The organism is Paenibacillus sp. D2_2, from assembly GCF_031199965.1.
Taxonomy (GTDB): Bacteria; Bacillota; Bacilli; order Paenibacillales; family Paenibacillaceae; genus Fontibacillus.
Genome location: NZ_CP133605.1, coordinates 644,216 through 759,558 on the forward strand (window position 1 = coordinate 644,216; position 115,343 = coordinate 759,558).

A 115,343-nucleotide genomic window follows, 5' to 3' on the forward strand; every position below is an offset into this window, starting at 1 on the left:
GCTGAGTTATGCGCCGATGATCCGGCACGCGGAGCCGTCTTAGTCGATGAGGTGCTTGAGGAAATGAAGGATCGCGGCTTCATTATTGGCAAGAATGGCGTAGGTCGCAACGTGTTGGCTTTCCAGCCGCCGCTTGTTATTACGGCGCAGGACGTTGAAGAAATGCTTAACGCATTGCGTTCTTCGCTGCGAATCGTGTTGGGCTAGAGTCAAGAACTATTCCATCTTGAACCGCTATGCTCATAAGCGTCAATGTGGAATATGAAGGAGAGTGACATACAATGGAGTACGCCAGAAAAATCGGCTCGAAGATTAAACTGTATGGGGAACTGGTTATGTTCTCGCATACTCTGTTCTCGTTGCCATTTGCGATTATCTCGATGATATGGGCCGCTGGAGGGCTTCCTTCCGGCCGTATCATGCTCTGGGGGCTGATCGCACTAGTCGCTGCGAGGAACGGAGCAAATGCCTTCAATCGCGTCGTGGATCGTGTCTTTGATGAGCAGAATCCGAGGACGGCTCATCGTCATCTGCCGAGACGGTTGCTTGACGCTAAGGAAGTTCTTATCTTCGTTGCCGTCAATTATGCGATATTTATTTTTGCCGCCGCGATGCTAAATCTGCTTTGCTTTATTTTATCACCGGTAGCAATCTTTTTGATCTCATCCTATTCGTATACGAAACGGTTTACCTTCCTGAGCCATCTGTACTTAGGTTTTACAATTGCTTCGGCGCCGATAGGAGCCTGGTTCGCTGTAACCGGGAAGTTTGCCTTTACGCCGTTTATTCTCGGCACGATCGTAATGCTATGGATAGCTGGCTTCGACATCATATATGGATCGCAAGATATCGATTTTGACCGCAGCCATGGACTATGGTCCATACCAAGCTTCTTCGGATTAAAGAATGGACTGCGGATTGCGGCAGGCCTCCATTCCATAATGGTACTGCTGCTCGTAGTCTTAATTCCGATTCGTCATTTAGGCTGGCTGTACATGTTAGGTATCATTATTGCAATAGCCCTACTGATGGTAGAGCATAAAATTATCAAGCCGTCGAACCGGAAGCGGATGAACGTCGCCTCGTACAATTTGAATCAGGTTATCAGTATGGTTATTCTGTTCTGTACGGTGGCTGACTTTTATTTGCTGTAGGGTATATTTATTGAACTAATGACACAGGTCCGGTGGAAACTTTGGGCGAAATAATGATTGCAACGAATAGACCGGAAACGGTAAAGAGCAGATCAAGGATAATCTCCTATGATCTGCTCTTTGGCGTACGAGTCACATGATGTCATCAGACAAAATCACGACGTAATGTGAACAGGTCTTTGAGTGCTTCGGTTGATAATTCGGTGATCCAGCTTTCCGTGCTGGATATCACATTGTCACTGAGCTGCTGTTTGTTCTCGAGCATCTCATCAATGCGCTCTTCAAGCGTACCAAGGGAGATGAACTTGTGCACCTGTACATCTTTGGTCTGACCCATCCGATAAGCGCGGTCGGTAGCCTGATTCTCCACAGCCGGATTCCACCAACGGTCGAAGTGGAAGACATGATTCGCAGCCGTAAGATTAAGGCCTACGCCCCCTGCTTTAATCGAAAGTATAAATACGCTGGGCTGTTCATCAGGCGGCAAGGTTTGAGATTGGAACTGATCAATCATCCGGTCACGTGCCGTTTTTGACGTACTACCATTCAGGTAGAGCACAGGTTCTCCTAGCTCTTGCATAAGAACATGCTTCAGTATTTCTCCCATACCAATATACTGTGTAAAGATCAGGCAACGCTCGCCTTCATCTCGCAGCTCTTTGACCATTTCGAGCAAGCGCTCCAGTTTGGACGAACGGTTGATTAACATCTCGGTTACTAAAGAGCTATCCTCTTGTTTTCCTTGTGAATCCGGTAAGAAATCCTTCGTTAACAATACCGGATGATCGCAAAGTTGCTTTAGATGGGTGAGAGTCGCTAGAATAGCTCCTTTTCTTTCGATCCCCTTTAGCTCTTTCATTTTACTCATTAAGTTGTTAACGGTTTGATCATAAAGTGCACTTTGTTCACCTGTAAGCTGAATATAGGTTTTCATTTCATTCTTGTCAGGCAAATCGAGCTGGATCGCGGGATCTTTCTTCTTACGGCGAAGCATAAATGGCTTCACTAATTTCTGAAGATTGCTTGTGCGCTGCTCATCGTGATCTTTTTCAATCGCCTGAATGAACCGGGTATTAAACGCCCGTGCACTTCCCAAATAACCCGGGTTAATGAAGTCATAGAGAGACCACAGCTCTGAAAAGCCGGTTCTCTATCGGTGTTCCCGTAAGCACAATCCGATGTTTGGCTGGGAAACTACGAACCGCAGTAGATTGCTTCGTTTGGGCATTTTTGATGTTTTGGGCTTCGTCAAGGCATAGTGAGTCCCATGTAAATTCCTTTAGTAGTTCTTGATCAAGTGTTGCGGTGGCATAGGAGGTTATGATGACATCCGCTTGCTTGATCTCCTCTTGAAATACCTCTTCGTTAGAGCGCCCACTACCATAATGGAGTCTGACTCGAAGTGAAGGGGCAAATCGGTTTAATTCCTTCTGCCAGTTACCGAGTACCGAAGTAGGACAGATTAAGAGAGAAGGGACCCTTGTATCTCCATCGGTGCGGTTCTCTTGCAGGTGCAATAAATAAGCAATAAACTGTACCGTCTTACCAAGCCCCATGTCATCTGCAAGGCAGGCTCCTAGACCAAAGCGCCGCAAAAAGGCTAGCCAGGAATAACCATCATATTGATAAGTCCGTAGATCTGCTTGTAATTTACTTGGAACAGGGAGCTTTGGCCACTCCGTTTGTCGTCCAAGCTGGCTCATGAGTTTGATCAGATGTTCATTGAGCTCCACCCCAAGCTGGATACGTTGCGAGGTTTCTTCTTCCTCTTCCTCTGGTTGGTCAGTTGATCGTCCGCTACTGGACGGATTACTACTCTCCAGTAGGTGGAGATGTAGAATATCCTGAAAGGATAATCCCTGTGAGCTATCCACGCCATCCATAGCTTGGCGAATTTGTGCCAGTAGGGCTGGATCAAGCGGGATCCATTGTCCTCTAAACTGAACTAAGCGTTCATTGCGAGCGACGAGCTCGGCAAACTCAGCTTCAGTAAGCTGAGTCTCACCAATAGCAATGCGCCAGTCGAATTGAATAATAGAATTCAGCCCGAAAAATGAGTTACCTTTGCTCCCTTGTTGATCATCGCTTCCTTCGTCCGCGCGAACCTTAGCTCGCAGCTTTGGCTTCTTGCGGCTAGCTGCTTCCCACCAGGCCGGAAGCAACACCTGCCAGCCTGCCTCAAGCAGACGGCGGCTGTCTACCGTTAAGAACTGCCAAGCCGCCTCATCGGACAGCGGCTTGCTGAGAACATCCTGCATGTGCCCGACCCATTGCTCCCTGGGGAGACTTGCACGCAAATGCTCTAACCATCCAGCGGAACGCTCCTTAATATGACTAGACCAAGAATCCGGCCATTGACCAGATACATGTCCATCTTCGGCAAGTCGAACTGACATAAGTACCGAGGGATCGAACTTATCCTGTAGTACCAGCTTAAGACGCCAAATGGGCTCTTCATCGTCTGGTTCCAGCAGTTGCAATAGGGGACGGAAGGGTGCAGTATCTGCTCTCCAACCAATGGAAATAAGCCATGCTTGCTCATTTAAGCCTTGGACAGCACTATTCTTAGTAAATAGCATCGGATATTCGCTTCGTAAATCTGAAGCTGCTATTTCTGTTCCATAGTAGCGGTGTGAGACGGTAGATGAGAAAGCAGCGCTTAATCCATCGTAATCACTAGGAAGGCTGCTATCCATGTTCTCTAAAGCGGATTTAGCCTTAGCATTCAATGTTTTCTTGTCCCAAGTCCACTGTAGCTTTCCTTTCTGGAAAGCTGATAAGCTAGGAATAAATTTCTTCTCTTCAATGCATGTATTCAAAGTCGAGACAAGCTGAATCAGTTGCGAGGCTTCCTCGTCCCATATCCATTCAATATGATTCAGTAGTTTACGGTCAGCCAAGAAGGGTAGGACGTATTCGGATGGAAGAACAATAACTTCAACCTCTTGGACCTGTTGAATCTCCAATTCAGTACCATAGAAAGAAGCTTCATGCCAGGCGAACAATCGTTGTTTCAAGTACAATCCAGGTACATAACTGTTACTCTGAGTTGATCCGTAAATAAGAGCATCTCCGTAAGCGCTGAGACTGATATGGACTGTGATGGCTTCTGTATTGTGGCTCATGATATCAGTTTCCCCTTTCGCAGCTCCTCTTGCAGTGCGCGTAGCCGACTATGGCGGCTGGCGAATGCGGTGATGAACTGCTCCCAGCGTTCCTCTTGCTTCAGTCTCTTGTAGAGCTTGGACAATCTTTTCAATAGCTTAACAGCGGCTTTATAGCTAGCTCTATTCTTGAGCAGAATATATCTTTCAACAGCCTGATGATAAAAAGGCAGGAGCAGTTCTGGGGCATTTTTGTCTATAGGCTGCATCACGCTGACACGAAAATCTAAGGGTTCCTTGCCAATGCTTAGCTGATAATCCATCCATTGCTGCCATTTACAGTGGGTAAGTAAAGCTTCTTCATATATGTTCTTCGAATAAGGCAGCATATCGACAAGGCTGTTCCACAGATGCTGCTCAGCATCAGGAAAGTGTTGAATCACCTTGTCCCAACAAGCCACATACTCTTTTAGATGCTCTTCCCGAAGACTACTTAACATCGGCCCGATGTTGATGAGCCAATCCTTTAGCCGAGGCCACTGTTCAGTTGAAGACAGGACATGTAAGAAATGAAGTAATCTCCCGGGGGGATGATCGCTCCTTTGTTGGCCTGTTGCAGTAGTTCCCAAGCCGGCCCATCTTGAGCTAAATAGAAGTACATTTGGCATTGGGCTAACAACCAGGGAAGTTTGGAAAGTGTGGTTCCGAGTTCAGATTGAGCTGATTTTAAATGTTCTAGCTCCGTCGTATACAACGTCTCATCTTGCAAATTCGGGTGGATCCACTGCAACCAGAGCTGATCATAGATTTCAGAGAAGTATCGGAGATTCTTAGATTCCACCAACATATGACTGCGTAAGTAATTTATTGTCTCTCTCATACGAGGCCACTGCTCAGGCTCAGCCGGAATCATAAGCGTGCTGCGTAATATACGTTGAACTTCTTCGTGCATATCATCAGCGGCAACCTGTGTGTGATACCCGATGAAAATATCTTTATGAGTTCCTGAATTCTGTAAGGGATGTACTAGTCTCTCAAGCACAAATAGGCGCGCATGAAGTTTAAATAGCTGCTCTACAACAGGTGAAAGCTGAGGCTGCAAGTTGTTGATTGAAGCCAAAGCATTCTTAGCAAACCCCGCATTTGGGCTATTGAATCCAATTGGAGACACGCTCTGCTTAAATAATTCATGCCATTCTTTGATGCTCATAGAAGGTATCCGGCTGGCCTGCTCCCGCAATTTAGCTTGAGCTTCCATGTTATGGTCTATGATCTGTGAGCTGGTAGCATGATGTGTTGAAGATATCGTTGTCTGCTTAAACATCGCCGTTGAATTAGCATTAACGATGGCATGGACGGACCGCCCCTGTTGGCTGACGTAATTAAGCAGAACGGCAATCATATGCTTACAGTAGTTCGGAACAGGGCATGTACAACGGCTTTCGGATAAGGAGTCCAGATTGAGCGTGACGCGGTATTTATCTTCATCATTGCCTTCGACAAGGCCTTCAATTTGCTCGGGATTAGATATTTTCACAGGCTGGACACGCTCTTGTTTATAATATTGAAATCCACGCTTTATCGTAAGGTCATTGAAGCTTTCTCCGACCTTCTGAATGAGTATTTGCCACTGTGTATCATCAAGTGTATATTTTAAGTTCATATTATTCTCCTAAGGGAGTGTCGTGTAAATATAGATATTATCTAATTTAACATATCTGAAGTACCTAAAGGAACGGAAGTCGGGGCACCCACTTCCAGGTCGAAATGAATTATGCCTGTGAGAAAAGCTCCCATCATTGTAGCAGTAGAAGTTTTGTTTTTCTACTATCTACTATGATGGGAGCATATCAGTACTCAGCTTCTTTTCTATTTTAATGGAGCGTTCACCTGGGATTAACGATCACGGCCACCGAAGTAGTGGAGCAGTACGCGCAGATCCTTGTGAGCTGGAAAGTCGCTTAATTGATCGATCAGGGCTGCGGCCTCGTCCAGGTAGCCATTGCTTAACTGCTCAGTCTTGGCGAGCGCATCGGACTCCTGAATGGCTGTGATGATGGGATCGATCAGGTGAGGTGGAGTCTCTGCTGAGACCGCTCTAATCATCGGAGCCAGAGATTCATTCTGAAGCGCGAATAGTACCGGGAGTGTAACTTGACCATGGCGTAGATCGCTTCCAGCGGGCTTTCCTAATTTATCAGATGATTGCGTGAAGTCGAGAATATCATCACGAATTTGGAAGGAGATTCCGAGCTTCTCTCCGAAGCTGTAGAGCATATCTGCGGTAGCATCATTCGCTCCTGCGGCGAGAGCACCGATCCGAAGACAGGCGGCCATAAGCTGCGCCGTTTTATTCTTCGATTTCTCAATGTATTCCTCGACGGTAACATCATAATCATACAGATGAGTCAATTGTTGATATTCACCTATGCATAGCTGAGTCGTAACTAAGGAGGACAGATCGTAAGCATACCGCTCTCGTTCTGCAGAATATGTAGAGATTAACTCCACAACTCGTGCCGACATATAATTGCCAACATGCAGCGCCTCATTGACGCCGAGTTTAACGTGAAGCGCAGGCTGACCACGCCTTAGCGGTGAATTATCGATGATATCATCGTGGATTAATGAAGCGGCATGAATGAACTCAGCTGCTGCTGCCAGTTGCCAGATCTTGCGTTTATCTTGAGGTTTGCCGAACCGACTGCCGACGATAACCATCAAAGGACGAAGCCGCTTGCCGCCGGACCGTATTTGGTCGATAATGCTCTGAGCTAGCTTTGAGGAGCGTGGAACGTCATTGTCGTATTTGACGATGTTCTGAATCTCACGGTCTACCGCCCGTAGCGAGATATCTAATGCCTGATCAAGATTCATGTTGGCTCTCTCCTCTGACTAAAATACTTCCTGTCGTAGCAAGGAGGACAACCAGAGATTATATCGCTTGGATCGCCCGAGCACAATTCCCTTCGAGCTGCAGGAACCATTCCCAGCCTTCGATCAATAGCGTATCTTTGGGATTTCCTTCTACATGTTTGATTTGAATCCGCTTAACAATGGGGGCCAGATGGGTGAGAAGGTCTTGTTCATCCCATTTCAGGCATAATTGGACATATAGACTGTATAGATAGTCGCCGTTCAGCACTTTACGTGTAAGCATTTCGCCGGTACAGCCGTTAGAGGCTGCATGGCTCTGAAGAGCGAGCTTGATTGCGATGTAAATAGACAAGTGACGCTGCTTGCGGACAGGAGTGAGATCGTACTGATTCAGAACTCTGACCATAGGCAGGATGTCTTCTTGCCGTAATTCGAGGTGAATGCCAGTTTCGGGTGAAATTTCACCCTGCAACAAAAGACAAGCATCTTGAACGAGCTTCGTTTCCATAGGGCACACTCCTTAAAGAGGTAGTTCAAAAAGTCCAATCTTCTCGGTGCTAATGGCCTCTTTGAACACTCACTTAAATAGCAGGTAAGATTGCAGGGAGCCTGACACCGACTTGGTATATTCTTGCTTGAAATTATGATTGGAGAAATTATAACGGCAATATCATTTCATGTAAGTAAACTAAACACTTAAAAAGGTAATTATACAGAGAAATGCTATGATCGGTTATGGTAATCCACAAAATAAATCGATGTTAAAAATTAGAGTAATGTACGGCAGGCGCACATTACTCTAATACAAACTATTGCTTGCTATTGCTTATTAAGAAAGATCAGTCCGTATATAGATACCATCTACGAACCAGCGGAACCTTCTTCCATTGTTTCTTAAGCCATGGGAGAACGTAGTAATCCAGACCGAACATGCTGCCGGATCCACCGATCAGAGCAACGCCTGCGGTCATGTACCAGAGCATCTCTGTCGAAGCCATGCTGGAGGACCAGATCATGACGCCCAGACCGACTGTAAACGCCGACGATACTGCGGTGAACAGACCAAGAATGAGGCAAACACCAATTGCAAGCTCTGCAAACACCATGAAGAATTGGAATACAGTTGCCAGCGCGGTAAAACCGCCATCCGAAGTATAGAAGAAAATATCCATGAACCAGTTCACGATACTCTTGATAAAACCTGGTACAGGCAAAGCTGTTACCGCGGTTGAAGCACTCTCTACAGCGGATGCTGCGGATTGAGCATCTACCGTTTGCGTTACTGCACCTGCTGCTTCACTTGCTGCAGATACTGCGTCGCCAGCCTTAGACGAAGCAGGGATCAAGAAGATATTATTCGGATCCTTAAAGATCTTAGGTAACTTGTCGATACCTTCTTGCAACCATTTGTAACCAACGAAGATACGCAACGGCACGAGCCAGAAATTCGGCGACCGCTTAGCGAAATGTCCACCTACGAAGCTTCTGTTGTTCTTCACATGGAAGAATTCATGCATCATATATGTCCATACTTTGTTAAATCCGCATACGGTGAACAGATAGTACATATTAATCAAGTGCTTGCAGAACATAGCCATGAATCCGCTGACCATGAACATTTTGTTAGGCATACCCACATTCGCTACGCCGTAACGGCTGCCGATACATACCATCGTACCATGGAATCCTGGCTTGTAGGATTTCTTCGGCTTGTTATGCACCTCAGCATGAATGTTGTGAGCAATAATTGGTGCAGCTTGCTCGGCGTTCTCAACCATTTGTGGTACAGGACGAGTTTCGCCTTCTGGAATATAGAAGATATTATCCCCAACAATGTAGACATTCTCATGATCCACACTTTGAAGCTTGTCGTTCGTGACGATCCGTTTACGACCTTCTTGCTTAACATCAAGTTTGCCAACGAGTTCAGAACCTTCGACACCTGCAGTCCATACGATCGTGTCTGCTTCAAGCTCTTTGTCGCCTAGAACAACACTGGATGGCTTTACACCTGTGATTTTAGCGCTTGTTATGATATCAACATTCATCTTATTCAGACGTTTAGCGGCTTTGTCGATCAGCTTATCTGGTAAGATAGGCAGAATCTTCGGAGCCATATCGGCAACGGTAAGCTTAACTTCGCTAGGATCAATGAAGAATTCCTTGCAGAGCTCATCGCGGAACTCAGCCAACTCACCGATCAATTCCACACCGGTAAATCCGGCACCAACAACGATGAAGGAGAGCATTTTTTTCCGTTTGGCTGCATTCGTCTCTTTAGCAGCTTCGCTGAACATACGGCGAACTTGATCTTTCAGACGAACAGCATCCTCATAGGACCACAATGTGAGGGAATGCTCTTCAGCACCTGGAATGCCGAAGAATGTAGGCTTACAACCAGTACCGATAACGAGATAGTCGTATTTGTAGGTGTTGTTAGCCGAATGGAGCTGTTTAGCATTGAAATCGATGCTGTCGATGGAATCGAGCACAACATCTACTTTTTGACCTTGGAAGATCTTCTTAAGCTCAATCTTAACTGAATCTTCAGGAGCGCGGTTTGCTGCAACTTCATGCAATTCAGTCAGTAGAGTGTGGTAAGGATTGCGATCGATCAGTTGGATCTCAACATCTTTATCTTTCTTGAACAGTTTGGCAAGATGCTTTGATGTCGTAACGCCGCCGTAACCGCCGCCTAGAACGACAATTTTCTTCAAAAGGGTCACCTTCTTATATTAATAATAATCGCGCAAGGCGAATTGTTTCATTGCCTTATTTCGCTTGTTCAAGCGCTTTGTTGGCCAAATCGTAGAACGATTGAACAGAGATCGATACACCGGAGATCGCATCGGTCTTGCCTTCTTCGTTAAATTTCAGAGCGGAAGAATCTTGGTTTTCAACGAGATATTGTTCAGCTTTTGCAGCTTCTTCATCCCAGCCAGCTTGAGCGCCTGCAGCTTTAATATCGTATTTGCCATCTTTTACAGCTTGTTTCTTGTCTTCGCCAGCTTCATTTACGCCACTGAAGTTAGCTTTTACGATCTTACCTGCGGCTACAACGATATCAACTGTATCTTTCCAGCCAGTTTTTCCGAAAGCGTCGCCTTCAGCATGGTAAGTTCCATCTTTGTAAGGACCTACTTCAACTGGACCTGCATCAAGAGCTGCTTTGGCCAGGTTAACGAAATCGCCAACGTGGATAGATACGCCGGATACTGCGTCAGTTTTACCTTCATTGTCCAAAGTAACTGCCGCTGGATCTTGTTTCTCAATCAGGAATTTATCAAGTGCTTCAGCTTGTTCATGCCATTCGGAAGAAGCGCCGCCAGCTTTCATGCCGTATTTGCCTTCTTTGGAATAAGTGATCTTGTCTACAGGAGCGTTTTCGCTAATTCCATTCCATTCTACATCCGTAATTTTACCGCCGGATACAGTCAGGGTCATAATGGATTGCCAACCGGAATTCGCATCAACTTCACCTTTAGCGAAGTATACGCCATCTTTATAAGTACCTGCTTCTGCATTACTGTTTGTGCCGCTGTTTGTACTGCTGTTTGTTGTGTTGCCTGCGGTATTACCGCCTTCATTCTTGCTGTTAGAACCACAGCCTGCAAGGAGTCCGAGCAACAATACGCTGCTAAGCAAGATAATAGAAGCTTTTTTCATGTTAATGACCTCCAGTTTGTATTTAACTTTTTAATAATGAAGCTTTGGGATTGGGTGTCCCATGGCTTAGTGAATGTAATCACAAAAGCTTTGTTCGATGGAATTTTAGCATATAAACATACGTTGCAATGTGAAAAATGTCACTCTGTGTGTGACATAAAACATCCCCTTGTACATGGGCAAAATCAGATATTCCGCGGTATTGAGCGATTGGAAACGATTACTTCGATTTTAAATAATTTTTTAATTTATTTTTGAAATATTTATTATTTTTTAATGTTGTAGTATTGTCCTTCATTTATATAGAAGCTTCCCGGATTCCAGGTTTCATATTCTAGGTTACGTATTCCAATCTTATATGAAAATTTGCTTGATTTTCTCACGCTGCGTTTTTGGACCAAGTACATATAGCGTATCACCCGCTTGAATGGTTGTATTACCACGGGGGGTTACAATCTGCTCGCCGCGAATAACTGCGGTGACAAGCGCCTCCTTAGGCAGATCAAGTTCCTGTAGCTCTTTGCCAACGACACTCATATCCGGGAGAACAAATAAATGGTTGATCTCCGATTTCGTCTTGCCCAGTGCGACGAGTTCGACCAGGGAGTGACGCGGCTTCTTCGTTGTATCGGTGAGACCAAGTCTTTGGGCTAATGGAGAGATCGTAGCCCCTTGAATGACTGCTGATGTAAGTACGACGAAGAAGACGACATTGAAGTATAACGGCCCATTCGGTAGCCCGCTCATCAGTGGATAGGTAGCGAGTACGATCGGAACGGCTCCGCGCAACCCAGACCAAGACAGTAGTATTTTCTCTTTAAAAGGGAGTCTGGTGAAGAGTGTGCTGATAAATACTCCGATCGGACGGGCGACGAACATGAGCAGCATAGAGAGGGCAAGGCCGGGCAGTACAATCGTTGGTAGTTGACTTGGAAATACGAGTAGTCCGAGTAAAGTGAACATCGTAATTTGCATGATCCAGCCAAAACCTTCATTAAATTGCAGAATTGACTGCTGATGGGTCAGATCGCTATTGCCCAACACCAGGGCCATGACATAAACGGCAAGAAGCCCGCTTCCGTGAAGTAGGGCAGTGACACCGTACGTCAGAATCGAGAAGGCGATAGCCATAACCGGATAGAGACCGGAAGAATTGAAATTGATGTTGTTGATTGCCTTCACAGCGATCCATCCGAACAGGAGACCTAATACTAGCCCGAATCCCATATCACGGATGAAGTTGAAGATAAGCGGTAGAATCGCGTGATTAGGCTGTTGAATCCATTCGATCAGTGTTACGGTTAGAAAGACAGCCATCGGATCATTGCTACCAGACTCTGCCTCTAGCGTCGAAGAGATGCGTTCTTTGACATTTTTACCGCTAAGCACAGAAAATACCGCAGCAGCATCTGTTGAACCGACGATGGCGCCAAACAGCAGCGCTTCTGCCAGGGACAAATCGAGAATATACATTGCGCAGATCCCAATGACTACAGTAGTTATAATGACGCCTACTGTTGCTAGTGACAATGCGGTTGGGATAATGGGTTTGATCGTCTGGAATTTCGTCTGCATTCCGCCTTTCAGCAAAATGACGATCAAGGCGAAGGTTCCGACCAATTGCGCCAAGAACGCATTGTCGAAATAGATGAATCGATTGAGAACCATTCCTGCAGCAATGAAGAATACGAGTGCGGGCAAGCCAAAGCGGGATGAGAATTTGGTTGCGAATACACCGATAAGCAACAGGCTGGCCAATAGAATCACGATGGAATTTGTCATAGTTGTTAAATCCATAGCCTGCCTCCATAATTTAATTAGTACGTACTGTATTATTATACAAAGCATTTTTTTTATTTGCATACAGTTATGAAAAGTTGACCCTATTCTGCCGATAAATAAGGAAGAAGATGGTAAGTACACATGGAAGGAATGAATGTTCCCTTGACGATATATAAGACATTCGTCTCTCGTCTTCTGATCATGTACGCACTAAGTACTGGGTTAGCCATCGCGACTGTTGGTGGGTTAATGATATTTATGCCGTTCAGTCTTGATCGTCAGGAGCATCATATCATCATAGGCATTTTGGTCATTTCGATATGTATTATGCTTATCTTGGAATGGCTTGTCTTCAAACTTCAACTTAAGCCGATTAGAATGGCTTTTCTTGAAGGAGTGGAGAGCTACCAATCCTATCAGAGTGTCTATTTTCGCACGCATCGCTTCCCGGAGTTTGCCGCAAAACGCATCCTTGGCCCTCATTTATTCGGCTTAATGCTGCCTATGGTCGCGTTGACACTGTTATTCATCCATATGGGGAGACTATCGATTCCCTATTACTACATCGTGCTGGTATTCTTTACTGGGGTACTGATCGTCTGCATGCTCACGCTTATCGAATTTTATTTGACCTATTATTTTATCCGTCCGGTGTTATTAGAGCTATCTACTCGGTCTCATGCACAATTCGGTAAGGAATTATCACTCGGAGGCAGGGTATTCATCCCGCTGAAACTTAAACTCAGATGGAGCTTCTTTCTAATGGGGGCTTTCCCGTATTGCTCTACAGTCTGTCCCTGCAATTCGGAACAGAGGGATGGGAATTAGGCAGAGTGACCTCTTGGTATTGGGCGATTGGGGTACTATCGGTAGGGCTAGGGTATTCGTTTATCGGTTCTAGATTGCTTGCGCGCGAAATTGTCATGCCAATCCAACATTTATATGAGCGAATGTCTGATGTGCAAATCGGATATATGCAGACGAGTGCCAGCGATCTCTTCTCGGATGAATTCTCTCGCCTCATATGGGGATTCAATCATATGCTGCGCGGAATCAATGTGCAGCATGCACGGAACAATCAGCTAGTGGAGAGTTATTTCGCAACGTTAGCCGCTGCGCTTGATGCGAGGGATCCGTATACGGCGGGACACTCCTTACGTGTAGCGGATTATGCGGTATTGATCGGTAAGCTTGCCAAACTGCGTGAAGAGGAGCTTAATGAACTGCGTAAATCGGCGCTATTGCATGATATAGGGAAGATTGGGATTCGTGATTCCGTTTTATTAAAAGAGGGCAAGCTAACTGATGAAGAATGGGTGCAGGTTAAGGATCATCCAGTGCTTGGAGAGACGATATTGAGACAAATCGAGCCTGCTAGCTTCATGGCCTCGATTCTGCCGGGAGTAAGATCACATCATGAACGATATGATGGCAGAGGATACCCCGATGGTCTTCAAGGAGAAGACATCCCTCTGTTCGGAAGGATCATCGCGGTTGCAGATGCCTTCGATGCGATGACTTCGGATCGTCCATATCGTGCAGGATTGGACAGACAGAAGGCGTTAGTTATCCTGGATGAAGGTCGGGGAACGCAGTGGGACCCTTATTTTGTCGCTCTGTTCGTCGAGCACATGCAAAAAGACGGCTTTGATGAACAAAATCTCGATATACGAAGAACAAGTCCTTAGAAGATAAGGACTTGTTCTTTGTATATTCCGCTATATATTCATGTCTTGGTCAGGTCGAGGTGACTTGGTGAGCGTAGCCCCGGGCACGGATCTGTTACGTGAACGCGAGTAGGAGTTCCATACCTTCGTAACGAGGATAAATGCAACTTCTCCAATCAGCATTGAGGCCAGCGCATCGTATATGACATGCTGCTTTACTAGCAGCGTTGATACAATGATAGTCATCGCTCCGATAACAAAGACGGCTTTAATGGATTTGCGTATTGTTTTTGCGGCTAAGACTCCCCTCATAATGACATAGGAGTGCAGAGCATGGATGCTTGGGAAGCAGTTAAAAGGGTTATCCACGCCATAGACAAAGTCAATCAACAGCTTCCGGTCCCAGCGATCGGGGAACAATTCGGGACGTATGACCGTCGTCTGGTAGAAGAAATAGATCAGATAGCAAACGATGAGTCCGATGTTCATCACAATCAGGGTGCGGTAGTAGGCTGATCTATCCTTGAGACAGAGATAAGCAATACCGATGAGGATATAAGGATACCAGCCTATATAAGGGATAGCCATTGCCGGTATAAGCGGCAGGAGATCATCGATGGGTGAGGATAAGACATGAACAGGTCGCCCTCCATGATTGAGCAAGCCGTATAACAAGCCCATCAGGCCCACAGAAGCCGCGAAACATAAAGCTCGGAGATAAGATTTGGATAGAAACTGCCGCAAGAATACACCACCTTATAAAATAAAATCGATAGCATTATAATAACAATTTTGCAGCGCAGAAGGAAATGTAAGGTTGCCATGGAGACGAGTTAGTGGATACAATGAGTTAAAATTAGTAAAAAGGCGGGGTTAAAATGGAAAAGCAGACAATAGCAACTACATCGGCACCCGGGGCAATCGGCCTTATTCCCAAGCTGTACGAGTTGGTGACTACATATTCACTTCAGGGCAGCTCGGCTTGATCCCTGAGACTGGACAATTAGCGGAGGGAATTGAAGCGCAGACGAATCAGTCACTGCGTAATGTGAGCGCGATACTGGAAGCTGCAGGCTCGGGGCTTGATCGGGTCGTGAAGACAACCGTATTTCTGAAGGATATGAATGATTTTGCTAAGGTTAATGAGATTTATGGCTCATTCTTCTCTGAGCCTTATCCGGCAAGAAGCGCTGTAGAAGTAGCTCGCTTACCAAAGGATGGGTTGGTTGAGATCGAAGTCATCGCTTTGAAATAACAGGATCAGCATGAGATAGCCGGAATGTAGAGGGGCGGTTCCTTCACATTCCGGTTTTTTTGATTTATATGATTTTAGAAGTTTGAATCAAGTTTATATTAGCCAGTATTTCGTATAAGATAGTAAGGATGGGGAATGTTTGGTATTAAGAAATGGCGGGAGATCAGCATGAATCAACGTCTTTATGGAATATGGCTTGGTGAAGTTATGTTTTGTTTCTCCGGGGAGATATCGGAGGCTAAAGTAGATGCCTGGACGGCTGCTGTACGCCGGCTGACGTTGGAGCCGGGGATACGGCCGTTTCAGCGTGCCGCATTGCGGCTGGCGGAGGTACGATATCCAGTGGTCTCTACGGCCCAGGTAAGGGCCAGTGCCACAGAACGTAAAGGATTAATCGGGAGGTCATTGGAAGGTCTTGCCCTCTCGGTTCAAGATACATGGGAAATGCTGTTGAATTGGGATGGGGCAGTGTTGACTGGTCAGCAGATTCATGCTGGCGGAGAAATGGAGTTCTGGAGTAAAGCAGCGCAATTCGCGCTGGATTTATTGCTTCGTGGAAAAATTGCTCCTGGAATCAAGCCGGGAACGGTGAGTGGCAGAAGGCGTACGGGCCAAGCGTCTGCTCAGTCGGTCTGGGTTCCATCTTTCACTGCACAGGAGGATGAGGCTCGCTTCCGGCAATTAGCTGAAGCGATGCCGCCGATTTGTCTGGCCGCGGTGCAGTTTGGTTCGGCGCTGGAGGAAGGATCCGTTCTGAATCGCCGAATGACACTGCTGTATTCTTTTTTGACAGCTATGATCGATAATGAAGTGCGTAGAGGGAACGAACAACTCGGACGGAACTTATACCCGGTACGAGCTAGATATAGGAGAGGCTACTCTCCCATGACGGAATTATGGTGGAATGAGCTGCTAGGTAGCGGCATCCCCTCCAATCTGCAAGGTCCAGTGGCGGAAATTAGTCAAATGATCGAAGAGATTACAGATACAGGGGGAGTCCCTCCGCGTGATCAAGCACAGGATCACAAGAGAAAAAGTGCAGGTTCATTCCGCTTGTGTCTGCGTATTGAACCAGAGGAATCTGGTGAGGAAGAGCTTGCTTCTACGGACGTGGGTAACAATCAAATGTGGAAGCTGTCATTTTGGGCCGAAGGTGTAGAGGACCCAGGGTGCTTCTGCCTGCAGGATTAATATGGAGTTATCCTAAGCGGGATATGGAGATTCAGGAACGGGAATACCGGAATGTCCAACAAAATTTGCTGCTGCGGTTAAGTAAGGCGGCTTATATTGAGCCTGTGATCAAGGAAGCGATGGGGAGACCACATCCCGAATCCGTAATTCTTCATCCACAGCAGTTATATACATTTTTGAGCAAATCGGTATCCATGCTGCGTAAGCAAGGGGTAACCGTGCAAATGCCCACACGCTGGACGAAGGAAGGCAGACGCCGTGTCGGTGTCAGAATTAAAGTTGACGGATGGTCGGAAGGCAGTGGAAGTTCTCTGCATGAAACGTCAAAGCTTGGCATCGATAAATTAGTCCAATTCGAAGCGGAGGCCTTATTGAACGAGAGTCCCTTGAGCTACGGAGAATTGACAGAGCTGGCGTCCTCGAAATCATCACTCGTGCTATTCCGCGGGGAGTGGATAGAGATCGATGCCAAGGAGATCAGACAGGTACTTAAGTTTATGAAGCGTCAGGAGACAGGGGAGATGAGTTTTCGCGAGCTCATGCACTTGTCTGCGGATGACGGGTATGAACTTGACGGCATTCCAGTGGATGCGATAGAAGCGGAAGGCATGTTGTCCTTGTTATTGAGCGGCAATGGCGCACTCATATCGAAGCCTGCCGATGCACCTGTTCCGTCCTCTCTGAACGGGACACTTCGCCCTTATCAGGAACGTGGCTTCCGATGGCTTGCCTCCATGCGCCAATTAGGATTCGGGGCGTTGCTTGCCGATGATATGGGGCTTGGCAAGACAGTCCAGGTCATTTCCGTACTGCTGGAGGGACTTGAACAACTGGCAGGTCCGAGCCTGATTGTCTGTCCTACCTCATTGCTGGGGAACTGGCAGCGTGAATTTGCCAGATTCGCGCCGCAAATGCGCGTATGTGTGCATCACGGAAGCGATCGGCTCCATGGTGAGAAGTTCTTTGAAGCATGTCAAAGCCACGATATCGTGCTAACGACATATCAGTTGACCGGCAGAGATGCCAAGGAGATGAGAGAGGTATCCTGGAGCTCGATCGTGTTGGATGAGGCTCAATATATTAAGAACTTCGGCACGAAGCAGGCTCAGAGCGTCATGAAGCTAAATTCAGGACATAAGATCGCCATGACTGGTACTCCGGTGGAGAACCGACTGACCGAGCTATGGTCGATCTTTCAATTCTTAAACCCGGGGTATCTCGGCTCGAATGCTTCCTTCCGTTCCCGCTATACGGGCAATGGTGAGCGACAGAATGCCGAGCTCGTCAAGTTACGGAAGCTGATTGCACCTTTCCTATTGCGCCGTCTCAAGAGCGACCCGGATATCCGCAAGGATCTGCCGGAGAAGATCGAGTTGAAATCGTATTGTAGTCTAACTACGGAACAAGCAAGGTTATATCAAGCGGTTACCGATGGCTTGATGGAGCGGATCTCCAGTAGCGAAGGGATCGCCCGGAAGGGGATCGTTCTCTCATCTCTGACACAGCTCAAGCAAATATGTGATCATCCGCATTTGACTGGGGCTCGCAGAGGTGCGGCGACAAGTGGGGAACGCTCAGGGAAGCTGGACCGATTGTTCGAGCTACTTGATCTCATTCTGGACAATAAAGAATCGGCGCTCATCTTCACGCAATATGTACAAATGGGAGATCTTCTGCAGGAGCAGTTACTAGCAAGATACGGAGAAAAACCGTTCTTCCTTCACGGTGGTGTTGCCAAGCTTGACCGCGATCATATGGTGCATGAATATCAGGAAGGAGCAGGCTCCCCGTTGTTCGTACTCTCGCTAAAGGCGGGCGGGGTCGGCCTCAATCTTACGCGTGCGAATCATGTCATTCACTATGATCGCTGGTGGAATCCAGCTGTTGAGAATCAGGCCACTGACCGTGTATTCCGCATTGGCCAGCAGAAGAATGTGGAGGTTCATAAGTTAATCTGCCAAGGGACGCTGGAGGAGCGAATCGATGAACTCATCGAGCGGAAGAGAGCACTTTCGGAGCAGGTCGTTGGCTCGGGTGAGCACTGGTTGACGGAAATGTCCAATGAAGAGCTGCAAAATCTGATCGCCTTGCAGGGCTGGTCGTAATGGGGGAACCCACAATGAAGAAGAGTATACCGAGTGTTAGAGATGAAAATATAGAATTGCAATGGACTGCTATGGGTTTAAGGGTGACATTATCGGCCCAAGAGCCCATGCAGGACAGATGGGTTATCCAATTGCCTCGGGAGCCCCTTGAGAAGGCCAGCGGGCGGCTAATTGAACATTTGCAGCGAGATTCACTTAAGCTTGCTGTTCTCGGAGAACAAGGCGCCGATGCCATCTCCAATCTGCTGTCCCGTATGCCCTATTCGAATGAAGGGGATTATCAGGAGACGCTGAGCACGATTGTAAGCAGGTCTGAATGCACTTGTGGACAAATGGACTGTAATCATATCCGAGAAGCTTTACAGGCTGCTGAGGACTCCTGGAGGGGCGCCTCTGTGGTGGATCGGCTGGCATGGATCGGCTGGACGGCGGAGACTTTGTTGGATACCGTGTTGGATCGATGGGCTAGCAAGTCGTCGATCAAAGACGCTGAGTCAGAACTGAAGCGATTCATTGCCCACTTCGATACACCTGCGTATCGAAACAAGGAAGGCGAAGCGAATCTTGCGGAATGGCTGGCGGAAATGGCCCATAACGGCCGCCTGCATCAGCCTGGACCCGAGCTTCATGATGTGGAGATTAGCTTGTCTCCTATGCAGTTATCTCCGCAGGATACCGCTGTACATCCCTGGAGCCAGCTTCTTCCCGGTGTGCCAGGCGTTGCCGAGGGCTTATCACTTGTGATTGAACAAGCGAGCAAGAATGCGGAGGAGCTCGTCAAGTCGCTTAGAGCCAGTAAGTCATAAGACTGTCATAGATCAAGATGCGCAAAACAGCTGCAGGGAGCATGCCCTTGCAGCTGTTTTTGATGTTGTGCAGTTAATGAAACTATGGAGCGCTAAGTTAGGAGTTTAGGGTGATTTTGCTCGTCAGAATCGGAGCTTCCCATGATCTCTTTACGCAGTCCGCACATTTTCTTGTCCAGTGCGTCTGCGGCTTTGGCCGCCTCGGTTAGCTCTTCGACAACATGATAAGGGACCTGCTTCTCATATTTGTAGTAGAGAATATGCTCCATGCTGGCCCAGAAATCCATAGCGAGCGTACGCATTTGAATCTCGACCTTCATCCAACGCTGTCCCTCCAGGAGAGTGAGCGGAACGGCCACGATCAGATGAAGACTCTGGTAACCATTTGGTTTAGGGTGCTCAATATAGTCTTTAATCTCCAGAATCGTGATATCTTCTCTTTGCTTCAGATGCTCCAGTAGGCTATAAATGTCCTGAACGAAGGAGAAGACGATGCGCATACCAGCGATATCGTGGATCTTGTTCACAATGTTGTCGACCGTAATGTCATATCCTTTGCGCTGTAGCTTGCTCATGATACTCTTGGGTTCTTTAATGCGAGTTTTTATATGTTCGATTGGGCTATATCCATTCTCGATTTTCCATTCGGTCTGAATTAGCTTGATCTTATTCCTCAATTCATCTAATGCAAGCTGATAAAGTGTAGGGAGTTTCTTCCATTCCTCAAATTTACGAAGATCATGCTCATCGATTTCCCAATACAACTCCTTCAAGTTTAACTTCTGCAGGACACTTTGGTTATCTTTACTGTTAGGCGTGTTCAGGGTAATCTACTCCTATATATTTTTGATCTGTTTAGAGCACGGACTTACTTTTATTGTAACTTGAATAACTTGTCAAAATCAAAACAAGACTTAGGTACAGTTTTCACCATGGTGAAAAATCTGTTATGATATTTTCAGAATAATAGGGCGAGTTTAAAAAGTCAGACTTTCAGCACCGAGAAGGTTGGATGAAGCTAGGGCGTGAGGAGAGGAGCGTACGTAGTTGGTACGTGAGCACCGGAAGGCCCGGCTGAATTCAAGATTCGATGTAGAATAAACTCTCAGTGTTACTTCGTGATCAAAGGTGGACTTTTTGAACAACCTCTAATAGGGCAGCTTAGTGCTTCAGAAAGAAGTGTGGGGAGGAATAATAATGAATTTCTTCAGGAAAATAAAGGATAGTGCCGGTAAAATGACCGATCGAGCGCAAAATGTAGTAGAGATCGGACGTTTGAATACACAAATTGCAAATATTGAACGTGAAATGGGATTGTATTATCAAAAAATGGGCGAGGTCTTCTACGAAGGATACCGTCTTAAGGATATGTCAGAGGCTGAAAAGGAAATGCTTGAACTAGCCAAGACTTGTGACCTGCTTGTAGAAGAACGGGACGAAGTCCGCCTCAAGATCGCTGAGCTTAAGAATGAACGTCTATGCGGCACCTGCGGCAAGAATGTGGCTCAAGATGCGATGTTCTGTCCTTATTGCGGGGCAAGCTTGCGAAGAGCAGTCAGGTTGCGAATCGCCCCTCAGGCGGACTGATGGATCTTCAATCGGAGGAGAGTGCGGTCTCAGATGAGACGATGATCTATACTCCGCAGATGCTTGAGGATTCGCCTTTGAAATCCGTTCTGGAGAAGGATGAAGATGAGCTTGATGAGCGCCGTAAGCAGCAGTTGGAGCGCGAGCGGGAGCGGCAGGAAGAATTGGATCGCCGGATTCGCACCTGGAAAGAGAATGTAGGTAAACCGGGAAATGATCAATCAAATCCCGATAATCCAGAGGATGAATTAGCCTCTGCTAGAGCCTATTCCAAGAAATCCGAGTCCGACCCAGAGGTGCAGTCGGTGAAATGTCAAATATGCTCCTCTGTACTTGTCAAAGGAACAAAATGGTGTCCGCACTGCGGATCGGAACAAATCTAAAATCAAGGAATGTCACTAAGTTGTAATAAATAATGCCTTACGAACTGGTAGGTCTTGCGTATTAAGTAAGTAAGGCGACGGTTTTTTCCTTACGGCACGGAATGGTCGGGAAAGCATGGCCATAGCTCGTGCCTTTTTTCTATGAGTGAATGACGCTCTGTGGACAAGGGAATGCTGAACAAACAAGAGTGAATTGGGGGATGAATTTCAATGGAATGCATTGTTCATTTTGACGTACATCACGAGGAAGGTATCAAGTCTCTGAGAGGATTAATTTTTCTACAGGATGACAAGAAGATTCCATCAGAGAGTGATTTGCTACAGATGTTCGAGGAGATGGGTTACAAGCTCAGATTGGATGACCGGGATAAAATGATATTCGTACCAAGCGAGCCAAGAAGTGACTTTGATTGGGTTCGGATACGCGAGCTAGATACAGGAGATAAGACCTATAAAGAGGATGGCGAATTAAGATCGGTGATCGGCAACTTGATGCCACAGAAATTCAGACCTATTTAATGAGGAAGTTGCTAGCTTCGTTCAGCCTTTCTGAATACATACTTCATCCATGAAAGATTGAAAACTAGCGTGAAAATTGCAGAACTTTGAAAAAAATTCACGAAAGGCACGAAATACCTCTTTATTTCCTCGCATAGTTTGCGTTATACTTCAAACATTGTATATAATGTCGTCTTTTCATAGATTTTCTCGTATAAATGCAGGGATCGGCCTGCAAGTCTCTACCTGATCACCGGAAATGATCGGACTACGGGAGAATGGCTCTATACCGGATTTTGTCAGAGAGCGAGGCTCGGGCAAAATTCCTTTTGGTGTCGGGGCGTTTTCTTCGTGAGTTCATTTTCCTGTAGGGGAGTGAGCTCTCTTTTTATTTGTTGATATAGAGTTATAAGGGATCAGCACGATCTGATCAGATTCTATATCGTAAGTTATCTAACACTTATAAGGGGGACAAGTTCTATGAAACTGCTAAAAGAGAAAGTAATGACTGAAGGAATCGTATTAAGTGATCAGGTATTGAAGGTAGACTCCTTCTTGAACCACCAGATGGACCCGGTACTGATGAGAGAGGTTGGGGCTGAGTTCGCCCGTCTGTATGCAGGGGAGAAGATTACGAAGGTGCTTACGATTGAATCATCAGGCATCGCTCCGGCCATTATGACGGCGCTCGAGCTAGACGTTCCGATGATCTTCGCCCGTAAGCATAAATCGTTGACACTCAGAGACGATATTCTGGTGGAGAAGGTGTATTCCTTCACGAAGCGGGAAACAAATGAGATCACGGTATCTAAGAAATTCCTGAATAAGGATGACCGTGTGCTTATTATTGACGATTTCCTTGCTAACGGTGAAGCTGCCTTTGGTTTGGCGCGTGTTGTTGAACAGGCGGGAGCTAGTGTAGTCGGCATCGGCATTGTCATCGAGAAGTCGTTCCAGCCAGGTGCTAGATTGCTTGAGGAAGCTGGATATCGCGTTGATTCGTTAGTACGGATTGCTTCGCTTGAGAACGGCACAGTGACTTTCGTCTAAGGGCAAGTCTTGCTGTCTGATAAGAAGCAGCAGTTATATGTACTTACAAATACAAATGAGTGTTTAAAAAGCTTGGTATGTAGCATCGAAGACTTTTTGAACTACCTCTATAAGTTGAGCCTGGGGAGGAACTAGTTAACATCATGGAACACCACGAACGTATTTTCCAAAGGAACAGACATCCTTTTAAGACGTTTTCTTTGGGGATTCAACATGTATTGGCTATGTATGCTGGAGCGGTCCTCGTACCGTTAATTGTAGGCGGAGCGTTGGAATTTAGTCATGAACAACTTACTTATTTGATTTGTATTGATTTGCTGGCTTGTGGTGTGGCGACTTTGCTGCAGGTATGGGGTAATCGCTTCTTCGGCATCGGATTGCCAGTGATGCTTGGTTGTGCCTTCCAGGCCGTGGCGCCGATGATCGCGATCGGAGGGAGTGAAGGCTTGGGTGTATCAGCCATCTATGGTGCGATTATTGCCTCAGGCTTGTTCGTATTTCTATTCGCCGGTTTCTTCGGCAAGCTGATCGCGTTCTTCCCTCCGGTCGTTACCGGATCTGTCGTGACGATCATAGGGGTAACTTTGATACCGGTCGCTCTTACCGACCTTGGTGGAGGGAATGCAGCAGACCCGGATTTTGGTAGCCCGCTTAACCTTGCCCTCGGTTTTGGTGTGTTCATCTTTATTATCCTGCTGAATCGATTTACAACAGGGTTTCTGCGCTCCATATCCGTACTTGTCGGTTTGATTATTGGTACGATTATCGCTGGTTTTGCCGGTGCAGTCGATTATACGGCACTTAAGGAAGCAAGTTGGTTCCATATGGTACAGCCTTTCTATTTTGGGCGTCCAACCTTCCATGTCTCGGCTATACTAACGATGATCCTGGTATCGATCGTCAGTGTTGCTGAATCGACAGGTGTATTTATGGCCTTGGGCAAAATCGTAGATAAGGACATTAAATCAGAGGATCTGACCAAGGGTTATAGAGCAGAGGGACTGGCAATTATGCTTGGCGGTATTTTTAATTCCTTCCCGTATACCACCTATTCGCAGAACGTCGGGTTGATTCAGATGAGCCGTGTAAAGACTCGTGATGTGATTGTTGTAGCCAGCGGTCTTCTGATTCTGCTTGGTTTCGTACCAAAGATTGCGGCCCTGACGCAGCTTGTACCAAGTTCCGTGCTAGGCGGAGCAATGATAGCCCTGTTCGGGATGGTGCTCTCTTCCGGTATCCGCATGCTGGGTGATCAAGTCGATCTGAACCGACATGAGAACTTGTTGATCATCGCTTGCTCTGTAGGCATGGGCCTTGGAGTTAGCGTAGTACCAGGTCTCTTTGAAAGTCTACCTTCGTGGTTGCGTATTCTCGTTGATAACGGCATTGTAGCCGGCAGTGTAACAGCTATTATTATGAACTTGCTCTTTAACGGATTGAAAGGGCATAAACCGAAGACAGCTGTTAGCGAGACAGAAGCAGAGATGAATTAGCTCCATGCTTAAACTCCTATCAACCTAGCTTAAGAGGCTAGGTTGATTTTACATCCGGTTCAGCTGCCGCTCTGCGAGCTCACCGATCCAGGGGAGCTTAAGCCACTTTCCTTGCAGTGCGGTGAACATCAGGATGACCCACAGAAAGACGCCGAGCAGTGTCAGAAGCAGATTAACGACAAGGCCGATGAATGGAATAAATCCGGTGACGGCGTGAGCAATCATGATTCCCGCGAAGAGCATGACCGATTGTAGTGCGTGGAAGAGCACGAATCTGCTTCTACGCTCGATGACGAGGAATACGACTCCACCGACAAAAGCGAATAAATAGCAGAGAAACCCGGCGATGTTCTCGTAAAGTCCTGTAGATGATTTGAACGGGGACATAGAAAGACACCTTCTTTCCCAAGAGCTTGCAGGGAAGTAAGGCGCTGTCGAAAAATGCTCCCGGAGCTATTCTCGTCCTAACTGTCCCTGTCTCAATAAAATGTATGACGAGCCTTGGGTGGACAGAACCTGATTCGAAACAGGCGATTATAAAATGACCGAATACTCTTCCTGATGGATGGTTGTATCGTGCCAGAAACTTAATATATCGTTCACGATGAGCTCCGCGGCCTTTGGTCGGCGGAGCTCATCTATTTTACGGCGAACAAGAGTCAACTGATCCTCATCGTGCAACAGCGAGAGGATCTCTTCTGTAAGTTGTCTGTGGCTGTTTGTAATGCGAGCGATTCCTTTATCTTGAAGGTATTTAGCATTGTTGAGCTCCTGGCCAGGGACTGGGCGGTACAGGAACATCGGCAGGCGGCATTCCAACGCTTCAGCCAAAGTCAGTCCTCCAGGCTTCGTCACGATACAATCGCTCGCTCTCATTAGTGTGGCGACATGGTTGACATAGCCATATAAATATAAATCAGGGTGACTGCCCATAGCCACTCTAAGCCCGTTATACAACCCCGAATTGCGACCGCATACCGCGATAACTTGAATGTTCTCTTCACGGAGAAGCCGTTCGCATATATTAAGAATATCATGCATAACTCCATAAGCGCCGGCCATGAGCAGGACGGTTCTTTTTCCGGAATAGAGATAATTCAGACTATCGGTAGGATCGGCGGTATCAGGCGAATCACGCAGAATAGGTTCTTGCACGGCTTCAGAGAAGTTGGACCGAATCGGAATACCCGTCACCTGAATATGCTTGGCGGGAATTCCGCGAGATTCGATCTGCTCTTTCAGATCCTCGGTAGCCACGTAGTATCGATCTACATCTGGGTGAATCCAGCGGCCATGCAAATCGAAATCAGTAATAATGTTGATTAGAGGGATAGATTTACCGGTCTTTTTGAGTAGTCTAGGCATCGTAAGTTGAGGGAAGGTATGGATAACCATGTCGGGTTCAAATTGTTCGATGATCTGGTGAAGTTTGCGGATTCCCAGAGAATGGAGCAAGGAATGGAGCGGGTCGCCGGGCTGTAATTCCTTGGTGGAGTTATATAGCCAGCCATATACAGGGGCAAGAGATTTATAGCTGTGCATATAGACGAATTTGGTGAACTCATTCAACAAGGGGTGGGATTTGGCCATTAGATCCAGCAGGATGACCTCGTTGATCCCTCTGGCCCGTAAGCAGGCCTCGATTGCTTGGGAGGCGCGATAATGCCCGTCGCCGTAGCTGGCAAAGAGAATGATGATTCTAGGCATTCTTGAACTCATAGGTTACTTTCCTCCAATCCAAGATCAACATGTTATAGAGGTACTTCCAAACACGTCCGAATAATTTGTTAGGCCTGAGTATATTTTAACAAGGGGCATACTTTATATTAACCCATAATTGTTAAATAAATGAATGATCCGAAAAAATAGGTATTTGGAAGAAAGCTGAAACATGAAGCTGAATATGATACAATAGAATGGATAGGAGGTTTTTTCCAAATCATTGCACCGCGTTGATGCTGACGTATACTGCAAGACGCTTTTTCCACTGTTCTTGATCTAACGAGAATTTCATTGGGGCACACTAGTCATAGTGCCTTAAGAAAAGGTAGGAGCAAAGATTCTTTTTAACTTCATGATTTTACAACCGTGCTTTTAGAGTTCTCATGATCGGGGCATTTATTTCAAGCGTTCTGGGAGGGAATTAGTATGGCTACAAAAGGTCATAATGAAGTAAAGGAAAGCTTGCGGGAGATGACCCGGATATTCAAGCCGAAGGATCCGAAGAAGTTCGTTAAGGAATATGTCAGGAAGTATCGGATAATGGGGGGCTATGAGGAAGAACTAACTCTTATTGTTGAGAATGAGTTGGATAAATTGGATTCGTCGGTTTCCTGATTGTACATATCAGGGAAGGAACTATTACGTTTTTAATCAGGAACTCCTGAATATAATCGTCCTGGCGGATATAGCCGGGACGTTTTTCTTCTGTTCCCACACATATAATTACAATAGCAAGTGAAAGTTTAGCAGAAAGGAAGTGCCTAGGCATGAAGGTAAGCTTGAAATCGAAGGAGGAAATTTTAAGGATCAAGGAAGCAGGAGAGATTCTGGCTGATTGTCATAAAAAAATAGCTGAATTAATCGCTCCCGGAATTACGACACTGGAGATCGATGCTTTTGTGGAGAAATATCTGGCGGAGAGAGGGGCTACTCCGGAGCAGAAAGGATATCGAGGGTTCCCTTTTGCCACCTGTGCATCGGTTAACGAAGTGGTATGTCACGGATTTCCTAATAACAAGAAGCTGCAGGAAGGGGATATCGTGACGATCGACCTCGTGGTGAATAAGAAGGGGTGGCTAGCCGATTCGGCTTGGACCTACCCGGTAAGCAAGATTAGTAGTGAGGCTAAGCGGCTGATGGAAGTTACCGAGAAGGCTCTCTATGCTGGAATCGCCCAGGCCGTGCCGGGGAACCGTATCGGAGATATCGGGTATGCAGTTGGACGATGCGCTGATGAGGCGAACATGGGGATTGTAAAGGCACTGATCGGCCATGGGATTGGACGGAGAATGCACGAAGCGCCAGATGTGCCGAATTTCGGTCGTGCACATAGCGGTATGATTATTAAGACAGGGATGGTATTCACGATCGAGCCGATATTTACGCTCGGAGATTCCGGAGCGGTGCTGTGGGATAATGACGGTTGGACGATTCGCTCAGCGGATGGAACCCTGGGGGCACATTTCGAGCATACTTTGGCAGTTCTGGAAGATGGACCTGTAATTTTAACTAAATAAAAGAAGAGAAAAGAGAGCTTTGATATTATCCCCTTACGGTAGACAGTGAAAAAAGAGTTCATGATATCATGGATTCAAAGACTGTTGACCGGAGGGGATTTTATTATGCCGCCAAAGAAAGGGCAGAAGTTTAATCGGTACGATGAAGAGACGAAAAGAGAGGCTGTTCGTTTACGTGTTGAGGAGCAATGGAGTTACTCTCAGATCCGAGAAAAGCTAGGGATTAAAAGTGATGTACAGATTATAGATTGGGTTCAGAAGCATCAAAACGGGGAATCATTTGATGATTATCGCGGACGTTGGAATAAGAAGCATTTTAGCAGTGTTGAAGAAGAAAATGAGTATTTAAAAGCGCAGGTCGAATACCTAAAAAAGCTCAATCCGAATCTACACGGGAGGGAAGTTGGATAAGCAAGCCCGGTTCAGGACCATCGAAAAAATGAATCAGAACCACTCGATCATAATGTTATGTAAGATTGCAGAGGTATCAAGAGCGGGCTACTACAAGTGGAAAGCAACCACTGATACCCGCCAGATCCGTCAAGAACTGGACGCGGATATCAAGGAACATATTCTGGCCATTCATCGCTTACGGCCATACTTTGGCTACATACGCATGCGTACCGCATTGAGTAAGGAAGGGCTTCAGGTGAACCACAAGAAGGTACGGAGGCTAATGCGGGAACTTGGAATCCGTTCTGTCATTCGTAAGAAGCGACCGTTTGCGGGCCGTAAACCGTCTGTGGTCTTCCCTAATGTCCTGAACCGCCAGTTTACAGCTGAAGCTGCCCTTAAGAAATTTGTGACCGATATCACCTATGTAAGAACGGGGCATGATTTCGTCTATCTGTCCGTCGTCCTGGATCTGTACAACAACGAAGTCGTTGCCTGGGAAGTATCTGCACGAAACGATCTCGATCTTGTGCTCAATACAGTGAAGAAATTAAACGCAAAAGAGGCAGTGCTACATTCGGACCAAGGCTTTCAATATACGACAAAGAAGTACAGTAATCTCTTAGAAGAGCAAGGGCTTAAGGGCAGTCACTCAAGACGTGGAAATTGTTATGATAATGCTTGCGTTGAGTCATTTTTTTCTCATCTCAAGACGGAGAAGTTGTATCTTGAAAGACCAAATAATGAGGAACAAGCTCGGGTCCAGATTGCTGAATACATAACGTTCTATAACCATGAACGTTTTCAAAAAAGCTCAGCGATCTCTCCCGGTGGAATACCGGGAAAAGACCGCTGCATAAATTCCTCTTTTTTAAATGTCTACTTGACGGGGGTAAGACCAGCTTAGCTCTCTTTTTTAATAAAATTTTCAAACAATGTTAAACGAAATGTCAAATATGGCAGAATTGCGTCAAATGCTGTAATGGAGCGTAAATTGGGGTGGATAGAACAGGCCTATAGGGCCTGTTTTTCTATTTGAAAACGCCACCAAACGCTGATATGATGCACTTTTTCGTATATTTGAACATTTTGTGAACTGTCTGTGATTCATTGACAAAAGATGGGTTGAATCATATATTTAATAGGTGATTGTTATAATTGACAAGAGTGCATCTATTGTGCTAAAAGTCATGTCTTGTTTACTGGAAATGCATCATCTTTGTACTCGTACATATTTGGGAGAAAACGTAAAGTGGGGTAGATCAAATGATGAAACCTGGAAAGGCTTTTAAACGGCTTGTCCCCTATTCTTCGGCATCTCGCTCTTGCTCTCTGCGTGCGGCCGTGAGGATTTGTCTGCGCTTAGACCTCAGGGTCCGGTGGCGGAAGATCAGCTCGGACTGATCAAGCTGGCGATTTCGATCATGGTTGGTGTCATGATCATCGTATTTGGCATTGCCGCCTATGTCCTTATCAAATTTCGTCGCAAGCCGGGACAGACTGACGTACCGAAGCAGGTTGAAGGAAATTTGAAATTGGAGATTATTTGGACGGCTATACCTTTGGTACTCGTAATGATTCTGGGAGTCGCTACGGTTCAGAAGGTGTTTGCTATTGGTGAAGATTATTCGAAAGACAAAAATGCGGTTAAAGTCAAAGTAACTTCGCATCTGTTCTGGTGGGAGTTCAACTATCCAGACTACGGGGTGACAACTGCGCAGGATTTGATTATTCCAACCGGCAAGAAGATTGCGCTTGAATTAAAGACGGCCGATGTTCTTCACTCCTTCTGGGTACCTTCTCTTGCAGGCAAGACGGATACCAATACCGATGGCACGGTGAATAAAGCTTGGATTGAAGCTTCCAAGGAAGGCGTCTATCTTGGTAAATGCGCCGAGCTCTGCGGCCCGTCCCATGGTCTGATGGAATTTAAAGTAAAAGCGGTCAGCGATGATTCGTTCAAGAAGTGGATTGAGTCGATGAAAGCACCGGCCGTACTACCTGCAGATCCGGCTGTTGCAGAAGTGTTCAAGAGTCAGTGCTTGACCTGTCATGCGGTCGGTGACCAAGGGGGGCCATTAGCGCCGAACCTGACGGGAATCGGAAGTAGGGAGACTGTTGCCAGCATCTTACTTAATGAAGAGGGAACAGGGAATCCGGTAGGCAGAAAGCCAATCAAGGACAATTTGGTTGAATGGCTTAAGGATCCACAAGCCGTGAAGCCGGGCAATAAGATGCCGGCGCCTAAAGAAGGTTTAGGGCTGACGGATGATCAGATCGAAGCGATTGCCCAGTACCTGGCTGATTATAAACTATCTTACTGATCGAACGCCTCTTCTGGCATGAACGGCATTTCTAAGGCAAAGGAACTTAAAGGGGGTACAGACCTTGGCTCACGCTCATAGTGTTAAGCGGCACAAGGGATTGATGGACTGGCTGACGACGGTCGACCACAAGAAAATCGCCATTCTGTATTTGGTTGCGGGAGCTTTCTTCTTCGGAATCGGCGGGATTGAAGCGCTGCTTATCCGGGTTCAGCTTGCGAAACCGATGAATGATTTTGTGACGGCGCAGCAGTTTAATGAATTGATTACAATGCACGGAACGACCATGATTTTCCTCGGGGTTATGCCTGTTATTTTCGCCTTGATGAACGCGGTAATTCCGCTGCAAATCGGGGCGCGTGACGTTGCGTTCCCGTTCTTGAATTCACTCGGGTTCTGGACCTTTCTATTCGGTGGCTTATTGCTGAATATTAGCTGGTTTATGGGAGGGGCTCCTGATGCGGGCTGGACCTCTATACCCCGTTATCTACAACGGCTTACAGCTTAACGCATGGCGTCGATTTCTATACGATCGGCTTGCAGATTGCTGGACTTGGTACACTGATCGGGGGGATTAACTTCCTGGCCACGATCATCACAATGCGTGCTCCGGGGATGTCGTATATGCGGATGCCGATGTTTACCTGGACCTCTTTTGTAACTTCGGCTATGATTCTGTTCGCATTCCCTGCCGTGACGGTTGGTCTCGTACTACTGTCCTTCGACCGGATATTGGGAGCTAATTTCTTCGAAGTGAGCAAAGGTGGTAACCCAGTTCTCTGGCAGCATATCTTCTGGATTTTCGGACACCCTGAAGTTTATATCCTGATACTTCCAGCCTTTGGGGTGATTTCTGAAGTCGTGAGTACATTCTCACGCAAGCGCCTGTTCGGCTACAGCTCGATGGTGTTCGCTACGATCTTGATTGCCTTCCTGGGCTTCATGGTTTGGGCCCACCATATGTTTACGACAGGCCTCGGGCCGGTCGCAAATGCATTGTTCTCGATAGCTACGATGTTAATCGCCGTACCGACCGGGATCAAAATATTCAACTGGCTATTTACGATGTGGGGTGGCCAAATTCGCTTTACTACAGCGAATCTGTTTGCCGTCGGGTTTATTCCTACCTTTGTTATGGGGGGCGTTACCGGCGTAATGCTGGCCTCAGCTCCGGCAGACTATCAATATCATGATACTTATTTCGTAGTTGCTCACTTCCATTATGTAATCGTGGGCGGGCTTGTTCTCGGATTGTTCTCAGGTCTTCATTATTGGTGGCCTAAAATGTTCGGTCGGATACTGAGTGAGAAGTTGGGTAAGTTCGAATTCTGGACATTTATTATTGGCTTCCACATGACCTTCTTCGTACAGCATTTCCTTGGATTGATGGGTATGCAGCGCCGCGTATTTACATATTTGCCGAACCAGGGCTTTGAATTACTGAACTTAATCAGTACGGTTGGCGCGTTCCTAATGGGTGTCGGAGTGATCGCGTTCCTGATCAATGTAGGCATTACCGCAGCTAAACCAAAGAATGCTTCTAATGATCCTTGGGAAGATGGACGTACGCTGGAATGGACGATATCTTCGCCTCCACCGGAGTATAACTTTAAGCAGATTCCACTTGTTCGTGGACTTGATGCATTCTGGAAAGAGAAGATGGCGGGCAATAAGGAGATGACTCCGGCTGAACCGATCGGATCGATCCATATGCCGTCACCGACAATTCTTCCATTTATTATGTCAGTTGGTTTGTTCATCGCAGGACTTGGATTTATGTTTACGAGCGATGATTTCGGTAACAGCTTCATGAACTTTATTTTTGGGAACTATATTGTAACGGGCATTGGCCTCGCGATTACTTTCGGAAGCATGCTGGTACGTTCGCTGTATGATGATCACGGCTGGCATATCGAACCGTCTGAATTAAATGAGAAGGGGGTAAAAGCATGACAACACCTCATGCAGAGCAAGCAACGAACGTCCTTCCTCATGAGCCAGAGAAAGCTACGCTGGAAGGTCGCAATAAAGTGCTTGGCTTCTGGCTCTTCCTTGGTGGAGAAGCCGTATTGTTCGGCACGCTTTTCGCTACCTTCCTGACACTGAGAAATCAAGTGGCAGACGGTCCATCGGCCAGCGAATTGTTCAGCTTGCCTATAACTGCAGCGGCAACCTTCATATTGTTAATAAGCAGCTTGACTAGCGTCTTCGCCGTACAGGCATTGCATCGCGGTAATCGTAATGTGCTGGCTAAGTGGCTTGGCGTGACTGTATTGCTCGGCCTAGCGTTTCTTGTACTTGAAATTTACGAGTTTTCCCAGTATGTCCTTCATGAAGGTTATGGTATGACGACCAGTGCGTTCAGTTCATCGTTCTATACCTTAGTTGGCTTCCACGGGGCACACGTCTTGTTTGGGGTTCTGTGGATTTCTATAATCATAGGCCAGCTCTTCAAAAAAGGGCTAACCGTAGTTACGGCTCCGAAGGTTTATGTGTCGGCGATGTACTGGCACTTTATCGACGTAGTATGGGTATTCATCTTTACCGTTGTTTACCTGCTTGGAAAGGTGGTAGGATAGCATGACGAATCACGATTCGAATGGCGTCACAACGATCAAGCATCGGCATCGCCAAGAAGGACCGCAGAAGCATGTCATCGCGTTTATTTTCTCCATCGTTCTGACTTTGATTGCTTTTGCTTCCGTAGCGGCGGGCGGAGTCAATATCGCCTTCACTGTTCTGTTATTGCTGGTTATGGCAGTACTTCAGGTACTTGTTCAGCTGGGATACTGGATGCATCTTAAAGATAAGGGACATATGATACCGATTTTGTTCATGGCCGGGGGATTCTTCGTTGCAAGTTTGGCGATTATCGCCGCGCTATACTGGATGTGGTGGTAGGAAATATTGGGAGGGCTTGATTCCAAGCCCTCTTTTTATGTATAAATAATTAGAGGTCCATCATATCGACAGAATCGAAGTCTCCGGGAAGGAAGGGTTCGTGTGCTCGGGTTAGAATATTTTACATTTACACAGGTATGGAGTCCGATTGCATTAGCAACGGTACTGCTGATCATAGCGGGGTACTTCGTATTGATCGGACCGCTTAGCGAGAAATACGGGCAAGGGGAGAAGGTTCCCGTCTATAGGAAGCTGCTATTCTTACTCGGACTGGCTTTGTTGTATATCGCTCAAGGCGGCCCTATAGAATTGCTAGGACATATTATGTTCAGCTTCCATATGATTAGCATGGCGTTTTCGTATTTGTTGGCTCCACCACTTCTAATGCTTGGTATTCCTGTCTGGGTCTGGCGCAAGGTTGTGTCTTGGCTTAGAAGGAGTCCTCTGCGTACTCTTAAATTTCTGATCCATCCTGTCGTTGCAGCAATCATATTTAACGGGCTATTCTCTTTCTATCATATCCCCGTTATTCATGACTACGTGATGCTCCATTTCGGAGTACACCGACTGTACTATGTCGTGCTATTTATTACGGCGGTGTTGATGTGGTGGACATTAGTAGATCCACTACCTGATATGACTTCGGTTAAGGGAGTTAAGAAGGTTGGTTTTATCTTCCTCAATATGATACTCTTAACTCCAGCGTGTGGATTGATCATTTTTGCTCCAAATCCGATGTACACGACATATAGTGATCCGGTAGTCTGGGCCAAGGCGATGGGCTATTGTATTCCGGGGGATACAACGATGCTACTAAGCCAGTTTGGCGGACCACAGTTCTTCGGCTATTTAGAACCAGTGGTTGATCAGCAGGTTGGTGGAATTCTGATGAAGTTCATTCAGGAGACTATTTTTGCCTCGATGTTGGCCTACGTGTTTTTTCAGTGGTACAGACAGGAGAACCGGAGAGAAGATGATGAGGAGATACTACCGGAGGAATATGCTCCCTAACTAACTCTATAAGCAAAATGAAGTAGGAGGATTTGTCATGGACGTTTTCACATTATTTCCGACGATTAGCACTTCGTTTATCGTAATTAGTGCCGTGCTGGTTGCGATCGGCTGGGCGCTGATTATTAAAGGGAAGCGCGAGGCGCATAAGAAGACGATGATTGCGGCTGCGGTTGCAGCATTGCTATTTTTCATCATTTATATGTCGCGGACCGTATTTATCGGCAATACTTCATGGGGAGGGCCAGATAATCTCAAGGTATACTACCAAGTATTTCTGATCTTCCACATTGTCCTGGCAAGCGTGGCAGCGGTATTTGGAATTACGACGCTCGTGCTCGGCTTCAAGGAGAAGTATGCCAAGCACCGTAAATGGGGCCGTACGACATTGGTGATTTGGTTCTTTACGGCAATTACTGGGGTAGCAGTGTATATCCTATTATATATGCTGTATCCAGGTGGACATACGAAGCCGGTATGGGAAGTTATATTGGGAGCTTAAGAAGAAAATCCTGCATATTTGCAGGATTTTTTTGTTGTATACTTTAGAGTTGAAAAAATTCAGTTTTACAAATTTGTCTTCAGATGTTGGCGGATGATAACAGAAAAAAAGGACATGTCTGGAAGTGATTCTCCTAGGCATGTTCTTTTTTACTGAGAAGTATTGGAAAATTTTATATTGACGGTTCAGATATACACAGTATATACTGTGTATAAAGATATAAACAGTAAGCACAGTGGTTATAGCAACTGCTCATCTATAGTGGAACTGAGAACTTATAGAGATGTTGTTATAAAGATATGGGGATTAAGGAAGGGTGATGGAGTTGAAAGCTTGGAAGGACGCCTGGGTGATTTTCAAAAAAGATTTATATACCGACCGAATGTATCTGATCTGGAACGCGATATTCATGATATATGGCGGAGCGATGTTCAGCTTTATGCTATATTCCGTGGATCATGCCGATACGAATATTCATCCATTGGCGGATTATCTTATGCTGATGATGGTACCTATGATCGGATTTTTCTTCTCACGTAGATCATTTAATTATTTGAAGGAAGATTCGTACACGCGAATGTTATGTTATTACCGTACGCTTCCGATTCCGGTCAAGACGGTCATGAAAAGCCGGTACGTCCAACTGGTGTTTACGATTATTTTTAACAGTATTATCCTTTTCTCGACAATATACTTTGTTTTTATATTCCTTAATAAGGAAATGAGCGTTATTGAATATATCTCCTTCGCTTTAACGTGGATCGGGTATGCTCTGATTATAAATGGACTCTATATATACTTAGAATTTTTGAAAAGAGGAAAGATATATTTCTGGCTTGGTATGCTTCTTATGCTTAGCATGGTGATAATAACGTTTGCTGTAGCTGTTCTCCAAGGTAATTTAGTGAAATATACGATGGATCTTTCCGTACGTTATGCTTTGTTATCACCAATCATGTGGGGAACTCTTCTAGTTGGCGTGCTGTTGCTTTATTTCACAGGTTTATTGACTATACGGAAATTAACAGATCGAGATTTAGTTTGATAGGATGCTATAGCAGATTTAGTGGCCGGAGGTGATGTGAAAGGTGTGGATTCCGATTCAAATTGATGAACAAAGCGCAGAGCCCTTGTACCACCAGATTGAGACTCAACTTAAATCATTGATCGTCAGCGGACAAATCGAAGAAGGAACGCTGTTGCCGTCAATTCGTGAATTTGCCGCGAGCCTAAGCTGTAGTGTCATTACGATCCGGCGAGTCTATCAGGATTTAGAGAATGAAGGCTTGCTTAGAACAAAGCAAGGGACAGGGACCTTTGTCGCTAAGGTCGGAACAGGGGAACGAAATGAGTATCGGAGGACGGTTGTTCAAGCAGCGGTAGAGACGGCTGTAGATACTGGCATTTCCGTTCAGTATGGAGAAGAAGAATTGAAACAATTGTTTCTAAAGATATTGAAGCAAAAATATCATAAAGATGGCGGGAGGGATACCGAGTGACAGAGAAAATGGCGATTGAACTTAGAGGAGCTTTAAAGCAGAGGCGGAGACGCTCGATCGGGCCGATTGACCTTAATATTCCACAAGGTTATATCGTTGCTCTCGTTGGAACTAATGGATCGGGAAAAAGCACGATGATGAATATGATGCTTAAGACGATCAAACCGGATCAGGGTACGATTCGCTGGTATGGCGAGTCTTACAGCGGAGAGTTGCCCTTAATATTAAGGCAGAGCATAGGCTATGTACCAGAAATCCCGACTTTAGAGGAGAATCGCTTGACCGCTGATGTAGCAGCCAGGTTCCGTTCACACTGGTATCCGAATTGGGATGAAGCACGTTTTAATGAACTAATGGATAAGTTCCACGTTCCACGTAATGAGCGGTTAAATCGAATGTCCAAAGGGGAGAGACGTAAGTTCGAAATTGCCGCTGTCCTTGCGTCCAGACCTAAGCTGCTGCTGCTTGATGAGCCGTCTTCAGGTCTCGACCCATTCGCCTGGGGCGATATGATCGACGAACTCCAGGCTTGCATGGAGAACGAAGAAGTCACGATCGTGTTATCGACTCATATTGTAGATGAGGTCAAGAGATTGGCTGACTATATCGTACTGGTTAACGAGGGGCAGGTTCTCGGCGTGGCGGAGAAGGACTCACTCTACGGCACTTGGAAGGAACTGTGGGTTCAAGGGGTACCGGAAGTGCTTAGCAAGGTAAGTGGAGTTGCCAAATGTCAGCCGGATGGACCGACATTGACGCGAATCATCGTCCGGGATAATGAACAATGGACGAATTACTTGGCGGCCACAGGAACGCAGATCGTGAAGTCGCGGACTCTCGAACTAGAGGAAATATTGCGGTTGTGGATCGAAGGGCATGAGCCTGAGCAATTGATAGTGTAGACATTGTTCTATAAATAGATATTTCAAATCTAAAATAAGTGGGGGATAACGAAATATGGTAAAACCTTTAGTTCTTGAGAAGGTTGTTAAGCAATTCGGCGACAAGACTGCGGTCAACCAAATATCACTGCAGGTAGAGGCTGGAGAAATTTATGGCCTGCTCGGTGCCAACGGAGCCGGGAAGACGACAACGATGCGAATGGTGTTAGGGCTGATTTATCCCGATGAAGGCCAGATTCTATATCATGGGAAGCCTTTTGGGAAGGAACTGCAGCAAGGAATGGGGTATTTGCCAGAAGAACGCGGATTATACCCTAAAGTGAAGGTCTCTGATCAAATTAAATATTTGGCTAAATTACGTGGTATGTCGGAGGCGGAGGCTGAGAAGAGCCTGCGTTACTGGCTTGAACGGTTTGAAGTACCGGATTATTACGATAAGCGGATTGAAGAGTTATCCAAAGGGAATCAGCAGAAAATGGGCTTCATCGCGGCCGTTGTCCATAAACCGAAAATCGTAATTTTGGACGAAGCGTTTAGTGGACTTGATCCTGTGAATGTAGAACTGCTCAAAGCCACAGTCAAGGAACTGCGTGAAGAAGGAACCAGTATTCTGTTCTCGACCCACCGTATGGAACATGTAGAAGAATTATGCCGCAATATTACGATTCTGGACCGCTCCAAAACGATACTACAGGGGAACCTGCGTGAGATAAAGAAACGTTATCCACGGGAAGAGGTTCTTCTCTACACCTCTGGTGAAGTAAACGGTCTGGAATTGCTGCACGGAGTGGAGAAAGTCGAGCGTAAGGAGCGGGGATATCTGATCAAGATCTCTGATGTGGCTGCGGCAAAATCCATTTTGCGCAAAGCAATGGATGAGAGTGAAGTGGAGCACTTTGAGATTAAAGAGCCGACATTGAATCAAATCTTTATTAGAGAGGTTGGTGAAGTTCATGAATAAGCTGGGTACGGTAATTGGGTTTACGTTTTTAAATAAAGTCAGGACAAAATCTTTTCTCATAACCACCTTGGTATTGGCTCTGCTGATGACGATTGGTATTCATGTTCCTTATTTAATTGATAAATTTACAGGAAAAGAAAACGGTCCGGTTACTGTAGGGCTCGTGTATGCAGATTACCCAGATCTTGCGGGTTCTTTGGAGAAGTACCATGACAAGCTCCCTGTATCAGGCTTGAAATTTGTAAAGTATGAGCAGGCTGATGAGGGTCTAAATAAAGACCTGGAGGGCGGTAAGATCAGCGGGTACCTGCAACTCGTTAAGGCAAATGGGGAGGACTTCCCGGCTGTTAACTATATTTCCAAAAAAGATAGTATCGACAGTGGAATCCAGACTGAATTACAGGCTTCCCTGCAGAGTGTGAAGACGGAATACATTACCAAGGGCTCGTTAACAGATACCCAGGTCGCTGAATTGAATGCCCCAGTGCAGATAGACGTGCACAAGCTGGCTCAGAATGGTGAGGAAGCCGGGCCAGAGAAGAAGAATTTCTCACCTGCTAACATTGCAGCGATGTATATACTGATCATTCTTTTCTTCATGACAAATATGATGACCGGAAACATGATTGCCGCGGAAGTTACCTCCGAGAAGAGTTCGCGGATCATGGAAATTCTGATCACAAGCACATCTCCGATTACGCAAATGTTCGGTAAAATATTCGGCATGTTCTTTATCGGCCTACTACAGATAGTTATCTTTGCTGCCGTTTTAGCCGGGAACTTGGCATTGCCATATAACCGAACTGCTTTGAGCGGTTATGATCTGAATCTCTCTCAGTTGGATCCGACAGTGTTTATCCTTGGTTTGGTATATTTCATTCTCGGCTTCTTCCTGTATGCAACTTTGTTCGCTGCAGTCGGCTCGCTCGTTAGCCGGACAGAGGATCTGGGTCAAGCGGTAATGCCGATTACAATGCTCTCGCTAGCCGCATTCTATATCGGAACCTTCAGCATGAGTGCGCCTAATTCAATGCTGATGAAGGTCTGCAACTATATTCCATTCTTCTCGCCGGTCAGTATGATCGTCCGGATGGGTGTAGGTGCGCCGAAGACCTGGGAGATTATCGTCTCAATTGTCATCCTGCTGATCTCCATCTATGTATGCGGATGGTTGTCTGCGAAGATTTACCGTACGGGCGTGCTGCTATACGGTAAGCGTCCTACGATCAAAGAGCTGCGTAAGGCGATGAAGGCTTACAAGATTTAGAGAGTAACTATAGAGCGAAAACATCGTAATATTAGTCCATAAATATTAGGAGAATTGTATAATGAAAAATTGGAAACGTATATTCTTATCAATCATTATCTCGGCGGGGCTTATTACCTCAACAGCCCCTGCTACCATGGCTGCACCTCAGCAGCCAGCAGTCAAAGTGAATGATCAAAATGTTAACTATACCGGAGGTACACTGGTCATCGATCAAGGGACAACATATGTTCCGCTGAGAATGACGCTCCAGGCCATGGATGCGAAGCTTACGGATGTGGCAGATGACACGATTCACGCGGTAGTAAATGGTAAAACGATCACGCTAAAAAGTAAGCTCAAACGAATCAATGGTGAGATATATGCTCCTATTCGGGTAGTTGGTAACGCAGCGGGCTATGAGGTTCGCTGGGATGCCAAGTCGCGTACGATTCTGTTGGCTCCCAAAGCAGAAGCATCCACCCAAACTGGTGGCCGCGGATTCATGTGGGAAGTAGAGAACAATGGTAATACAGTGTATTTGGTAGGCTCTATGCATATTGCCAATGACAGCTTCTACCCGCTTCGTCCGGAAGTTGAAAAAGCTTTTGCAGAGGCTGACTATCTGGGTGTAGAGATCGACATAAGCAAAGCAGCCGACGAGGCGCAGCAAAAAGTGATTATGGATACGAGCATGTATCAGGATGGAACAACGTTGAAGGATCATGTGTCTAGCGCGACTTATGCCAAAGTCGGCAAGATTCTGGAACAAAGCGGCATGAAGCCAGATGCTTTGGACGCATTTAAACCTTGGGTTGTGGGAACCACGATCAACAGTTTGAAATCGGTAAAGGCCGGGTACGAGGCGGCTTCGGGGATCGACCTGTATTTTATTCAGAAAGCGATTGAACGTAAAATTTCGGTGCTTGAGCTGGAATCCTATGAATCTCAGCTTGGTATGTTAGATGGTTTCTCCAAGGAATTACAGGAGAAAAATCTTAATAATGTCCTGGACAATTTTGATGTGCTAGATGACTCTGTGGAGAAGATGGCTGAGATGTGGAAAACAGGCAGCGAGGAGCAACTCCTGGAGTTAACAAATAGCATAGCCGCTGATGGGGAATATAACAAAGCGATGCTGATCGACAGAAACATTAAGATGGCCGATAAAATTGAGGGATACTTGAAAAACGGTAAGAAGAAGAGTATTTCATCGTTGTTGGTGCAGCCCACTATCTGGGTGAGAATGGAATCATCAAACTGTTAGAGGATAAAGGATACACGGTTGTTCGGAAATAATAACTGTTTTCCCGAACTAACGGTAATATGATAGCAACACCGCGCGCAGTTCATAGCGCGCGGTGTTTTGTTATACTCTGATTACGAAAGATAGGAGTCAAATAATGTCAAACATCTTAGAAATTGAGAATATGAGCAAGTCATTTGGAGATAAAGCTGTCTTAAATGACATTTCATTCAATGTGCCGTCCGGATCTATTGTTGGGTTCATTGGCGATAACGGGGCAGGTAAATCAACAACATTTAAAACGGTGCTAGAATTAATATCTAAAGACAGCGGAACAGTTAAAATATTCGGTGAAGATAACATCTATAAAGATGCCAAATTGAAGGAAAAGATTGGTGGTGCGATCGCTTATCCTCTCCTCTATCTTTTTTGGGCAGAAAAATCGGATGCGATTACAATTGGAGGTGCCGTTGGGGGGCTTGTCGCTAGTTTTGGATTACAAGGCTTAATTGGCTATCTAATCGAGCGATTACCGCTATCGGATTTATATATTGATCCATCACTATACGTTTCAATCATGTATACGATATTTGGCCTAATCCTGTATATTCTTTCTTTTTTATTGCTCTAATTATCTATCGTAAGAAAGAGTTTCAATAAACTATATAGACAAGCTACGTCTTACAATTGGGCAGCCGATGAGTCGGCTACCCTTTAATTTAGGTTGCGAAGATACGTAGGGAGGAACCCTGAAAAGTCAATATAGAACGTTTACATTATGATATCCGGGGAGTACCATAGGTTTAACTATAGGTATAGGTAAATATCTCATACTGGAGGCTGTTGAATACTATGAACCTCAAGGTTAAGAAATTATCCTCTCTGGAGAAAGTGTTCCTTCATGAAGAACCGATTTCAGCTTGTAGTTTGGTCGAATCAGTTTTTCGCGGTGAGAAATATTCATTCCAGATCGCTTACTACATAGATCCCGAGGAGGTCGCCGAGGCTCAGTATCTTCGTGTCGAAGCGGTATCGGCTCCATGCATGAATGTGAAGATGAGCAGTGTAGGAGTCGTGCCTTCGGAGATGCCGACATATCCGAAGACAGACACGGATTATCTGACAAAGCAGCCGGGGTTATTTCCTGATCCGCTGTTGGAGCTGACGGACGACAATATCAAGGTACTGCCAGGACAATGGCGGAGCATTTGGGTGGAGGCGGAGTTCGCAGAAGATACTGCGCTACAGGATGCGACGGTAATCATTCGTTTTCTGCATGAGGATAGAACAGAGCTCACTAAGGTCAGCCATACCATCTCCTTGATCGATTGTGTACTTCCTAAGCAGACGTTAATCCATACAGGCTGGTTCCATTATGATTGCCTAAGCACGCATTATGGAGTAGAGGAATTGAGCGAGCCTCATTGGACACTGATAGAGGACTATATGAAGACAGCGGCTGAGCACGGTATGAACATGATTTTGACTCCATTGTTTACGCCGCCGCTTGATACCAAGATCGGGGGCGAGCGGCCTACCGTTCAACTCGTTAAGGTCCATGTAGATGATGAAGGTAATTATTCATTTGATTTTCAGAAATTAAGAAGGTTCGTGGAAATGGCTCTGCGAACAGGCATGGAATATTTCGAGATGTCCCATTTGTTCACGCAGTGGGGAGCGGTATCTGCTCCCAAGATTGTTGCCAGCATCGGTGGGGAAGAACGAGCTATTTTCGGATGGGATACCGATGCCAGCGGAGAAGAGTACCGGAAATTTTTAGACACACTCCTGCCGCAGCTAACCTCTGCCTTGGAGGAATGGGGGATTCAGGAGCGTTGTTATTTTCATATATCGGATGAGCCGAACTTGGAGCAATTGGACAGTTATCGCCGGGCTTGCAAAATCATGGAACCGCATTTGCGTGGGTACAAGATGATCGATGCGCTCTCTGATTACGAGTTCTATGAGAAAGGCTTGATCAAGACCCCTATTCCGGCAAATGATCATATCGATGCATTCATTGATGCGAAGGTGCCGAACCTGTGGACGTATTACTGCTGCGCTCAGCATAATAAAGTGAGTAATCGATTCATGGCGATGCCGAGCCGTCGCAATCGAATCATTGCAACCCAGCTCTATAAATTTGATATCGCCGGCTTTTTGCATTGGGGCTACAACTTTTGGTATACGCAATTCTCCATTCACTCGATCGATCCTTATGCAGTTACTGATGCAGGCTGCGGGTTCCCTTCCGGGGACGCCTTCCTGGTCTATCCGGGACGAGATGGAAGCCCGGTAACTTCAATCAGGCTCAAAGTATTTCGCGAAGCGCTGTATGACCTACGAGCGATGAAATTGCTGGAGAGCTTGACCTCTAAGGAATTCGTGATGGGCATTATCGAGGAGACCCTGGTAGAGCCAATTACATTCTCTGAATATCCTCGTAATGAGCAGTATATTATCGATATGCGCAATCGGATTAATCGTGAGATTCAGGAGAGGCTTGTCACGGCAACTTCAATCATGTAGTATCGGGTTGAGGTGAGGATACGTGGAGAGTAAACAGAGAATAGGAGTACTATTTGTATGCTTAGGCAATATATGCCGTTCGCCTATGGCGGAAGCAGTATTTCGGCATATGGTGGCTGAGGAAGGGTTAGTGGACCAGTTCCTAATCGATTCTGCAGGCACGGGCAATTGGCATATCGGAAAGCCGCCACATCACGGGACGAGAGGAATTCTTGATCAGTACGGGATTTCTTATGAAGGACTAAAGGCTAGACAGGTCGCGGCTACGGATTTCTCCAGCTTCGACTACATTGTGGCTATGGATGTTCAGAATGAGAAGGACCTAAGACAGTTAGCGCAAAGCACGCATGCGCAAATTGTTAAATTGCTTGATCTGGTTCCGGAAGCGGTGAACAAAGAAGTACCGGACCCATACTATACCGGGAAATTTGAAGAAGTCTACGAATTGGTCAGCAGGGGCTGCGCGGCTTTGTTGGAGCGTATTCGCCAGGAAGCGCAGCTGGATTAGTGGACCATTGATTCGCCCCATCCGTTGATTACCGGATGGGGGCGTTTTGCATTGTCATGCGACCGAAACTTTCTCAGCCTTCCAAGCGTTTACAAAAGTGAGTGTTCAAAAAGTTCGGTTTTGCGGACTTTTTGAACTACCTCTAAAATAGTACATAAATCTGGATAGTTAGGGGAAATGTTATGGATCCGGTATCATCATTGCCTAGCCGTTCTTCGGCGAGACAGGGAGGGGCAGGGAAGAAAGGTAGCACATCAACAACTCGTAAACCTTCCAAGAAGCGGAAGCGCAAAAAGAAGGGCTTCTTCCGGACGGTCGGAAGAATTTTGATGGTAATGATTGTGCTGATCGGGATGTGCGAGGCATGGTTGTATTTAACGCCGTCTGGCAATAAAATGCTCTATTTGATGGCAGATACACTGATTACTACCCAGCATAGACACTGGGCGAAATATTTGATCGGACAAGCGGAACTGGATAGACGGGTTGCTGAATATCAGAAGCAATTTGTAGAAATGGGCGAAGAGAAGGATACACATACGATTACACCTCAACCTGGAAGCGCTGGGGATAAGGGTGAAGAAACCAAACCGCTTACTGAAATTGAGGAAGTTTCTGGTAAGGGGTATCACGGTTATGTCATAACGGTAAATGATCCCACGAAGATCAAGCTTGGCGTCCCGGACAAACGTGGTAAGGGTGAGAAAGTGTCCAGTATGGTTGAACGGACTGGTGCTGTTGCGGGAATCAATGGGGAGGCTTCGCCGATCCGAACTGGAAAGGGAATGGCTTCAAGCCGATTGGCGTCGTCATCTCACAAGGCAAGCTGTACTATAACGGACTTGATTCTAAGAAGGCTTCTACCCAGATTGTTGGGATCGACAAGCAGGGGAAGATGATCGCCGGAAATTATACGCTGAATGAACTGAAGGATCTGAACATTCAAGAAGCAGTAACCTTTCAGCCAAGAATTATTGTGAACGGTAAAGGTCAGATTAAGAGCCAGAAGGAAGGCTGGGGCATTGCACCACGTACGGCGATGGGACAGCGTGAGGACGGAGCAATTCTGTTCGTCGTGATCGATGGACGTCAGCCAGGATATAGTATTGGCGCCAGTCTCTATGATGTCCAGCAGATCATGCTGGATCATGGGGCTGTCATCGCCGCCAACTTGGACGGGGGCTCCTCGACCGTATTGGTTACTAAAGGCGGGGAGATCGTTAATAAGCCTTCATCTGAGTATGGTGAACGTTATTTGCCGACTGCGTTCCTTGTATTTGAGCATCCGGAGCAAGTGGATATTGCGAACATATGGGAGGGCTTGCGTCCACAGGATATCGATCCAGGAAAGAAATAATGCAATTATAACGATGGCCATTTTCCGAGCAATCAGCGCTTGGAAAATGGCCATTTATAGTTGATATTAAAGTTTGGGTAAAAGGGAATTAACGTATTAGTAGGATAGCTGTTTTTTCATATACATAATGGCAACGGTACGTGGTCCGCAGTGGCAGGAAATAGCACAGCCGCCTTCAATGATAGCTACTTCTTTTACGTCTGTCCGCTCCAATAATGCTGTCTTGATATATTCAGCGGTTTTATCCGCAAGCGTTTGTGCAACGATGATCAAATCCCGGTCGATCTTATGGAAGTTATCTGTGATGTAGTTCAACATACGCTCCACGGCTTTTTCTGTTTTGCCCCGATATTTATCGGCAGAAACGACGACACCTTCTTTAATGCGCAAAATGGGACGAATTTTGAGTAGGCTACCAATCATATGCTGAAGATTGGACACACGGCCTCCTTTATGAAGGTAGTCCAGCGTATCGACGAGCACCTCAATTTCACAGCGATCCCGTTGTTCATGGAGCATGGAGGCGATGTTCGCTGCGCTCATGCCAGCCTTGGCTGCCAAGACGGCCTTCATAACAAGGAGAGCGATGCCTCCTGACACATTCAGTGAATCAACGACATGTACACTTCCTTCTGGTAACTCTGCTGCGGCGATCATAGCACTCTGATAGGTTGACGAGAGCTTGGAAGACATGCTGATAAATACGATCTGGTTCTGCTGCTCGATCCAGGGAGAAAAGGCCGCTATGAAATCCGCAGGAGAAGGGGCAGACGTGCGTGGCAATTCTCCAGTCGCCTCGACTCTGCTGTAGATGTCGTTGGTAGTGATTTCAAGTCTGTCTTTATAGGCAGTCTCGCCAAACACTACATATAACGGTACGATCCCAATGTCATATTGTTCGATCCAGGACTGTGGAATATCGGAGATACTGTCCGCGAAAATTTTCACTTGTGTCAAAACATTTCCTCCAGTATAAGTTCTTGTTCAAAAGGTCGATTCTCTGCTCCGGAAGTTCACTGAACAAGCACTTAAATGTATTTGGTTCGTTATCTTGCATTATAGAGGAGAAGTAGTGCATAAGCAAAAAATATATTGCTGGAAAATACTACTCTAACTATAGCAAGGATCAGGACTCCCTATTCCAGGCAAAATGCTGGCGAAACTTGCGTGGGACAAGCCTTCCTGCTTAGTGAAGCAGGCGGTGAAATATGCCGCATGATTGAAGCCGACTTCTTCTGCGATCCGTTCAACGGGCATATCGGTCTGAACGAGCAGTAGCTTGGAATGCTCGATTCGGATCAGCAGCATATACGCCGCCGGCGAGCACCCGAACACCTTCTGCATGCATCTGGCAATATAGACGGGATGAAAATTGATGCTCTCTCCGAGTCTTTTGGCAGAGAACGGCTCGCGGTAATGCTCGCGTAGATAGGAAGCGGCCTTCTCTGCACATACCGAGCCGGGGGATGGAGCGCTGGTTTCCAAAGATGCGGCCAATAGACCGATGACTTCTTGGAATAGAGCTTGCTGCTTCAGTCGCACACTGCTGTGATGAGATGCGCGATTCATCTCTGTTAATTCGTCAATCGTATCCGTTACCTTCTGTAGCTGGGGAAGCAGGGTGAACTGCGGTACAGCCAGTGTGAATGGCGTCGTAGTGAAGGGATGAAGCGACATATACGCCGTATCCTCGCCTTCTGGGTCTGAATGCTGCTTGCAGTATTCCGTCTGGTCGATAACACACCAGGTCCCGGGAATCTGGAAATGAAGCCAATGATGGACCGTATCCTCTTTGCAGCCGGAGAAGCCATAATGATAGCAATCCGGGCGAAGGATGAGGGCGTGTCCTGCGGAGACCTCATAATTTTGCTTCTCTTCTCCGACGTAAAGACACCCTTGGGAGACGACAAGTAAGTCGAATACTCCAATATTTTTGCGGCTGAGATGCTTTCCGCCATAGGACATATGTGTAGATCCGCTAATTATATATTGCGGCAGCGGGGGAGCGGTTATTTCGATAATATGAGGCATATATCCACCTCCAGGTGCGATGAATAAGGTTTGAATTATGATAGATTGAGTTGATTATTTGATACATTAATTTTAATAATGCATCTATAATGTGATTCATGTCAATAAGTTTGATAAGAGCAGCAGCGTAGTAGCGTCTCTGTTCTTCAGGAGGTTGTAATAATGATGAAATCCAAGGGCAACGAGAGCAATAAATTTAACCTCTGGCTGCTCGCTTGGCCGATATTTATTGAACAGTTTCTGCAATTTCTGCTGGGCTCCGTCGATACTTTGATGGTGAGTCGGATATCTGATAATGCGGTAGCTGTTGTTGGTTTCTCCAATCAGCTATTTAACGCCCTTACGACACTATTTGCTACGGTAGCTAGCGGGGCGGGGATCGTTATCGCTCAGAAAATTGGCTCTCGTCTGAATGAGGATGCTAGGACGGTCGGAATCATTTCCTTCAAAGTAACCATAGCCATTGGGCTTGCGTTAAGCGTGCTGTTAGTTACTTTCCCACATCCGATCGCTAAAATGCTGCAGCTTCCGAATGAACTGCTGCCTTTGGCGGATACCTATATTCCTATCGTTGGCGGTGGTATGATTCTCATCGCCGCTATCGCGGTATTAGGTACAGCTATCCGCAATACAGGGAATACGAAGGGACCGATGATCATTGCCGTTGGCATGAATGTGATTCATATTGTGATGAATTACGGTTTTATTTTTGGTGCCTACGGTTTCCCGCAATTAGGTTTTACCAGGTGTAGCTATCTCAACGGTAACCAGCCGTCTAATCGCTACGATCGTCCTGTTTGTTATTTTCCTTGGCTCATTCGAACGTAAGATTAAGTTCAGCGATTTCCGTATCTTTGACCGTAAGCTTTTCAAAGAAGTCCTCCAGATTGGCTGGCCGCTCGGAATCAATTCAGCGAACTGGGTTTTCTCACAATTGGCAATTTTCTCGTTCCTGGCGATGCTCGGCTCGACAGAGCTAGCAGCCAGAACCTATATGAATACGTTGGAATCGTTCTGCTTCTTGCTGGGTTTCTCTCTTGCATTGGCCGCACAGATCCAGATTGCACATCTGTATGGAGCAGGGAAGACGGGAGAAGCTTATCGGGCTGCTTATAAAGTTCTTACCGTCGGGCTACCGTTGGTCATTGTGAATGCTTTTATTCTCGTTGTCTTCGGGACTCATGTGCTACGTCTATTTACACAGGATAGTGATATATTGGCACTTTGCGTAACGCTGCTATGGATGAATCTTATGCTTCAACCGGGCAAAATGGTCAATATGGCGCTCGGCAACTCGCTTAACGCCGTTGGGGATACACGTTATACAATGAAGATTTCTCTGATCTTCATGTGGGTTGTCGCGACAGGCTGCTCTTACTTGCTGGGGGTATCGCTTGGCTGGGGCATCGTCGCTATCTACTCTTGCATGATTGCGGATGAGTATATCCGCGGAGTACTCTCATACTTCCGCTGGAGAGGGCGTAAGTATTTGCGGAAGAAGAAGAAGAGATAATGCAGGAACAGGAACAATGTGCGGCTGAGGTTGGCTTGGTGTTGTAGTTATCCTGGAACCTGATAGGAATCCGGTTGTACGTAATACGTGTGAAATATAGATTGATTAATTATGGGAACCCTGTCTTTAGAGACTAGGGTTTTCTTTTTTTGTGTGGTATATGGTGTATAAATCCTATACTTCTCCGGGAAAAGCCTGCAATAATGCTGGAATTCACCAACATATCGATCTAAGCGGGTAAATTCCTGCGATAATCAGACTGTTGGAAAAGCGTAAGTAAGTCCCACAAACTTTAACGAAACACCATAACGCTATTTACACAATAATGAGGGGAATGGGAATCTAACGAAACACCATAACGCTATTTGGGTAAAAAACCGCAATTTAACCCCTTGGTTCCCATAATAGCGATACCCAGTTTCGTTAGAGTATTAATTCGCCCTCTTTGACGTAAATAGCGATACCTAGTTTCGTTACAATATGGGGATCTAAAAAATGAGCATATTTGCAGTTTTGGACTTTTTGTGGCGGGCATAGTTCGGTCGTAAAGAGGGGGAGACGAATGATTTTGAATGAATTTGAATGTTTATGATAGAAAATGATTGATTAATGAGCGGCATGTGGTATGATAAGAACAGATGGAGGGATGGATATGTTGACAGAAGAACGCTACAACTTAATATTAGAGCGCTTGCAAAGCCAAGGTGTTGTTAAGCTGCAAGAACTTGTTGAAGCCATCGGGGCTTCAGAATCGACGATCCGGCGGGATCTGGTTGATCTTGAGGGCCGCCATCTGCTGAAGCGAATCCACGGCGGAGCCAGCTTGCTGAATCAGAAAAGCCAGGAGCCGGGGATGGATGAGAAAACGTTCAAAAACATTCAAGAGAAAGAAGTTATTGCCCGTCTAGCCGCCCGGGAAATCCGGGACAATGAATGTATTTATTTGGATGCGGGAACTACTACTCTAGCGATGATCTCATATATTGAAGCGGAGAATGTAACGGTTGTGACTAATGGACTGTCTCATGTTGAAGCTTTGGTTAACCAACGAATCCGCAGTTATCTGCTTGGAGGGATGATGAAGATTCATACCAAGGCCGTCATTGGGAGCATCGCCCTGCAGAACATGGATAATTTCCGGTTCGACCGCTGCTTTCTCGGGACGAACGGAGTCGATCTGGAGATGGGTTACACCACCCAGACCCTGAGGAGGCACTAATCAAGCGGCGCGCTCATCAATTATCGGGTCAAACATATGTTCTGGCCGATTCAAGCAAGATCGGCGAGGTTACCTTTGCCAAGCTGCTGGATCTAAATGAGGCGACTCTAATTACGGATAACGTTCCTCATCATCTGCGGAAGGCCATCGCTCATAAAACAAAAATAATCGAGGGATCAGCATCATGATATATACGATAACGCTTAACCCGTCTGTGGACTATATCGTCGAGGTAGAAGAACTTAATATCGGCGGTCTTAGTCGGATGAAGCGGGACCTGAAGCTTCCGGGAGGCAAGGGGATTAACGTGTCGCGCGTATTGAACCAGCTTAGTGCGGAAAATACAGCGCTCGGCTTCCTTGGAGGGTTCACCGGAAGGTACGTGAACGACAGATTTCAGGAAGAGCAAATAGTAACTGATTTCGTAACGATAACAAGTGACACACGGATTAATATCAAGCTGAAGCACGGCGAGGAGACGGAGATCAACGGTCTAGGGCCGGACATCATCGAAGCGGAAGCGGAGCAGTTGATACAGAAGCTATCCGCATTGCAGGAGGATGACATCGTGATCTTATCAGGCAGTATTCCACCGTCGCTTGGTAATGATTTTTATGAACGACTGATTCAGGTTAGTAAGCAAAGGGGCGCCGAGTTTGTGATCGATACGACTGGTGAAGCGCTGCTCAAGGCGCTCAAGCATCGTCCGTTGCTCGTCAAACCGAATCACCATGAACTCGCTGAATTGTATGGTACTGAGTTGAATTCCATGGAGGATGTGGCAGTGTACGGACGCAAACTGTTGGAGGCTGGAGCCAAGAATGTCCTCGTCTCTATGGCTGCTGAAGGGGCTCTGCTAATAACCGAGTCTGCTGTGTATCATGCGAACGTGCCAGCGGGACAAGTCAAGAACTCGGTGGGGCAGGCGACTCTATGATCGCAGGCTTCGTAGGTACGCTGGTGCAAACCGGTGATCCTATCGCGGCTTTTCGTACTGGGGTTGCCGCAGGGAGCGCGACTGCATTCGCAGATGATCTTGCGACCAGAGAGATGATTGATCAACTACTACCACAGGTCGTTATATCTAATCGATAGAATACAGGCTGGCTGGACAAATGAAAATCTAAAGGGGTGTTAACCATGAAAATTACCGATTTGTTGATCAAAGAGACGATGATTATGGACTTACAGGCGCAGACCAAGGACGCAGCAATCGACGAGTTGATCGCAAGCCTGTATAAGCATGGTCGGATCACAGATCCGGTGTTATTCAAGGAGAAGATATTAAAACGTGAAGCAGAGGCAAGCACGGGGATTGGTGGGGGATCGCCATGCCCCATGCGAAGACCAATGTGGTTAACGAAGCGACGGTCGTATTTGCCAAAAGCTCCAGTGGTGTAGATTACGACTCTATTGATGGAGAGCCAGCCAGAATCTTCTTTATGATTGCCGTTCCGGAAGGAGCGGGTAATATGCATCTTCGCACGCTGGCCACGTTATCCACGATGTTAATTGATAGCGAATTCATCGACCAATTGATGAACACTAGAACACCTGATGAAGTAACGGCGTTGTTTGACGCTAAGCAGGCTGAAGGTGATGAAGAGGCGCGAAACGGAAGCCGAGAAGCGGAGCAAAGGTCCGACCGGGAAACACATTCGGATAAGCAGGAGTCAACTTCTGAAGGAACGGAATCTGAACCTTTGGTCATTGCTGTAACCGCTTGCCCTACAGGAATTGCTCATACGTATATGGCGGAAGATGCGCTCAAGAAGATGGCGAAGGAGATGGGCGTAGCTATCCGAGTTGAGACGAACGGCTCTGAAGGAGCCAAGAACGTGTTGACCGCTGACGAAATCCGCCGGGCAAGTGGGGTAATTATTGCTGCGGATAAAAAAGTTGAAATGGCTAGGTTTGATGGCAAGCCACTACTGCAAAGACCAGTCAGCGACGGTATTCGCAAGCCTAAGGAGCTGATTCAAAAGGCACTTCAAGGCGATGCTCCGATTTATCATGGCGCTAACAAAGCGGCTGATGATCCAGAGAAAGAAGAGAAGAAAAGCGTCGGCAGCAAAATATATAAGGACTTAATGAACGGTATTTCTCATATGCTGCCGTTTGTCGTAGGCGGCGGGATTCTGATCGCCATCTCTTTCCTGTTTGAACAGGTGGGTGGACCGGATCATCCGCTGTATAAATTGCTGATGACGATCGGTGGAGATGGAGCGTTCCACTTCCTGATTCCGATTCTGGCCGGATTCATCGCTATGAGTATTGGTGATCGTCCAGCGCTCATGCCAGGTATGGTCGGCGGCTTGATGGCGGTCAATTCGAATGCGGGCTTCCTTGGTGGTCTGGCCGCCGGTTCATGGCCGGCTATATCGTGATCGGGCTGCGGAAGCTATTCGCTGGACTACCTAAATCGCTTGAAGGGCTTAAGCCAATTTTGCTCTATCCGGTATTTGGGCTGCTGATTACTGGCTCGATTATGTACTTTATCTTTGATCCGGTATTTAGCACGATTAATACATGGCTGGTATCTGGACTGAATAATCTAGGAACAGCTAACGCCGTTCTGCTTGGACTTGTTCTTGGAGGTATGATGGCGATAGACATGGGCGGCCCGTTCAACAAAGCTGCATACACCTTCGCTATCGGCGTATTCACATCAAGTGGCAACACGAACGGATTGATGATGGCGGCTGTCATGGCAGGAGGCATGGTTCCTCCGCTGGCAATTGCTCTGGCAAGCACCTTTTTCAAGCGAAAATTCACAGAAGAAGAGCGGAAGTCTGGCTTGACCAACTATGTACTTGGATTATCCTTTATTACCGAGGGCGCGATTCCATTCGCGGCGGCTGATCCGCTTCGAGTTCTGACCTCCTGTATCCTTGGTTCGGCAGTGGCCGGCGGTCTAACTCAGCTATGGAATATTAATATCCCGGCTCCACATGGCGGAATTTTCGTTGCCGCTCTGGCAAATCATGCTCTGTTGTTCCTGCTTGCGGTAGCGATTGGCTCGGTCATCTCGGCTCTGGTGCTCGGTATTTGGAAGAAGCCGTTGGAGAACAGAGTATAAGCTTGATTAGGAGATCTGCATGAATATAATAAAAGCCGTTCGCGCAGCTAAGCATTTGGCAGCGCGGGCGGCTTTTGTGCATAATGAGGTCGATCTGGGCACATCCCATATGTTACATTAAAGAATAGCCGAGCTTTTTGAAAAGGAGAAGATAGATGATGAAACTGATGTTTATTTCCGATATTCACGGGTCCGCTTACTGGCTGGACAAGGCAATCGAGAAGGTGAAGGAGGAGAAGCCGGATCAGATCGTGATGCTTGGCGATTTCATGTATCATGGACCTCGAAATCCGCTGCCTGAAGGCTATAACCCGGCTATGGTCGCGGAAACGCTGAACCAGTATAAACAGCAAATCGTGGCTGTGCGCGGCAATTGTGATGCGGAAGTGGATCAAATGCTGCTTGAATTCCCGATGATGGCGGACTACACGGTGATCCTTCATGAGGGACGTCGCATATATGTGACGCATGGGCACGGGTTTAATATAGAGCAATTGCCACCTCTTCAAGAAAGCGATATTTTTATTCAGGGACATACGCATGTGCCTGTAGCAGATATAAAAGACGGCATTTATGTACTCAATCCAGGATCGATCTCGCTTCCTAAGGAGAACTATCCGAATTCCTACGGTATTATCGAGAATGGTAGCTTTTTCGTTAAGGATTTTGAGGGTGGCGTAATTAAATCAGTAACCTTTACGTCATAAGAGCATTTGAAAACTATAACAGGCCCCCTGTTCAATCACAGGGGGCCTGTTTTTTACAACTGTAGTTAAAGGCAAGTAGATCAATGAATCGAGAAATTCGAATTATGGATGGAGCAGTGTAATATCATGATTCTCCAGGAACGAGATCCACTCGTCGGAAGGCCTGTGATCGGTAATGATATAACTAATCTGCTTAAACTCAAGCATTTTTACAAAGCCAATACTGTCGAACTTGCTTGAATCTATGAGCAGAATGGTCTGCCTGGCCTGCTGATTCATGACTTGCTTCAATTCGCTCTCCGGCTCGTTGGAATCCGTGATACCACCCATCATAGATATACCTTTACAGCTGAACAAGGCAATATCGACATTGTAATTCTGAATGGCCTGTCTGGCCACCGGGCCGATAAGCGAGCTTGCCTTAGGCCTGAGTGAGCCGCCGGTGGAGATTATCGCGTGGCTTGTCTGATTGAACTCATTAAGGATAATGACAGAATTTGTGATAATGGTCAGATTGTCGCGTTCAGACTCTAGGATCTTCAGCGCTTCAAATACGGTGGAGCTTGTATCGGTCATTAGTGTATCTTCATCGTTAATCAGCGGTAGAAGTAAGCTGGCAATGGTTCTTTTTTCGTCTATATTATGCGTATTCCTCGTCTGATAGGGTAGATCATCATTGATATGGACGTTTAGTACGGCTCCGCCATAATTTCGGGTAACGATCCCTTCCTGCTCGAGCTTCTCCAGATCACGGCGAATCGTCTCCTCGGTAACTTCGAAGCTGGCTGCCAGCTGTGAGACGAGCACTTTTTTATGTCTATGTAACTCTTGAATTATTTTTTCTTTTCGCTCAAAAGCCTTCATTGGAACCCGCCTTTCCTAAGTGAACATAAATCTATTGTACATAAATCATAATGAAAATAAAAAAGAAACTACAAAAACCAAAATTATTTCTGCTTTTTATGTTGTTTCATAGAAAAACAGAAGTTAATTACATTATAAACGGAAATAAAACAACAAATACTGTTTGATTTTCTTTGTTTACGTGGTATTATGATGTTGGAAACAAAGAAAAAAACAGAATGTTCTATTTGAGACGTCATTAATTCATACATTACAACGAGGGTAAGGTGAGAGTATGCATCAAGATATACTGACAGCGCCATTTCTGCGGGAAATGTGCGATACTACGGCCAATTTATATCGCTTAGGTTGGGATGAGCGTAACGGGGGTAATATCAGCTATCTGATTGGGGAAGAAGAAGTAAGCAATTATTTAAATGTTTCGCGGGTCGAGCGCACGGTTCCGATGAGCTTCGATGCTTCTGAACTGGCAGGAAAGTATTTTGTTGTGACAGGTTCCGGAAAATACTTTAAGAATGTTATCCAGGACCCAAAAGTGAACCTTGGTGTTATCCGTATCGGGCAGGATGGACACAGCTATGAGATTCTGTGGGGATTGGCTGATGGGGGAGTGGCTACAAGCGAGCTACCAACCCATCTGATGAATCATATGGAGCGCCTAAAGGTGGATCCTAAGCACCGGGTTATCATGCACTGCCATGCAACACATCTGATAGGTATGACATTTACACATTCTCTGGAAGAGGTTCATTTCACAAAGACCTTGTGGGAGATGTGTACAGAATGTCTGGTTGTGTTCCCTGAAGGCGTCGGAATCATTCCATGGGTGGTGCCGGGCACAAATGAGATTGGGGAAGCGACCGCAGAGAGAATGAAGGATGTTCGAATTGTGATGTGGCCGTATCATGGTGTGTTCGGAGCGGGGACTACGATGGATGAGACCTTCGGATTGATCGAGACAGCTGAGAAGGCTGCACAGGTCTACACGATTGTATGTGCGCAGGGTGGTAAGAGCAGACCATCTCGGATCAAGAGCTGCTCGATTTGGCAAGGGCCTTTGGCGTAACACCGAGACCAGGAGTACTGCAGGTCTGAACCTAAATGTAGTTCAAAAAGTCCTTTCTTTGAACACACACTATTAGAATGATGTATATGTAAACATAACAAACCAGGCTGCCTAAGAAGGCAGCCTGGTTCTTTAATATATAGAGTTTTACTCTTGATCGTCCTTCTGGCGATCCGGTAGCTGCTGTACATAGCTGTCGGACAAGCGAAGCAGATCAAGCGCCCGATTATATTCATCCTCCGTAGTAAGGGCCTGGCTTACGCCGTCCTTGGCTAACGGGAACTGAGTACCGTCATCATACCAGGTGCCTGGCATGAACACAGCTTTGTCATTAATAAATGACCCGGAAGGCAGATAGTAACGCTGCGGTAATAAATTATAATTGTTATTCAGTATATCCTCACCGAAATGGATCTGATTGCCCATAGAGACACCAAGTAGGTTAGCAACGGTCGGTAGAATATCGACCTGTCCGCCGACATTATCCATAACCTTGGATTCAGTCTGACCCGGAATCGAGATCACGAGCGGGATGTTAAGCATGTCACGGTAGCTGTAATCGCGGCCGTAAATTTCGCTCATTAGTTCCAGACCTCGCTTATCCAGCGAGAACTTCGGCAATCCCAGGTGGTCACCATAGATTACAACAAGACTGTTATCCCAGATTCCGCGCTGCTTCAGATCGTCAATGAACAAGCCAAGTGCATAGTCCGCATAATTCTGTGAGCGGATATAATCGCCGACCATATTGTTCTGATAACTCTCCGGCAGTGTAATCCGGTCCAGCTCGTGCGGAATCGTAAACGGATGATGCGCCGTCATAGAGATAACTTGTGAATAGAATGGAACTCCAGTTGATTGCATTTTGCTCAGTTCTTCAGCGGTTTTCCTGTACAGCACTTCATCTGAAGGTCCGAAGAATACTGTGTCATCTTGACCGAAGAACTCCTGATCGTAGTAGCGATCCCAGCCGATCGCTTTGTATAGTTCGCCGCGATTCCAGAAATCTACCACATTCGTGTGGAAGGTAGCGGTATCATAGCCATTTGATTTCAACAGTTTGGGTAGACTCGGCAGTTCTTTGTCAGGATAATTCTGTGTTGCTGCTTCATTATAAGGAATATAGAAGGACGTATTCACGACAAATTCGGCATCCGATGTATTTCCTTGGCCCACCATTTGATAGAAATTCTTGAAATAGAGATTGTCTTTAACAAGCGAGTTCATGACCGGAGTAACCTCTTGCCCGTCGATCTTCAGATCGATCAGGAAGTTTTGGAAGGACTCCAACTGAATAATTATCAAGTTTTTGCCTTCGGCGGCGCCGAAGAACTGTGGATTTTCTTGTTTCTGAACACTTTTCAGTTTGTCGATCTTTGCTTGGGTAATTTCATCCTTATCTACGAGATCTTCCTCTTTATTTGATAGAATCGTATAGGTCTCATAGCTAAGAATTCCCATTTGCTCCGCTTGCTTGATCTCATTCATGCTGGCCCGGTTCGGCCAAATGTTGAAAATACACAGGGCAAGTGATACCCCGGCTACAACCCCTACAAAGCTCTTGCTTACTCTGTTCAAGTTGAACAGACTCTTGAGTTTTCCGCTCTCTTCCTGCGCATTAGCCAGAAGCCGATCACGACTATATCAAGGAAAATAAGCAAATAATATGGAGCTAGCAGTGAGAACACACTGTTCTTTACTGCAGTTACCTGATTGACTTGCTGAAGCGCATGATAGGTGACGATAACGCCGTAATATTTATGATACATAATTGCTGCGAAGAAGACGGCAGTAACGATCAGGTTAACCGTTAGATAAATCCCGAATTTCCTCTTGGAGGAGAAGACCTCAATCAGACAGAACAGGATCAGGATAAATGGGAGTTCCTTGAGTAGCGGTCCCAACCGGCATTTGATCAAATATCGTGATCCACGCTAGGTAACTTTTCAGAATCATAATAACGGTGAAGAATACGAGCGGCTTGAGATTACCAGGCCGGATTCGTTGGAACGCTGACATGGTGCGACCCTTCCTTTCATTAATAATTGAGTAAGCGACTCCAAAGCACGACTTCTGAACATACACTTTCAATATCATAACTGAAAAAATGGGAAGAAGGAAATCGATCATTTTCTCTTATTTAACAGTAAATGGCATTAAAAGGGATAAAACCGCTTCTCAACTTTGTTTTTTGCTTTAAATTAGGGGTTTTCACATCTTTACATATTCATCATGCCAGATCGGCATTTAAAAGCAGTGAAATTATTCACGTCTAGGTGAGCCAAATAGTTAATTCATGGAAGGCTGAGGATTGATTATCGGCTAAAGCTGCTCCGTCAGCACCTGAACGAATTGTTCTAGAAAAGCTTGATCTAGCTCGTCAAAGCGGGACTTCAGCGGGCTATCAATATCGAGTACACCAATTAATTCCTCTCCCTTAATTACCGGAAGCACAATCTCACTATTCGATGCGGCGTCGCAAGCAATATGACCAGGGAAGGCATGTACATCATCTACCCGAACTGAACGGCGCTCCATAGCGCTTGTCCCACATACCCCCTGCCAAGCGGAATGCGGATGCAGGCCGGTAGTCCCTGAAATGGGCCGAGTACAAGTTCCTTGCCATCGAACATGTAGAAGCCTACCCAGTTAATGTCTGATAGATAGAAGTTTAATAGAGCAGTAGCGTTAGCTAGATTAGCAATTCTACTAGGTTCGTCGTAGATTAGTGATTTTAATTGAGATATGACTTGATTATGCTGTTCTTCTCGGGAACCTGTGTAGCTGATTGTATGGAACATGCGCCCATCTCCTTTTTATCTATATAGAGGTAGTTCAGAAAGTCCGCTTTTAAACACGGGCTATTACGCCTTATTATAGTATGAATGTCAGACCGTTGAAAGCCACTATCCTAGGTTGAAAGTGGTAATGCGGCCTGCTGGGTGGCCCCAGTTAATTCGGGAGAGATAGAGGTTATGCTGGTCGGATGGACTTCGATCCTGAGCGCTTGGTGAATTAATAGACGGACCGCTTCGCTATATTCCTTAGGGGCTACAGCATAAGCATTACCGTGAACTGCTCCGTCCACCAGGAGTAGGCTTTTGGGTCCGGCCTTGTGCTCATAGAGCTGTTCGCTCATAGATGTGGGCACATAATTGTCCTTCGTACCATGAATGAACAGGACAGGAAGATGGCTATGTTCTACCGCCTGAAGCGGGCTAACTTGTTCCATGGAGAACCCGGCTTTGTGCTTCAATATTTTATTGATGATGGGCAGGAGCGGGAGGAGGGGAGCCTATAGACCGTTTTTGCTTGGTGACGAACCAGCTGTGTTAAATCTGAGAATGGACAGTCTGCAACGACAAATTTGACGTTAGGGTGGACGATGCTCAAATATTCGAGCACGGATGCCCCGCCGAGTGACTGACCGTGAAGACCGATGCTGCATTCGGTTCCGTAATTATGTGATATCCATCTGACCCATGCAGCAATATCGTATTTTTCATAATAGCCGTAGGTTGTATATTTCCCTTCACTATTCCCGTGACGGCGCTGGTCAATGAGTAGAATGTTGAAGCCTTCGCTCTGGAAGAGATCGATATATTGAGTAGAGATTAGCATGGAGACGGTGTAGCCATGGACGATAATCGTCCAATCCTTGGACGATGGGTCGGTCTCTATGACGTAACCGCATAAGCGTAGTCCATCATCGGAGAGAATATGGACGTCCTGTTTCTTCAGATGGCTGAATCGTTCCCGACTGTAGACGCCGGATTGCTCTAAATATTGAAAAAGTTTATCGGTGGTCTGCAGTTTCATATGAGTAAGCTGTTGAAAAGCGAAGGTGATAATTCCCAGTCCTAGACTGGCAACGACCAACAGAGCAATCATCAAATAGATCGTCATGAGAGTGAACCTCCTTAGCTGTCGAACTATGGTGGAGCATCCAAAGAATGTGCCTATATTATCTGCCGATCACCCGGATGAATATGCTGCATTATATTGTGAATTAGGGCATTTCGGGATTGTTCAAAAATTATTTATTAAAAAATACTATTTGGGCATATTTGCCGGGCTTATTTTTTCACTTTGACTCTGCCTCCTGTTCTATGCTTATATAAAAACAACTGATTGCGCAGGGGAGGAGATGAGTCTTTTGTTCAAATGCGGTGGTAAGATTCCGGTGCTGGAAGGCGAGAGAATACGTCTAAGAAGGATGGAGCAGGCTGATGCCGCGGATATGTTCCGCTATTGGAGTGATCCGAAGGTTGTTAAATATATGAATGTCCCTGTGTTCACTTCCGTGGAGGAGACGTCGGAGATGATCGATTTCCTGAACGGCTTGTCCGAGACGGAGGATACGATGCGCTGGGGAATCGAGCTGGTGCAGGAGCAGAGACTGATCGGAAGCTGTGGCTTCAATACATGGGAGTTATCGGGGGCTTATCGCGGGGAGATTGGTTATGATATTGGGCGTGATTTCTGGCGACAGGGCTATATGACGGAAGCGCTCCGATTAATGCTGAATTATGGCTTCATGACAATGGGGCTGAACCGTATTGAAGCTCTGGTTGATCCACGAAACAGCGCTTCTCGCAGCATTTTGCAATCTTTTACTTTCTGCGAGGAGGGACTATTAAGAGAGTATCAGCGAACCGAGGAAGGCTTCGTGGATCTGTTAATCTATTCCTTGTTGCGTAGAGATTTTGATTCAGGAGGAAAATATTTGTGACCCAGTTACACGTAGATCATCGATTCAGACAAGGCTTGGCACTGAAATCCATAGATCCGCTCAGTAAGCTGGTCGCTCTGTTCTGTGCTGCTCTTCTGGCGATGCACTGGGACAAACCGCAGCCGTTGTTGATTATGTTGTTCGTGTTCATCGGCTTAGCCCGTTATGGTGCGGGAATGAGCTGGCCATGCTTAGGGCGCAGATTGAGATTTATTGCTGTCTTTGGCTTGCCATTGTTCATCATCACTAGCATCGCGGCACCGGCGGGGGAAGCGTTTGTCACTTGGGGGCTTCTACAGATTTCGTTAGGGGGCGCCGAGTATGCAGCGGCGATTACACTGCGCATGTTCTGCCTGTTCTTGTCCTCGATCATATATATTGAGTCCACAGATCCCAAGGATTTTGTCACTATACTGACTACACGACTGAAACTCCCTTACCGGTTTGTCTTTGGCGTATCCATGGCGCTAACTTTTCTGCCGTTGCTTGAATCGGAAGGCCGGATAGCTAGGCAAGCGCGCCAACTGCGTTTCGGCAGACAGCCACGTGGTGTCGGTGAGCGATGGCGGATGTGGCGTGGCAATCTTGCAGCTATATTTACCGGAGCGGTAAGACGTGTGGAGCAGACGGCCGGCTCAATGGAATCCAAGGGCTTCGGCGCTTATCCGGTGCGCAGTTTTCTGCGGGAAGTAGAGATTGGAATTGTCGGATATGCTCTGATAATCATGAGTGTTGTTGTGACAGTCTGTTTATGGTCCGTTTAAAAAAAGACTTGACGTACTATAATTGTTAACCTAAATTTAAATTGTTGGTTAACAATCAGGGAGGATGACACTACAAATGAGTCAGTCTTTAAACAGAGGAGTATTCAAAGCATTTACAACAATTGAAATTGTGCTGATGGCCATGTTGGCGGCAGCCAACGGTGTGATGACGACTTTTATCTCGCCGCTTAACCAGGCCTTGAATGGGCTGGGCGGGCCGATAGCAACGTCTACAATAACAGGTTTATATATGGTTTATGGTCTGCTTGCCTATTACATTATTCGGAAACCAGGAACGGCAGTCATTACATATGGCATTGGAGCCGTAGTCCAGTCTTTCATGGGTTCGGCCTACGGTATCGCGTCCTGCTTCGTTGCTGCTGCCTGTTATATAGTGATTGCTGAATTAGTATTTGCGGCGTTTCGTTATAAGAAATGGAACCTTCCAGTGCTCATGCTGGCAGGGGGTGCCATGGTTCCGATCTGGTTCTTCTTCGCATCTAGAATGTTTGGCTATACAGCATGGGGAACGAACGTGTTGCTCATCGCTCTTGGTGTTCGTATTCTGAGTGGTATCGTCATGTGTGGAATGTTGACCAAGCTGTTGGGTGATGTACTGAGCCGCAGCGGTCTGTTGCGACGGTTCGCGGTTAGCAGCGGGAGAAGGGTAAATCAATGATTCCTGCTCCTGAAGATTTAGTCCATTCACTGGAACTTCGTGATGTCACCTATGCCTACGAGGAGGATGCCACGCCTGTTCTGCAGGAGATTTCGTTCCTCGTAAAACCTGGGGAATGGGTGCATATAACGGGGATAGCGGCAGTGGGAAATCTACCTTGGCGGGACTGCTCTGCGGATATTTTCCCCGGACTGGGGCGGAGTTCGCAACGGAATGATACATGTGAACGACATAGATCCAGAGGAAGATGGAGGAATACGTCAGGTTACCGAGCGGATTGGCGTCGTATTTCAAGATCCGGATGCCCAGCTAGTACAGGGGCGTGTCGAGGATGAGGTAGCCTTCGGTCCGGAGAATATGCGCTGTGACAAAAAGGAAGTAGAACACAGGGTTGCGGAGTCGCTAGATGCAGTTGATCTAAGCGATTACCGCATGGATAACGTGCATAATTTATCTGGAGGCCAGCGGCAGCGTGCGGCGATTGCTGCCGTTTTGTCGTTGGAGACACCGATTCTTGTGCTCGATGAACCAGCGGCAAGTTTGGATGCTACTGCAAAGGAGCGGCTGCTCTTACTGCTTAACAAGTTACGGGGTCAAGGTTGTACCATTGTGACCCTGAGTGGGAGGATCGATGAATTCGCTGCAGCCGCTGGGAGATTGATCGTGTTGGAACACGGGAAGATTATCCTGGACGGGCCAAGTCAGCACCTACTTGAACGAGAGAGGGTGAGCTTGGTCAAGCTGGGCCTCCTACCTGATCGGATACAGCGTGAGGGATATGCCTCATCTACTCTAGAGGCCGAGGGCCAGCCTCAAATCGGCTCCTCTGTTAAACCGTTGCTGAAAATTAAAGATTTATCGTATGCCTATGACCTGAACAAAGGGGATGTCTTGAAGAATATAAATCTGTCTCTGTATGCTGGCGAGTGGCTGCTCTTATGCGGGAAAACGGGTCGGGAAGACGACACTGTCGCGTCTGTTCATGGGTCTGCTCACACCTCCTAAGGGGAGAATATGGTGGCAGGAGCAGGATATAGCCCGTCTATCCTTGCCAGTGATCGCGCAGGATATCGGCTATGTATTTCAGCAACCAGAGCATCAATTCGTTGCGAATACGGTACTGGATGAACTACTCTTCGGTCCCCGTGCGGCTATGGGGCTGAGGCCACGTGAGCAGACGCCAGATCCTGTGTTAAAGCGGGCCGAAGCTCTGCTTGCCATAGCAGGGCTGCAGGGAAGGAAGCACATATCTCCCTATATGCTAAGTGGAGGCGAGAAGCGGTTGCTGAGTGTAGCTGCTGCAATGATCGTGCCCAAGAAGCTGTATATTCTTGATGAGCCGACAGCAGGTACAGATTTGCATGGTGTAGCCAAGCTGGCTGATCTATGCAAGGATGCTGTGGCCTCTGGAGCGGCAATCGTAATGATTACTCATGAGCCGGAATTGTTCGCGGGTGAGAAGACAGCTATTTGGAGGATGAACCAGGGAAGTCTGGAGACCGGATTACGGTGATTTCGTGATTAGATCACGGCAAGAACAAGATAATGTCTGTAAGTTAAATATGTGTTCAAAAAGTTTGGTTTTCAGCACCAAGAAGGTTGGATGAAGCTAGGGTCTGAGGAGCGGAGCGTACGTAGTTTGTACGTGAGCACCGGAAGCCCCGGCTGAATTCAAGATTCGAATGTCGATTAAGCTCTCAGTGTTACTTCGTGTTAGATATAGAATTTATTCGTTGTCAACGGAGTTGATGGAATTCTTATATCGCAAGAAAACCTACATTTGAATCGCGGTCGCTCATCCTTGAATGACTTCGATCGGTTTTCTTATCAAAAGCGAACTTTTTGAACTACCTCTAAAAAGCGAGCAAGCGGGGGAGGCAAAATATGCCTTTATTCCCGCTTGTTCGTCTTTTCTTTTAAAAGGGAGGCATTTATAATGTAGTGAATGCATTTCAATATTAGTTGAACTAATGATTATAAGGATGATGGCAGCCGGGTGAAATATTCTTCCGATCGCTGTTGTTCATGGATTTCTTGATTTCATAGAATCTAACGAGGTAGAAATCCATTCACAAAGGCGAACGCTACGCTTCTCCAGAATCATTTCACCCTCTTGCCTATTCCTTGCATTCCTTTTGTTCAACTTCTATAGACAGAGAGAGAGGAAGTTAAACAGTGAGTGCAACAATAAAACGTAATTATATATTAGCCGGGCTATTATTATCTACATTTCTGGCTGCGATTGAAGGGACGGTCATTGGCCCAGCAGGACCAAGAATTGTCGGAGATATCGGCGGAGTGGAGCTGTTAAGTTGGGTATTTACCGCTTATTTGCTGACGATGTCGGTGACGACTCCGATCTTTGGTAAAATCAGCGATTTATATGGACGTAAGCTTGTATTCGTGATCGGATCGGTTCTGTTTCTGGCGGGATCGATGCTGTCTGGCTTTGCTTCAGGGATGGAGCAGCTCATTATTTTCCGGGCGATTCAAGGGATCGGCGCTGGAGCTCTACTTCCCGTTACCTTTACCATCATCGGGGATATTTATTCGATAGAAGAGCGTGCTAAGGTTCAGGGGATGATCAGTTCGGTCTGGGTATCTCGTCCCTCGTTGGTCCGCTACTTGGCGGATATGTGGTAGATTCATTGGACTGGCGCTGGATATTTTATTTTAATCTTCCGTTCGGGTTGATCTCCTTATTTATGATCATCCGCTATTTCAAGGAAAAGGTCGAGAAACGGGAAGTGAAGATAGACTATGCCGGAGCAATCACCTTTACCATTGGGGTGGCTGCGATGTCGTTCGGTCTGGCGACCGGGGACAGCAGTGGGCTTGGAACTCGCCGTTTCTGCTCAGTATTTTTGCCGTATCGATTATATCGCTTATTATTTTCTTTATTGTGGAGCAGAAGGTGGAAGAGCCGCTACTTCCACTCAAACTATTCAAGATCAGAGATATCGCCTACTCCAACATCGCGAGTGTGCTTGCAAGCGCTCTGTTAATGGGTTTGACATTTTATTTACCGCTCTATGTACAGGGCGTACTTGGCAAAAATGCAACGATCTCCGGGCTTGTGCTCGCGCCGATGTCAATTGGCTGGATGGTGGGCTCGATGCTGGGCAGTCGGTGGCTGATCAGTCGAGGAATACGTAATACCTCTTTAATCGGTATGATAATTATCGCTATTGGTGCTATCGGACTGGCCTTTGTTCACGAAGGAACGCCAATGTTCTTGATATTAGTATTTAATGCGCTGTATGGAATAGGCTTTGGTTTTTCTTTTACCGTATTTACAGTCATTGCACAGTCTTCGGTTGGCTACAACCTTCGGGGGCGTCGACTGCTCTGAACTCATTCGTGAAATCGATCGCGCAGACGATCGGTGTTGCAGTGTTCGGGGTACTGATCAATATGCAAATTGCAGCACGGACAGCCAAAGGAACATCCTCAGGGGCAGAGGTCAAACAGGAGGATATTAACAACCTGCTCTCGCCGGAAAAGGTCCATCTTCTTCCGCAGCAATTGTGGAATGATTTGAAGCATGTGCTTGGCGACAGTCTGCATATCTTATTTATCGTTATGGCTGTCATCTCGGTCATCGGCGTCTTCTCTGTATTGGGACTTCGCAATCAGGCACCAGAGGTTAAAGAGGAATAAAACATCGCCCTTCTCCGCACCTTATACGGTAAGGGGAGGTGTTATCGATGTTAGAGGAGTTCAATGTTGATCAGAATACATTAGTCCATGCCTGGCAGCAGCAGCTTCCGGAATTTCTGGGTCCAGGGGATTCGGCCGAGGTGCTCGCCGATGATAGTGATCCTCAAGGATTAAGGGTTCATATTAATGCGGCAGGCCACCAGTTCTATTCCTTCGATTTTTCTTGTACTTATATGGATCCTCGGGAAGTCAAAGTGGAACTGGTCGATGTAGAGAAGGGCGGACAGACGGTGAATGAGCAAAATGAACGTCTTCAGGAGATGACCGGCGATTATGTGCGTCATCTTCATGAATGTGCCCAAGCTCTACACCGGATTACGAACCCATCTTGAGAAAGCGAGGCAAAAGAGATGGCAAAAGCAAATGGTCGGGACAAAAATCTCGGCAATGTAGATGATCACTTGCAGCAGTCAGCGGTCAACAGCCACAGCGTGCAGCAGACTCAACAAAAGGCGAATGACCGCCGCCACCGGGATGTGCACAATCACCATAAAGAGACGGATATGGATCCGTCGCATTAATGAAAAGCCAAAGAAGGCTGTCCTTAGATAGGGCAGCCTTCTTTGTGCTCTGTACATGTGAAATGAAGAACAATTACTTACGCACCAAAGGGGCTAATTTCTCCGCTTCACGTCCCATTTTCTTCAGCAATTCAATCATGGTTTGCTTCTCGTCTTCGTTCAATCCGCTTAGCGCGTGATCGATTCGATCAGAGAAATCAGGGTACAACCGATCCATCAGCTCTTTGCCCAGAGGAGTCAATTCAGCAAAAATAACGCGACGATCCCGTGGACAAGGACTCCGGTGTAAATATCCGGCAGATTCCAGCTTATCGATGACGTAAGTAACATTGCCACTTTGAAGCAGCAGTTTGGCACCTATTTGTTGGATTGGTTGCGGGCCCTTGTAATAGAGGACCTCCATAACAGCGAAGGCCGTAGGGTTGAAGCCCTGAATTTTGCTTCCTGTTACGGCATGGTCGTTGACGCTCTTGAAGGATTTCGAAAATACGCGATAAAGATGCAGTGACAAATCGGTCCCGCGTTCCTCGGTTTTCAACATTTATCATCCCGCCTTGTTCTAATATTTTAATGAGCTATAAATTGTTAGGAATAATGCTATCTTAGATCAAGCCCATATTAAAAAAAATATAATTTATCACAATTTTCGGTATTTATTTTTAAAGTGCGTGTCTTTTGCTCCGGTTGTCGTCCTTCTTGCGACCCTATAAAAAATCATCCCTCAGTTGGCACCTGATTTCATCCTCGAGACGGATGGATGAAAATTCCTTATGTTTTAACATAAGTCGTAGAAAAAGTTCGGAATTGTAATGGCTTAAAGGAGCTGGCGGTAGTTAATAGTGTCGGTACTTTGGGTCCGTAACAAATTGAGAATTGGTGGGTGAGGTTTATGGTAGATCAGGAAATGCCACAGGGAAGTAAGGGGCTATTTCATAATCGGGCTTACATGTCACTGATGGCTTCACAGCTTATATCTAATTTGGGTGATTGGTTGCATTTATTGGCGCTCTTAATGATGGTTGGGCTGAAATGGCATGCAACACCTTGGCAAATTACGACAATTATGCTGTGTTCCATGCTTCCCATGTTGGTAGGCGGTCCACTGGCAGGAATGCTGGCCGACAGAATGGAACGCAAGAAGCTGATGATCCTGGCAGATGTCGTCAGAATTTTTATTGTGCTTGGTCTGGTGTTCGTGACGGATATATGGCAGGTGTATGTATTGATCGTAGCCAAGAGCATATTCGATGTGATGTTCTCGCCGGCGAAGAATGGGAAGATCAAAGAGGTTGTACCCAAGGAGCATTTGGAGAAGGCAGTATCCTATAGCGCAATTATTGAGCAGGGAAGCAAGATCGTAGGACCTGCGCTTGGCGGGATGCTTACTGCGGCATTCGGTGTGTCGGTCTGCTTTATGATCGATTCTGCTTCATTTCTGTTATCGGCATTACTCTTGTTGTTTGTTCCCGGGAAAATTGCGAAAGCTCACACAGACGCAGGAGAAGTATCTAGTGTTAAGCAAGCTAAAACCGGCCTTTCCGAGTGAGCTGGGGCGGGCATTCGCGAGATTATCGGGATTCCCCTGGTTGCCTTCAGTACATTAATGTTGGCGATGACCTTGCTTGTTCTGCAAATCGCCGATTCGCAAGCGATCGTATTGTTTCGTGATATCCCTAATCTTCCGAAGGATTTATTAGGTTGGTGCATTGCCGCTAGTGGGTTTGGTACTTTGCTGGCCGCGGGGTTGAACGGATTCGTTTCAAAATACGCTATCTCTCCGCTGCTGAAGATGGGTGTTGGCGGGATGCTGCTCGGTCTGGTATTCGCTTTTACAGGAGCATTCGCAATCATAGGAACCTTCAATCAACTTGGTGTCATCATCATACTGATTCTGTTCGTCCTTGCAGGTCTAGGTGCGGGGATGACGTTCATTCCTTTCCAGGTCATGCTGCAACAACGTACCCCAGAGGCTTTAATAGGCAGAGTGTTCGGGGCGGTGACGAGCGTAACTTCAACAGCAGCGTTGATCGGTCCGATTGTAGGCGGGTACTTGGTTACGACGTTTGGTCCGCAGATTGCCTTTATTATTTCTGGTAGCTTGGTTGCTTTGATTGGTTGCGTTCTGCTCGTATTCAAATCGGTCATATTAAAGCACGACGGGATGGTTCAAAGTACGGGAGTACCCGCCGCTCGGAATAACATTGTATTGGGGGAAATGAAGTGAATTATATCAATGAAACGCAAAGCTTGTCGGGAAGCTGTGAATGGGCCGTAGAGGCTCATGGGCTTGTCAAAATATTTGGAGATAACCGCGCGGTCGATGGCGTAGATTTGAAGGTGCGCGCCGGCTCGATCTACGGTGTGCTCGGACCTAACGGAGCGGGTAAGACGACGACGATCCGCATGCTGGCCACACTGCTACGGCCGGATGCAGGTACGGCACGAATCTTCGGTCATGACGTGATCAAGGAATCACAGATCGTGCGGCAGTTGATTGGCGTAACGGGGCAATACGCTTCCGTCGACGAATCGCTCAGCGCTACTGAGAATCTAATCATCTTCTCGCGACTGCTCGGCCTGTCACGTAAAGAGGCAAAGCGTAAATCAGAGGAACTGCTGGAGGAATTCGGCTTATCCGAGGCGGCAAGACGTCCGCTCAAAAATTTCTCCGGCGGCATGCGGCGCAGATTGGATCTGGCCGCCAGCTTGATCGCGCAGCCGCCGCTCATCTTCCTCGATGAACCGACGACCGGGCTCGACCCGCGTACACGCTCTCAGATGTGGGATACGATTCGCCGATTAGTAGATACAGGATCGACCGTACTGCTTACGACGCAATATCTGGAGGAGGCCGACCAATTAGCTGACCGGATCGCCGTGATTGATTACGGCCGGGTTATCGCTGAAGGCACTGCCGATGAGCTGAAGATGTCCGTCGGTACTTCGTCCCTGCATCTACGAGTTCATAATGCGCAGGATATCGAGAAGGCTCGCCGCCTGATCGAGCGAGTGCTTAAGGTACCGTCCGGCATCTCTTCAGAGGCCGGGGAGATTACAGCGCCGATGGCGAATGCAGATCTCGTCACCGATCTGTTGATCGCGCTGCGCAGCGAAGGAATTGCTCTGTCGGAGATGAGCGTGCAGAAGCCGACCCTTGACGAGGTCTTCCTGACGATCACCGGCCAACGGGCAACTAATGCTGCGGCAGATGCCGCTGCATCAGCCTATGAATCTAATACCATGGAGGGAACGACGGTATGAGAACTTCCATTCAACCTATAGCGGAACGCAAATTAAAAAATCACACCAGCTTCATTCAATCGCTGCGCCATTCGCTAACGATGGCTTACCGGGGACTGCTAAAAATTCGCCGCACACCGGAGCAATTATTCGATGTCACACTGCAGCCAATCCTGTTTACTTTGATGTTCACCTATATCTTTGGCGGGGCGATCTCTGGCGATGTAGCTAGTTACTTGCCGGTCATTATCCCTGGTATTCTCGTTCAGACCGTCATAACGACATTTATCGTTACCGGCGTCCAGTTGCGCGAGGATATGGACAAAGGCGTGTTCGACCGCTTTAAGTCGCTGCCGATCGCGCGGATTGCTCCACTCGCAGGAGCACTACTCGCTGATACGATCCGCTATACGATTGCGACCGTGCTGACTTTTACCATGGGCTATATTATGGGCTATCGACCAGAAGGAGGCATCGAACATGTAGCCCTTGCCGGGATTATCGTCATTCTCTGCTCCTGGGCTATCAGCTGGATCTTCGCTTTCTTCGGTGTTATTGCTCGTACGGCCTCAAGCGTGCAAGGTATTTCGATGATCGTGCTGTTCCCGCTCACTTTTCTCTCCAACGCTTTCGTGCCAGTCGAGACGTTGCCGAACTGGCTACAGTGGTTCGTGAAGATCAATCCGATTTCGCATCTGGTGACGGCTGTACGTGATATGGCCAACTCAGGCACCGTCGGCTGGGACCTGGCCATATCTTTGGTCGGCGCTGCGGTGATCGTGTTGATCTTTGCACCGTTTACTGTGCGAGCTTATATGAGACGGACTTAAAGCGAGTGTAGTAATGAATATATAGAAGCCTATACATGTCACCAAAAGTGACGGTATAGGCTTGTTTTACTTCATGAGGATTATTTTTGATCTAGTATTGAAAACGGTTTATTGGTGTGATATTCTTTTATCAAGATAATAAATTATTATTCTAATAAAATAAATGCATGACCCGGACGGAAGGAGACAGATTTTAATGGTGAACGAGAATCGGCAATTTTTAGAAAAGTTCTTTCCGGTGGCCTCTTTCATTGCGGCAATCATTGGACCTAAATGCGAGGTCGTCGTACATGATATTAGTGATCCAGAGCACTCTATTATCTTTATTGAGAACGGATACATTAGCGGCCGTAAGGTAGGGGATGCTTCTACCGACCTCGTATTGAAGATTCTCAAATCCGAGGCGTATCATGAGGAACAGTTCATTGCTAACTATAAGGCATCGGGCAAATTTGGACAGAGCTTTCGCTCGTCGACATTTTTCATTAAGAATGATAGGAATGAACTGGTCGGTCTTCTGTGCTTGAATATCGATGTTACCCATATGGAGGTAGCTGCTGAATGGGTTCAGCATATTTTGCAAGGAGGGCCTAATCCGTATGTGATACCTCCGGTGGACGAAGCACCGAAGGAAGAAAAGCAGGCGACAGAATATTTGCAAGGCAATGCGGATGATCTGCTACAGCATATGATCTCCTCGGTAACTAGCAAGATAACGATATCGACGGACCGCTTGTCGTCGCAGGAGAAGATTGAAATCGTACGTGAGCTGAATGAGCTTGGAGTCTTCTTGTTGAAGGGAGGCGTCTCCCAGGTAGCAACGGCATTATCGATCTCGGAGCCTACAGTGTATCGCTATCTTCAGAAGCTGAAGTAACACAATTATATACAAGAGGGTGACATCATCATGAGTTATAACTTTGATCAAGTCATTAGCAGGTTTGACACGAATAGCGCCAAATGGGATGGGGCCGCCGATACGTTGGGCAGAGATGTAATCGTTCTCTCTGTAGCGGATATGGATCTTCAAGCACCACCCAAGGTCGTTGACAAGATTGCTGCAATGGCGCGTCACGGAATATACGGATACACCGATGCGCGCCCACCCTATTATACAACGGTACAGCGCTGGCTTGAGAGAGCCTATAACTGGATTGTACCGGAGGATTGGATCGTATTCTGTCCACGGATTGTACAAGCTGTATCGATCATCATTGAGCGCTTTACGAAGCCGGGCGACCGTATTCTGATGCATACCCCGGCTTACCAGCCGATTGCGAATGCAGTCGAAATTAATGACAGACAGCTTGTGGAGAGTCGGCTGTTACTTAGAGACGGAAAGTATGAGATCGACTTCGATGACATGGAGCGTGAGATGAAGGACGGGATCAAGATCGTTCTGCTTATTTCGCCGCACAATCCGACTGGACGTGTATGGACGAAGCAGGAGCTGGAACGGATCGCTGAGTTATGCATCCGTTATGATGCACTTATCGTATCGGATGATATTCACGCTGACTTTATTCACGAAGGACATGAGCATACGATTATAGCCAAGTTGTCGCAGCAGGTGGCGGAGCGCTCGATCATTTGCACCTCTCCAGGCAAAACTTTCAACTTGGCAAGCTTGGAGATCGCCAACATTGTAATACCTAATGAACAATTGCGAGAGCGCTTCCGTCATGGATTAAGACAGGCGGGCATTCATAATCCAACCTTCTTCTCCGTACCTGCCCTGGAGGTTGCGTATACGGATTGTGATGATTGGCTTGAGGAACTGCGCTCATATATTAAGGGGAATATCGCTTATACCAAAGCGTTCTTTAATGAGCATATGCCGGAATTGAAGATCATTAAGCCGGAAGGTTCATTTCTCCTATGGGTAGATTGCTCGGCTTATAGCAAAAATGAAAGCGATTTAGTCGAATGGATTCAGAATCAAAGTCTGGTTAGCGTTAGTTTTGGCACCTCATTCGGAGCTGATGGGGAAGGATTTATAAGACTGAATCTAGGAGCGCCAAGAGCGCTGCTTCAGGAAGCCTTCGAACGTATGGCAAAAAATTATCCTATACGTCATTCATCGTAATCAATTATTACATCATTAGGGGAACTCATTATGGCAAAGCCCATCAAGGAAAAGACAATCAAGCAACCTACTCTGTTTCTGGCTCTAGTTCCTATTGTTACTATGATTCTTCTACTCAGTCTAGGTTATATTCTGTTCGAACTTCCGCCTGAACCGTTAATTATCGCTTCAACTGTGGTTGCCGGAATTATTGCCATTAAGCTCGGCTATAGCTATGACGATATTATGGGCTCGATCGCACAGAAGATCGCCAAGACGATGCCGGCCATTTTGATTCTGATTACCGTCGGCTTCATGATCGGAGCCTGGATGGTCGGCGGAACAATTCCAATGATGATCTTTTATGGACTCAAAATTATCAATCCGCAATTTCTGCTGATTACAGCCTTCGTCGTAACTTCTGTCGTATCTCTTTGTACGGGGACATCATGGGGTTCGGCGGGGACAATCGGGGTCGCATTTATGGGCGTAGGTGCCGGGCTTGATGCGAATCTGGCAGCCGTAGCTGGTGCAGTCGTAGCTGGTGCATATTTCGGGGACAAGTTGTCTCCATTGTCAGATACGACCAACCTTGCAGCTCTGTCCACAGGAGTCAATCTGTATGAGCATATTGGCCATCTACTGTATACAACGATTCCTTCATTTATCGTGGCAGCAACAGTCTATGTAATTACTGGCTTAAATACACATGGAGCAGAGACTGCTATACCAGAGAAAGTCGTTACAATCATGGATACACTAAGTACTGTATTCCATTGGAATTTACTGCTGCTACTTCCGGTATTGATCGTATTGTACGGATCAGTCCGTAAGAAGCCTACGATTCCGATTATGCTCATCTCCTCTATAGTAGCGATGGCGAACGGACTTATCTTCCAAGGATTCTCTTTGCATGATGTAATCACTTCCGTAATTAATGGCTTCGACATTGCGATGGTTAACGTTCAAGGTTTCGATGCGGCTGCAGTCATTCCGGATATTCCTCGGCTATTGAATCGTGGTGGTATGAACTCTATGATGGGTACGCTGCTCATCTGCTTCTGTGCCATTACCTTTGCAGGAACGATTTCGTTAACTAAGTCGCTAGAACTGATCGTTAACAAGATTCTCAAGCATGTACGTTCCACAGGCTCGCTGATCTTGGCTTCTATCGCTACCGGGCTTACAATGATCGGGGTAACTAGCAACGGTCAAGTGTCGATTCTGATGCCTGGTGAAATGCTTCGTGAAGCATATGTCCGTCGCGGATTACATCCTAAGAACCTGGGTCGGACAATTGAGGATTCAGCGTCCATTATCGAACCTATTCTGCCATGGACAGCGGCCGGTGCTTATATGGCGGGTACGCTCGGCGTAGCGACGCTCTCGTATTTGCCTTGGGCCATGCTGTGTTGGACAGGTATTATCTTCGCTGTGATCTGGGGCTTCACGGGTTTCGGCATTGCCAAACTGACACCTGAACAGCAGCAGGAAATGCTGAAGGAGTATGATGAGATTGGCACTGTTAAATAAAATCGCTTTTGATCACGAGGTAACACTGAGAGCATATTCGACATCGAATCTTGAATTCAGCTGGGCCTAAGCAGATGCTTACGAAGTTGTTTTCTACGAAAACGTGTAGCTCCGCTCCTCAGGCTCTAGCTTCATCCAACTGAAGCGTTTTGAAAAAACGCACATCGGAAGCATCATTTTGTAGTTTTAATATATAATGCGCAAGACCATGCGCTAATAAGGAGAGAACCCATATGACACAACAAGAAAGAAAGACAATCGCAACTTCTGAGGCACCAGGTGCAATCGGGCCATATTCCCAAGCTGTTCAGTTTGGGAACTTGCTGATCACATCGGGACAGCTAGGCATGAACGCAGCCGGCGAGTTTCCGCCAACCGCTGCGGAGCAGGCCAGACATTCTTTGTCCAATGTGAAGGCGATTCTAGAAGCAGCGGGATATGGTATGGAGCACGTTATCAAGACAACGGTTTTTCTAGATGATATGAATGATTTCCAAGCGGTGAATGAAGTTTATGCAACTTTCTTCGCGGAGCCTTATCCAGCGCGGAGCGCCGTACAGGTTGCCAAACTACCAAAGAACGGACTTGTAGAAATTGAGGTTATCGCAATAAAATAATATATAAGAAGAAGGCCTCCGGTATTCCGGAGGCCTTCTTTTTGGAATAACGATTGAATATTTCAGTTCATCAAAAGTCAGTAAGTGAAACTATGGTTTGAGTGCGGACGTATAAATAAGAAACTAGTAGTACTTGAATTTATCGTACGGGTGGGGATTGAAGTGGCGAATACATTGCTAGAGGTGAAAATCGAAGAGGCTGGCTACGACGGCCATCATTCTACGATTGAACAAATCGAATTTGCAGTAAAGTCCGGTCAGCTAACTGGCCTGATTGGTCCCAACGGAGCTGGCAAGAGCACAACGATTAAGGCAATCATGGGACTGCTGACAGATGTGAAGGGGACCATTAACTTCTCGAAATCGGGAAACCATTATGCATACATACCAGAGCAACCGGTTTATTATGAGACGTTAACGCTATGGGAGCATTTAAGCCTCGCCTCAGCGGTCTATGGATTAGACGAGACGGTGCTGGAGCGAGAAGGAAATGCACTATTGGAACGATTCCGCATGACTGAGGTCAAACATCACTTGCCGGATGGCTTCTCCAAAGGAATGCGGCAGAAGATGATGTTAATGATCGGTTTTCTAATTCGTCCTGACATATATATTGTAGACGAGCCCTTTGTCGGGCTTGATCCAAGAGCTACGAGTGATTTTCTTGCGCTGCTTGAAGAAGAACGGCGCCGCGGTGCAGGCGTGTTGATGTGTACGCATGTGCTGGACACGGCGGAGCGAATATGCGATGACTTCGTTCTACTATCGAACGGGAGGGTCGTGGTGAGTGGGGAATTGGATGATATTCGCCATGCGGCCTCATTGCCAGAGGGGACATTATTCGATTGCTTCAATGCCCTGACTTAAGATAAACGTGACCGGGAGAAGATGATTTGAGGAGATTTTGATTATGAACAAAATAAGCACAGCCACCCGAACCGGAACCCTATTCAGAAGACGTTGGCTTGACTATATTCGTCATCAAATCGGTGTACTGCGTACGGCTTTTGACGGAGTGGTTCTATTATATATTGGAATACCTGGTTTACTGCTGCTGGGGAGAGTCTATTACGGATTATGGAAGGACGTACTTCCGAACTGGCTGACTGGATTACCATTCCAGGTTGTGCCTTCGGCATTGCTCCTCCTGACGTTTCTGCTAGGTGGACTCGTCTTGTTTATTGAGGCGGCGGATGTTCTGTTTCTGAAGCAGCATCCTAAATGGGTGCGGGGATCATGCTGCGTGCCATTTCACTTGCACTGCTACAGCGATTAGTCGCCATTCTGTTCGGAGCAGTCTTGCTAACACCAGTGTTATGGCGTGTTTACGGTATGGAGGGCAAGGAAATACTCATACTTTTTACATTTACATATACCATGAATGCCATTTATCTGCTGCTATTCAATCTGCTCGCCGTCGCATTTACCGGCTTCAGACGGATCCTCTTGCGGCTTGTTGGTACCAGTATGCTTGGGGCAAGCTATATGGCGGGCGTATTGCATATCGAAACGCGGCCCGAGATCAGCATAATTATACTGCTATGCTATGTTCTGGCTTCCGTATTGTTTATTAGAGGAAGAATATCGATTCAGGGTCGGTTCGAGGCAAGCATACGTGAGGAGGAACGGCAGCGGACGCGGCTGACCGGAATGATTCTGCAGCCAAGTGTAGAACGGCCGGTTAAGACAAGACCGCGTCCATGGCTGTTCCGCCGCAGCGGACATCTTATTCGGCATCGTCAGGTACATGATCGAGTTACGGAGGCGGCGGTCAAGTCATTTTTCCGCAACCGAGAAGTACTATTATATGTGCAGTTCGCCATATATGGATTTATAGCCGTATTTTTACCCCCATATCCTGCCAATCTATTGGTATACATTGGCCTGATTCTATTGTTGTTCCAGTGGATGAATACACAGCGGCGTGCCTTCTACCAGGCTAAATTATTGGCCATATTGCCGAAGGACGAAAATCTGGAATTTAGGTGCGCACCCAAGACAATGAGGCTACTATTATTCCCTGCGATTCTCGTCATTACGGCAGGGTTTTGCATGAATTTGTTCACACCTGGCTGGGGCTGCTGGTAGCTATCCCGCTTGGTTCCGCCGTATCCATACTGGTTGTGCCTGTTCTATGGCGTTTCTTCTCTATGAGTCCAAGGCGCAGGAGGGGATAAGAGGACAATCCCTATTCCCTATCAGTGGCCTTGCGCGAGCAGGCCGGCATGGTGCCCAGCAGTATACCCGGTGGCGAAAGCGGCCGTAATATTGTATCCGCCTGTATAGCCATGGATATCGAGCACCTCACCGCAGAAGAACAGTCCCGGCATGAGCTTGGATTCCATCGTCTGTGGGCTGATTTCCTTAAGATGAATTCCTCCGCCGGTGACGAAAGCTTCTTCAAAGGGACGGGTCCCCGTTACCATGATACTGAAGTTCTTCAAATTAGCTGTAAACGCAAGCCATGGTTCTTTAGGTAAGTGCTCAAAGGTTGTCTCTCCGGAAAGATCGGATCGTTCGAATAGGATGGGAAGCAGACGTTCCGGAATCGTACCTTTGAGTACATTTTTTAGTGTTTTTTTAGGTTCATCAGCGAGTAGTCCGCGTAAATAAGCATCCAGTCCGGCTTGAGACATCTCGGGGAACAGATCAAGCGTGAGCCTCACCTCGTTGCTTCCGCTCTTCTTCTTGACGCCGCGAATGAAGCCGCTGCAACGTAGAGCGATTGGCCCGGACAAGCCGAAGTGGGTGAAGATCATATCTCCCTGATGTGCCACGACTGTTTTGCCTTTCGCATTAATTACTGCCAGCTTCACATTGCGCAGTGACAACCCTTGCAGGCTCCGATCCGTGATGAAGGGCTCCTTGGAGATGATGGGCACCTCTGTCGGATATAATTCCGTAATCGTATGGCCAGCTGCGATAGCCCACGGGTAGCCGTCCCTGTTAACCGGTATGCGGGACAGATTTCCGCCGGTAGCTATAATTACGCTTTTGGCTTCTATTTGTTCACCCGTTGTAAGCTTGACCCCCTGTACCCCGTTCTCTGCGAACAATACCTCTTGAACGGGATGATGCGTAAGCAGCCTCACTCCCAACGATCTTGCCTTACCGATCAGCGCATCGACGACGGTCTTAGCTTTATCCGATACGGGGAACATTCGCCCGTTGTCCTCTTCCTTTAGTGCAATCCCTAAGTTCTCGAAGAAGGCGATGATATCACGATTGTTGAACAGGGAGAAGGCACTATAGAGAAATCTACCACCGCCTGGTATGTATTGAATCAATTCATCAATCTCCTTGGCATTCGTTACATTACAGCGGCCTCCCCGGATATACCTAGCTTTCTCCCCAGCTTATCTCCTTTATCGAGTAGGGCAACGGAAGCTCCTTGCTCCGCAGCAGCAATGGATGCCATTAACCCTGAAGGCCCTCCTCCGATTACGATTACTTCATATTTGCTCATCTATTTTTCCTTTCTCATCCGCTTTTGATCACGAAGTAACTCAGGAAGTGGTCTGGACATCGAATCTTGAATTCAGACGGGCCTAAGCATTGCTTACGAAGTTATGTTTCCTACGGAAACATCTTAGGTGCTCACGTACCAACTACGTACGCTCCGTTCCTCAGTCCCTAGCTTCATCCAACCTTCTCGGTGCTGAAAACCGATCTTTTTGAACTTCCTAATTGTATTTTGTATTATTTGATCATTATTTTATAGGATATCACATATTATAGACATTCTTGAAAGTTGTTAGCGTTTATCTGAAATAAGAAATATTGTAAAACATTGTCGGCTATGATTTAATCAATGATATATTGGTATTCTTCCGCCTGAGGAGGGAGAAGATGGTTGAGTTCAGGGAGATTCTGTTGCAAGTACTAATCGCTTGTCTGCCTGCTTTTTTGTTTCCGCTTCTATATGAGAAATCTTCTAGAATTCCTCAGCGTAAGGTCCGAAAGACTTGTCATACGGCTTACTCCATGGGATTGATCTACACATGTACTTCCAGCATGCTGCTATGCTCGTTATTTCCTAGCTATGTATGGAGTGGGATCCCTATTAACTTCGGGATTTTGCCCCTCTTCGCGCTCATGCTGTATGGCAAGCTGAGGGAAGGGATTATACTTGCAGTTCTGTACTTACTGCTCTATCCTCTCTATGCCATGAGATTTACGTTTTTGGAGTTCCTGCTTGAGACCGGGTTATTCCTATATCCCTTTGTACTATTGACCGCTAATTACTTTAAGCGAATCGGTCGCCGCGGCAAAGTAGCTGTATTAACGGTTATCTTTGCTGTTGGAGAGTTGGTTATTACTGTATCACCCTATATTTTTGAAGAGATGAAGGTTGAGCTTGGCTCGATCGTAACGATCATTGCAAATATTCTGGTCTCTGTGCTGGCTGGAAGCTTGTTTGTACATATTATTGAGACGACTATGGAGAAGGAGAAGCTGCGCGAACAGGTCATACATTTATCGAGAAAATATTTCCGCGAGGCTGAGACGCTGCAGCAAATGATGGATGCTGCTCCGCTGAGCATCACTTTACTGGATCAAAAGGGAGGATTGTGTCGGTCAACGATACATTTATGCAATTTTATCGTCTGAACCGTCCGAACGGGACCCGTGAGGACCTCATACGAAAGGAATTGGAAAAGGTGTTACAGGGCCTCGATTACGAAATTGTTGCTTCCCGGAAAGAGCAGACACTGGAGGGGAATGTCAAGACGTCACAAATATTGCAGAGTGCTGATCGAGTCTACTATGCGACCACTTCTCCGATTACGAAGATGCATACGAATGAGAATATCGGGTCCGTCATTATCATACAGGATATTACCGAGCTGGAGGCGCTACGGATGGAATTGAATCATGTAGAGCGCTTGGGTCTGGTTGGCCAGATGGCAGCGAGTATTACGCATGAAATCAGAAATCCGATGGCCGTCGTTCGCGGTTTTCTGCAATTGATGAGGGAGAAGAGCCCAGCTTCGCTAGAGCATTATTATCGCATCGTTATGGAGGAACTTGATCGGGCTAATGGAATCATTAATGATTTCCTGTCGCTGGCCCAGAATCGGGTCGTTAAGATGGAGCTGTATAGATTACATGAGATCATCTCGGAGTTAACTCCACTCCTATGGGCGGATGCCAACCTGCGTGGACAGAGCATCGAGGTACGCCTCGACGAGAACGCGCCGTTGCTTATGCTCAATCATAAAGAGATCAAGCAACTCGTTCTCAATCTTGGACGCAATGCGATGGAGGCCATGGGTGAGAAGGGCAACCTAATTTTAGAGATGAAAAGACAATCGGACGGCGTTGAACTGTACGTTACTGATACAGGTCCAGGTATTCCGCCAGCTCAGAAGGAGAGATTGTTCGAGCCGTTCTTCACGACGAAGAGTAAGGGGACAGGCCTGGGGCTGTCGCTATGTCTAAGTATTATGGAGCGGCATGGCGGTAGAATCAACGTAGAATCAGAAGAAGGGTTAGGAACGACATTCATCGTGTTCTTCCCATTTGCTTCCGAACGGGTTGAAGTTTAGGCATTACAACGAGCTGTTGCTTTCCTGAGGGTGAAATGTATAATTAATTATAGTTTGAAGTGATATAAATCATATTTGCAGCACAATAGGATATGAGGAGTGAAGATTATGTCAATGTCATATGATCAATATATGAGAGAAATGATTCAACCGATGCGGGATGAACTGACAACTTTGGGGATTACGGAGCTTAGAACTCCTGAGGAAGTAGAGACAGCATTGCCAACAGCTAAAGGTACTGCATTGGTTGTAGTGAACTCGGTGTGCGGCTGTGCAGCCGGACAATGCCGTCCAGGTGTGGCCCAGGCTCTACAGAATGAGTCTGTTCCAGATCAGCTGTTCACCGTATTTGCCTGGCCAAGACAAAGAAGCAACAGCTAAAGCGCGGGAATACTTTGCGCCTTACGCTCCGTCCTCACCGTCGATCGCTTTGATGAAAGATGGGGAGCTCGTACATTTTATCGAGCGTCATCAGATTGAGGATCGTTCCGCAGCTGAGATCGCTGCTGATTTGACGAACGCATTCGACCGTTTTTGCAAATAAGTAAGCAGTGATAGCAAAGCTTTAATCCGCCCCTTGTTCCGGTAACCCGGTACTGTAAGGGGCGGTTTTTACATATCTAGTAGGATGCAGGCTGAACAGGGATGTAAATATCCATCACTATATCTGCCTCGCCCCAGCAGCGTTCGTCATACCATTCGAAATCGGGGAACACGCTTGTTCATATCCGGAGGCAGGGATCCAATCACGGAATATGGCACCCATGTCTCTTGGATGGCTAAGCTGAATCGTTCATTATCCGTAGGAGGTGTTGTGAAGATAGCATAGGTCGCTTCCGGGATAAAAAACTCGGCCATTCCCTCTGGTACGGCAGTTTCGTCATCTACTTCAAAGCCGATAATATAACGGAAAGAGCCGTCTTCATCGATGGGTGTGCATACGCCAAGCTCAACATTAGGTTGTTTCTTGCCCGGGACACGGTCTCTCCATTGCTCGCGCATGTAGGTCTGCCAGAATTCGGGGATTTCCTTGTTGTTCTGGCCGTTATCTGTCGTCGTGGTCAGTGAGAAGCCGATAATTCTCATGGCAGGCAAGGTCTCAATACGGTGTTGCATACGATAATCACTCCAATTCAATGTAATGGATTCGTCTGACATTAGCAGGGGGGCCGCTCTTGGAACGATGAACGGGGGAATTCCTCGCTTACGGCAGTCTGAAGGTAGCATGCCGTACATTTTGCGGAACGCTCGGGTGAAGGTCTCATGGGAGCCGAACCCGCATTCCATCGCGATATCGAGCACTTTACGATCGGTATATGCCAGTAGTTCAGCGGCATTGGACAAGCGTCGCTTACGAACATAATTAGAGACAGTCTCACCCGTAAAATGCTGGAAAATGCGATGAAAATGGTACTCCGAGTAAAACATCGCCTGGGCGATTCCTTTTAAGCTGAGCTCTTGTTCCAGATGGTTCTCGATATAATCGATACTTCTTGAGACAAGGTTGATATTGTTCATGAACTTCCTCCAGCAGGTCTATGCTCTTAGTATAGAATAGGCGGATTGAACCTCTTGACGTTTCTTGCTCTTGGACAAAAGATTGGTGAGTATGTACTAATTTACAAGTTTATCCTTTGATTATAGCATGTGAGTTGCTCTAGACTTTTCTTCACAATGGCTTCCTTGTACAATGTGGGTAGCCCAATGCAAGGTGAATATCGAAATCGCATGATGAAGCTTGCAGGGGCTGGCATAGTGCATAGCTCTGATCAGGTAAATGAGGAAGAAGGGGAACCTGTTGATATACGGAATCGGTCATGATGTAGTAGAAATTGAACGAATTAGACATATGCTAGACAGTAGTGCTGGAGACAAGTTCGCTTGGCGGATACTGACGTCCGCTGAATATGAGTTGCCGGGCAGGATAAAGCGTTCTGCTGAATTTCTTGCTGGCCGCTTTGCGGCCAAAGAAGCGGTTAGCAAGGCATTTGGCTGCGGGATCGGAAAGGTGCTCGGATTTAGGGATATCGAGGTTATACCGGATGCGAGTGGTAAGCCATCAGTATATTTGCAGCCTGAGGCTTGGCAACGTCTTGGATTATCAGGTCCAGACAGTTATGCGGTGCATATTAGCATTACGCATGAGCGTCAACTGGCCTCTGCCTTCGCCGTGGTGGAGAGAATGGGTTAATACGGCTGTCTATCAACGGGGAGGATCAACAGAATGATACAGGAAAGCAAGGAGAGTAAGCTGTATTTCAGCAAGGAATTGTTAGGCTGGTATGAGAAGGCGAAGCGTGATCTGCCCTGGAGGCGACATCGCAATCCTTACTATATATGGGTCTCGGAAATTATGTTGCAACAGACGCGGGTCGACACGGTGATCCCGTATTTTCAGCGCTTTATTGAACGTTTTCCAACGATACAAGCTCTTGCAGAGGCTCCGGAAGAAGATGTACTAAAATGCTGGGAGGGTCTTGGCTATTATTCACGGGCTCGCAATTTGCAGGCAGCTGCCCAGCAGGTAATGGAGTGGCACGGTGGTATCGTGCCAGATAACAAGAAGGATGTATCAGCTCTGAAGGGGGTAGGCCCATATACTTCGGGAGCTATTCTAAGCATCGCTTACAATCAGCCGGAGCCGGCGGTGGACGGTAATGTAATGCGCGTTCTGTCGCGATATTTCCTAATCGAGGAAGATATCATGAAGACAGGTACGCGTACGCTAATGGAGGAGCTGGCGACTGAGCTGATTCCACTGGGTCGCGCTGGGGATTTCAATCAGGCGCTGATGGAGCTTGGCGCTCTGATCTGTACACCCAAATCACCACAGTGCCTGGTCTGCCCTGTGATGTTGCATTGTGCTGGTCGCCTGGAAGGGGCGGAGGACCGCCTGCCGGTGAAGAGCAAGGCAAAGCCGCCGCGGCCAGGTCCCGGCTCGTCGCCATAGTTGAGGGCGACGGAGAGCAATCCGGGCGTGTGCTCGTTCGCCGTCGCCCGGATTCGGGGCTGCTCGCCCGAATGTGGGAGCTGCCCCATATCCCGGCAGCGGCGGAGCCCGGTGAGGGGCTGGCCTGCCGGACGGCCCGGCGATGGACAGGCTCGCCGGTGCACTAGGAGGCGCGGGGGTACTGGCTGCGCCGGAGGGTGCCTTGATGGAAGCGGAGCATACATTCAGCCATATTCATTGGAATATGCGTATCTTTCGCTTCCAACAGGTGGATGGCCGGAGCGGCTTGACGGCTGTGGCCGAGTCCGCTTCCGCTTATGAAGCAAATGGTGACGCGAACTGTCCGAATGCAGGCGATGATTCGGCTGAATATCGCTGGATTACACAGGATGATATGGAGGAACTGGCTTTCCCCAATGTCTTCATTCGCATATTGAATCAATATTTCTCTACTAGATAGAAGTGGTGTTACTTTGTAGCGGATTATGACAAGAAGCAGTCTTGGCTGGACATTCGAGGAATGTCTTTGTCAAAGACTGCTTCTTATTATTGAAACTCCCCTAGTCGCCAATCATGCGATTTTCGACACTTTTCATCGTATTCTGCTGATCTGGTTCACGATGCTGCTCTGGAGTTGCTTGGCCCGAATCAACAGGTGTATTGCCGCTAACACTGCGGGCGAAGTTGGTGAACTGCGTTTTATGCTGATCCTGTTTATGCTTGGCTTTGAGCAGCTCCTGCGGATCATTGGTAAGATTCGAATTGTTATTGTCCATTGATCATTGCCTCCATAAGTATGTGATTGGTGTGAGATATATGGTTAACCTGATGGTTTGTTCAATAGTATGCGTAATTTGTCAGTAAATTAAATATGGGGTTTAAATTCGTTAAGCTAATCATGTCGATTCTTCGAATTTGAATAAATATTGTTCCATTCAGAGGTATAATAGAGTTTGTTAGTAGAGTGTTATAACGAGAGAAAATGTCACAAACTAGCAAATTGAAACATTTTCATTTCCGATAATAGAAATAAATGGTCGCAAAAACAATGTAAACGCTTAATATAAAGCGTTTTCAGAAGAAAAATGGTGTAATCCCAAGATAAATATGCTTTAATGGACAAAGAAACTATTTTTTCTCGTTTTTTGTCTGGATTTCAATTGTTTCAGTTTTGTAAAAATGGGAGGACATTTTTACATAATCTATCATGCGAAAAGAAAAGGGAGATCATAGCATGCATATTCGTTCCTTTCAGTTAAGTGATGCTAGTCAAGTGATGGAGCTTTTGCAAGTGGCCTTATCGGAAGATTGTTGTGAAGACACGAAGCGGGCATTTGCCAGGCAATTGTCTTGGGACTCGGACTTAATTGTAATTGCGGAAGTGGACGAGGAAATCGTTGGTGTTTTGATCGGTACGATCGACAATAATGTGGGTTGTATTTATCGCACGGTTGTTCATCCAGATTATCGTCGTCAAGGAGTAGCAACCAGACTCGTGAATGGGATGGAGCAACGTTTCAAACAGCGCAAGGTTTGCAAGATTGTAATCGCCGGAGACGAACACAATAAAGCGATCGCGCCATGGTATGAGGCATTAGGGTACGGCGCCAGCAAGTTCCTGGAGGCGTTTCAGAAGCTTAGCATTGCCGCTGTTCAATCCTTGTCAAGATCATAGGAATCGTTGGTTTATTGATTAATTATAAAGAATGTCAAATATTGATGAATTTAGGCATGTCTGGCGTCCCATTGCAAAAGGGAACTGGATATGCTTTTCTATTATATAGAGATTTTTACGGTTAAAATCAAGGGCATTTGGCCTTATCTGTCAGGCCCGGGCGCTGCCCTGAGCTGGAGGTAGAAGGGTGAAGGAAATTTCGATATATACAGATGGTGCTTGTTCAGGTAATCCCGGACCGGGGGGATGGGGCGCCATTCTTCTATATAAAGTGCATCGCAAAGAATTGTCTGGCGGTGAGAAGCAGACCACAAATAACCGAATGGAGATTCAGGCTGTAATCTCTGCGCTCAGCGAGTTGAAGGAAACTTGTCAGGTGAAGGTGTACAGCGACTCGGCGTATGTGGTTAATTGCTTCCAGCAAGGATGGATACGTGGCTGGTTGAAGAATGGCTGGAAGAACAGCAAGAATCAACCGGTAGAGAACAAGGATCTATGGCAAGAGCTGTGGCGCTTAATGGGAATTCATAAGGTGGAGTACATTAAGGTTAAGGGACATAGTGATAATGAACTGAACAATCATTGTGATTTCCTTGCTCGTGAAGCGATCAAGCGTCTATCTTAATGGACGGTCAAGGAGGGACAAGCATGGAGCTGAAGACAAATACCAATATAGCAGATCAAGCGGGATGGGACAGACTTAAGCAAGAAATTATTGAAGCTGCTCCATCGCTTGGAATAGATGATATCGGGTTTGCTACTGCGGACCCATTTTTGTCATTGAAGGCGGTTCTACTCGACCGCCGGGCTAAGGGTTACGAGTCAGGTTTTGAGGAGCCTGATATCGATAAGAGGGTTTATCCCGGGTTGACGCTGGAGCAACCGGCGTCTCTAATCTCGATTGCAGTGGCCTACCCATCCAAAATGAACAATCCACCAAAGTCAGAGCCGGGACAGCGTAGAGGAATTCTTGCCCGATCGGCATGGGGGAAGATTATCATCTAGTGCTGCGCAGAGCGATGGCCAAGCTTGAAGAATTCATTCGTGAACGTGTTCCAGATGCACGTTTGGAGAGCATGGTTGATACAGGCGCTCTGGTGGACCGCGCTGTCGCTGAGCGGGCTGGAATTGGGTTCAAAGCGAAAAATTGCATGATTATTTCACCCGAATGGGGATCATGGATTTATTTGGGTGATATGATCACCAATATTCCATTTCCGCCAGACACGCCGGTAACAGAGGACTGCGGCGAATGTACAAAATGTATCGACGCTTGTCCAACAGGTGCATTAGTCGGTCCTGGAGTGCTGAATGCGCAGCGCTGTGTTTCTTTTCTGACACAGACCAAAGGATTTCTGGATGAGGAATTCATGATGAAGATCGGCAACCGCTTGTACGGCTGCGATACATGCCAGATGGTCTGTCCTAAGAATAGAGGGAAGTCGTGGAACCATCGTCCCGAGCTGCTGCCTGATCCGGAGACGGTGAAGCCACTGCTGCTACCGATTCTCGATCTAAGTAACCGGGAGTTCAAGGAACGGTTTGGGAGCAGTGCAGCCGCATGGCGCGGCAAGAAGCCGATCCAGAGGAACGCGCTGATCGGACTTGGTAATTTCAAGGATCGTAGTGCGGTGCCGAAGATTGTTGAGGTAATGCTTAAGGATCCTCGGCCAGTAATGCGGGGTACAGCAGCCTGGGCTTTAAGCCGCATAGGCGGCCAGGAAGCGCTAGACGGTGTGCAGAGGGCGCTTGTTGTTGAACAGGACGAGGAAGTGCTAGAGCGGCTTCATCGTGCCGAGCAGAAGTTAATTGAGGCGGAGAGTGCATCGGAACAAGAGAAGCATGAATAGAAGTAGTAGAAGAATGACTAGGGCACAGCGGTTATATAGATGCCAATTGGAAGTTAATTTCAGTTGCTTTTTGCTCAAACTCAGGGGCCATTGACCGATATTTTATAGAGAGATAAGTAATTAAAGATATAGTCAGTGACAAAATGGGATGGCTACCGAGGGGGATAAATCATGAGATTTATGAGTGTTGAGGACATTGAGCCCGGACAGATACTAGGAAAAACCGTATATTCCGCAAATGGGACAGTGCTACTGTCTGAGGGTATTCAGCTTACGGTTTTTATGATCAATACATTGAAACGGGTTGGTGTCACTATGCTCTACATCAAGGATCCCGGGTTCGAGGATATCGAAATAGAGGATGTATTGAGTGATTCAACGAAGCAGGCTGTATTCAGAGATATGAGCGAGACGATGGAAGCGATCCGATCCGGTAAGGACTGGAGCACGCGAAGAATAAACACCACTGCGGATGCCCTTTTGACGGATGTTCTGAACAATAAAGAGGTAATTATCCAGCTTACCGATATTCGGACAAATGATAATGCTGCTTATATGCATGCGGTGAATGTCTCTTTGCTGTCTACCATGATCGGTCTAAATTTGGGCCTTAATTACTCACAATTGAAGGATTTGGCTATTGGTGCGCTGCTTCATGATATCGGTAAATCAATTCCGTTGCCAGAGGGGGCGGATGAGTCGGATATGAAGAATCATCATACCTGGCGCGGATTTGAGATATTGAAGAACAAGCGTGAATTTAACCTGATGATCGCCCACACGGCGTTGCAGCATCATGAGCGATTGAATGGAAGCGGGTTGCCACGTGGTCTGGATGAAGGACATATTCATATCTTCCCGAAAATTGTAGCTATCGCCAATATGTACGATAACTTGATCGCTGGCGGTGAGGGAAGTGGAGGTCGTCCGCTGCTGCCGCATGAAGCTTGTGAGCGCCTGATGGCCTGCTCTGAACAAGAGCTAGATCATGATGCGCTGGTGGAGTTCACAAGGATTGTATCCGTCTATCCTAACGGCTCATCGGTGCGGTTGTCTACGAAGGAGACTGGCGTCGTTGTTCGTCAGCACCGCGGTCTGCCAGGCAGACCGGTCATTCGCATTGTTCACGGTACGAGTGAAGAGATGGAAGTGAAGGAAGTAGATCTCGCTACAGAGACTACCATTTTTATAGAAGCGGTTTTGGCTTGAATACTACGGTGGCAGAATGCTATTATATGTTGAGTAACTCTAGCCATGCACAGGATGCATGATGAAATTTGAAGATTGAGTACAGGGGGAGTCCAGGAATGATGAGTTATGTAATTCCTATTATCACTTTAATCGTTGGCTTGATCGGCGGATTCGCGATCGGCGTCTTCTATCTGAAGAATCAGCTCTCGAAGATGCAGAATGATCCGCAAATGCTGCAAAAGATGGCCAAGCAGATGGGCTACAATTTGAACGGCAAGCAGATGCAGCGTGCGCAGCAAATGATGAAAAATCAGGCGCCGGCAATGACTGGCAAGAAGAAAAGAAGTAGAATTAAGGATACTAGAAATGTTGATTTGATTGAAAGGAGGAGGCGCTAAATGTCAGGATTAAAGGATTATGTAAATACACATGTTGGTGAAAATCGGGAGAAGGTTGAGTACCATGTCCGCGAAATATTGAAGCTGATTGGCGAAGATGTTGAGCGGGAAGGGCTGATCGAGACTCCTGCCCGCGTGGCTCGGATGTATGAGGAGATCTTTGCCGGGTATGAGATAGATCCTCGTGAAGTACTGGGAGTCACCTTCGAAGAAGATCATCAGGAACTGGTCATCGTGAAGGATATCGTATATTTCAGCCAATGTGAACACCATATGGCGCCTTTCTTCGGCAAGGCACATATAGGTTATATTCCAAGCGGAAGAATTGCTGGGCTTAGCAAGTTGGCTCGGTTGGTGGAAGCGGTGACCCGTAGACTGCAGGTTCAGGAGCGGATCACTTCACAAATTGCCGACATCTTGGAAGAAGTGCTTGAACCGCAAGGTGTGATCGTTGTCGTCGAGGGAGAGCATATGTGTATGTGTGCCCGTGGCGTGAAGAAGCCAGGTAGCAAGACAATCACCTCGGCGGTAAGAGGTACCTTCCGTACCGATGCTGCTTCTAGAGCAGAGTTTCTATCACTAATTAAAGAATAATTAGAGGTAGTTCATGCACTAATTGAATTTGACAATCGATCCTTCAGTATATCCGACCGACAGCGTAAAAATAGCTGCTAGATGGATATACTGGAGGATTTTTTGTAACTTGAGAAGCTTCAAGGTCATCAGCGGATAAGCTGTAATCAGAAAAAGGCAGCCTCTAAAAGGGCTGCCATTTCAATTTCCTCGCTTGTTCAAAGCGCTTCGCAACTGCTGGCCAGTAGACGACATTCCACCAATCCTCGATATATTTGGCACGCTCATTCTGGTGCTTTAGATAATAGGCATGCTCCCATACGTCCAGTGGAAGCAATGGGACGACATCCCATTGGGACAAATTTTGATGCTTCTCAGCTGTAAGTATCTCTAATCTATGGCTGCGCGGACTCCAGACGAGAATCGCCCAGCCGCCCCCTCGACCTTCTCGGCTGCTTTCGAGAATTGATTGTGGAAGGCATCATAGCTTCCAAAATCACGTTTGATTTGTTCCATCAGCTCCCCTTCTGGTTTACCGCCACCTTTTGGATTCATAGTATCCCAGAAGATCGTATGCAAATAATGGCCGGCACCGTTGAAGGCTAATTCTCGTTCCCAGTGCTTCACTAGGTCGAAATTTCCTGATTTCCGTGCCTCCTGTAATTTTTTCTCGGCTGTATTCAGACCTTCTACATAGGCTTTATGGTGAATATCGTGGTGAATGCGCATCGTCTTCTCATCGATATAAGGCTCCAAGGCATTATAAGCATAAGGAAGGGGCGGTAAAGTATGTTTGCCAATCGGAACGGGGTGGTCCCTATCATTTGGTGGATCATTAGGATCAGCTTTATTAACTTTATTAACTTGATTGGCAGGATTAGCAGGATTAGCAGGATTAGATGAGTTAATCGGATTGGCGGAATTCACAAGATTACTTTCGCTTTGTTCCTTGCGGATATTAGAAGAGACGGCAGCTTCAGATTCACTAGCAGTAATATCGTTAGTTATCATTACTTCACTGATGAAGGTGCTATTTCCCGAAACTACGGAGATGCCGGCTTGCAGATTTTGCTCATCAGTGTCAATCCCAGGTCTTGGATCATGCGGGGCATTTATGCTTTGGGCTTTCAGCAAGAAATGTTCAGATTCTTGAATGACATGCCGCAGTAATGCCTGGGCGTGAGGATCGGACTGGACAGCAGCACTATGATCGAGAATATAGCATAGCTGCCTGATGAATTCTTGGGATTGCCGGCAGGAAGCATCAAGAAGCTTCTCGACCTCTTTCATGAAATGGGGGTCTGAGGACGCTTTGGTGTTGCTTAAGGCATGTTGCAATAGGCGGCCTGCCTCCTCCTGCGTAGCACAGAAAATGTGGTACCATTCGTCAAGCAGTTTGACGTATTCGGGTTCCAGCCCGGGAACAGCCGCCTTAATTAATTGCGTGTGCCTAGCTTCCTGGCGCTTCCAGCAGAAGATCTCTTCCAGAATACGCACAGGCAAATAGGGACCATAAATGAATAGCATTCATTAACCTCCTCGGTCGTATGTCATTATACTTAGTTTATTAACGAGGTAGGTTGACCTATACTATAAAATCATGTCCGTTTTGATCACGAAGTAAATCAGGAAGTTACTCGGCATCGAATCTTGAATTCAGCCGGGCCTAAGCTGATGCTTACGAAGTCATGTTTCCTACGGAAACATCTTAGGTGCTCACGTACCAACTACGTACGCTCCGCTCCTCAGTCCCTAGCTTCATCCAACCTTCTCGGTGCTGAAAACCGGCCTTTTTGGAACACGCACTAAGGTCTGCTGGAGCCCATAGAGGCTTCAGCACGTCCAAGGAAGCTCGAGACAAGACGTAAGTACTCCTTTGGATGCTCGCGGAAAATCAACTCATGATGAGAATCCTTGACGATCCAGACATCAGAGATCGGGTTCGTCTGGTTCTCGGCTAATTGTTCGGCGATCGGATAAGGAGCCTTATCGTCTTTGGTGCCGTGAATGAACAAAATCGGAAACGGATAGTCTTCCGTCTTGACCGCTTGATATGGAATTTGTCGCAGACTTGTGCCATTCAACACGGGCAGCAGCAACCCGATAATTTCCAGAGAAGGATGGCGCGGTAAATCTATATGTTGTCGAATGTTATGATACATCGTATCCGGCTCAAGCAGGAAAGTGCTGTCCAGTATCATGGCATCGATATCTTTGGTATATAGAGCGGCCTGCAGTGCTGTACCAGCTCCCATGGAGAAGCCCCAGACGATGAGCTCATCGCCTTCATGCTGCTTGGCATATTGGATTGCACCTAATAGTTGCTGGGCCTCTTTCTTCCCTCCGGTTGCTACTTCCTTACTGCCTTCAGCGGCAAAGCCATAGTCGAACATAAGGACATTGAAATTCAAACGATGAGCATAGTGGGCTAGATCATACATCGGAATCCAGCTCTCCTCTCGATTCGCGCCATAGCCATGACTGAACACAATCGTCTTGTGGGAAGAATCCGCAGGTATATACCAGCCTTGCATCATCCGACTGCCATCCGCAGCCGGGAAGGATACATTATAATAATCCAGATTTTTGGCAAGTTTCGGGTTGGAGTAGAGAGGGGCTACTGTCGGATTGGACAACACCCATGCGATGAACCCGTGTAGAGCAACAAAGCAGAAGATTAAGAAGAAGATAATAGATAGCAACAGAGCGACGATAATATTCTTAAGACTAATCCGTCTCGATTTATACACGGAAGAGTCAGGACCGATCCGTTCAGGTTGCAGAGGAAGATCGTTGTGGTTCAATAATTTCATGGATGCTCCTCCTCATCTAGAATAATTTTAATTATTATATGTCAGGTTGCAAGAAAACACTTTCTACGAAAAATTAAAACGTTGATAGTCGTGAATTCTGTCGAAAAAAGATGATTTTTGAAAAAAACTATGAAAATATCGTACGGCTCCCTTTTCAGATTGTCAATGTATAGGGGGCAATTTATAGTTGCATCATTGACGGATGAGATGGTTTTCTCATATAATTTATGTAACTGAGTTTCATATAGTGAAACGTAAGGGAGGAGATTCCGATATGGAAGATCGAAAATTAACCGTGCGCGCCGTAGAACGGGCGCTTGACATATTGATGTGCTTTACGAAGAAGGATGACCTTGGGTTAACGGAAATAGCCGCGGAGATTGATCTGCACAAGAGTACGGTGCATCGCTTGTTGAATACCCTTGAGGAGAAGGGATTCGTAGTTCGCAATGCGTCCACCGAGAAATATAGATTAGGCCTGAAAATATGGGAACTATCCGCACATCTGTCGCATAATGATGATCCGGCAGTGCTGCTTCTTCCACAAATGGAGCAGCTTCGTGATCGTCTCGGCGAAACGGTAAGCCTATATTTGCGTGACGGAATCGATCGTTTGCGTATCCAGGCGGTACAGAGCAATCAGGCTATTCGAAGGGTAGCACCCGTTGGCGCCAGGCTTCCACTGTTCGTCGGAGCGTCCAGCAAGGTTCTTGTAGCCTATGCGGATGAGTCGGTACTTCAGGCAGTGATGGCTAGTCCCGACTGGCCGGAATCGGTTGACCGCAATGTCTATGTGGAGCAGTTGCAGGATATTCGCAGGCAGGGGTATGCTATAAGCTATGAGGAACGTGAGCCCGGTGCTTCGGCTGTTGCTGCACCGATTTTTAACCGGAATGGTAAAATCGCTGCTGCCTTGTCTCTATCGGGGCCGATAAGCCGTATGAATCCCCAGAAACTGCATGAGTACGGCCCGATGCTGATCGAGGCCGTGAGAGAAATGGGAATGATGATTCAAACCAGTTAACTTAATATTGAATGTTATGTTATCAGAAGACGAAAAATCGCGAGTCCATGGCCAATAAGGCTTGGCGGACTCGCGATTTGTTGTTATAGAGAGTATTATTTGATTCCTTTAATCCAGGAGGCAATATCGTCAATAATTTCCTTCGACACATTGGACGGGATAACGTATTCGGCCCCGATCGATACTCCTTTATATTCGGTTAATAGGTGATTTACGTTCGGATATGATTTGAACTGTACATTCGTACGATCCTTCAATGCTGTTTTCCAGCCTTCAAATTGGTTCATCGTGACCTGCCAATCATTCTCACCTTGGAGAATCAACATAGGAACGTTCTGCCCCTTGGCCAGATCGGCAGGAACATAGTTCTTCTGTTCAAAGAACCAGTAAGCAGGCTGGAGCGGGAACTGCTCCGGCATATGATCTACTGAATACTGCGGATCATCCACCATATTAGCGATAGCGGTATATTGAGCGGCCTGCTGTTCGTATGCAGTCGCATCGATGCCGAGCTCCTTAACACGCTTAACCAGTCCTTGCTGTTGTTCAGCCAGTACATCGACAAATTTGCCGCTGGGTCCGGATAATAGAACTGTTCCTGCAACATCCTTATTGGTGTCAGCAGAAATTAGCAGTGGCATTGCATATCCGCCCTGACTATGGCCTATAACGAAAATGCGGGAAGTGTCGATGCTTGCGTTGTTCTTGAGCAATTTTACCGCCGACAGCGCATCATCTACGGTCTCCTTCTTCAATGTGAACTTCGGATCTGCCGTGATTTTATATGTATGCTCGTAAGTTACTTTATCATAGCGTAATACGGCAATCCCTTGCGAAGCGAGCCCTGCTGCCAGATCACGAAACGGCTTGGCGCCACCAAATGTAACATCGCGGTCTTGCGCCCGGAGCCATGAACGAGGACGACAGCCGGGAACGGTCCTTCTCCCTTAGGCAATGTAAGCGTCCCCGGTAATGCCAGGTCGCCTTGGCCCACGATAACTTCTTGCTCGGTGTAACTGTCCGCTTTGTCATAGGACGGCTTCAAGTAGCTAGAATCATTAGTAGCAGGCGCGATGTTCAGATCATCAATTAGCCCGGACAGGTTCAGACGAATCGTTATTTCAGCCGATACGGTCCCGGCCTGGATCGCGTAGGTTACATTCCGGTGCACGGAATTGGTCTTCTCTGTCTTGGCGCCGGTTAGCTTCATTTTACCCAAAATGGTCTCAAAATTGCTCCATAATACGTTCAATTTGTTCTGTGGAAGAGTGGCCGCGAATGATTCGCTGACATATTGTGCTGCCTGGGCACCGTTTCCGGATTGCAGTGCATCTACGAACAAGTCGGCCGGATCGCCGGATTGCTGCGAATTCTTGAATAGATCATCGATAAATTTAGAATCGGCCAGAGCGCGTCCGGATACGACGGTGACTGGGTGATCCATAGCTACTTGCTTGCCATTCACAATGGCTCCATTTTTACCTATCTCCAGTACGATTACGCTATCGTCTTTGGTAATGGTGATCGTGTGAGTCTTTTGATTCCATTTGACGTCAGCTCCATATTTAGCAGACGCTTCCCTAATCGGCGTAAGCGCAGTGGAACTGCTGGAAGTAGTGGCCGCAGAAGCGGCCGAGGGCAGCATGAGACTTAAAGCAAGTGTTACAGCGGCTGCTGTTAGCATAGTTTTGTTCTTGTCTAACATACAATTACCTCCCCATGATTTAAAAATATATGTTATTTCGCGAAAACGTAAGTCAACGCGATAAAACCAAAAATACCAAGCAGGATAAACCAACATAACGGGTGCCCTAAATTCAACGTCCAGCCGATACCGAATCTTTTTTCTACAAAGAGGGTCGGGTCATTTCGATTGAAATAGATGGCTCCGAGTTTCCAGTTGCGGTCATTATTTACAGGCTCAAGCTTGGAGCCAGAAGCTGGACGTTCGATCCTGCTTCCGCCTTGGCCCGTCCTGAAGGAGATGACGATGGCGAACAGGACGATTAAGATAGGCACGAGTAAACTGATAAGAATTAAGCTGTTCGGGCCAACCTGACCCAGCATATTAAACTGAATCAAGGAGAACAGAAGTACTAATGCCAAACCGGACAATACCGTAAACAGCGACCAGCTGCGGCGAAAGGCCGCGTTCTGGCGGATCGACCGCTGCGGATCATCGGGATGAATCTGCTGTTTACTGCTACGGATGCTCCAATTTAATAGCATGAACAGTAGCGTTACAAAGATTTGCAGGATCGTCGGAAAAAGTACTGTCTGATATGATTTGGCGGCGCTGTTAACTACGTTCCCTGCAAAGTCGAATTTCATCGGAATTACGTTCGGAATTTGATCATATCGGACCAATATAGCGATAAGCCCTACAAGAATAATGGGCACATGGATCAGAAACCATTTGTTGGAGAACACTAGCTTGCCTTGGCGGAACCCTGTATCCACAGCCAGAATAGACGGCGACGGGGTAGAGGGGAGCGAAGGAAGCAGCTTTTTCATTTTAAAATAATGGGTTATGTTCATTGTCATTGAGACCAGAATCGTTATCACTACATAAGCTACGATAATCCCGTTCTGATTTGAAGAATTGTTGTTTAGCAAACCGACTATACACAAGATGAACAGGACAGCATAAATTATGCCGCTGATTAAGCTATATGACCTACGCATACGACGAAGCGGCTCGCTGCGGTAATTATCCTCGCTAACGGTTACGCCGAAGCTTATAGTTTCTCTCGTTAGATAGGGCATGGCAGCTAATAAAACCATCACCGGCAAAAATATTAAGGCTGTCAGAAGGGAAGATAGTATATTCATATCACTCGATCTCCTTGTCTGTATGCACTATTTCTCGATAAATTTGCTCAACTTCTTGAAGCAACTGTTCCTGGCTCTTTCCGCGGCAGATTGCTTCCGCAACGATGGGTTTAAGTTCACCGCGCATCTTATTCTTGTAGGGCTCGGTAAACCCCGGCATTTGGTCCGGGTTAATGACTACCCCTTTCTGGCGGTGTATATGGATGAAGCCGTCTTGCTTGAGCTGAGTATACGCCTTATTGACCGTGTGGAGGTTAATACCTATATCTGAGGCCAAGCTGCGTACGGAAGGCAGAGGTTCGCCCGGCTTCAGCCTGCCGCTGGCAATACCCTCAATGATTTGATTTACTAACTGAGTGTATATCGGAAGCTCAGATTGCATATCAAGCTGGATAATCATCGTCGTCACCTTCTTTGTTATAACTGTTATACTTATAATATAACAGGTGTATTATTGGTGTAAACCATAAAAGACCTTCCATTCGCCCTGAATCCTAGCTTCAGGTGAATAGGAGGTCTACTTATTACGGTGAATGTTCGTATAATTCCAGACGATTAGTTCGCTGCGCTGATCATTTGGCGCAGTACGGTTTGCAGAATACCGCCGTTATGGTAGTAGTCCACATCAACCATGCTGTCGAGGCGAGCGATTGCAGTAAACTCGAAACTGCTACCATCTTGGCGCGTCCCCACAACCTTCAATTCTTGCCCTGGCTTAACATCATTGCTCAGGTCGAGAATATCGAAGGTTTCTGTGCCATCGATATTCAGCGTCTTCCAGCTCGTTCCTGCCGGGAACTGCAGTGGAAGTACGCCCATGCCGACGAGGTTGCTGCGGTGGATTCGTTCGAAGCTCTCCGCGATAACGGCCTTCACGCCGAGCAAGTAGGTTCCCTTGGCTGCCCAGTCACGCGAGCTACCTGTTCCGTACTCCTTACCAGCGAGCACGACCAGGTTCTGGCCTTCGCCTTGATATTTCATTGCCGCATCATAGATCGACATTACTTCGTCGGTCGGCAGGTACTTCGTTACACCACCTTCTGTTCCAGGGGCTACCTGGTTACGAATGCGGATGTTGGCGAAGGTACCGCGCATCATGATCTCATGGTTGCCGCGGCGCGATCCGTAGGAGTTGAAGTCCTTGCGGGCCACTCCGCGTTCGCTCAAGTAATGTCCAGCAGGGCTGGAAGGCGAGATATTGCCGGCTGGCGAGATATGGTCGGTCGTAACCGAATCGCCAAGCAGAGCCAGCACACGAGCACTACGGATATCAGCGATATCTTGCATGCCCTCGCCAATCTTCTCGAAGAACGGCGGGTTCTGAATGTAGGTTGATTTCTCATCCCATTCATAGAGCTCACCCTGAGGGACAGCAATCGAATTCCAGCGTTCGTTCTGCGTAAAGACATGCTCATATTTGCTGCGGAACATCTCTGGACTAATCGAAGAAGCGATTGCTTCCTTGATCTCCAACGAGGTTGGCCAGATATCCTTCAGATAGACTGGTTCGCCTTGTTGGTTATAGCCGAGCGGATCATTCTGGAGGTCGATGTTCACCGTACCAGCGAGAGCATAAGCAACGACGAGTGGGGGTGAAGCGAGATAGTTCGCTTTGACCTGCGCATGTACCCGTCCTTCGAAGTTACGGTTTCCGGATAATACAGCTGCTACAGTAAGGTCATTATCAGCAATTGCGCTACCAACTTCCTCTGGAAGCGGTCCGGAGTTTCCGATACAGGTAGCGCAGCCATAGCCTGCCACGTAGAAGCCGAGCTTCTCTAATGGCTCGATCAGACCGGACTTCTGTAAATATTCGGTGACGACGAGCGATCCCGGAGTCAAGCTGCTCTTAACATAACCCGGCTTGGTCAGGCCACGTTCTACTGCTTTCTTGGCGAGCAGACCCGCACCCAGCATTACGCTTGGGTTGGATGTGTTCGTACAGCTCGTAATTGCTGCGATAACTACAGCACCTGGAGCAAGCTCACTTGTGCTTCCGTCAGGATGAGTGACCGGAACACGCTGCGCGATCTTCTCATCGCTCAGGCCGTAGCCGCCTTTATCAATAGGAGTACGGATAATATCGTTAAATTTGTTCTTCATTTCAGTGAGCACAATTCGGTCTTGCGGACGCTTAGGTCCAGCCAAGCTCGGTACGACCGTTGAGAGGTCCAGCTCAATCAGATCTGAGAACTCTGGATCAGCAGTCTCATCGGTGCGGAACATGCCCTGCGCTTTATAGTAGGCTTCAACGAGCGCGATTTGCTCTTCGCTACGGCCTGTGCTACGCATGTAAGCAAGCGTCTCCTTATCAACCGGGAAGTAACCGATCGTAGCGCCGTATTCCGGTGCCATGTTGGCTACGGTTGCGCGGTCAGCGAGACTGATGTTAGCTAGACCAGGTCCATAGAACTCGACGAATTTGCCAACAACGCCTTTCTTACGCAGCATTTCTGTGACCGTCAGTGCCAGGTCGGTTGCTGTTGCGCCTTCATTCAAGCTACCGGTCAATTTGAATCCGATAACTTCAGGCGCTACAAAATAGAGCGGTTGTCCGAGCATGCCGGCTTCCGCCTCGATACCGCCAACGCCCCAGCCGACAACACCCAGGCCGTTGATCATCGTAGTATGAGAATCTGTTCCGACTAGGGAGTCTGGATACACTACCGTCTCACCATCTACCGTCTTAGTAGCGGCTACCGAGGCGAGGTATTCCAGGTTAACCTGGTGCACAATCCCGGTTGCAGGCGGTACTGCACGGAAGTTGTTGAATGCGGTCTGAGCCCAGCGCAGGAAACGATAGCGTTCTTCATTCCGTTCGAATTCAATGTTCATATTATATTCTAGCGCTTCAGGGGAACCGAAGGCATCAACCATGACAGAGTGGTCGATAACGAGATCGACAGGAACGAGCGGGTTGATCTGCTTAGGATCGCCACCAGCTTTCTTCACGGTATCGCGCATCGCAGCCAAATCAACAACAACCGGTACACCGGTGAAGTCCTGCAGTACAATTCTTGCCGGGATAAATGGGATTTCCTTGTTCTCATCGCGGCCCTCGGCCCAGCCAGCGATTTGCTTCACATGTTCTTCAGTAATAGCTCTGCCGTCATACTGACGAATTGCCGCCTCAAGCAATACCTTGATAGAGAATGGCAACTTGGAAATTTGTCCCAGTCCTTGCTGTTCCAACGTTTGCAGATCATAGTAGCGGTAGTCTTTTCCATCAACAGACAAATGACGGGCAGCAGTGAAAAAATCGTTCTTTGACATGAAAGTACCTCCTTGTTCCATTAGGTGAAACACAATTTCATATTCCGTTATAATCAGTATACCGTCCCCGCTGAAGTGAGTAAAGTGTTTTTTGTCCAGTATCTTCTTATATAAATTGAGGTTCAAAAAGGCAGTTTCACATTTGTAAAGGACGCCAGCAACGCTTATAAGCTAGAAATAGTTGTTTGTAGATTTTAACGGACGCCACAGACACTTAAACGCTGTGAACCCAGCGAAAAGGGACATTTCTACTAATTAACCTGCATCTATGTCCGTTAGAGATCATAATGTTCGAAATTTTCCCACTAAGAGGCCGTGGTGTCCGTTATGAGCACTGTGACGTTAAGTGTTCTCCAATTTGGATCCATGTCATAAAGTCCGGGTACAGAAACAAGGATACCTCTATTAGTACATACTCATTATTATGCGTTCATATAAATAGAATGGGTATGTATTAGAAGGAGGCGAGAACCATGGCGGATGAATGGAGAAGAGCGCTGACGAAGTATGTGAATCAGCTGAATCAGGATGAAGTCGATTACCGGGTTCGTACGGAGGATTCCGTCGTGACCGATCTGGATTATTTAATTCGCAGCGGGGAACGTAAACATAGGCTGGAGATATGGTATAGGGAACGCGGGGCAGCTCCGGTTAGATGTGAGACGAAGGCAAGATTGGTTCGTGAGATTGAGCATCGAGTGGGAGAGATGGAAGTTGAGCTACTATTGTTGCAGAAGATCTATTATGACAAGGGTGGAGCGAGGCATCAGGAGAAGCGGATCGATCAGCAGCGACTAACTCTCTTGCGCGATGGGGATGGCTGGACAGTGTCCCGTGTATTCCAAGCTATTCCGGAACGAAGCGCTCCAGTAAATGTTGCCTCTATATATAATCAACATTATTCGATGAAGAGTGATCCTCCCCGTCCATACCTCAATCATCAAATTCTCGGCGGGGGAGTAGGCCAGCGAAGTACAGCTTATCGGCGTGAAGACGCCGTATTGTACGCAGATCGCTGGTGGGATAGCTATAATCCGGAATTTGCCCAATTTGAAGTCGATTGCACCAGTTATATCTCCCAATGTCTCTTTGCAGGCGGAGCCCCAATAAACTATACTGGAAAAAGAGAATCGGGCTGGTGGTATAAAGGATATGTAGGCAAACAGGAGGCGTGGAGCTATAGCTGGGCGGTGGCGAATGCTCTGCAGCTATATTTGACCCATAGCAACTCCCATTTGCGCGCGGAGATCGTTGACCGTCCTGAACTGCTTCAGTTAGGAGATGTCATTATTTACGACTGGGACGGGAACGGTGCATATCAGCACAGTACAATCGTAACCGCCTTTGACGCTGGCGGCATGCCGCTCGTGAATGCGCATACGACGCCAAGTCAGCATCGCTATTGGGACTATCGGGATTCCTATGCCTGGACCGAGAATACCGTATATCGGTTTTTCCATATTGCGGACCGGTTCTGATATCCGGGAGTTTGAATCGATCAAGACGTGTATTTATTTTTAGAAAAGAGGTTACCCATGGGACAGGACAAATTGACTGTAGGGCTGATTTATGGAGGTAAATCTGGAGAACACGAGGTGTCACTACAGACGGCTCTGGCAGTCATGCAGGCTTTTGATTACGAAAAATATGAATTGCTGCCTTTCTATATTACGAAGCAAGGGGAGTGGAGAGTCGGCAGCAACCAGTCCACTCCTTTTACTGAGTTAGAACAATTGAAGCTAGAATCGGATGCGGGGGATACGAGCGCGGCGATTAATATGCTATTTAGCAAGCTGGCAACCGGAGAAGCGAAGATTGATGTCGCCTTCCCACTCTTGCATGGTACAAATGGAGAAGACGGCACAATTCAAGGCTTGTTCGAAATAGCGAACATTCCATATGTAGGAGCAGGTGTATTGGCTTCGGCTGCTGGTATGGACAAAGTCATTATGAAGAAACTATTCGCCGATGCAGGAATCGAGCAGTGCGGATACTGTTATTTCACCGATAGTGAATGGGAGCGCGATAGTTTCTCGCTAATTCAGAAGGTCGAAGAGAAGCTAGGTTATCCATGCTTCATTAACCGGCCAATCTTGGCTCCAGCGTAGGAATATCAAAGGCGAAGACAAGAGACGAGCTTGTTAGCTCGGTCAAGCTCGCACTCCGTTATGATATCAAAGTCATTGTTGAGGAATTCGTTGAAGCCCGTGAGGTTGAAGTCGGGGTGCTCGGCAACGATATTCCGCTGGCTTCCGTACCAGGAGAAATCGTATCCTCCGGCGAATATTACGATTATCAAGCCAAATATCTCGATGGTAAATCCCAAATGATGATCCCGGCCCAGCTCGATATCGAACTGGCTGAACGGATCCGCGATGTGGCGGTTAAAGCCTTTAAAGCCATCGATTGTAATGGGTTGTGCCGGGCTGACTTCTTTATACGCAAGACGGATGGTCGTATCTTAATTAACGAAGTGAACACAATGCCAGGCTTCACACCGTACAGCATGTACCCTCTTTTGTGGAGAGAGACAGGACTTTCTTATGAGACGTTGCTTGGCCGCTTGATCGAGCTGGCACAGGAACGGTTCGCGAAGAGACAGGATCTGTTCTTTGAAAATGGGGTTAATTAATCCGGCAAAACCGGTTAATAGCAGATGAGAATTCAGAATTGAAAGGGAGATGAGCATGGGGTTTCAGACGGAGTTTAATTCGGTATGCAAGTTCAAGAATGAACAGGAGCTGTTCGACCTGTTGGAATATGGCCGCGGTAAGATGCGCAAGGAGGGATTACGCGTATTCCCAACTGGGCAGAAGGTCATTGCTTATAGCCCAGATAATAAAGCTGTGGCCATTGTGAAGATTACGGCCTGCGTAGCTGAGATTAACTTCAACGGAGAAGAAGTGACCGCAGTCGAGTTAGATTTGGTACGTCCGTTGACGGATGAAGAATCTGCTATCCAAACTTCGCTTGCATACGAAATGTTCTTCGGAGATGCCAAGTAATTCGGGTCCCTTTTGCTCTGGAGTTTGTCCTCATAGAGTTTCATTCGCCTGAGGGACAAGCTTTTGAGAGGAATCTTATGAATTCCCTCCAGGTTTATTTTTTCTTATGGCGGGAACTCTGTAAATAGAAGATCTATTGTAGTTGTTAATTTTCGTAAGAGGTTCGTAATTGGCCGTACTATGTGGCTGGTTACGGACTTTTTGTATAATTGGTGGTATATTAAATATAGACAATTTGCTGCTATACCGCCTGATTTTCTGTATAAATCACTCAAATGATGCAACTTTACGCCAATCGGGGCGTATATTTAAAAAAGGTAAAAATTACAAGATTCATAGAAGTGCTATGCAAATTGAAAATCAATTAGAAAGTAGTGTGAAACCATTGGAACCTAAGCCTAAAATTCCATACGTAGTAGGAAGCAAGAGTCCGACGGCTGTGGCAATCAACAGTGCCTCCAAAGCGGGAGAATGGATTAAGAGCCGGCTTGGATTAATTAAGGAAATAAATACGAAATGCTCACCGCAAGATCTAGTCACCGATGTTGATAAAGGGGCGGAGCTGATGATCCGCAAGCTGATCCTGACGCATTTCCCGGATCATACGATTCTTGGGGAAGAGGGCGTTGATCCTGGTGCTGAAGCATCCGCGAATGCATTGACAGAGGCGAAGAAGGAAGCAGACTACTTATGGATTATCGATCCGATCGACGGGACAACGAATTTTGTTCAAGGCTTTCCTTTCTTCTGCGTGTCGATTGCCTTGGCTTATCGTGGTGAGGTTATTATAGGTGTAATCTATGATCCGATTCGCGACGAGATGTTCGTTGCCGAGAAGGGCAAGGGAGCATATGTTCATGGCAACCCGGCGCGGGTGTCGCGAGATGATAAGCTAGCGGACAGCGTGCTGGCGATTGGCTTCAACCCAGATCGTGAAGTTGCGCTCCCTGTTAATATGAAAGGGATTGCCGCACTTTCGGACAAAACCCGCAGTCTGCGCGCGGCAGGATCTGCAGCTTTGCATCTTGCCTATGTTGCCGCAGGACGGCTTAGCGGCTATTATGAGGTCGGTCTGAATTCATGGGATATCGCTGCTGGCGCTCTGCTGGTTAAGGAGTCAGGTGGTATCGTTACAGATACGGTAGGCAATCCTTATGATATTGGCGTTCGCCATCTGGTTGCCAGCAATGGCAAAATCCATCAGGAGCTGCTTGATGTATTGAAGACTGCCGAAGCCACGGGAATTTAGCGATACATCTTATAGAATTAGGATTCTGATTCGAAAAGGAGTTCAAATACCATGAGCGATGACAACAAGTTGGAACGGGAATTGAATGAACTGCTAACAGAAGGCGAGCCGATTACAGAGGAGGAGCGCCGCGAAGAAGGACGCCGTCGCCTGTCGCCCCGATATGAGGTAAGAATTCAGACTCAGCTTGATCCGATCGTGGAGGAGACAAACAAATACCGTAAAATCGCCAAGGAAATTGATGACCGATACGATAATTATCTGAAGAAAACGGGACATAAGGATGAAGAGAAGTGCGATGACAAGGAGTCATAACTGAAGCTGCAACGGATACCACCATGGACAGAATGGGGTATCCGTTTTTTTGTGATTGTCTGTTTTTTTCAGTCATGCAGCTAATGGACTACGTCTGTTCCTTGATGGCAACAATTCGCAGCCGTTTGTAGTCTCCGTACCAATCACCGTCAACCAGCAGATCTTGTTCAGCAGATCTAGCGATGAGCTGAATCGCCTGTTCCATCTCAGGCTCACTCAGGGAGTGTAGGAATGGATCTGCGGCAAACAGACGGAGCCAGTGATTCATGCCATCTGTACCGCCTTCCAGCTTCAGTAGGCCGGTCGAAGTGTACGGCATAGGTTACTCGGAAGCCCTGCTTTTCTAATAAACTGCTGTATTCGCCTAGGCTTGGATAGTACCAGGGATTGAGCGGCGTGGCATCGATACCGTAGTTCTCGCCGAGTACTTTGGTGATGTGCTTGACGATGATATCTACATTGCCTTTGCCACCGAATTCAGCCACGAATCTTCCCCCATCTTCTAAGGCATGATACACGGACTTGACTACACTCTCCGCGTCTTTTATCCAATGTAGCGCGGCGTTGGAGAACACGGCTTGAACAGGTCGTTCAACAGAGAAATGGGTCGCATTCTGAACCGCAAACTTCAGGTCTGGATATTTAAGGCGAGCCTGCTGAATCATCGTCTCCGATAAATCAAAGCCATTAACAACAGCCCCTGTCTTGGCAATCTCATAAGAGATATCGCCTGTACCGCAGCCGAGATCAATGATTACTTCCCCAGCCTGTGCGTTTAGGAGCTCGAGCACACCCTTACCGAATTCAGATACAAACCTGAATTTCGTATCGTAGAGCTTGGCGTTCCATACCTGTCTTGCCTCCATGATCGGACCTCCTCAATATGAATTGCCTCTATTGTTGCATACAAATTTGGATTGGTTAAATATATAAAATCAATCTCGCTGATAGGTTATTCCTATTAATGGGCGAAATCTGGTTCAAGTTCAGTAAGATCGCGCATAAGCTCATTAGTCCTGGACATTCGTAAAGGGCAGTATTTAGGCTAATCTGGATGAAGGGCATGAAAAGAACAGAACTAATATTCAATAGGGAGAGATCAATATGCCGAAGATAGCAGACAAATATTTAGTCGTTGATCCATGGAAGATCGTAGAGGAAGGATTCGATCCACAGCGCAGCCGAGTGTCGGAGTCTATTTTCTCGTTAGGCAATGAATATATGGGGGTTCGCGGCTATGCCGAGGAAGGCTATAGCGGAGACACATTGATAGGCAGCTACTTCAATGGATTATTCGAAGAGAGCGAGGTTGGGCGCATTATAAGGGGATCATTCGCTCATTGCGCTTTATGGTCAACGGAGTTGACTGGTTATATACACGCATTACGATCGACGATGAGACTTTCGATATGAGAACGAGCGAGTTCACGGATTTCCGTAGGGAGCTAGATTTCAAGCGGGGCGTATATACACGGCAGTTTATCTGGCATATGCAGAACAGGAAGAGCATCCAGCTTACTTTCGAAAGGCTGATTAGCATGCAGGTCTCGAACCTGGGATGTCAGCGAATCGTCCTAAAGCCGCTCAACTTCGCCGGTACAGCCCAAGTTATCACGGGGCTTGACTTTGCGACGATCCATGAAGATCAGGATACAAGATATTGGGAGGGCGTGAAGCAGGGCAGTCAACATGGAATTACTGCTATGCTGGGCCGGACGGCGAATACAGGAAATCGGCTGTTCTCAAGCTATCGACTTGATCTGCCGATGGGAGCCAAGAGCGGGACATTAAGTGAAGAAAATTTCATAGGTGATGAGATCGTCCTGAACCTGAAGAAGGGAGAAGAGACTGTTGTAGATAAGCTGGTCATCAATTATGCAGATAAGGATCAGGAGCAGAGTGATGATGAAGTCTGGTCCAAGGGCATGAAGCTGGCTAAGCAGTACGCCGAGGTGGACTACAAGGCTGCTGCGGAGCAACAGGAGCAATATTGGGCGAAGGTATGGGAGCACTCTGATATCGTTATCGAAGGGGACCCTGAGAATCAACAAGGGATTCGCTTCTGTATTTTTCAATTGTATCAGACTTATCATGGCGACAATCCGGGCTTCAACATTGGGGCGAAGGGTCTGACCGGGGAAGCATATCGTGGCTTGGCCTTCTGGGATACAGAGTCTTACTGTCTACCGTTCTATATCTTCAATAATCCGAAGGCAGCGCGCAGCTTGCTAGAGTTCCGCTATAAGACCTTGCCGCAAGCGTTGGAGAGGGCGAAGGAACTCGACTGTGCAGGTGCGTTCTATCCGATTGCGACGATCGATGGGACGGAGAGCTGTGATCTGTGGCAGCATTCCAATCTGCAGCTGCATGTAGGCACGGCAGTGGCTTACGGGATTCGTCATTATGTGAATATTACAGGTGACAAGGCATTTTTATATGAAAAAGGTCTGGAGATGCTGATTCAGATCAGCCGCTTCTATGCGACCCGTGGACAGTGGGGACAGAAGACGGGCAAATACGGTTATTTTGGGGTTATGGGACCGGATGAGTTCCAGCTTATGGTGAACAACAACTGTTACATTAATCTGATGGCGAAGAAAATGTTCGACTATACGCTAGAGACGATCGCTGAGATGGAGCAAGCTCAGTTGTCTGCTTTTGTAGCGCTGGCAGATCGCCTCGAGTTAACGGTACAGGAACAGATGGAATGGAAGAATAAGGCGGACAACATGAAGATTCCTTATGATGAGGAGACGGGAATCTATGAGGAGCATGACGGCTTCTTCGATATGCCGCATCTTGATATTCATTCGATCCCGGTGACCGAATTTCCACTCTATTCGCACTGGTCCTATGATCGTCTCTATCGCTATGACATGATTAAGCAGCCGGATGTGCTTATGTTCATGTTCTTGTACAGCGGAGAATTCTCGCGCGAAGCGAAGCGGGCTAATTACGATTATTACGAGACGAGATGTATCCATGAATCGTCCCTGTCTCCATCGATTCATTCGATTCTGGCAGCGGAGATCGACAGGCCTGCGGAAGCCTACAAGTTCTTCGAATTCGCAACCCGGCTTGATCTTGACAATTATAACCGCAACACGCGGGAGGGGCTGCATACAACTTCGATTGCGGCTGCTTGGATGAATATTGTGTACGGATTCGGGGAATGCGCTCGGATGGAGATAAGCTGGTCTTTAATCCGACGATTCCAGAGCGCTGGAGCCAATATTCCTTCCCAATCACTTATCAGGGAACTGAGCTCGCGATCGAGGTGAACCAACAGCGGGTGAAGATTAGTGTACGTAGCGGGGAAGCTGCTTCGATCAATGTCTATGGCCAGGATTATATCGTTGGTCCAGCAGGGATTGAGCTGAAATTGAAGAAGGTGGGATGAGCTATGAGCTGGATCATTGAAGAGAGCGGCTTCGATAAAGAACGAATCGCCATAAGCGGCAATAAATTCATGACTGGCAATGGCTATATGGGCTATCGTGGTACGCTGGATGAGTTCACATTTTCCGAGCTAACCGCAACCATTCCAGCTGGATTATACGATAAAGTGGGTGATAAATGGCGTGAACCGATCAATGCACCGAACGGGTTATCAACCACGATGGTGTGCGACGGAGTGTCTTTAAGTGTGCTCGAGCTTGAGCCGCTTGAACACGAACAAGAGCTGGACATACGCCACGGCGTACATCGCCGTAGGACAGTATATCCGGCGCCGGGTGGAGGAAGCGTTGCTTTTGAATCGGAACGCTTCTGCAGTATGCAGCGTCTGCATTTGCTCGTCAATCGCGTAACGATAACTTGCAGCCAGGATTGTGAGTTAACTATTACTACAGGGATCGACGGAGGAATATGGGATATTAACGGTCCACATTTGGAGCGGACGGAAGGCAAAATGCAGGATGGAGTACAGGGGGAGACGTTGATCTTAACCGGTTGGACACATGAGCTGAACATTCCGGTCTCGGTCAGCCATTCCCTCGACTGTAGATTCGGGGAGCAGCGCACCATCGAATCCGGCGACTTTCTCGGCAAGGAGATCCGCTTACAGGCTGAAGTGGGTAAGAGCTATACCTTCTACAAGTATGTGTCCGTATTTACTGGTCTGGATGAGGCTGTGGACACTATTATGGCAGGATTAGAGGATAGTCAGGAGGCTGCAGCGTCTGGATACGAAGCGTTGTATGCCGAGCATGCCGACTGCTGGGAACGAAAATGGCAAGAGACAGACGTCCGTATCGAGGGAGACGATGAAGCTCAGCTCGCGTTGCGCTACAGCCTTTACCAGCTGCATATCATTGCCCAGGACATTCGGAGAAGCTGTCGATCCCTGCGCGGGGCTTGTCAGGACAGGTATACAAAGGCGCTGTTTTCTGGGATACAGAGATGTTCATGCTCCCGTTCTTCTTGTATACTCAGCCAGACATCGCTCGTAATCTGATGATGTACCGTGTTCATACGCTGGATGGCGCGCGCAGGAAGGCGGCGGAGTATGGCTATGAAGGAGCGTTCTATGCCTGGGAGAGCCAGGAGAACGGGGATGATGCCTGCACATTGTTTAATGTTAATGATGTGTTCACCGGGCGTCCGATGCGAACCTATTTCCGCGATAAGCAGGTGCACATCAGTGCGGATGTAGCTTACGGCATCTGGCAGTATTTCATCTTCAGCGGAGACGATAGTATTCTGCTGGATGGTGGAGCAGAGACGGTGCTGGAATGCGCTCGTTTCTTCTACTCCTACGCTTACTATAATTCTGTTAAATCCCGCTATGAGATTCTGGATGTAACCGGACCGGATGAATATCATGAGCGGGTGAATAACAACGCCTTCACAAATGCGTTGGTTAAGCGTTGTCTGCATATTGCGCTGAAGGTTCTTGATTATTTGCAGGGCAAACATCCAGACTTGGCCGAGTCTCTTACGGTGGACAGTCGGATTAAGCCGGAGCACCTTCGCGACATGTATGAGCGTTTGTACATTCCACAGCCTACTGAAGGCAGCGGAGTGATCGAGCAATTCGACCGCTACTTCACGCTGGAGGACGTAACACTGGAGCAGTTGAAGTCAAGAGTCCTGAACAAGCATGAATATCTTGGCGGAGGCAATGGACTGGCGACGACGACGCAAATTTTGAAGCAAGCCGATGTTGTTCTGATGCTGCATCTGTTCAAGGAAGAGTTCAGCAGGGCGATCAAGCAGCGTAACTGGGAGTTTTATGAGCCTCGTACGGAGCATGGGTCGAGCTTGAGCTCCTGTATTTATGCGTTAGTAGCTGCAGATATCGGCTTATCAGATTGGGCATATCCTTACTTCAAGCGCACGGCTACGATTGATCTGACCGGAGATTCCAAGCAGTATGTCGGCGATTTGTATATCGGGGGTACGCATCCTGCAGCCAATGGAGGAGCGTGGATGGCAGCGGTGCTCGGCTTTGCGGGTATGAGGTTCGACGGGGAAGCTGTCTTCATTGCCCCATCCTTGCCTAAGGCATGGAGTTCGGTCAGCTTCCCGCTTCGACTGAGAGGGGCCAGCTTCACTGTTACGATCGAAGCAGATCAGGTGAAGGTGGAGGCTGCGGAAGAGAATAAGGCCTCGATCGAGTTCCGAATTGAGCGACGGATTAACGAGGGAACTGAGTTAACGGATTCGGAGGTTGCAGCTAGTTTAGAGAACGTAATGGCAGCCCCGGGCCAGATTCTATCTATTTCTTTGTAATGATATGGATAGTAACAGGAACGATTGATGAGTACTTGATAGAGAGGGAGAGGAAGATATGCTGGATACGATGAGAGGCGCGATCTTTGATCTGGACGGGGTGATCGTGGATACCGCAAAATATCATTATTGGGCCTGGCGATCACTCGCAGAACGGCTTGGATTTGAATTTACAGAAGAGGATAACGAACGACTCAAAGGAGTAAGCCGGACGGAATCGTTGAAGATTCTGCTCGAGATTGGCGGCGTGGAGGCCAGCGAGGCAGAACGCCTCAAGATGGCTGAGGAGAAAAATAAGGAGTACGTCGAGTATATATCACGTCTCGAGCCATCGGAGATTTTGCCCGGCGCCAAGGAGTATCTACAGCAGCTGCGTAAGCAGGGCGTGAAGATTGCACTCGGCTCGGCCAGCAAAAATGCTCCGTTCATTCTTGATCGTCTAGGAATCGCTGAGCTATTCGATGCGGTGATCGACGGGACGAAGGTGTCCAAGGCGAAGCCGGACCCAGAAGTATTTCTTGCAGCCAGCGCAGCGCTTGATCTAGCTCCAAGTGAATGCATCGTGTTCGAAGATGCGGCAGCAGGCGTGGAGGCCGGCAAGGCGGCAGGCTGCAACGTAGTCGGCATCGGTAGCTCAGAGGTGCTGTTCGCAGCTGACAGAGTAATCCGAGGTTTGGATGAGCTGGTTGGGTAATGCCAGATGAATACCGTGTGATCGACCACGATCATGCGACACAGTAAGGAGCTGTCCGACAGTAGTGTTTACACTACTTGGGGTCAGCTTCTTTTTCGGACTTTAACGAAACTGGATATCGTTATTTAGGCCCATAGGTGCTACTTTGAAATTATAACGAAACTAGGTAACGCTATTGGAGGAAATTCGCAGTTAAAAGCCTGGATTTCTCTCGAATAACGATCCGTAGTTTCGTTAGAATTAATTTAACGCTGTTTTTGAGGAAATAACGATTCGTAGTTTCGTTACAGGATCTGCTGGCTTAGGGGGCCCCTAAATAAGCAGTTCTCACATTTTTCCACATCGGTCGATCGTAGGAATAACCATGATGTACGTAGAAATACACATCACCGCTATTTTTATTCTTGTTACACTTAAAGTGCGCGTTCAAAAAGATAGGTTCATTTACCTAAGCTTATGCTTCCGATGGCGTTTAATCAGAACGCTTCAGCTAGATGAGGCTAGGGCGTAAGGAGCTTTTTGGACTGCCTCTTCAAGTACCAGAGGGGGAAGGCAATTGAGATATAGATTATATAATCCATTGAACAAAATGAATGTGAAGCAGCAGCTATTCATACTATTCCTCATTATCATAATTCCGTTATTTATTCTGAACGCCTACGGCAACTATAAGGCGGATCAAATCTTGAAGCGGCATGTTACCAATGCCTATATCGAGCTGAATAAGCAAAATTTCCGTCTAATCAATCGCGATATTGAAGCCGTTAACAAGGTTACCTCTACCGTATTTCAGAATTCACTGCTGCAGCAATTGAATCCGCTTTCGACCGATGAGACAGTACTGCAAAGGGTGAAAAATTACGAGAAGCTCGAGAATTTGCTAACTACTTATTCGCAAGAGACGGATGAACGCGAACCGGTATATTATTCGCTCTATGTGTATGATCCGGAGAATACTTATTTTTTTGCTCCGTTTTATCCGGGACCGAAAAAATCCGGGGTTTATTTTTTCTCTGATGCGGAGAAGCCGGACTGGTTCGACGAGGCTGTCGAGAAGAAGGGAAAAGGATATTTACGGCTGGTTGAGCATTTGTCACCACCCTCTAATAGCCAAGGCAGCCAGAAAACGCTCGCCTATATTCGAGCGATCAATAATATCTATAGAAATGGAACGATTGGGGTATTGGTGGTCACCAATCTCGATGCCCGGGTTCAAGAGTCGCTGAGAACGGTGTCACTTCCGGAAGGAGAGCTTTATTTTACAAATTGGAATAACCGTGTGCTAAGCGCTCAAAGTAATGACCACGAAGATGTGCTGGAGCTTCCGCCGGAGATAGCGGATATGGGGATGACCAGCGGTGTGGAGGATGTCATTACCAACGATTATATCTATGTCGTCAATTATAACCATGTATTACAGCAGAAGCTGGTCTATAAAGTCCCGGTACAAGCACTGCTGCATCAGCAGAAGGAGATCAAACAGGTGATTCAGCTGATCTCGCTCGTCTTCTTTGTCGGGAGTCTGATCTTTATGCTCTATTTCTGGAGGTCCCTGATGATGCCAATCCAGAAGCTGGTTTATTTCGTTAGACGCTATGAACCGGGAATATCGTTCCACAGACCCCGCGCAGAGAGACGAAAGACGAGATCAGTGTGTTGATGCATAGCATTTACGATATGGCGCGTCGGTTGAATGCATTGGTTCATTATAAATACACGATGGATCTGAAGCAGAAGGAATCCCAACTACAAATTTTATATCAGCAGATAAATCCGCATCTGCTCTACAATACGCTAGAGAGCATCTATTGGAAGAGTGAGATGGAAGGGAATACCGCTTCTGCTGAAATGATCAAGGAATTGTCCAAATTGATGAAGATCAGCCTCAGCCGGGGCAGGGAATTGATTACGCTTGGGGAAGAACTTGAGCATGCTTCTGCTTATATTAAATTGCAACAGCATAGATATGATTATCAGTTCCAAATCTTGATAGATATTCCCGAAGAGCTGCTGCCAGTTTCTATTCCGAAGATTACACTGCAACCTTTAATCGAGAACGCGATTATTCATGGAGTGAAGCATATGGGGAGGACGGCGAAATTGTGATACGCGCTGCCTCTGATGAAGATAATTTGTTTATGTTCATAGAAGATAACGGGTATAAATCAGTAGATTATGAGATGATTAATCGCCTACTGGATGAAGAGAATCCGGACCCGACATTTGGCTATGGAATTCGTAACATCCATCAGCGGATCAGATTGCATTTCGGGGCCAAGTATGGACTTTACTATTCGAAACGTGAGGAAGGCGGAACCCGAGTGACGCTAAAACTTCCAAAGTCCATACGAGAACAGCAATAGGAACCACCTTAAAGAGATACAGGGGGAGAAGTGAATGTACAAGATATTGGTTGTTGATGATGAACCATTGATCTGCAAGGGGCTGGCCAGTCTGTTGAACAGCTCCGGAATTGATGTCGGAACGGTTTTACCGCCTATAGCGGACTTGAAGCCCTCGACTACATTCGTATGGAGGAAATTGATCTGCTTATCACCGATATCCAGATGGGGGAGATGAGCGGAATCGAATTGATGCAGCAGGCGAAGCTGGTTAAGCCTTGGGTACAGACCATTATCATCTCAGCATATGAGACCTTCCAATACGCACAAATGGCTCTGCGACTAGGTGCCAAGGATTATCTGATCAAGCCACTGAATAGTGAGAATTTCCTCGATTCTGTCCGTAATGCCTTGCTGAAAATGGAGAGACCAGGTCCCGCAAATCGATGAGTTTCTATCTGTGGATACGGACCATTTCCGGATGGAGGAATTTCGTCCAGAGAAGGATGAGCTCTTGGAGCGTCTGTTGAATGGAACTGCCACTTCGCAAGAAGTTGGTTTGAAAGAATTAAGATTAGCGGGGCCTTATTTCTCTGTGATCAGGATGAAGTTAGATTTACCGCAAGAGGAAGGGGCTTCCTATTCAGCTCGGGACACCCGTCTACTGCGCTATGGAGCGCGGAACGTGGCGGAGGAGTTACTGCATAAGGAAGAGAAAATATTGACCTGCTATTCCGGTGAACGAGATATCTGTATTCTGTTGCAGTGGAACGAGACGGAGTATGCTGAACTGGATATGAACAAGATTAATCATCTCGAAATGATCGGACGAAGTCTGCATCATCATGTGCAGAAATACTTAAGCATCCCGGTAGTCGTCGGAATCAGCCAGATTCTGAAGGGCGTTGAATTTCTGTCTGTCCTGGATCGTCAAGCGGATAAAGCAATCGCATGGGCGGGAAGCATGGGGATTATCATGTGTTCTATTATGGTGACTTCAATTGGAGCAATTATGCCCAAGATCCTACCGTCGAAGAGCTTACGACGCAGAATAATCGGATTGTCGATAGTGCCAAGCAATATATAGAAGGTAATTACAGCCAGAAAGGGCTGACGATTCATGAGGTCGCTAAGAAGAACCATGTCAGTCCTAATTACCTAAGTTTTCTGTTCAAGAAGAATACCGGCTACAATTTGTGGGAGTATGTGATCAAACTGAGGATGGAGGAGAGTAAGTCCCTGCTCCTCCATACAGATCTGCGCCGTTATGAAATCGCCGAGCGAGTGGGATATGAGTCCCCGAGCATTTTAGCAAAATATTCAAGAAGTATTTTGGCCTCAGCCCAAGTGAGTTGAAGAAGTAAGAACAGCTATACTTCGCATAGTATTACACCTGTTCCCAAGCTCCACGATTTTCTAAAATGAAAGCTGGACACTAAAGAGAAATGAGGGAAACTCATGGAGGAATCGGTGATTTCACCAGGAAACATGGTCAAGGAGCCCGAGAAAAAGCTAAAAAAAGTACGAAAAACATCGAACTGGAAAAAGTATATGTGGGGGTATCTTTTTCTCGTTCCGGCTATCGCTATTTTTATTATCTTCTTGTGGCTTCCGATTATTAAGGGTATCGTGTACAGCTTCTACAATGTCGATTTCGTGAAGGGCAACACCTTTGTCGGATTTGATAACTATGTGAAAATTTTCAATAACCCTGATTTATGGCTTTCCGTAAAGAATACATTGTATTTTATGTTCCTTACGCTGATTATCGGTTTCTGGGTGCCGATCGTAGCGGCGATTGCGATATCGGAGCTGAAGTTCTTCCAGGGCTTTGCACGGATAGCGGCCTATCTACCATTCGTCGTCCCTGGCGTAGTGCTCTATGGCATGTGGAGATGGATGTATGATCCGGTTGGTCCGATCAACGCTATACTTGGCTGGTTCGGCGCAGATCCAATTTCGTTCATTTCCGATGGACGCTTCTCGATGGTCTCGATTGTCTTCATGGAGACATGGCAGCAGTTCGGATCGGCGATGTTGATCTATTTGGCCGGGGTACTGAGTATTCCGCGGGACTGGTACGAGGCAGCTGAAATCGACGGAGCCGGAGTTTGGAGCCGGATTAAATATATTACACTCCCATCTATGCGCAGCTTGATCGTTCTGATGTTCATCCTGCAGATTATCGGCACATCACAGGCTTACCAATCTCAATTGGCCCTGTTAGATGGAGGTCCGAACAAGGCTACGCTGACGTATGCGCTCTTCACAGTGAAGTACGCGTTTACCCAATTAGACTATGGGGCAGGTACAGCATTGGGTGTTCTGATGTTTATCGTCTTGGGTATCCTTGGCGTCATTCAATTCAAGATGAACAGGGAGGATTACTAATATGGAAAGAGGCATCCTGTCACCATCGGACCTGCGAAAGCCGGGGAATAAGATCGTCTATGGCATTATGGTTCTGGGCATTGCCGTTATGGCCGTTACGATGCTGTATCCGATTCTAATGACGATGTTCAACGGACTTAAGAGCAATCCTGAAATCAACACCTTCCCACCGAAGTTTTTCCCGACGACATGGCATTGGGAGAACTTCAACAAGGGCTGGCATTATATCGCTTTACCTGTATTTCTGAAGAATACAATGTTCATTTTCCTGGGGAATTTGTTCATGACGATCTTGGTACTCGGTCTGGCAGCATTCAGTATTTCGCGAATTCGCGTTCCACATAGTCGGCTAGTCTATTTCTTCATTCTGCTTACGTTGTTCATACCAGCAACAAGCTATATGATTCCTAACTTTGTGAATCTGAAGCAGCTCGGTCTGCTAAATTCCTACTGGGCATTCTGGTTGCCCGCCGGAGCGAATGCATACTTCTTCTTGCTGATGAAGAATTTCTTCGATGGCATTCATCCGGAAATTTTCGAAGCAGCGCGGATCGATGGCGCTTCGGAGCTGACGAGCTATCTGCGGATTGCAGTTCCGTTGTCAGTCCCGATATTTGCCACACTGTCGATCTTTATTTTCTCTACAGCATGGAACGACTGGTTCTGGCCATCACTCGTTATGCATACAGAGGATAAATACACGCTGGCAACCGCGATATATAAGTATGTAATTAATGCGCGGAGCTTGGATAGTAGTATCAAATTTTCAATTTTGTTCATGGTCATGATCCCGCCAATCTTTGTGTTCCTGGGATTCCAGAAGTTTATTGTGCGCAGTGTTAGTCTGAGTGCTGTTAAAGGCTAAGTGATAAGAGGTAGCGTTTTCATTTAGCGTAGGGCTGCACATGATCGCCATATGAATACACATCGTCCTCGTACGGGGAATCTTCTAAGATAAAAATGTAGTAGTCGATAACAATTATGGAAAAGGGGAGTTTCAATGCGCAAGTTCTCAGCAGTACTGATGTGCCTTATGCTGCTAGGTTCACTGCTCGCAGCGTGCGGCGGCG

The 115,343-nt window shown here is 46.9% G+C and carries 98 protein-coding genes, 24 pseudogenes and 1 riboswitch (2 of these 123 running past the window's edge); of the genes and pseudogenes, 89 read left to right on the forward strand and 33 right to left on the reverse strand.

Features of this window, described 5'->3' with window-relative positions; translation table 11 throughout:
- Together RE628_RS03065 and RE628_RS03070 are read left to right on the forward strand one after the other, a co-directional pair.
- A protein-coding gene (locus tag RE628_RS03065) for an aspartate aminotransferase family protein (RefSeq protein WP_309157360.1) crosses the window boundary here: on the forward strand, positions 1 to 207 show its final stretch. Its footprint begins 1,074 nt before the window's first position; 207 of the gene's 1,281 nt are visible here — the last part of the coding sequence; its start codon lies off the left edge, out of view; its stop codon occupies positions 205 to 207.
- A gap of 74 nt (positions 208 to 281) precedes the next feature.
- On the forward strand, positions 282 to 1,154 hold the full coding sequence (locus tag RE628_RS03070) for a UbiA-like polyprenyltransferase (protein ID WP_309157361.1): 873 nt from the start codon (positions 282 to 284) through the stop codon (positions 1,152 to 1,154).
- Between the two features lie 145 nt (positions 1,155 to 1,299).
- On the opposite strand, the pseudogene RE628_RS03075 reads toward RE628_RS03070, so the two are convergent.
- The 8 genes and pseudogenes from RE628_RS03075 to RE628_RS03110 all read right to left on the reverse strand — a co-directional run bounded on the left by RE628_RS03075 (position 1,300) and on the right by RE628_RS03110 (position 12,598).
- Positions 1,300 to 4,279 (reverse strand): annotated as a pseudogene (locus tag RE628_RS03075) (DEAD/DEAH box helicase).
- On the reverse strand, positions 4,276 to 4,758 hold the full coding sequence (locus tag RE628_RS03080; RefSeq protein ID WP_309157362.1) for a hypothetical protein: 483 nt from the start codon (positions 4,756 to 4,758) through the stop codon (positions 4,276 to 4,278). Before RE628_RS03080 ends, RE628_RS03075 begins: the two are co-directional and overlap by 4 nt.
- Before the next feature lie 26 nt (positions 4,759 to 4,784).
- Positions 4,785 to 5,921, reverse strand: coding sequence for an SWIM zinc finger family protein (locus tag RE628_RS03085; RefSeq protein ID WP_309157363.1), 1,137 nt, complete (start codon positions 5,919 to 5,921; stop codon positions 4,785 to 4,787).
- A 233-nt stretch (positions 5,922 to 6,154) separates the two neighbouring features.
- On the reverse strand, positions 6,155 to 7,135 hold the full coding sequence (locus RE628_RS03090) for a polyprenyl synthetase family protein (protein ID WP_309157364.1): 981 nt from the start codon (positions 7,133 to 7,135) through the stop codon (positions 6,155 to 6,157).
- 58 nt (positions 7,136 to 7,193) lie between these two features.
- On the reverse strand, positions 7,194 to 7,643 hold the full coding sequence (locus RE628_RS03095) for a hypothetical protein (RefSeq protein WP_309157365.1): 450 nt from the start codon (positions 7,641 to 7,643) through the stop codon (positions 7,194 to 7,196).
- Between the two features lie 331 nt (positions 7,644 to 7,974).
- Positions 7,975 to 9,852 (reverse strand): NAD(P)/FAD-dependent oxidoreductase, encoded by a 1,878-nt coding sequence (locus RE628_RS03100; protein ID WP_309157366.1) that lies wholly within the window; start codon positions 9,850 to 9,852, stop codon positions 7,975 to 7,977.
- Positions 9,853 to 9,907: 55 nt separating this feature from the next.
- On the reverse strand, positions 9,908 to 10,801 hold the full coding sequence (locus tag RE628_RS03105; protein ID WP_309157368.1) for an FMN-binding protein: 894 nt from the start codon (positions 10,799 to 10,801) through the stop codon (positions 9,908 to 9,910).
- 354 nt (positions 10,802 to 11,155) lie between these two features.
- On the reverse strand, positions 11,156 to 12,598 hold the full coding sequence (locus RE628_RS03110; protein ID WP_309157369.1) for a potassium/proton antiporter: 1,443 nt from the start codon (positions 12,596 to 12,598) through the stop codon (positions 11,156 to 11,158).
- A gap of 126 nt (positions 12,599 to 12,724) precedes the next feature.
- Between RE628_RS03110 and RE628_RS03115 the strand changes: the two genes are divergently transcribed.
- Entirely contained in the window at positions 12,725 to 13,411 is a 687-nt protein-coding gene (locus RE628_RS03115; RefSeq protein WP_309157370.1) for a hypothetical protein, read from the forward strand.
- On the forward strand, positions 13,363 to 14,271 hold the full coding sequence (locus RE628_RS03120) for an HD-GYP domain-containing protein (protein WP_309157371.1): 909 nt from the start codon (positions 13,363 to 13,365) through the stop codon (positions 14,269 to 14,271). Before RE628_RS03115 ends, RE628_RS03120 begins: the two co-directional genes overlap by 49 nt.
- A gap of 30 nt (positions 14,272 to 14,301) precedes the next feature.
- On the opposite strand, the gene RE628_RS03125 is transcribed toward RE628_RS03120, so the two are convergent.
- Positions 14,302 to 14,994: a phosphatase PAP2 family protein gene (locus tag RE628_RS03125; RefSeq protein WP_309157372.1), complete on the reverse strand. Its 693-nt coding sequence runs from the start codon at positions 14,992 to 14,994 to the stop codon at positions 14,302 to 14,304.
- A gap of 134 nt (positions 14,995 to 15,128) precedes the next feature.
- Here RE628_RS03125 and RE628_RS03130 point away from each other — a divergent pair.
- The 4 genes and pseudogenes from RE628_RS03130 (at position 15,129) to RE628_RS03145 (ending at position 19,607) form a co-directional block, all read left to right on the forward strand.
- A pseudogene (locus tag RE628_RS03130) lies at positions 15,129 to 15,505 on the forward strand (RidA family protein).
- 168 nt (positions 15,506 to 15,673) lie between these two features.
- On the forward strand, positions 15,674 to 16,696 hold the full coding sequence (locus RE628_RS03135; protein ID WP_309157373.1) for a hypothetical protein: 1,023 nt from the start codon (positions 15,674 to 15,676) through the stop codon (positions 16,694 to 16,696).
- Positions 16,675 to 18,801, forward strand: coding sequence for a DEAD/DEAH box helicase (locus tag RE628_RS03140; protein ID WP_309157375.1), 2,127 nt, complete (start codon positions 16,675 to 16,677; stop codon positions 18,799 to 18,801). The genes RE628_RS03135 and RE628_RS03140 overlap by 22 nt, the downstream gene beginning before the upstream one ends.
- 14 nt (positions 18,802 to 18,815) lie before the next feature.
- Positions 18,816 to 19,607: a hypothetical protein gene (locus RE628_RS03145; protein WP_309157376.1), complete on the forward strand. Its 792-nt coding sequence runs from the start codon at positions 18,816 to 18,818 to the stop codon at positions 19,605 to 19,607.
- Between the two features lie 92 nt (positions 19,608 to 19,699).
- Here the strand turns inward: RE628_RS03145 and RE628_RS03150 are convergent, their stop codons facing one another.
- Positions 19,700 to 20,380, reverse strand: coding sequence for a GTP pyrophosphokinase (locus tag RE628_RS03150; protein WP_309157377.1), 681 nt, complete (start codon positions 20,378 to 20,380; stop codon positions 19,700 to 19,702).
- 424 nt (positions 20,381 to 20,804) lie between these two features.
- Between RE628_RS03150 and RE628_RS03155 the strand changes: the two genes are divergently transcribed.
- The 5 genes from RE628_RS03155 (at position 20,805) to RE628_RS03175 (ending at position 24,618) form a co-directional block, all read left to right on the forward strand.
- Positions 20,805 to 21,194 carry a zinc ribbon domain-containing protein gene (locus tag RE628_RS03155; RefSeq protein ID WP_309157378.1) on the forward strand — a complete coding sequence of 130 codons (390 nt, stop codon included), beginning with the start codon at positions 20,805 to 20,807 and terminating at the stop codon, positions 21,192 to 21,194.
- Positions 21,194 to 21,577: a hypothetical protein gene (locus tag RE628_RS03160; protein WP_309157379.1), complete on the forward strand. Its 384-nt coding sequence runs from the start codon at positions 21,194 to 21,196 to the stop codon at positions 21,575 to 21,577. Before RE628_RS03155 ends, RE628_RS03160 begins: the two co-directional genes overlap by 1 nt.
- Positions 21,578 to 21,787: 210 nt before the next feature.
- Positions 21,788 to 22,096 (forward strand): hypothetical protein, encoded by a 309-nt coding sequence (locus tag RE628_RS03165; RefSeq protein WP_309157380.1) that lies wholly within the window; start codon positions 21,788 to 21,790, stop codon positions 22,094 to 22,096.
- 169 nt (positions 22,097 to 22,265) lie between these two features.
- A riboswitch (purine riboswitch) is annotated at positions 22,266 to 22,366 on the forward strand.
- 189 nt (positions 22,367 to 22,555) lie between these two features.
- The gene (locus RE628_RS03170) at positions 22,556 to 23,125 is read left to right on the forward strand and encodes a xanthine phosphoribosyltransferase (protein ID WP_309157382.1); all 570 of its coding nucleotides are present in this window, start codon (positions 22,556 to 22,558) and stop codon (positions 23,123 to 23,125) included.
- A gap of 143 nt (positions 23,126 to 23,268) precedes the next feature.
- Positions 23,269 to 24,618: a nucleobase:cation symporter-2 family protein gene (locus RE628_RS03175; protein ID WP_309157383.1), complete on the forward strand. Its 1,350-nt coding sequence runs from the start codon at positions 23,269 to 23,271 to the stop codon at positions 24,616 to 24,618.
- 48 nt (positions 24,619 to 24,666) lie between these two features.
- Here RE628_RS03175 and RE628_RS03180 read toward each other — a convergent pair whose 3' ends face one another.
- Positions 24,667 to 25,005, reverse strand: coding sequence for a DUF4870 domain-containing protein (locus RE628_RS03180; RefSeq protein WP_309157384.1), 339 nt, complete (start codon positions 25,003 to 25,005; stop codon positions 24,667 to 24,669).
- A 147-nt stretch (positions 25,006 to 25,152) separates the two neighbouring features.
- Positions 25,153 to 26,337 carry an MGDG synthase family glycosyltransferase gene (locus tag RE628_RS03185; protein WP_309157385.1) on the reverse strand — a complete coding sequence of 395 codons (1,185 nt, stop codon included), beginning with the start codon at positions 26,335 to 26,337 and terminating at the stop codon, positions 25,153 to 25,155.
- Between the two features lie 429 nt (positions 26,338 to 26,766).
- Here RE628_RS03185 and RE628_RS03190 point away from each other — a divergent pair, with 429 nt between their 5' ends.
- The 20 genes and pseudogenes from RE628_RS03190 (at position 26,767) to RE628_RS03290 (ending at position 45,236) form a co-directional block, all read left to right on the forward strand.
- Complete coding sequence (locus RE628_RS03190) at positions 26,767 to 26,955, forward strand: hypothetical protein (RefSeq protein WP_068779591.1); 189 nt, start codon at positions 26,767 to 26,769, stop codon at positions 26,953 to 26,955.
- Positions 26,956 to 27,107: 152 nt separating this feature from the next.
- Positions 27,108 to 27,857 (forward strand): type I methionyl aminopeptidase, encoded by a 750-nt coding sequence (gene map, locus RE628_RS03195; RefSeq protein ID WP_309157386.1) that lies wholly within the window; start codon positions 27,108 to 27,110, stop codon positions 27,855 to 27,857.
- 105 nt (positions 27,858 to 27,962) lie between these two features.
- Positions 27,963 to 29,110 (forward strand): annotated as a pseudogene (locus tag RE628_RS03200) (IS3 family transposase).
- Between the two features lie 406 nt (positions 29,111 to 29,516).
- Positions 29,517 to 30,574 (forward strand): annotated as a pseudogene (coxB, locus tag RE628_RS03205) (cytochrome c oxidase subunit II).
- 103 nt (positions 30,575 to 30,677) lie between these two features.
- A pseudogene (ctaD, locus tag RE628_RS03210) lies at positions 30,678 to 32,527 on the forward strand (cytochrome c oxidase subunit I).
- Entirely contained in the window at positions 32,524 to 33,153 is a 630-nt protein-coding gene (locus RE628_RS03215; RefSeq protein WP_309157388.1) for a cytochrome (ubi)quinol oxidase subunit III, read from the forward strand. Before ctaD ends, RE628_RS03215 begins: the two are co-directional and overlap by 4 nt.
- Position 33,154: 1 nt before the next feature.
- On the forward strand, positions 33,155 to 33,475 hold the full coding sequence (locus tag RE628_RS03220; RefSeq protein WP_309157389.1) for a cytochrome C oxidase subunit IV family protein: 321 nt from the start codon (positions 33,155 to 33,157) through the stop codon (positions 33,473 to 33,475).
- A 102-nt stretch (positions 33,476 to 33,577) separates the two neighbouring features.
- Positions 33,578 to 34,486, forward strand: a complete 909-nt coding sequence (ctaG, locus tag RE628_RS03225; RefSeq protein ID WP_309157391.1) for a cytochrome c oxidase assembly factor CtaG — start codon at positions 33,578 to 33,580, stop codon at positions 34,484 to 34,486.
- A 37-nt stretch (positions 34,487 to 34,523) separates the two neighbouring features.
- A complete protein-coding gene (locus RE628_RS03230; protein ID WP_309157393.1) occupies positions 34,524 to 34,988 on the forward strand; it encodes a DUF420 domain-containing protein in 465 nt (154 codons plus the stop codon).
- Between the two features lie 319 nt (positions 34,989 to 35,307).
- Positions 35,308 to 36,033 (forward strand): ABC-2 transporter permease, encoded by a 726-nt coding sequence (locus RE628_RS03235; protein ID WP_309157396.1) that lies wholly within the window; start codon positions 35,308 to 35,310, stop codon positions 36,031 to 36,033.
- A gap of 43 nt (positions 36,034 to 36,076) precedes the next feature.
- Entirely contained in the window at positions 36,077 to 36,487 is a 411-nt protein-coding gene (locus RE628_RS03240) for a GntR family transcriptional regulator (RefSeq protein ID WP_309157397.1), read from the forward strand.
- Positions 36,484 to 37,389, forward strand: a complete 906-nt coding sequence (locus RE628_RS03245; protein ID WP_309157398.1) for an ATP-binding cassette domain-containing protein — start codon at positions 36,484 to 36,486, stop codon at positions 37,387 to 37,389. The genes RE628_RS03240 and RE628_RS03245 overlap by 4 nt, the downstream gene beginning before the upstream one ends.
- A gap of 55 nt (positions 37,390 to 37,444) precedes the next feature.
- The gene (locus RE628_RS03250) at positions 37,445 to 38,350 is read left to right on the forward strand and encodes an ABC transporter ATP-binding protein (protein ID WP_309157399.1); all 906 of its coding nucleotides are present in this window, start codon (positions 37,445 to 37,447) and stop codon (positions 38,348 to 38,350) included.
- The gene (locus RE628_RS03255; protein ID WP_309157400.1) at positions 38,343 to 39,617 is read left to right on the forward strand and encodes an ABC transporter permease; all 1,275 of its coding nucleotides are present in this window, start codon (positions 38,343 to 38,345) and stop codon (positions 39,615 to 39,617) included. The genes RE628_RS03250 and RE628_RS03255 overlap by 8 nt, the downstream gene beginning before the upstream one ends.
- A gap of 256 nt (positions 39,618 to 39,873) precedes the next feature.
- Positions 39,874 to 40,731: pseudogene (locus tag RE628_RS03260) on the forward strand (TraB/GumN family protein); the annotation flags it as partial.
- A 101-nt stretch (positions 40,732 to 40,832) separates the two neighbouring features.
- Entirely contained in the window at positions 40,833 to 40,895 is a 63-nt protein-coding gene (locus tag RE628_RS03265) for a hypothetical protein (RefSeq protein ID WP_309159347.1), read from the forward strand.
- 104 nt (positions 40,896 to 40,999) lie between these two features.
- Positions 41,000 to 41,239 (forward strand): annotated as a pseudogene (locus RE628_RS03270) (ATP-binding cassette domain-containing protein); the annotation flags it as partial.
- A gap of 455 nt (positions 41,240 to 41,694) precedes the next feature.
- Positions 41,695 to 43,371: a DUF4091 domain-containing protein gene (locus tag RE628_RS03280; RefSeq protein ID WP_309157401.1), complete on the forward strand. Its 1,677-nt coding sequence runs from the start codon at positions 41,695 to 41,697 to the stop codon at positions 43,369 to 43,371.
- Between the two features lie 22 nt (positions 43,372 to 43,393).
- Positions 43,394 to 43,879 (forward strand): low molecular weight protein-tyrosine-phosphatase, encoded by a 486-nt coding sequence (locus RE628_RS03285; RefSeq protein WP_309157402.1) that lies wholly within the window; start codon positions 43,394 to 43,396, stop codon positions 43,877 to 43,879.
- 329 nt (positions 43,880 to 44,208) lie between these two features.
- Positions 44,209 to 45,236 (forward strand): annotated as a pseudogene (locus tag RE628_RS03290) (phosphodiester glycosidase family protein).
- Positions 45,237 to 45,332: 96 nt separating this feature from the next.
- On the opposite strand, the gene RE628_RS03295 reads toward RE628_RS03290, so the two are convergent.
- Both RE628_RS03295 and RE628_RS03300 read right to left on the reverse strand, forming a co-directional pair.
- Positions 45,333 to 46,193: a DegV family protein gene (locus RE628_RS03295; RefSeq protein WP_309157403.1), complete on the reverse strand. Its 861-nt coding sequence runs from the start codon at positions 46,191 to 46,193 to the stop codon at positions 45,333 to 45,335.
- A gap of 153 nt (positions 46,194 to 46,346) precedes the next feature.
- Positions 46,347 to 47,267, reverse strand: a complete 921-nt coding sequence (locus RE628_RS03300) for an AraC family transcriptional regulator (RefSeq protein ID WP_309157404.1) — start codon at positions 47,265 to 47,267, stop codon at positions 46,347 to 46,349.
- A 162-nt stretch (positions 47,268 to 47,429) separates the two neighbouring features.
- Between RE628_RS03300 and RE628_RS03305 the strand changes: the two are divergent.
- The 5 genes and pseudogenes from RE628_RS03305 (at position 47,430) to yfcE (ending at position 53,785) form a co-directional block, all read left to right on the forward strand.
- A pseudogene (locus tag RE628_RS03305) lies at positions 47,430 to 48,780 on the forward strand (MATE family efflux transporter).
- A 652-nt stretch (positions 48,781 to 49,432) separates the two neighbouring features.
- Positions 49,433 to 50,187: pseudogene (locus tag RE628_RS03310) on the forward strand (DeoR/GlpR family DNA-binding transcription regulator).
- Positions 50,184 to 51,094, forward strand: a pseudogene (gene pfkB, locus RE628_RS03315) (1-phosphofructokinase). The pseudogenes RE628_RS03310 and pfkB overlap by 4 nt, the downstream one beginning before the upstream one ends.
- A gap of 45 nt (positions 51,095 to 51,139) precedes the next feature.
- Positions 51,140 to 53,078, forward strand: a pseudogene (locus RE628_RS03320) (fructose-specific PTS transporter subunit EIIC).
- A gap of 158 nt (positions 53,079 to 53,236) precedes the next feature.
- Entirely contained in the window at positions 53,237 to 53,785 is a 549-nt protein-coding gene (yfcE, locus tag RE628_RS03325; protein WP_309159348.1) for a phosphodiesterase, read from the forward strand.
- Positions 53,786 to 53,887: 102 nt separating this feature from the next.
- On the opposite strand, the gene RE628_RS03330 is transcribed toward yfcE, so the two are convergent.
- Positions 53,888 to 54,649, reverse strand: a complete 762-nt coding sequence (locus RE628_RS03330) for a DeoR/GlpR family DNA-binding transcription regulator (RefSeq protein WP_309157405.1) — start codon at positions 54,647 to 54,649, stop codon at positions 53,888 to 53,890.
- Between the two features lie 274 nt (positions 54,650 to 54,923).
- On the opposite strand from RE628_RS03330, the pseudogene rhaD reads away from it, so the two are divergent.
- Positions 54,924 to 55,744 (forward strand): annotated as a pseudogene (rhaD, locus tag RE628_RS03335) (rhamnulose-1-phosphate aldolase).
- 118 nt (positions 55,745 to 55,862) lie between these two features.
- Here rhaD and RE628_RS03340 read toward each other — a convergent pair.
- From RE628_RS03340 to RE628_RS03360, 5 genes and pseudogenes are all read right to left on the reverse strand, one after another.
- Positions 55,863 to 57,293, reverse strand: coding sequence for an LTA synthase family protein (locus RE628_RS03340; protein ID WP_309157406.1), 1,431 nt, complete (start codon positions 57,291 to 57,293; stop codon positions 55,863 to 55,865).
- Entirely contained in the window at positions 57,290 to 57,619 is a 330-nt protein-coding gene (locus tag RE628_RS03345; protein WP_309157407.1) for a hypothetical protein, read from the reverse strand. Before RE628_RS03345 ends, RE628_RS03340 begins: the two co-directional genes overlap by 4 nt.
- A 418-nt stretch (positions 57,620 to 58,037) precedes the next feature.
- Positions 58,038 to 58,516 (reverse strand): annotated as a pseudogene (locus RE628_RS03350) (GAF domain-containing protein).
- Positions 58,517 to 58,626: 110 nt separating this feature from the next.
- Positions 58,627 to 58,947: an alpha/beta hydrolase gene (locus RE628_RS03355; protein ID WP_309157408.1), complete on the reverse strand. Its 321-nt coding sequence runs from the start codon at positions 58,945 to 58,947 to the stop codon at positions 58,627 to 58,629.
- A gap of 20 nt (positions 58,948 to 58,967) precedes the next feature.
- Entirely contained in the window at positions 58,968 to 59,621 is a 654-nt protein-coding gene (locus RE628_RS03360; protein WP_309157409.1) for an alpha/beta hydrolase, read from the reverse strand.
- Positions 59,622 to 59,649: 28 nt separating this feature from the next.
- Between RE628_RS03360 and RE628_RS03365 the strand changes: the two genes are divergently transcribed.
- The 9 genes and pseudogenes from RE628_RS03365 (at position 59,650) to RE628_RS03405 (ending at position 66,131) form a co-directional block, all read left to right on the forward strand.
- Positions 59,650 to 59,808, forward strand: coding sequence for a hypothetical protein (locus RE628_RS03365; RefSeq protein WP_309157410.1), 159 nt, complete (start codon positions 59,650 to 59,652; stop codon positions 59,806 to 59,808).
- 54 nt (positions 59,809 to 59,862) lie between these two features.
- Positions 59,863 to 60,447, forward strand: a complete 585-nt coding sequence (locus RE628_RS03370; protein ID WP_309157411.1) for a GNAT family N-acetyltransferase — start codon at positions 59,863 to 59,865, stop codon at positions 60,445 to 60,447.
- On the forward strand, positions 60,444 to 61,211 hold the full coding sequence (locus RE628_RS03375) for an energy-coupling factor transporter transmembrane component T family protein (RefSeq protein ID WP_309157412.1): 768 nt from the start codon (positions 60,444 to 60,446) through the stop codon (positions 61,209 to 61,211). The genes RE628_RS03370 and RE628_RS03375 overlap by 4 nt, the downstream gene beginning before the upstream one ends.
- 76 nt (positions 61,212 to 61,287) lie before the next feature.
- On the forward strand, positions 61,288 to 61,890 hold the full coding sequence (locus RE628_RS03380) for an ECF transporter S component (RefSeq protein WP_309157414.1): 603 nt from the start codon (positions 61,288 to 61,290) through the stop codon (positions 61,888 to 61,890).
- 222 nt (positions 61,891 to 62,112) lie between these two features.
- Positions 62,113 to 62,895, forward strand: coding sequence for an energy-coupling factor ABC transporter ATP-binding protein (locus tag RE628_RS03385; protein ID WP_309157416.1), 783 nt, complete (start codon positions 62,113 to 62,115; stop codon positions 62,893 to 62,895).
- Positions 62,873 to 63,403 carry an ABC transporter ATP-binding protein gene (locus tag RE628_RS03390; protein WP_309157418.1) on the forward strand — a complete coding sequence of 177 codons (531 nt, stop codon included), beginning with the start codon at positions 62,873 to 62,875 and terminating at the stop codon, positions 63,401 to 63,403. Before RE628_RS03385 ends, RE628_RS03390 begins: the two co-directional genes overlap by 23 nt.
- A 674-nt stretch (positions 63,404 to 64,077) precedes the next feature.
- Positions 64,078 to 65,550: pseudogene (locus RE628_RS03395) on the forward strand (MDR family MFS transporter).
- Positions 65,551 to 65,597: 47 nt separating this feature from the next.
- The gene (locus RE628_RS03400) at positions 65,598 to 65,942 is read left to right on the forward strand and encodes a hypothetical protein (protein WP_309157420.1); all 345 of its coding nucleotides are present in this window, start codon (positions 65,598 to 65,600) and stop codon (positions 65,940 to 65,942) included.
- A gap of 18 nt (positions 65,943 to 65,960) precedes the next feature.
- On the forward strand, positions 65,961 to 66,131 hold the full coding sequence (locus tag RE628_RS03405) for a hypothetical protein (protein WP_309157422.1): 171 nt from the start codon (positions 65,961 to 65,963) through the stop codon (positions 66,129 to 66,131).
- Between the two features lie 73 nt (positions 66,132 to 66,204).
- On the opposite strand, the gene RE628_RS03410 is transcribed toward RE628_RS03405, so the two are convergent.
- Positions 66,205 to 66,672 (reverse strand): MarR family winged helix-turn-helix transcriptional regulator, encoded by a 468-nt coding sequence (locus RE628_RS03410; RefSeq protein ID WP_309157423.1) that lies wholly within the window; start codon positions 66,670 to 66,672, stop codon positions 66,205 to 66,207.
- Positions 66,673 to 67,020: 348 nt separating this feature from the next.
- On the opposite strand from RE628_RS03410, the gene RE628_RS03415 reads away from it, so the two are divergent.
- The 11 genes from RE628_RS03415 (at position 67,021) to RE628_RS03465 (ending at position 76,504) form a co-directional block, all read left to right on the forward strand.
- The gene (locus RE628_RS03415) at positions 67,021 to 67,677 is read left to right on the forward strand and encodes an MFS transporter (protein WP_309157424.1); all 657 of its coding nucleotides are present in this window, start codon (positions 67,021 to 67,023) and stop codon (positions 67,675 to 67,677) included.
- Positions 67,678 to 67,743: 66 nt separating this feature from the next.
- Positions 67,744 to 68,355, forward strand: coding sequence for an MFS transporter (locus RE628_RS03420; protein ID WP_375143035.1), 612 nt, complete (start codon positions 67,744 to 67,746; stop codon positions 68,353 to 68,355).
- The gene (locus RE628_RS03425) at positions 68,352 to 69,392 is read left to right on the forward strand and encodes an ATP-binding cassette domain-containing protein (protein WP_309157426.1); all 1,041 of its coding nucleotides are present in this window, start codon (positions 68,352 to 68,354) and stop codon (positions 69,390 to 69,392) included. The genes RE628_RS03420 and RE628_RS03425 overlap by 4 nt, the downstream gene beginning before the upstream one ends.
- Entirely contained in the window at positions 69,389 to 70,201 is an 813-nt protein-coding gene (locus tag RE628_RS03430; RefSeq protein ID WP_309157427.1) for an ABC transporter permease, read from the forward strand. Before RE628_RS03425 ends, RE628_RS03430 begins: the two co-directional genes overlap by 4 nt.
- A 196-nt stretch (positions 70,202 to 70,397) precedes the next feature.
- Positions 70,398 to 71,078: a helix-turn-helix transcriptional regulator gene (locus tag RE628_RS03435; RefSeq protein WP_309157428.1), complete on the forward strand. Its 681-nt coding sequence runs from the start codon at positions 70,398 to 70,400 to the stop codon at positions 71,076 to 71,078.
- A gap of 30 nt (positions 71,079 to 71,108) precedes the next feature.
- The gene (locus RE628_RS03440; protein WP_309157430.1) at positions 71,109 to 72,287 is read left to right on the forward strand and encodes a MalY/PatB family protein; all 1,179 of its coding nucleotides are present in this window, start codon (positions 71,109 to 71,111) and stop codon (positions 72,285 to 72,287) included.
- Positions 72,288 to 72,317: 30 nt separating this feature from the next.
- Positions 72,318 to 73,799 carry a Na+/H+ antiporter NhaC gene (gene nhaC / locus RE628_RS03445; protein ID WP_309157431.1) on the forward strand — a complete coding sequence of 494 codons (1,482 nt, stop codon included), beginning with the start codon at positions 72,318 to 72,320 and terminating at the stop codon, positions 73,797 to 73,799.
- A gap of 233 nt (positions 73,800 to 74,032) precedes the next feature.
- Positions 74,033 to 74,416 (forward strand): RidA family protein, encoded by a 384-nt coding sequence (locus RE628_RS03450; RefSeq protein ID WP_309157432.1) that lies wholly within the window; start codon positions 74,033 to 74,035, stop codon positions 74,414 to 74,416.
- A 162-nt stretch (positions 74,417 to 74,578) separates the two neighbouring features.
- Positions 74,579 to 75,283, forward strand: coding sequence for an ABC transporter ATP-binding protein (locus RE628_RS03455; RefSeq protein WP_309157433.1), 705 nt, complete (start codon positions 74,579 to 74,581; stop codon positions 75,281 to 75,283).
- 43 nt (positions 75,284 to 75,326) lie between these two features.
- Positions 75,327 to 75,692, forward strand: coding sequence for an ABC transporter permease (locus tag RE628_RS03460; RefSeq protein ID WP_309157434.1), 366 nt, complete (start codon positions 75,327 to 75,329; stop codon positions 75,690 to 75,692).
- Positions 75,653 to 76,504 (forward strand): ABC transporter permease, encoded by an 852-nt coding sequence (locus RE628_RS03465; RefSeq protein ID WP_309157435.1) that lies wholly within the window; start codon positions 75,653 to 75,655, stop codon positions 76,502 to 76,504. The genes RE628_RS03460 and RE628_RS03465 overlap by 40 nt, the downstream gene beginning before the upstream one ends.
- Before the next feature lie 110 nt (positions 76,505 to 76,614).
- On the opposite strand, the pseudogene RE628_RS03470 reads toward RE628_RS03465, so the two are convergent.
- Positions 76,615 to 77,882: pseudogene (locus tag RE628_RS03470) on the reverse strand (NAD(P)/FAD-dependent oxidoreductase).
- Between the two features lie 383 nt (positions 77,883 to 78,265).
- Here RE628_RS03470 and RE628_RS03475 point away from each other — a divergent pair.
- The 3 genes and pseudogenes from RE628_RS03475 to RE628_RS03485 all read left to right on the forward strand — a co-directional run bounded on the left by RE628_RS03475 (position 78,266) and on the right by RE628_RS03485 (position 80,509).
- Positions 78,266 to 79,027 (forward strand): hypothetical protein, encoded by a 762-nt coding sequence (locus RE628_RS03475; protein WP_309157436.1) that lies wholly within the window; start codon positions 78,266 to 78,268, stop codon positions 79,025 to 79,027.
- On the forward strand, positions 79,009 to 79,965 hold the full coding sequence (locus RE628_RS03480) for a two-component system sensor histidine kinase NtrB (RefSeq protein ID WP_309157437.1): 957 nt from the start codon (positions 79,009 to 79,011) through the stop codon (positions 79,963 to 79,965). The genes RE628_RS03475 and RE628_RS03480 overlap by 19 nt, the downstream gene beginning before the upstream one ends.
- Before the next feature lie 108 nt (positions 79,966 to 80,073).
- Positions 80,074 to 80,509 (forward strand): annotated as a pseudogene (locus tag RE628_RS03485) (BrxA/BrxB family bacilliredoxin).
- Between the two features lie 146 nt (positions 80,510 to 80,655).
- On the opposite strand, the gene RE628_RS03490 reads toward RE628_RS03485, so the two are convergent.
- A complete protein-coding gene (locus tag RE628_RS03490) occupies positions 80,656 to 81,483 on the reverse strand; it encodes an AraC family transcriptional regulator (RefSeq protein ID WP_309157438.1) in 828 nt (275 codons plus the stop codon).
- A 280-nt stretch (positions 81,484 to 81,763) separates the two neighbouring features.
- Between RE628_RS03490 and acpS the strand changes: the two genes are divergently transcribed.
- Together acpS and mutY are read left to right on the forward strand one after the other, a co-directional pair.
- Positions 81,764 to 82,156, forward strand: coding sequence for a holo-ACP synthase (gene acpS / locus RE628_RS03495; RefSeq protein ID WP_309159349.1), 393 nt, complete (start codon positions 81,764 to 81,766; stop codon positions 82,154 to 82,156).
- 33 nt (positions 82,157 to 82,189) lie between these two features.
- Positions 82,190 to 83,375: pseudogene (gene mutY, locus RE628_RS03500) on the forward strand (A/G-specific adenine glycosylase).
- Positions 83,376 to 83,475: 100 nt separating this feature from the next.
- Here the strand turns inward: mutY and RE628_RS03505 are convergent.
- A complete protein-coding gene (locus RE628_RS03505; RefSeq protein ID WP_309157439.1) occupies positions 83,476 to 83,691 on the reverse strand; it encodes a hypothetical protein in 216 nt (71 codons plus the stop codon).
- Between the two features lie 458 nt (positions 83,692 to 84,149).
- Here RE628_RS03505 and RE628_RS03510 point away from each other — a divergent pair, with 458 nt between their 5' ends.
- From RE628_RS03510 to folE, 6 genes and pseudogenes are all read left to right on the forward strand, one after another.
- Positions 84,150 to 84,590, forward strand: a complete 441-nt coding sequence (locus tag RE628_RS03510; protein ID WP_309157440.1) for a GNAT family N-acetyltransferase — start codon at positions 84,150 to 84,152, stop codon at positions 84,588 to 84,590.
- Positions 84,591 to 84,777: 187 nt separating this feature from the next.
- A complete protein-coding gene (rnhA, locus tag RE628_RS03515; protein WP_309157441.1) occupies positions 84,778 to 85,215 on the forward strand; it encodes a ribonuclease HI in 438 nt (145 codons plus the stop codon).
- A 23-nt stretch (positions 85,216 to 85,238) separates the two neighbouring features.
- Positions 85,239 to 86,437 (forward strand): annotated as a pseudogene (queG, locus tag RE628_RS03520) (tRNA epoxyqueuosine(34) reductase QueG); the annotation flags it as partial.
- Between the two features lie 174 nt (positions 86,438 to 86,611).
- On the forward strand, positions 86,612 to 87,649 hold the full coding sequence (locus tag RE628_RS03525) for an HD-GYP domain-containing protein (RefSeq protein ID WP_309157442.1): 1,038 nt from the start codon (positions 86,612 to 86,614) through the stop codon (positions 87,647 to 87,649).
- 101 nt (positions 87,650 to 87,750) lie between these two features.
- Positions 87,751 to 88,029 (forward strand): YneF family protein, encoded by a 279-nt coding sequence (locus RE628_RS03530; RefSeq protein WP_309159350.1) that lies wholly within the window; start codon positions 87,751 to 87,753, stop codon positions 88,027 to 88,029.
- On the forward strand, positions 88,030 to 88,623 hold the full coding sequence (gene folE, locus RE628_RS03535) for a GTP cyclohydrolase I FolE (RefSeq protein ID WP_309157443.1): 594 nt from the start codon (positions 88,030 to 88,032) through the stop codon (positions 88,621 to 88,623).
- Between the two features lie 163 nt (positions 88,624 to 88,786).
- On the opposite strand, the pseudogene RE628_RS29470 reads toward folE, so the two are convergent.
- The 3 genes and pseudogenes from RE628_RS29470 to RE628_RS03545 all read right to left on the reverse strand — a co-directional run.
- Positions 88,787 to 89,415: pseudogene (locus tag RE628_RS29470) on the reverse strand (superoxide dismutase); the annotation flags it as partial.
- A gap of 372 nt (positions 89,416 to 89,787) precedes the next feature.
- A pseudogene (locus tag RE628_RS29475) lies at positions 89,788 to 90,129 on the reverse strand (DUF2935 domain-containing protein); the annotation flags it as partial.
- A gap of 278 nt (positions 90,130 to 90,407) precedes the next feature.
- Positions 90,408 to 91,415, reverse strand: a complete 1,008-nt coding sequence (locus tag RE628_RS03545; RefSeq protein ID WP_309157444.1) for an alpha/beta hydrolase — start codon at positions 91,413 to 91,415, stop codon at positions 90,408 to 90,410.
- A 274-nt stretch (positions 91,416 to 91,689) separates the two neighbouring features.
- Here RE628_RS03545 and RE628_RS03550 point away from each other — a divergent pair, with 274 nt between their 5' ends.
- Positions 91,690 to 92,439, forward strand: a complete 750-nt coding sequence (locus tag RE628_RS03550; protein ID WP_309157445.1) for an IclR family transcriptional regulator — start codon at positions 91,690 to 91,692, stop codon at positions 92,437 to 92,439.
- A 95-nt stretch (positions 92,440 to 92,534) separates the two neighbouring features.
- Here the strand turns inward: RE628_RS03550 and RE628_RS03555 are convergent.
- From RE628_RS03555 to acnA, 5 genes and pseudogenes are all read right to left on the reverse strand, one after another.
- Positions 92,535 to 93,311: pseudogene (locus RE628_RS03555) on the reverse strand (alpha/beta hydrolase family protein); the annotation flags it as partial.
- On the reverse strand, positions 93,239 to 94,240 hold the full coding sequence (locus tag RE628_RS03560) for a stalk domain-containing protein (RefSeq protein WP_375143036.1): 1,002 nt from the start codon (positions 94,238 to 94,240) through the stop codon (positions 93,239 to 93,241). The gene RE628_RS03560 and the pseudogene RE628_RS03555, both read right to left, overlap by 73 nt.
- Positions 94,177 to 95,271, reverse strand: a complete 1,095-nt coding sequence (locus tag RE628_RS03565) for a DUF1648 domain-containing protein (RefSeq protein ID WP_309157448.1) — start codon at positions 95,269 to 95,271, stop codon at positions 94,177 to 94,179. Before RE628_RS03565 ends, RE628_RS03560 begins: the two co-directional genes overlap by 64 nt.
- Position 95,272: 1 nt before the next feature.
- Positions 95,273 to 95,671, reverse strand: a complete 399-nt coding sequence (locus RE628_RS03570; protein ID WP_309157449.1) for a GntR family transcriptional regulator — start codon at positions 95,669 to 95,671, stop codon at positions 95,273 to 95,275.
- A gap of 155 nt (positions 95,672 to 95,826) precedes the next feature.
- Complete coding sequence (gene acnA / locus RE628_RS03575) at positions 95,827 to 98,544, reverse strand: aconitate hydratase AcnA (RefSeq protein WP_309157451.1); 2,718 nt, start codon at positions 98,542 to 98,544, stop codon at positions 95,827 to 95,829.
- A 473-nt stretch (positions 98,545 to 99,017) separates the two neighbouring features.
- Between acnA and RE628_RS03580 the strand changes: the two genes are divergently transcribed.
- From RE628_RS03580 to RE628_RS03600, 5 genes and pseudogenes are all read left to right on the forward strand, one after another.
- Positions 99,018 to 100,022, forward strand: coding sequence for an amidase domain-containing protein (locus RE628_RS03580; protein ID WP_309157452.1), 1,005 nt, complete (start codon positions 99,018 to 99,020; stop codon positions 100,020 to 100,022).
- Positions 100,023 to 100,079: 57 nt separating this feature from the next.
- Positions 100,080 to 101,176: pseudogene (locus RE628_RS03585) on the forward strand (D-alanine--D-alanine ligase).
- A 55-nt stretch (positions 101,177 to 101,231) separates the two neighbouring features.
- On the forward strand, positions 101,232 to 101,549 hold the full coding sequence (locus RE628_RS03590) for a hypothetical protein (protein ID WP_309157454.1): 318 nt from the start codon (positions 101,232 to 101,234) through the stop codon (positions 101,547 to 101,549).
- A gap of 346 nt (positions 101,550 to 101,895) precedes the next feature.
- On the forward strand, positions 101,896 to 102,798 hold the full coding sequence (locus RE628_RS03595; RefSeq protein WP_375143037.1) for an inositol monophosphatase family protein: 903 nt from the start codon (positions 101,896 to 101,898) through the stop codon (positions 102,796 to 102,798).
- A 51-nt stretch (positions 102,799 to 102,849) separates the two neighbouring features.
- Positions 102,850 to 103,113, forward strand: coding sequence for a hypothetical protein (locus RE628_RS03600; RefSeq protein WP_309157455.1), 264 nt, complete (start codon positions 102,850 to 102,852; stop codon positions 103,111 to 103,113).
- 212 nt (positions 103,114 to 103,325) lie between these two features.
- Here RE628_RS03600 and RE628_RS03605 read toward each other — a convergent pair whose 3' ends face one another.
- Entirely contained in the window at positions 103,326 to 103,979 is a 654-nt protein-coding gene (locus tag RE628_RS03605) for a class I SAM-dependent methyltransferase (protein WP_309157456.1), read from the reverse strand.
- A 238-nt stretch (positions 103,980 to 104,217) separates the two neighbouring features.
- Between RE628_RS03605 and RE628_RS03610 the strand changes: the two genes are divergently transcribed.
- The 13 genes and pseudogenes from RE628_RS03610 to RE628_RS03670 all read left to right on the forward strand — a co-directional run.
- Entirely contained in the window at positions 104,218 to 104,526 is a 309-nt protein-coding gene (locus RE628_RS03610; protein WP_309157457.1) for a hypothetical protein, read from the forward strand.
- Positions 104,463 to 106,394, forward strand: coding sequence for a glycoside hydrolase family 65 protein (locus RE628_RS03615; protein ID WP_309159353.1), 1,932 nt, complete (start codon positions 104,463 to 104,465; stop codon positions 106,392 to 106,394). The genes RE628_RS03610 and RE628_RS03615 overlap by 64 nt, the downstream gene beginning before the upstream one ends.
- Positions 106,286 to 106,513 (forward strand): glycosyl hydrolase family 65 domain-containing protein, encoded by a 228-nt coding sequence (locus RE628_RS03620; protein ID WP_309157458.1) that lies wholly within the window; start codon positions 106,286 to 106,288, stop codon positions 106,511 to 106,513. Before RE628_RS03615 ends, RE628_RS03620 begins: the two co-directional genes overlap by 109 nt.
- A 3-nt stretch (positions 106,514 to 106,516) precedes the next feature.
- The gene (locus tag RE628_RS03625) at positions 106,517 to 107,569 is read left to right on the forward strand and encodes a glycoside hydrolase family 65 protein (RefSeq protein ID WP_309157459.1); all 1,053 of its coding nucleotides are present in this window, start codon (positions 106,517 to 106,519) and stop codon (positions 107,567 to 107,569) included.
- Positions 107,470 to 108,846, forward strand: coding sequence for a glycosyl hydrolase family 65 domain-containing protein (locus RE628_RS03630; RefSeq protein ID WP_309157460.1), 1,377 nt, complete (start codon positions 107,470 to 107,472; stop codon positions 108,844 to 108,846). Before RE628_RS03625 ends, RE628_RS03630 begins: the two co-directional genes overlap by 100 nt.
- A 58-nt stretch (positions 108,847 to 108,904) precedes the next feature.
- Positions 108,905 to 109,540 (forward strand): beta-phosphoglucomutase, encoded by a 636-nt coding sequence (gene pgmB / locus RE628_RS03635; RefSeq protein ID WP_309157461.1) that lies wholly within the window; start codon positions 108,905 to 108,907, stop codon positions 109,538 to 109,540.
- 556 nt (positions 109,541 to 110,096) lie between these two features.
- A complete protein-coding gene (locus tag RE628_RS03640) occupies positions 110,097 to 111,200 on the forward strand; it encodes a hypothetical protein (RefSeq protein WP_309157462.1) in 1,104 nt (367 codons plus the stop codon).
- The gene (locus RE628_RS03645; RefSeq protein WP_309159354.1) at positions 111,200 to 111,646 is read left to right on the forward strand and encodes a sensor histidine kinase; all 447 of its coding nucleotides are present in this window, start codon (positions 111,200 to 111,202) and stop codon (positions 111,644 to 111,646) included. The genes RE628_RS03640 and RE628_RS03645 overlap by 1 nt, the downstream gene beginning before the upstream one ends.
- The gene (locus RE628_RS03650; RefSeq protein ID WP_309157463.1) at positions 111,643 to 111,903 is read left to right on the forward strand and encodes a sensor histidine kinase; all 261 of its coding nucleotides are present in this window, start codon (positions 111,643 to 111,645) and stop codon (positions 111,901 to 111,903) included. The genes RE628_RS03645 and RE628_RS03650 overlap by 4 nt, the downstream gene beginning before the upstream one ends.
- Before the next feature lie 34 nt (positions 111,904 to 111,937).
- Positions 111,938 to 113,246, forward strand: a pseudogene (locus RE628_RS03655) (response regulator).
- A gap of 124 nt (positions 113,247 to 113,370) precedes the next feature.
- Positions 113,371 to 114,273: a carbohydrate ABC transporter permease gene (locus RE628_RS03660; protein WP_375143093.1), complete on the forward strand. Its 903-nt coding sequence runs from the start codon at positions 113,371 to 113,373 to the stop codon at positions 114,271 to 114,273.
- A gap of 1 nt (position 114,274) precedes the next feature.
- Positions 114,275 to 115,138 (forward strand): carbohydrate ABC transporter permease, encoded by an 864-nt coding sequence (locus RE628_RS03665; protein ID WP_309157465.1) that lies wholly within the window; start codon positions 114,275 to 114,277, stop codon positions 115,136 to 115,138.
- A gap of 135 nt (positions 115,139 to 115,273) precedes the next feature.
- Positions 115,274 to 115,343 carry the beginning of an ABC transporter substrate-binding protein gene (locus tag RE628_RS03670; protein WP_309157466.1) on the forward strand. The gene runs 1,385 nt beyond the window's last position, so only the first 70 of its 1,455 coding nucleotides appear in the window; its start codon is at positions 115,274 to 115,276; the stop codon falls past the right edge of the window.

Bases quoted from the DNA above. Each gene is read 5' to 3' on its own strand.
- RE628_RS03070 (WP_309157361.1), top strand. From the start codon at position 282: ATGGAGTACGCCAGAAAAATCGGCTCGAAGATTAAACTGTATGGGGAA.
- RE628_RS03080 (WP_309157362.1), bottom strand. From the start codon at position 4,758: ATGTTAAGTAGTCTTCGGGAAGAGCATCTAAAAGAGTATGTGGCTTGT.
- RE628_RS03085 (WP_309157363.1), bottom strand. From the start codon at position 5,921: ATGAACTTAAAATATACACTTGATGATACACAGTGGCAAATACTCATT.
- RE628_RS03090 (WP_309157364.1), bottom strand. From the start codon at position 7,135: ATGAATCTTGATCAGGCATTAGATATCTCGCTACGGGCGGTAGACCGT.
- RE628_RS03095 (WP_309157365.1), bottom strand. From the start codon at position 7,643: ATGGAAACGAAGCTCGTTCAAGATGCTTGTCTTTTGTTGCAGGGTGAA.
- RE628_RS03105 (WP_309157368.1), bottom strand. From the start codon at position 10,801: ATGAAAAAAGCTTCTATTATCTTGCTTAGCAGCGTATTGTTGCTCGGA.
- RE628_RS03110 (WP_309157369.1), bottom strand. From the start codon at position 12,598: ATGGATTTAACAACTATGACAAATTCCATCGTGATTCTATTGGCCAGC.
- RE628_RS03115 (WP_309157370.1), top strand. From the start codon at position 12,725: ATGGAAGGAATGAATGTTCCCTTGACGATATATAAGACATTCGTCTCT.
- RE628_RS03135 (WP_309157373.1), top strand. From the start codon at position 15,674: ATGAATCAACGTCTTTATGGAATATGGCTTGGTGAAGTTATGTTTTGT.
- RE628_RS03145 (WP_309157376.1), top strand. From the start codon at position 18,816: ATGAAGAAGAGTATACCGAGTGTTAGAGATGAAAATATAGAATTGCAA.
- RE628_RS03155 (WP_309157378.1), top strand. From the start codon at position 20,805: ATGAATTTCTTCAGGAAAATAAAGGATAGTGCCGGTAAAATGACCGAT.
- RE628_RS03160 (WP_309157379.1), top strand. From the start codon at position 21,194: ATGGATCTTCAATCGGAGGAGAGTGCGGTCTCAGATGAGACGATGATC.
- RE628_RS03165 (WP_309157380.1), top strand. From the start codon at position 21,788: ATGGAATGCATTGTTCATTTTGACGTACATCACGAGGAAGGTATCAAG.
- RE628_RS03170 (WP_309157382.1), top strand. From the start codon at position 22,556: ATGAAACTGCTAAAAGAGAAAGTAATGACTGAAGGAATCGTATTAAGT.
- RE628_RS03175 (WP_309157383.1), top strand. From the start codon at position 23,269: ATGGAACACCACGAACGTATTTTCCAAAGGAACAGACATCCTTTTAAG.
- RE628_RS03180 (WP_309157384.1), bottom strand. From the start codon at position 25,005: ATGTCCCCGTTCAAATCATCTACAGGACTTTACGAGAACATCGCCGGG.
- RE628_RS03185 (WP_309157385.1), bottom strand. From the start codon at position 26,337: ATGAGTTCAAGAATGCCTAGAATCATCATTCTCTTTGCCAGCTACGGC.
- RE628_RS03190 (WP_068779591.1), top strand. From the start codon at position 26,767: ATGGCTACAAAAGGTCATAATGAAGTAAAGGAAAGCTTGCGGGAGATG.
- map (WP_309157386.1), top strand. From the start codon at position 27,108: ATGAAGGTAAGCTTGAAATCGAAGGAGGAAATTTTAAGGATCAAGGAA.
- RE628_RS03215 (WP_309157388.1), top strand. From the start codon at position 32,524: ATGACAACACCTCATGCAGAGCAAGCAACGAACGTCCTTCCTCATGAG.
- RE628_RS03220 (WP_309157389.1), top strand. From the start codon at position 33,155: ATGACGAATCACGATTCGAATGGCGTCACAACGATCAAGCATCGGCAT.
- RE628_RS03230 (WP_309157393.1), top strand. From the start codon at position 34,524: ATGGACGTTTTCACATTATTTCCGACGATTAGCACTTCGTTTATCGTA.
- RE628_RS03235 (WP_309157396.1), top strand. From the start codon at position 35,308: ATGGAGTTGAAAGCTTGGAAGGACGCCTGGGTGATTTTCAAAAAAGAT.
- RE628_RS03250 (WP_309157399.1), top strand. From the start codon at position 37,445: ATGGTAAAACCTTTAGTTCTTGAGAAGGTTGTTAAGCAATTCGGCGAC.
- RE628_RS03255 (WP_309157400.1), top strand. From the start codon at position 38,343: ATGAATAAGCTGGGTACGGTAATTGGGTTTACGTTTTTAAATAAAGTC.
- RE628_RS03280 (WP_309157401.1), top strand. From the start codon at position 41,695: ATGAACCTCAAGGTTAAGAAATTATCCTCTCTGGAGAAAGTGTTCCTT.
- RE628_RS03300 (WP_309157404.1), bottom strand. From the start codon at position 47,267: ATGCCTCATATTATCGAAATAACCGCTCCCCCGCTGCCGCAATATATA.
- yfcE (WP_309159348.1), top strand. From the start codon at position 53,237: ATGAAACTGATGTTTATTTCCGATATTCACGGGTCCGCTTACTGGCTG.
- RE628_RS03330 (WP_309157405.1), bottom strand. From the start codon at position 54,649: ATGAAGGCTTTTGAGCGAAAAGAAAAAATAATTCAAGAGTTACATAGA.
- RE628_RS03355 (WP_309157408.1), bottom strand. From the start codon at position 58,947: ATGGAACAAGTTAGCCCGCTTCAGGCGGTAGAACATAGCCATCTTCCT.
- RE628_RS03360 (WP_309157409.1), bottom strand. From the start codon at position 59,621: ATGACGATCTATTTGATGATTGCTCTGTTGGTCGTTGCCAGTCTAGGA.
- RE628_RS03365 (WP_309157410.1), top strand. From the start codon at position 59,650: ATGGTGGAGCATCCAAAGAATGTGCCTATATTATCTGCCGATCACCCG.
- RE628_RS03370 (WP_309157411.1), top strand. From the start codon at position 59,863: ATGAGTCTTTTGTTCAAATGCGGTGGTAAGATTCCGGTGCTGGAAGGC.
- RE628_RS03380 (WP_309157414.1), top strand. From the start codon at position 61,288: ATGAGTCAGTCTTTAAACAGAGGAGTATTCAAAGCATTTACAACAATT.
- RE628_RS03390 (WP_309157418.1), top strand. From the start codon at position 62,873: ATGGGTCTGCTCACACCTCCTAAGGGGAGAATATGGTGGCAGGAGCAG.
- RE628_RS03400 (WP_309157420.1), top strand. From the start codon at position 65,598: ATGTTAGAGGAGTTCAATGTTGATCAGAATACATTAGTCCATGCCTGG.
- RE628_RS03405 (WP_309157422.1), top strand. From the start codon at position 65,961: ATGGCAAAAGCAAATGGTCGGGACAAAAATCTCGGCAATGTAGATGAT.
- RE628_RS03410 (WP_309157423.1), bottom strand. From the start codon at position 66,672: ATGTTGAAAACCGAGGAACGCGGGACCGATTTGTCACTGCATCTTTAT.
- RE628_RS03415 (WP_309157424.1), top strand. From the start codon at position 67,021: ATGGTAGATCAGGAAATGCCACAGGGAAGTAAGGGGCTATTTCATAAT.
- RE628_RS03420 (WP_375143035.1), top strand. From the start codon at position 67,744: ATGACCTTGCTTGTTCTGCAAATCGCCGATTCGCAAGCGATCGTATTG.
- RE628_RS03430 (WP_309157427.1), top strand. From the start codon at position 69,389: ATGAGAACTTCCATTCAACCTATAGCGGAACGCAAATTAAAAAATCAC.
- RE628_RS03435 (WP_309157428.1), top strand. From the start codon at position 70,398: ATGGTGAACGAGAATCGGCAATTTTTAGAAAAGTTCTTTCCGGTGGCC.
- RE628_RS03440 (WP_309157430.1), top strand. From the start codon at position 71,109: ATGAGTTATAACTTTGATCAAGTCATTAGCAGGTTTGACACGAATAGC.
- nhaC (WP_309157431.1), top strand. From the start codon at position 72,318: ATGGCAAAGCCCATCAAGGAAAAGACAATCAAGCAACCTACTCTGTTT.
- RE628_RS03450 (WP_309157432.1), top strand. From the start codon at position 74,033: ATGACACAACAAGAAAGAAAGACAATCGCAACTTCTGAGGCACCAGGT.
- RE628_RS03460 (WP_309157434.1), top strand. From the start codon at position 75,327: ATGAACAAAATAAGCACAGCCACCCGAACCGGAACCCTATTCAGAAGA.
- RE628_RS03465 (WP_309157435.1), top strand. From the start codon at position 75,653: ATGCTGCGTGCCATTTCACTTGCACTGCTACAGCGATTAGTCGCCATT.
- RE628_RS03475 (WP_309157436.1), top strand. From the start codon at position 78,266: ATGGTTGAGTTCAGGGAGATTCTGTTGCAAGTACTAATCGCTTGTCTG.
- RE628_RS03480 (WP_309157437.1), top strand. From the start codon at position 79,009: ATGCAATTTTATCGTCTGAACCGTCCGAACGGGACCCGTGAGGACCTC.
- RE628_RS03490 (WP_309157438.1), bottom strand. From the start codon at position 81,483: ATGAACAATATCAACCTTGTCTCAAGAAGTATCGATTATATCGAGAAC.
- RE628_RS03505 (WP_309157439.1), bottom strand. From the start codon at position 83,691: ATGGACAATAACAATTCGAATCTTACCAATGATCCGCAGGAGCTGCTC.
- RE628_RS03510 (WP_309157440.1), top strand. From the start codon at position 84,150: ATGCATATTCGTTCCTTTCAGTTAAGTGATGCTAGTCAAGTGATGGAG.
- RE628_RS03525 (WP_309157442.1), top strand. From the start codon at position 86,612: ATGAGATTTATGAGTGTTGAGGACATTGAGCCCGGACAGATACTAGGA.
- RE628_RS03530 (WP_309159350.1), top strand. From the start codon at position 87,751: ATGAGTTATGTAATTCCTATTATCACTTTAATCGTTGGCTTGATCGGC.
- folE (WP_309157443.1), top strand. From the start codon at position 88,030: ATGTCAGGATTAAAGGATTATGTAAATACACATGTTGGTGAAAATCGG.
- RE628_RS03545 (WP_309157444.1), bottom strand. From the start codon at position 91,415: ATGAAATTATTGAACCACAACGATCTTCCTCTGCAACCTGAACGGATC.
- RE628_RS03550 (WP_309157445.1), top strand. From the start codon at position 91,690: ATGGAAGATCGAAAATTAACCGTGCGCGCCGTAGAACGGGCGCTTGAC.
- RE628_RS03560 (WP_375143036.1), bottom strand. From the start codon at position 94,240: ATGTTGGTTTATCCTGCTTGGTATTTTTGGTTTTATCGCGTTGACTTA.
- RE628_RS03565 (WP_309157448.1), bottom strand. From the start codon at position 95,271: ATGAATATACTATCTTCCCTTCTGACAGCCTTAATATTTTTGCCGGTG.
- RE628_RS03570 (WP_309157449.1), bottom strand. From the start codon at position 95,671: ATGATTATCCAGCTTGATATGCAATCTGAGCTTCCGATATACACTCAG.
- acnA (WP_309157451.1), bottom strand. From the start codon at position 98,544: ATGTCAAAGAACGATTTTTTCACTGCTGCCCGTCATTTGTCTGTTGAT.
- RE628_RS03580 (WP_309157452.1), top strand. From the start codon at position 99,018: ATGGCGGATGAATGGAGAAGAGCGCTGACGAAGTATGTGAATCAGCTG.
- RE628_RS03590 (WP_309157454.1), top strand. From the start codon at position 101,232: ATGGGGTTTCAGACGGAGTTTAATTCGGTATGCAAGTTCAAGAATGAA.
- RE628_RS03595 (WP_375143037.1), top strand. From the start codon at position 101,896: ATGCAAATTGAAAATCAATTAGAAAGTAGTGTGAAACCATTGGAACCT.
- RE628_RS03600 (WP_309157455.1), top strand. From the start codon at position 102,850: ATGAGCGATGACAACAAGTTGGAACGGGAATTGAATGAACTGCTAACA.
- RE628_RS03605 (WP_309157456.1), bottom strand. From the start codon at position 103,979: ATGGAGGCAAGACAGGTATGGAACGCCAAGCTCTACGATACGAAATTC.
- RE628_RS03610 (WP_309157457.1), top strand. From the start codon at position 104,218: ATGCCGAAGATAGCAGACAAATATTTAGTCGTTGATCCATGGAAGATC.
- RE628_RS03615 (WP_309159353.1), top strand. From the start codon at position 104,463: ATGGTCAACGGAGTTGACTGGTTATATACACGCATTACGATCGACGAT.
- RE628_RS03620 (WP_309157458.1), top strand. From the start codon at position 106,286: ATGCGCTCGGATGGAGATAAGCTGGTCTTTAATCCGACGATTCCAGAG.
- RE628_RS03625 (WP_309157459.1), top strand. From the start codon at position 106,517: ATGAGCTGGATCATTGAAGAGAGCGGCTTCGATAAAGAACGAATCGCC.
- pgmB (WP_309157461.1), top strand. From the start codon at position 108,905: ATGCTGGATACGATGAGAGGCGCGATCTTTGATCTGGACGGGGTGATC.
- RE628_RS03645 (WP_309159354.1), top strand. From the start codon at position 111,200: ATGCATAGCATTTACGATATGGCGCGTCGGTTGAATGCATTGGTTCAT.
- RE628_RS03660 (WP_375143093.1), top strand. From the start codon at position 113,371: ATGGTCAAGGAGCCCGAGAAAAAGCTAAAAAAAGTACGAAAAACATCG.
- RE628_RS03665 (WP_309157465.1), top strand. From the start codon at position 114,275: ATGGAAAGAGGCATCCTGTCACCATCGGACCTGCGAAAGCCGGGGAAT.